The organism is Stutzerimonas chloritidismutans, from assembly GCF_038562055.1.
GTDB classification, from domain to species: domain Bacteria; phylum Pseudomonadota; class Gammaproteobacteria; order Pseudomonadales; family Pseudomonadaceae; genus Stutzerimonas; species Stutzerimonas chloritidismutans_A.
The window spans coordinates 1-107,345 of the sequence record NZ_JBCFXD010000014.1 but is presented as its reverse complement, the minus strand read 5'-3'; the positions used below and the strand labels follow the sequence as shown (position 1 = coordinate 107,345).

Genomic DNA, 107,345 nt, shown 5'->3' with positions numbered 1-107,345 from the left:
TCGCGGCATGCTGCCGCGACTCCGACGCAGGCCGTCTGGCATGCGCGACGCGCCTGCGTAGAAAAAACTGATTGGGTCTGTCGATTCTGGAAGTTGCCGGACGACTAGCCGGTGAACCCCCGTTCAACCGATCAGAGGAGACGGACATGAACAGCCACGACCAGAGCGCTATTCGCCAGCTGCACGATGAATTCGAACAGGCCACCAAGGCCAAGGCTCTCGACCGGATCATGGCGCAATACGCCGACGACGTAGTCGCCTTCGATGCGGTCGGCGCACTGCAATTCAAGGGCATCGACGCGTACCGCGCGCACTGGCAGCGCTGCTTCGAGTTCTGCCAGGGCGAAGGTTTCTTCGAGACTCACGAGCTGCATGTGTATGTCGGCGGCGAGCTGGCCTGTAGCCGCATGCTTATCCACTGTGGCGGCCCCAATGCCGAAGGCGAAATGCAAACGGCCTGGATGCGTGGCACTCGGGTCTGGGCGCGGCGCGATGGTGAGTGGAAAGTGATCCACGAGCATTTCTCGATGCCCTTCGACATGCAGACCGGCCAGGTGTGCATGGATCAGGCACCGTCGCAGCAACAGACCGGTTGACGCTGGTCTGCGGTCTTTGTCGCGCGATCGGGCGAGGTCGCTCAATGGCTGCTAGCTTTGCTGCGTTGCCGGCAGACGGAGCCCCGCCATGAACTACCTGTGCCTGATCTATTACGACGAACAGCGTGTGGATGCGATGACCGACGAGCAGTGGCATGCGCTGGTCGCGCGTTGCCTGAGCTGTGCCGAGGAGCTGCGCGCCAGCGGCCACATGCTCGCCGGCGAGCCGCTGCAGTCGGTGCGAACCGCGCGCACGGTACGCGTGCGTGACGGCGTCACCTCGGTGGTCGACGGCCCGTTCGCCGAAACCCGCGAGCAGCTGGCGGGCTTCTACCTGATCGAGGCGGCGGACCAGCAGGAGGCCGAGGCCATCGCGGCGAAGATCCCGCCGGCCAGTATTGGCTGCGTCGAGGTCCGGCCGTTGCGCCAGCTGCCGCAGCGCTGAGCATGCCGCTGACCGGACATTTCACGGCGGCGCGGGTCGAGGCGGTCTATCGCAGCGAATCGCGGCGCGTGTTGGCCACGCTGATCCGCCTGCTGGGCGATTTCGATCGCGCCGAAGAGGCCCTGCACGATGCCTTCGCCGCGGCCTTGCAGCAGTGGCCACACGATGGCGTTCCGGACAATCCGCGCGCCTGGCTGGTTTCCGCCGGCCGCTTCAAGGCCATAGATGCCCTGCGCCGCCGGGCGCGCTTCGATGCCTCCTTGCGGCTGCTGGCCGAACAGCTGGAGGACGCGGCGCAGGCAGTGGAGGTCGATGAGATGGAGGACGACCGTCTGCGGCTGATCTTCACCTGCTGCCACCCGGCCCTGCCGCCCGATGGACGCGTGGCGCTGACCCTGCGTGAAGTCTGCGACCTGACCACCGAGGAGATCGCGCGCGCGTTTCTTGTAGCGCCCGCGACCGTCGCCCAGCGCATCGTCAGGGCCAAGGCCCGCATTCGCGAGGCGCAGCTGCCTTATCACGTACCCGAACGGGACGAGCTGCCTGAGCGGCTGGACAGCGTGCTGCGAGTGATCTATTTGGTTTTCAGTGAGGGCTATTGCGCCACCAGTGGCGACGCGCTGACCCGCGCCGATCTCTGTGTTGAAGCGATCCGTTTGGGGCGGCTGTTACTCGAGCTGCTGCCAGACCCGGAGGTGGCGGGGCTGCTCGCCTTGATGCTGTTGCACGACGCGCGCCGCATGGCGCGCGTCGATGCGGTCGGTGATCTCGTGCGACTGGAAGACCAGGACCGGGGCCTGTGGGACCGCATCACCATCGCCGAAGGCCTGGCGCTGGTACGCCGAGCGCTGGTTGCGCGCCAGCTGGGCCCCTATGCGCTGCAGGCGGCGATCATCGCCGTGCACGCCGAAGCGCCTACGGCCGAGCAGACCGACTGGTCGCAGATCGTCGGGCTCTACGATGCCTTGCTCGGTATCCGCCCGTCCCCAACCATCGAGCTCAACCGGGCCGTCGCGCTGGCCATGCGCGACGGCCCAGCGGCGGGCCTGGCGGAGCTGGATGACCTCCAGGCCCGAGGCGCTCTGCACGACTATCACCTGTTGCACGCGGCACGCGCCGACTTCTGCCGACAGTTGGGCCGCCTGGACGAGGCGCGCGATGCCTATCGAGCGGCGTTGGCCCTGGCGCAGCTCGAGCCGGAAAGGCGCTTCCTGCAACGGCGGTTGGATGAACTGGGCTGACGCCGGGCTCTGCCGTGCGGCCGTGACCGCGTATCCCCGCTCGGCGTGCTCGGTGCCAAGCGGGGCGCGCATTTGGCTTAGCTGTCGCTGCTACCGGCGGGCAGGTAGTCGCTGCGGCTGAGGCCGTGACGCTGCATTTTTTCATTGAGGGTGCGGCGCGGCAGCTGCAGCTGATTCATCACCTCGGCGATGTTGCCCTTGTGCTGCTGCAGGGCGCTGTGTAGGCATTGCGCTTCGAAGGCTTCCATCTGTTCGGCGAGCGACGCGCCGCCGGTCCCTGCGACGGAAACGCTGGCCGCTGGCGGCGGGGTCAGGCCCAGGGCGTGGCGTTCGGCAGCGTTGATCAGCTCGCGGACGTTTCCCGGCCAGTCGTGGCTGAGCAGCTGCCCCAGTTCGGCCGGGCTGGCCGGCAGCGGATCGCGGCCATGGCGTTGCGCGGCCTGGGTGGCGAAGTGGTCGAACAACAGCGGGATGTCCTCGCGACGATCACGCAGCGGCGGTATGTGCAGTTCGGCGACGTTCAGACGGTACAGCAGGTCCTCACGGAAGCGCCCGCCGCGAACTTCTTCGAGCAGGTCCGGTTTGGCGGCGCTGATCACCCGCAGGTCGACCTCGATACTGCGGTTGGAGCCCAGCCGCTCCAGTGTTTTTTCCTGCAACACGCGCAGCAGCTTGACCTGCTGGGCCAGCGGCATGCTTTCGATCTCGTCGAGAAACAGGGTGCCACCGTGAGCATGTTCGATACGGCCGATGCGTTTGCCCTGGGCGCCTGTGAACGCACCACTTTCGTGGCCGAACAGTTCGCTTTCGAAGATGGTTTCCGGAATCGCCGCGCAATTGAGCGCGACGAAGGGGTGGCGCGCACGCGGGCTGAAGTCATGCAGGCAGCGCGCGACCTGTTCCTTGCCGCTGCCGGTGTCGCCGCGTATCAAGACGTTGACGTCCGTGCCGGCCAGTTCCAGCACCTGGCGGCGAAGGTTCTCCATTGTCCGTGAAACGCCAAGCAGCATCGACTCGATGCGACCCTTGCGGGTGAACTGTTCGCGCAGCTGACGGTTCTCGCAGACCAGTCGGCGTTTGTCCTGGGCGCGGCGCACGCTGTCGAGCAGGCGTTCGGGGGTGAAGGGCTTTTCGATGAAATCGTAGGCGCCCTGACGCAGCGCTTGCACTGCCATCGGGACATCGCCGTGGCCGGTTACCATGATCACCGGAAGCTCCGGGTCCAGCGCCACCAGCTGTTCCAGCAGGCCGAGGCCGTCCAGATCAGGCATGCGCACGTCGCTGATCAGTACGCCGGGAAAGCCCCGGTCGACGATGGCCAGCGCGTCGTGGGCGCGGGCGCAGGTCCGCACGCTGAAGCCGGACAGCTCCAGCCACTGCTGCACTGCCTGGCGGATCGCCGCTTCGTCATCGATGAAAATCACCTGACCGCTCATCTGTCACTCCTCTTGCGAGTGGCCAGTCTACTCGGCGCCGTGCGATTCGGCCGCTGGCATCTGTAGCTCGAACACGGCGCCCTGCGCATCGTTGTGCACGCTAAGGTTGCCACCAAGGTCGCGCACGATGCCGTAGGAGACCGCAAGGCCGAGACCGAGGCCCTGGCCTACCGCCTTGGTGGTGAAAAAAGGCTCGAACACCTGATCCAGATGTTCCTCGGCGATGCCGCCACCGCTGTCGGCAACGCTCAGCGTCCAGCTGTCGCCCAAGGGCTGGGCCATGATGCGCAGCGCTTTGGTCTTGGCGCTCCACATGGCGTCCAGCGCATTGGTCAGCAGGTTGATCAGTACTTGCTCCAGGCGGATTGCGTCGCCACTGACCCAGGCCTGCGGCGGCACCTGACAGCTCACCTCGACACCTTCGCTGCGAATCCGAGGGCCGAGCAGCTGCAGCGCCTGTTCCAGCACCTCGGCCAGGCTCAAACGCTGGCGCAGACCCGCCGGGCTTTTGCGGGCGAAGGTTTTCAGGTGGCTGGTCAGCGCTGCCATGCGCTCAAGCAGGCCTTCGACCTGGCCGATGCCGTCGCGCACGGCGTCGGTGCGGCCACTGTCGAGCAGCAGCCGCTGGCTGGCCAGCTGCATGCGCAGGGCAGTCAGGGGCTGGTTGATCTCGTGGGCGAGGGCGGCAGACATCTGCCCCAGCGCGGCCATCCGCGCGGCATGCACCAGTTCATCCTGCGCGGTGTTCAGCTCGCGGGTGCGCTCTTCTACCAGACGCTCCAGTTCATTGCGGCTGCGGCGCTCCACGCGCAGGGTCTTGCGCCGTTGGGCCAGGTACAGCAGCAGGAACGCGAGCGTCATCCAGACGCCCGCCGCGGCCAGGCGGTAGCTGCGGACGTTGGCGGCTACCAGTTGCGGCTCCTGCAACAGGTGCAAGGTCCAGTCTTCCTCTGGCAGCGCCAGGCGTTGCCAGAGGTAGTCGCGGCGGCCATCGGGGCCGTCGACCAGGCGCCGCTCGCTGTTGTCGGTGATCCGCTGCAGGCTCTGGCTGGCCAGCGGCTGCAGGTTCTGCTCGGCGTAGCGGCGGACCGCGACGAGGCGGTCGCGCACCGCCGCGCTCAGCGGGCGCAGGTAGCGGAAGCGCCAGGCCGGGCGGTTGGTCAGGATGACGATATCCAGTGAGTCGGAGATCAGCAGGATGCCGGACTGCCCGGCCCATTCGCGTTGCATGTCTTCGAGTTCGAGCTTGACCACCAGCACGCCGATCACCTCGCCCTCGGCATTCTTGACCGAACTGGAGAGGAAATAGCCGGGGATGCCTGTGGTGACGCCGACCGCGAAGTATCGGCCCGAGTCGTTCGCCACCGCATCGCTGAAATAGGGTCGGAAGGCGTAGTTGTTGCCGACGAAACTGCTCCAGTCGCGCCAGTTGCTGGCGGCCAGGGTTTCGCCATGACGGTCGAGCAGGTAAAGCACCGAGGAGCCGGCAGCCTGGTTCTGCTCTTCCAACCGATGGTTGAGCTGCTCGCGCAGGGCCTGATCGCCGGGGTTGTTCAGCAATGTCTGGATATCGCTGTCGAGCGCCAGCAGCGCCGGAACCGAACGGAAGCGCTGCACCTGGATATGAATCGCCTGGGCGTAGAGTTCGAGCTGGCCGGCGGCCTCCTGGCTGCGCTCGCTCCAGGCGCGCTGCTCGGCGATACGACCGGCCCAGTACATGCTCAGGAGTAAACCAGCCAAAATCAGCGAGACGATGAGGGCGACGCGGTAGCGGCTGGGCAGGGCAATCATGGTCGGCTCGCGATAGCGGAATCGCATGGTAAAACAGGCCGCATGTCGGATTCCAAGGTCTGTACATCCATCGGCTAATGTACAGGCGTGACGGAGTGGCATTTTAATGCCATTGCCTGCCGAAATAGCGGGCCGGCCAGCAGGGACGCCAGGATAAAACAAGATCAGCTCGACCAACCTTTGTCGACTCGAGGTGCCCATGCTGAAGAAAATCCCTGCCGATGCAGTCCGTTTAGGCATGTATCTTCATGCTTTCGAAGGCAGCTGGCTGTCGCATCCCTTCTGGAAAAACAAGTTCATCCTCGATGACCCGGAAGACGTGGAACGGCTTCGCCAGAGCGGGCTGACAGGGGTCTGGATCAACATTAGCAAGGGCGTCGACGTGGCTGACCAAGCGGTTGTGCTGTCGTCGAGACCTGCTTCGGCTCCTCTGGCTGAACCCCCGGTCGTTCCAGCCGTTGCGCGATGCAGTGCGCGTGATGAACTGCAGCGCGCGGCTCGCATACTGAGTCGCTCGAAGAAAGCGATCACGGAGTTGTTCAACGAGGCGCGATTGGGTAATGCCATCAATGTCGAGGGCTGTCTGCCACTGGTCGCGGACATCAGCGATTCCTTGGCGCGCAACAGCTCGGCACTGATCGGCCTGGCAAGGCTCAAGGACAAGGATGAATACACCTACCTGCATTCGGTCGCCGTCTGCGCCTTGATGGTATCCCTGGCCCGGCAGCTGGGTCTCGACGAGGACGCTGTGAGCGAGGCCGGGCTGGCCGGGCTGCTCCACGATGTCGGCAAGATGGTCATGCCCACCGACGTGCTGAACAAGCCTGGCGCGCTCACCGATGCCGAGTTCGCCATCATGCGCAGCCATCCCGAGCGAGGGCATGCATTGCTGCTTGCGGCTGGGTCACTGCCTGCCTCGGCGCTGGACGTCTGCCTGCATCACCACGAGAAGTTCGATGGCAGCGGCTACCCGTTCCGGCTGGCTGGCGAGAACATCAGCCTCTTCGCGCGAATGGGCGCGGTGTGCGATGTGTATGACGCCATCACCTCCAACCGACCCTACAAGAAGGCCTGGAACCCAGCCGAATCGCTGGCCCGCATGGCGCAATGGACCGGGCACTTCGATACACAGGTGTTTCACGCTTTCGTGCGCTCGGTGGGCATCTATCCACTCGGTTCCTTGGTGCGTCTGGAGTCGGGCCGGCTTGGCGTGGTGATTGATCAGAACCCCGATAAGCTCACCGAACCGCTGGTGCGGGTGTTCTTCTCGGCCAAAGCCAAAACGCCAATTCAGCAGCTTGACCTGGACCTTTCGCGTCGCAACGCCAACGACCGCATCGTCGGTCGCGAAGATCCGGCGCAGTGGGGCTTCAACAACCTGGACGACTTCTGGCGGTAGGCTTGACGGCGGTCTGCGCCGCCACAATCGGCGGCTTTGACCCCCTCTGGGATGACAGCCGGCGGCGCCTGGACGGCCCCGTCGGGTCGCGCCAGCAGGCTTGCTGCGCTATGATTCGCGGCCTGTTTCAGGCGGCTTCGAGCGATCTTGGCCCTTCACCGAGTCCGTCCCGTCGCATGATACGGCTGCCTACTGCGCCTTAGCGCCTGTCGTCACCCCAGCGCGACCTCCTTGCCATGCGGCGGTCGAGACAGCCTGCACATCGCCTTTCACGCTTGCAGTTGCACCCTGTTCAAATTCAGAAACTAGCCTTGTATCAACCGCGTGCCGCCTCCGGTCTGCCGGTGATGCCTTTGCTCCGGAAATCACCATGCTTCATTCGCTCAAACAAAACTGGTTCTGCAACATTCGCGGCGACGTGCTCGCCGGTCTTGTCGTCGCCCTGGCGCTGATTCCAGAGGCCATTGCCTTCTCGATCATCGCCGGCGTCGACCCGCGCGTCGGCCTCTACGCGTCTTTTTGTATCGCCGTGGTGATCGCCTTCGTCGGGGGGCGGCCAGGCATGATTTCCGCCGCCACGGGCGCCATGGCGCTGCTGATGGTGACGCTGGTGCGCGAACACGGTCTGCAATATCTGCTGGCGGCGACCCTGCTCTGTGGCGCATTGCAGATTGGCGCCGGCTACCTGCGCCTCGGCTCGCTGATGCGCTTCGTCTCGCGCTCGGTGGTCACCGGGTTCGTCAACGCCCTGGCGATCCTGATCTTCATGGCCCAGCTACCCGAACTGACGGGCGTCACCTGGCATGTCTATGCGATGACGGCCGCCGGTCTTGGCATCATCTATCTGTTCCCCTATGTGCCGAAGATCGGCCGGGTGATCCCGTCGCCGCTGGTGTGCATCCTCTCGCTCACTGCTGTAGCAATCTATCTGGGGCTGGATATTCGCACCGTGGCTGACATGGGCGAGCTGCCCGACACGCTGCCCGTCTTTCTCTGGCCGGAAGTGCCGCTGAATTTCGAGACCCTGGCGATTATCTTCCCTTACTCCGCGGCGCTGGCTGTGGTGGGGCTGCTGGAATCGTTGATGACGGCGACCATCGTCGATGACCTGACCGATACCGGCAGTGACAAGAACCGCGAGTGCAAGGGCCAGGGTGTCGCCAACATCGTGTCCGGCCTGTTCGGCGGAATGGCGGGTTGCGCGATGATCGGCCAATCGGTCATCAACGTGAAATCCGGTGGCCGCACGCGCTTGTCGACGCTGATTGCTGGCGCCGTGTTGCTACTGATGGTGGTGTTCCTCAGTGACTGGGTCGGCCAGATCCCCATGGCGGCGCTGGTCGCGGTGATGATCATGGTGTCCATCGGCACTTTCAGCTGGGATTCGCTGCGTAATCTCAAGCGCTACCCGCTGTCGACCAACATCGTGATGGTGGTGACCGTGGTGGTGGTGGTCTTCACCCACAACCTGGCGTTCGGCGTGCTGGCCGGTGTTCTGCTGGCGGCGCTGTTCTTCGCCAACAAGGTTGGGCATTACCTGCACATCAATTCGGAGCTGGACGCCGAAGGCAACCGGCGCACCTACCGCGTGGTCGGCCAGGTGTTCTTTAGTTCCTCTGATAAATTCACCACCGCTTTCGACTTCAAGGAAGCACTCCCTCACGTCATCATCGATCTCACCCATGCGCATTTCTGGGACATCACCGCCGTTGCGGCGCTCGACAAGGTTGTCGTCAAGCTGCGCCGTGAAGGTACCGCGGTCGAGGTGCTGGGGTTGAACGAAGCCAGCGCAACCATCGTCGACCGCTTCGGTGTGCACGACAAACCCGAAGCCATCGACGATCTGATGAGCCACTGACCAGGAGCACAACAATGAACAACGTATTGGCCTGCATCGACGGTTCCCCACAGGCGGCGGCGGTCTGCGATTGCGCCGCCTGGGCCAGCCTGCAACTGGATGCACCTCTGACCCTGCTGCATGTCCTCGATCAGCAGCAGTACCCGGCAGCGGGCAACCTCAGTGGCATCATCGGCCTGGGTAGCCGCGAGTACCTGCTCGAAGAACTTGCCGCGCTGGACGAGAAGCGCAGCAAGCTAGCCCTTGAAGAAGGCCGGATGATGCTCGACTCAGCCAAGCAGCGCGTCGTGACTGCCGGGGTCATGCAACCGGAGGTCCGCCAGCGTCACGGCGACCTGGTGGAAAGCCTGCGCGAACTGGAGCCCGACACGCGCCTGCTGGTAATCGGCAAACAAGGTGAGGACAGCGGCACCGACCTGCAGCTCATTGGTAGCCAGTTGGAAAGCGTGATCCGCACCCTGCACCGGCCGATCCTGGTCACCCCGGCCCGCTTCACCGTGCCGAACAGCGTCATGCTGGCATTCGATGGCAGCGCCACTTCCCGCAAAGGTGTGGAAATGCTGGCCTCAAGCCCGCTCTTCGAGGGCATACCGATCCATCTGGTGATGGTCAGCGAGGACACCAGTGACAACCGCGCGCTGCTCGATGCGGCCCGCGATGCGCTGACGGCCGCAGGCTTCGAGGTGCACATCGCGATTCGTGGCGGCGAAGTCGAACCCACCCTGCATGCCTACCAGGCCGAGCACGACATCGGCCTGCTGGTGATGGGCGCTTACGGGCATTCGCGGATTCGCCAGTTCCTTGTCGGCAGCACCACCACCAGCATGATCCGCTCGACCACCACGCCGCTCCTGCTGTTGCGCTGAGCCCGTGCCAGCCTGGCGCATCAGCGCCAGGCTGCCGTGCTACTGATAGAGGTCCGCGCGTGTCCAGGGCAGCTCGTGGGAACCGTCGGGCAGAGGCTTGCTGGCGAGGATCTGGTGCAGGTTGATCCAGTTGCGGCGGAAGCCATAGGCGCAGCCGGCCAGATAAACCCGCCAGATGCGCAACGCCCGCTCCGGGATCATCTGCTGCGCTTCCTCCAGCCGCGACTCCAAACGTTCGCTCCACAGCTGCAGCGTGCGCGCATAGTGCAAACGCAGGCTTTCCACATCGACGATCTCCAGCCCCGACTCGCTGATGCATGAACCAATGGCGGTGAGGTGCGGCAGCTCGCCGTGCGGAAACACATAGTGGTCGATGAACTTACCCGCGCCGTGGCTGACCGGCCTGCCATCGATATACCGTGACGTGATGCCGTGATTCATCACCAGCCCGCCTGGGCGCACCAGCGCCGCCAGCTGGCGGCAGTACAACGGCAGGTTGGCGTGGCCGACATGCTCGAACATCCCGACGCTGACTACCTTGTCAAACTGGCCGTCCGTGGGCAGATCACGGTAATCCATCAACTCCAGCCGCACCTGGTGCTCAAGCCCTTCGGCGGCGACCCGCTCGCGCCCCAGCTTCAACTGCTCACGACTGAGCGTGATGCCGACCACCTCGGTGCCATATTCCCGCGCCGCAAAACGCGCCAGCCCACCCCAACCGCAGCCGACATCCAATAGCCGGTCGCCGGGCTTGAGCCGCAGTTTGCGGCACAGATGGCGCAGCTTGGCCTGTTGCGCCCCGTCGAGCTCTTCATTGCCGGTCTCGAAATAGGCGCAGGAATAGACCATGTCACGGTCCAGCCAGAGCTGATAAAACGCGTTGGACAGGTCGTAATGGTAAGAAATGGCCTCCGCGTCGGTGGCCTTGTCATGCGCTTCCCGTATCGGTAGCGCCGACTGGCCATCACCCAATGCGCGGGTGATTTCATCGCCGATCCGGATGATTTCTTCCAGCGGCCCATGCAGATCGAGCAGGCCTTCCACATAGGCACCACCCAGCAGATCTAGGCTGGGATGGGCGAGCTGGGGGATCAAGTTGGGGTCCTTGATCTCGAGCGTCACGCATGGAGCGGGCCCCAAATCCATTTCCTTCCCGTCCCACAAGCGGAGGCGCAGCGGAAGGTCCAGTTCCTGCAAAATCGGAAGCAATGTCGCCAGCATGCTTGATCTCCTTTGTTTGCGTGACGAAATCCTAGCCCAGGATTTACCCATTCGCGCTCCATCGGTAGATTGCTTTGGCCTATAGGAACTATTGGAAATATCCAGCTGTTTCGATGCGCTAGAAAAAACGATTCGGCTGCCCGGACCTGGAGCAGTACTGGTGAGGCGGTGAATTGGGAAGTTGAGAATGGCGGAAGGCAGTGGGAGTCGAACCCACCCAGGGACGGCTGCCGCCCCCAACCGGGTTTGAAGCCCGGCCGCACCACCGGGTGCGATTGCCTTCCAAGGTGACGTTGACCTGCTGGTCATAAAACGTGCGACAGCCTACCTGACCTCACCTTCTGAGGCCAAGGCGCTGTCTCGTCGCACCTTGCGCTCGTTACCGAAGCGGCGAGTGAAGCCGATGCGGTCGAAGTGTTCGAGCAACTGGATGCTGCGTTTGCGGCCGAGCTGGATCTGGTCGCGGAAGGCTGCGGCGCGGATGACGCCGGTCTGACGTTCCATCTCCAGCACCTGGCTGGCCAGCAGGCGAATGGTTTGCTCGGGATAGAAGAGGTCTTTCACTACCTGTTGCAGGGCGCCCAGGCGTGCAAGCTTGCGTAGCAGCAAGCGGACCTGTTCTTCCTCGACGTCCAGTTCCTGGGCGATGTCGCGCACCCAGGGCGGATTGAAGCGGCTGGCGGCAAGCAGGGGCCAGAGCCGGGCTTTGAGCGCTTCTTCCTCGTGGGTGAGCTGTACCTGGTGGCCAGGCAGGTGCAGCCAGGGGCCACTGGCTTCGACCTGTCCATCGGCCAGCGCTTGTTCAAGCAGGGCGATGAAGATGGGGCGCTCCAGCAATGGCAGAGCGTACCGGCGCAGGCGATCGCGATCCGGGCCGAGTTCGTCCGGCTGGGTGTCATGAAAGCGCTGCAGGGCGGCCACAAGGCTGTTGCCGAGGTAGTCCCAGGTGTCGCGTTCGAACATTCTGGGGCCAATCCGCGTGTTGATTTCCAGCGCTTCGTCTGGGAGCCGCCAGGTTTTACGGGGTCGGTTGAACTGGCGTTCCAGCAAGGCGGGATCGAGGCCGTTGAGAGCGCTGGGCAGCAGGCCTGGCAATACATCTTCCAGCGTTTCCCCGGCGAGCGCACGCAGCACCGCCAGGCGTGCCTGACGATGACGGTTACGGGGCGGCGCGAACGGGTCAAGTACGCGGCCGCCGCCGAGGGTGCGCTGGGCGGATTGGTCTCGCAGGATTACGCGGTCGCCATGCACGGCGTGCGCAGGCGCATTGAGCAGCAGTTGAGCGTGCACTTGGCCACCGGGCGCCAGGCATTCGCCTTCAAGCAAGGCGATGCGGCCGGTGACATCCTGAGCGCCCAGGTGAATGTGCACCGGGGTCCAGTGGCGCAATTCGCGGGCTTCGCTGGTTAACAGGGTGAATTCGATATCGATACGCTGGGTGCCGCCTTGGAGTTGGGAGGGCACCAGCCAATCGCCGCGACTGATGTCAGCCACTGAAAGCCGTTCGCCGCTGAGGTTGAGGGCGACGCGTTGGCCTGCCTGCGCTTGCTGGGCCGTCTGGTTTTGCGCGTGCAGTCCGCGGACGCGGACCTTGCGACCTGATGGTCCCAGGCTGAGCTCGTCACCCACTTGGGTTCGGCCCGCGATGGCGGTACCGGTGACGACCACGCCGGCGCCGGTTACGCTGAATGCGCGGTCTATGGACAGGCGGAAATGCCCGTCTTCGCCGCGCGCCTTCACCTCGGACGCCTGTTCGAGCAAGTGCGCGCGAAGTGCGTCAATGCCTTCGCCGGATACGCTGGACACTGGAACAATCGGCGCTCCGGACAGCGGCCCAGGTTCCATTAGCACTGCGACCTGCCGCTCGACTTCAGCGATACGGGAGGGGGCAACCCGATCGATCTTGGTCAGCGCCACCAGCGCCCGGCGAATCCCCAGCAGCTCGAGGATGGCCAGGTGCTCGCGGGTCTGTGGCATGACGCCGTCATCCGCGGCGACCACCAGCAGCACGCAGTCGATGCCGCAGGCGCCGGCGAGCATGTTGTGCACGAAGCGCTCATGACCAGGTACGTCGATGAAGCCGGTCAGCTCTTGTTCGCCCAGCGAGGCGTAAAGGTAGCCGAGGTCAATGGTGATGCCGCGCAAGCGTTCTTCCTGACGGCGGTCGCCCGCCTGCCCGGTCAACGCCTGGAGCAGGGCGGTCTTGCCGTGGTCGATGTGCCCCGCGGTGCCGATGATCATGATGCCAGCGCCTGCTGGAGGTGCGGCAGCTGAGCGAGAAAGGCCGGCTCATCGTCCAGCTGACGCAGGTCGAGCCAGAGCGCATCGTCAGCGACCCGGCCCAGGATCGGGATCGGTAACTCGCGCAGCGCCTCTTCCAGCAAGCGCAGGCTGCGGCCGCGCAGGCGCCGGGGCTGCTGTGGGCGAATGCACAAGGCTGCGCTGGGCAGACGTGCCACCGGTTGTGCACCGCTGCCGATCATGCCGAGTGCGTCTTCGACTGCGACCTGCCAGGGCTCGCCCAGGGCGCCGGCCAGCGCAGGTCCCAGGCGTTCGGCCTGGATGCGGATATCCGGTTGCGGCCGGCTGAGCAGGCGCAGGCTGGTGAGTCGTTCGGCCAAGCGGTCGGGGTTGCGATAGAGGCTGAGCACCGCTTCCAGCGCAGTCAGGGTCAGCTTGTCGACACGCAGGGCGCGCTTGAGCGGGTTTTTCTTGATCTTCTGAATCAGCTCGCGGTTGCCGACGATCAGTCCTGATTGCGGACCGCCAAGCAGCTTGTCGCCGCTGAAGGTGACGATGTCAGCACCGTCGCGCAGGGCCTCCTGCACGGTGGGTTCCCTGGGCAGGCCCCAGCGCGAGAGGTCGACCAGGCTGCCGCTGCCGAGGTCTTCGAGCAATGGCAGCTCGTGTGCACGGGCAATCTGTGCCAGTTCGGCAGTGCCGACGCTGGCGGTAAACCCCTGCACGCTGTAATTGCTGGTGTGTACGCGCATCAACAGGCCGCTGCGCGGGTTGATCGCGGCTTCATAATCCTTGGCGTGGGTGCGGTTGGTGGTGCCCACCTCATGCAGTTTCACACCAGCGCGGGCCATGATGTCGGGGATGCGGAAAGCGCCGCCGATCTCGATCAGCTCACCGCGGGAAATGATGCCTTCCTTACGCGCGCCAAGGCTGTTAAGCGCCAGCAGTACGGCAGCGGCATTGTTGTTGACCACGGTGACGGCCTCGGCGCCGGTCAGCTCGCGAATCAGCCCTTCGATGAGGTCATCGCGGTCGCCGCGCTTGCCGGTGGCCAGGTCGAATTCGAGGTTCAGTGGATAGCGCGCCGCCAAGGTGACCGCCTCGATGGCCTCATCCGGCAACAGGGCGCGGCCCAGATTGGTGTGCAGCACAGTGCCGGTCAGATTGAACACGCGGCGCACGCGGCTGCGGTGTTGGTTGGCGAGCCGTTCACCGGCGCGACCAGCGAGTACCGCTTCGGACAGTTCCAGCTCGGCCAGCTGACCGTGGCGGGCCGGCTCACGCAGCTCGTCGAGCAGGTCGCGCAGCGTGTCGAGCAGAACGTTGCGGCCATAACGCTGCTGCAGCGGGGCGCAGACGGGTGCGCGCAATAGCTTGTCGATAGAAGGCAGGCGAACGCTGGTCATCGTGGGTTGGCGCGCGGCTGGCAGGTCGCCCTGAACGAGCGCAGCGGGTGCGCCATTCCTTGTTTCGATGCTGCCTGACACGCAGGACCTCTCGACTAATGCTGTTGTGCGAACAGCATAGACGCCGATTTGCGAGCAGGGTTCAGCTGGGGTTCGCCACGATGGGGGCAGGTTATAGCCATTAGCGGTGTTGCGGTCGGGCGTGCTAGTCGCTGCCGTGTGGCGGATGTATTCGGCCATTGATGGTGCGGTCGAGGGGCTGGTCGGGCCCGTTCAACGCTACGGCGCGGCTCAGTCGTGCGCTCGGGAACCAAGGGCGATGCGCAGACAAAAAAAAGCCCCGCCAGGTGGCGGGGCTTATTCGAACGAGTCCGAACAGAGTGGAGTCGTCTCAGGCAGAGGTTCAGGCGTTCTGGCGGATGCCTGCCACCAGCCACGGCTGGTTTTCGCCCTGCGCGCGCTCCATACGCCAGCTTTCGCTAAACGGCTCGCCTTGATCGAAGCGTGAGTTCTTCGACATCCCAACGAAGGTCAGGGTCGCGACGGTCTTGTCGGCCTGGTCATCGACGCCGTCGAGCTGAATCTGCAGGTCATCGATATAGGTGGACTGGTAGGCATCGCCGATCTCGGCACGTTCACGCTTGAGGAATTCGAACAGCTGCGGCGTGACGAACTCGCTGATCTTGTCCATCTCGTTGGCGTCCCAATGCTGCTGCAGCGAGAGAAAGTGTTCGCGCGCGGCCGCCACGAAGTTCTGCTCGTTGAACCAGGCTGGGGCGTTGATCACTGGGGCAGCAGTCGGGCGAGCGGCGCTGCTGCCGCCGAAAATCGATTGCTGTGCAGGCATTTCACGCTGCATCGGTGCGTTCGCGTGTCCGGCCATGGCCGGTTGCTGCTGGCGACGACGCGCGGCGAGGAAGCGGAACAGCAGGAAGGCGATGCCGCCGAAGATCAGGATGTCCATGAACTGGATGCCTTCAAAGCCGTCACCCATGAACATGGAGGCGAGCAGGCCACCGGCGGCGAGACCGGCCAGCGGGCCTAGCCAGCGCGACGCGCCACTGGCGGCGGCGGGCGTCTGGCGACCTGCCTGGTTCGGCGCGGCTTGAGTCTGTTGCGGCGCCTGGCGGGTTTGATGGCTAGGCGCCGAGCCGAAGCTCTTGCCACCGCCGAAGCGTTTGGCATGAACGTCGAGGCTGAGGGTCAGGCCGATACACAGCGCCATGAAAATGCTGAGCACACGTTGCATTTGGTATTCCTGGATTGGACGAAGATACGAAGCGGATGGTGCACGCCCCAATGCGGGCGCGCCAGTTGCAGAGTGTTTCGGGCTTTTGCTCCGCTGCGCTTAGATGGTCAGGCAAGCGCAGCGGCTCATCTGACTTAGCGCCAGTTATACAGCTCTTTCTCGGAGATCTCTTGCATCGGCTTGACCTGCGCCTGGAACGCTTTCATCGACGCCCAGATACGGCCGTTCAGCTCGCTTTGTGCGGCCAGTTCACCGAGGACAACGTCGGACTGCTCGCGCATGGCGTTCAACACCTCGTCAGGGAAGCGCTTGAGTTGCGCACCTTGTTGCTTGAGCTGGTCGAGCGCCATGGCGTTGTTGTAGACGTAGTCGTCGATCATGTCGCGGCTGGCGGCGCCGGCGGCCTCGGTGAGGATGGCGCGCAGGTCGTCCGGCAGGCTGTCGAGGGCCTTCTGGTTGACCAACAGTTCGAGCACGGCCTGGGGCTCCTGCCAGCCAGGGTAGTAGTAGTACTTGGCTGCCTTGTGCAGACCAAAGGCCAGGTCGTTGTACGGGCTGACCCAGTCGGTGGCGTCGATGGCGCCGGTCTGCAGGGCGGTGAACACTTCGCCGCCGGGCATGTTGACTGTGGTCGCGCCTAGACGGGTCAGCACTTCGCCGCCCAGGCCGGGAGTACGAATCTTCAGGCCCTGCAGGTCCTGCAGTGAATTGATTTCCTTGTTGAACCAGCCGCCCATCTGCATGCCGGTATTGCCGACTACCATCGGCTTCACACCGTAGGGGGCGTAGGCTTCGTCCCAGAACTCCTGACCGCCGCCGCGGGTCAGCCAGGCGTTCATTTCGCTGGTCGACAGGCCGAACGGGACCGAGGTGAAGAACTGCGCCGTCGGCACCTTGCCCTTCCAGTAATACGCTGCGCCATGACCGAGTTCGGCGGTGCCACGGGAGACGGCGTCGAACACTTCCAGGGCGGGGACCAGCTCACCGGCGGCGTAGACCTTGATGGTCAGGCGGCCATCGCTCATGGCCTCGACCCGATCGGCCAGACGCTGGGCGGCAGTGCCCAGGCCGGGGTAGTTCTTCGGCCAGGCGGTGACCATCTTCCAGTTATAAGTTTCGGGCGCTTCGCTGGCGGCAGGCTTGGGCTCGGCGGTGGGTTCGACTTTCTTTTCGTCGTTGCAGCCTGCAAGGCTGAGGGAGGCAAGCAGGGCAGCGGCGGCACCAAACAAGTGACGGCGTTTCATGAATGGCTATTTCCTTTGGCGAATTTTGTTAGTATCGATACAGGTTGACGTAAACGTCATAGCGCTTCCAGTTTGGCATAACTGAGCATCAACCACTTGCTTCCTTCATCTTCGAAATTCACCTGCACGCGCGCCTGAGCACCGGAGCCTTCGAAGTTGAGGATGGTGCCCTCGCCGAATAGCGAGTGGCGTACACGCTGACCAAGGTTGAATGGGGTATCCGGTACATTGGCGCCGTCAAACAGTGAGCCGCCACTCATGCCGCGGGTGTTGAAGCTGCGGCTGACGGTATTGCTCAGGCGCACCTCGCTGATCAGCGCCGGAGGCAGTTCGCGAATGAAGCGCGAGATCTTGTTGTAGGTCTCGCTGCCATACAGCCGGCGAGTCTCAGCGTAGGTGACGATCAGCTGCTGCATGGCGCGGGTGATACCGACATAGGCCAGGCGGCGTTCCTCTTCCAAGCGGCCGGGCTCTTCCAGGCTCATCTTGTGCGGGAACAGGCCTTCTTCCATGCCGACCAGGAACACCAACGGAAACTCCAGGCCCTTGGCGCTGTGCAGGGTCATCAGCTGCACGCTGTCTTCGTGGTCGCCGGCCTGCTGTTCGCCGGCCTCCAGCGAGGCGTGATCGAGGAAGGCGGCGAGCGGAGTCTGCTCGTCTTCCTGGTCTTCGCTGTAGTTGTCGAAGGCGCGAGCGGCGGAGACCAGTTCCTCAAGGTTTTCCACGCGTGCCTGGGCTTTCTCGCCTTTCTCGTCACGGTGGTAGGCGAGCAGGCCGGACTGTTCGATGACCAGCTGCGCCATGTTGTGCAGCTGCATGCCTTCGACCTTCAGGGCCAGCATGTCGATCAACTCGACGAAGCCGTTCAGTGCGCTGGCGGCACGGCCTGATACCACCTTGGTGCCGACCGCCTGGTGCAGCGCGGCCCACATCGAGGTTTCCTGCTGGCGGGCCAGCTGGCGCAGGGCTTCGACGGTTTTTTCGCCGATGCCACGTGCCGGCACATTGATCACCCGCTCCAGCGCCGCGTCGTTGTCCCGCGCCTGAATCAGGCGCAGGTAGGCCATGGCGTTCTTGATCTCGGCGCGCTCGAAGAAGCGCTGGCCGCCGTAGATCCGGTAGGGGATGCGTTCGCGCAGCAGGGCTTCTTCAAGTACTCGGGACTGGGCATTGGAACGGTAGAGAATGGCGATCTCGCTGCGGCTCATACCGTCGCGGATGGCTTTCTCGATGCTCTCTACGACATAGCGCGCTTCGTCGTGTTCGTTGAAGGCGGCGTAGAGGCTGATCGGCTCGCCTTCGCAGCCTTCGGTCCACAGTTCCTTGCCGAGACGGCCCTGATTGTTGGCGATCAGCGCGTTGGCGGCCTTGAGGATGCAGGCGGTGGAGCGGTAGTTCTGTTCCAACCGGATGGTTACCGCGTCTTGGAAGTCTTCGCTGAACTGGTGCAGGTTTTCCACCCGTGCGCCGCGCCAGCCGTAGATCGACTGGTCGTCGTCACCCACCACCATCAGGCTTTCGCCGCCCTTGGCCAGCAGGCGCAGCCAGGCATACTGCACGGCGTTGGTGTCCTGGAACTCGTCCACCAGGATGTGCCGGAAGCGGCGCTGGTAGTGATCCAGCAGGCCGGGGTTGTCGCGCCAGAGGTCCAGCGCGCGCAGCAATAGCTCGGAAAAGTCGATGACCCCGGCGCGGGCACAGGCTTCTTCGTAGGCCTGGTAGATGCTCAACATGGTCGCCAGGAACAGGTCGCCGCTGGGCTGGATGTTTTTGGGCCGCAAGCCTTCGTCTTTCTGCCCGTTGATCCACCATTGCGCCTGACGCGCCGGCCAGCGTTGCTCGTCGAGGCCGAGTTCGCGGATCACCCGCTTGACCAGCCGTTGCTGATCGTCGGAGTCGAGGATCTGGAAGTTCTGCGCCAGCTTGGCTTCCTGCCAGTGCGCGCGCAGCAGGCGGTGGGCCAAGCCGTGGAACGTGCCGACCCACATGCCTTGCGGGTTGACCTTCATCAGCTGCTCGATGCGCTGGCGCATCTCGGCGGCGGCTTTGTTGGTAAAGGTTACTGAAAGAATCGAGTGCAAAGATGCGCGCTCGACCTGGTGCAGCCAGGCGATACGGTGCACCAGCACGCGGGTCTTGCCCGAGCCGGCACCGGCGAGGACCAATTGACGACCCAGCGGCGCGGCCACGGCCTGGCGCTGGGCATCGTTGAGGGAGTTCAGGAGAAGAGAGAGATCGTCATGCATGGGCGCCATTCTAGCCGGAAATTCGACTGACTCGCTCGTGCAACGGATGGGGTGCTAGAGGGCCAACGGCAGAGGGTGGACTGGTCTGTTGAAGGCGAGGCAGGCACCAGGCGACGGGCGGGCCTTGGGTTACGGAGCCTGTAAGTATCCAGCTGATCCATACCTGCGTATCGTCAATATGGTCTTTGGTCGGACAGACGATGACCGAGCGCTAGCATCGTGCCATTATCGGGGCGTACCTCAAGGCACGCTTAATGCTCCAGACATCCATTACAAGAACAACCCGATGATCGATTCCGCACAAGCTAATCCGTCGGCGTCAATGGCCATGGAGGACCACGCCGCTTTCAATCTTGCAGAGAGCGACCAGCGGGCCGAGCGCACGCGGCTGCTCTATGAGGGCTCACGACTCGCGCTGCTGCTGATGATCATCACCAGCCTGGTGTTTCCCGCCGTGCTCTGGACTGAAGGCCCTAAGCTGCAATTGGCGATCTGGTCGGGAGTGACCTTTGCGCTGGCGGTGCTGCGGCTGCAGCAGACGCGCCGTTTTGCCAAAGCCAGCGCGGCGGAACAGCAGCAACCTCGCTGGTATAGGACCTTTCTGCTAGCCAGTGTCGCCAGTGCGGTGACGCTGGACTACGCCATCATCGAGCTGGCGCTCGACGGGCCGTTTTTGCAGCAGACGATACTGCTCGGCTCGCTTGCCTCGGTGTTCTTTGCCGGGTGCGTGGCCTGCGGCGTGTCGCTCCGGGCGTTCGGTGCGTTTGCCATCCCAGGGCTGCTTCCCGCAGCGGTTGTGCTGCTGGGCAGCGGTGAGCCCCAACTGCAGGGATGGGGTGTGCTGGCGGCGATCGTGTTGCTCACGCTGAGCATGATTGCCTGGCAAATGAACCGAGTGGTCACGGCCAGCCTGGCCCAAAGTCTGCACAACCAGCTACTGATCTGGCGGCTGGAAAGCATGCGCGGCCAAGCCATCGAACTGAACGGCGAGCTGGGTCGGGAAATCGAGCAACGCCGTCATGCCGAGGGCCAGCTAAGGGAGGCTTTCGATGGGCTCGAGCGGCGCGTGATCGAGCGCACTGCCGCGCTGCATGAAAGCGAGGCACGCCTGAGCTTGGCGCTGGAAGCCAGCTCGCTGGGCATGTGGGATTGGGACATGGTCAATGGCGAGGTCCTTCATTCGAGAATGGACGTAGTTTTTGGTGTAGGCCTGAGTGACCGACTGTTGCTGGTCGACCAGCAGCGTCCTGAGGTGCATCCGGAAGATGGCCCGCGTGTCCGGCAGGACATGATCGATCACTTGAAGGGCAAGACCGACAGCTATGCCGTGCAATACCGGGCGATGCTGAGCGACGGTAGTTCCGTATGGATCGAAGACCGTGGGCGCGTCACCGAGCGCGACGCCAACGGGCGGGCCTTGCGCATGATCGGAACCCGGCGAGACATCAGCGAGAGCCATCGTCAGGCCGAGCAATTGCGGCTGGCTGCGACGGTGTTCGAGGCGGCGGGCGAGGGCATGGCGATCATGGACCCCGAGTTCAATCTGCTGGCGGTTAATCAGGCCTGCTGCGAGCTGTCCGGTTTCAGCCGAGCCGAACTGATCGGCAGAAGCGTCGCCCTGTTGGCCAGCTCCGAGGACAGCCGCCAGCAATATGCGGCGATTCGCGAAAGCCTGGCGCAACACGGCAGCTGGCAAGGCGAGCTGATCGAGACCCGCAAGAACGGCGAGGTCTATCCGCAATGGGCGCAGATGCGCGTGGTTCGCGACCGGCACGGCAATATTACCAACGTGGTCGCGTTCGTTTCCGATCTCAGCGTCAGGCGCCAGGTCGAGGAGCGTCTGCGGTACCTGACCCACTTCGACGAGCTGACCGGGCTGGCCAATCGCAGCTTGCTCAAGGAGCGTCTACACAGCGCCTGTGAGCGTAGTCGCGGCAGTAACCGTGGGCTGGCGGTGCTCTATATCGATCTTGATCGTTTCAAGACGCTGAACGAAAGCCTGGGGCACGAAGCGGCTGATCAGCTGTTGCGTGAGGTCTCGCGCCGTCTGTCCCACACCCTGTCGGACGCCGACACCATTGCCCGTTTGTCCGGTGATGAGTTTGTGGTGGTGCTCGAAGGGTACGGCAGCCTGGCCACCCTGGCGCACAGCGGTAGCCGTCTGCTGTCGCGCATCAGCAAACCCATTCAGATCGACGATCAGGAGCTGGTCATCAGTGCGTCCATTGGTGTCAGCCTCATGCCTGACAACTCACGGGAGGCGACCTCGCTGCTGTTGCAGGCAAACATGGCCATGCAGCATGCCAAACATCTGGGCGGCAACACCTTGCAGTTCTTCACCGAGCGCTTGCAGGTGTCGAGCCTGGAAAATCTCAAGCTGGAAAACCAGCTGCGTCGCGCCGTCGAGGAAGGCCAGCTGGAAGTCTTCTATCAACCGCGGTTGAGCGTGAAGGAAGACAGCCTGGATGCGGCCGAAGCGCTGGTGCGCTGGCGGCATCCGCAGAAAGGCCTGATTGCACCGGGCTTTTTCATTCCACTGGCCGAGGAAACCGGGCTGATCATCCCGCTCGGCGAGTTCGTGCTGCGCGAGGCCTGCCGACAGGCGCGTCAATGGCAACTCGACGGGCTGGCCGCGATTAGGGTTTCGGTGAACCTGTCGGTCAAGCAGTTGCGCCAGGGCAATTTCGTCAGCCTGGTGCGCCAGGTGCTGGAGGAGACCGGGCTTCCTGCCGACCGGCTCGAGCTGGAACTGACTGAAAGCCAGCTGCTCGATGACATCGACAATGCCATCAACATCAGCCGCCAGTTGCGCGCGCTGGGCGTGAAACTGGCCATCGACGACTTCGGTACCGGCTATTCCTCGCTGAGCTACCTCAAGCGCTTCCCGGTGGACTACGTGAAGATCGACCGTTCATTCATTTGCGAACTGGATCAGGTCGGCGAGGATTCGGCCATCGTCCGGGCCATCATCGCCATGGTCCACAGCCTGGAGCTGAAGGTTGTCGCCGAGGGTGTCGAAACCCAGGCACAGGCGGATTTCCTCAAGGCTCACGGCTGTGACGAGATGCAGGGTTACCTGATCAGCCGGCCAGTGCCGCCTGAGGAGTTCGTCAAACTCTTGGTTTAATGGTGCGGGCTGGGCTTTTGCTGCCTGTAGGGTGGGCTTCAGCCCACCGCTTGCTCTGCGCCAGACCAACTGCTGGAGGGCTGAAGCCCGCCCTACGGCTGTCGCGGCAGAACCCGCCACGCGGCGGAGCGGGTCCTGAGCCAGCGCCGTGCTGGCGGCTAGCCGCGGGTGGTGCCGCCGTCCAGCTGCCGCATCACCAGTGCATACCGCAGATCCACCGTATCCGGGACCGGCAGGTAGAGCACATGCCCGTCACCGGGCGCTATTTCGGTGCGTTCGCCGCGCTTGTTCTCCAGCGCGTCCAGGCGGAAGTTCAGGTTGCCCTGAGGTGTCATCAGCTCCAGGCGGTCGCCAACGGCGAAACGGTTCTTGACGATCACCTCGGCCAGCCCGTTGCGGCGCTCCCCGGTCAGTTCCCCGACAAACTGCTGACGGTCCGACAGCGAGAAGCCACGCTCGTAGTTCTGGTATTCGTCATGCACGTGACGACGCAGAAAGCCCTCGGTATAGCCGCGGTGAGCCAGGGATTCCAGGGTGTCCATCAGCGACTTGTCGAAAGGCCTGCCAGCGACCGCGTCGTCAATGGCCTTGCGGTAGACCTGTGCGGTGCGCGCCACGTAGTAGTGCGATTTGGTCCGGCCTTCGATCTTCAGCGAGTGCACGCCCATCTGCACAAGCCGCTCGACATGCTGCACGGCGCGCAGGTCCTTGGAGTTCATGATGTAGGTGCCGTGCTCGTCCTCGAAGGCTTCCATCATTTCGCCGGGACGGCTGCTGTCCTCCAGCAGAAATACCTGATCGGTCGGCGCGCCGGCACCCAGGGTTGGCTGGGTGTCGCCTGACCCAAGCTGCTGCACCGGTATCGGCTGGTACTGCTGGACGATGTTGCCCAGCTCGTCTTCCTTGCCCTCGTGAGCCCTGTATTCCCAGCGGCAGGCGTTGGTACAGGAACCCTGATTGGGGTCGCGCTTGTTGATGTAGCCCGAGAGCAGACAGCGCCCTGAGTAGGCCATGCACAGCGCACCGTGGACGAAGACCTCCAGTTCCATGCCCGGCACCTTTTCACGGATCTCGCCGATTTCCTCCAGCGACAACTCGCGGGAAAGGATCGCGCGGGTCAGCCCCTGCTGGCGCCAGAACTCGACGCTGGCCCAGTTCACCGCGTTGGCCTGGACCGAAAGGTGGATCGTCATCTCGGGGAAATGCTGGCGAACCAGCATGATCAGGCCGGGATCGGACATGATCAGCGCATCCGGGCCCATCGCCACCACCGGCTCCAGGTCCTTGATGAAGGTGCGCAGCTTGGCGTTGTGTGGCGCGATGTTGACCACCACGTAGAACTGCTTGCCTTGGGCGTGCGCTTCATCGATACCCTGGCGCAGATTGGCGTGATCGAACTCGTTGTTGCGCACGCGCAGGCTGTAGCGCGGCTGCCCGGCATAGACCGCGTCGGCGCCGTAGGCAAAGGCGTAGCGCATGGATTTCAGGGTGCCGGCGGGCGACAGCAGTTCGGTGCGAGGGTGGGTCATGGTGCGGTGGCTCTGTATACCGACAAAAAGTGTGCGGATTCTACTGAGTTGGCCCGCGCTTTTCGCCCCGTAAGGTCAAGTCGATGGCGAACTCCTGCGGCGGGCCCCAGTCACTTTTAAACAGGGCTTGAGTCGAGCGCACCGAGTTCCGATGCAGGCCAACCCGTTACCACCGGAGGCCATCTTGAGCGCTAACACTGTCGATGCCAGAGGCAGCCTGACCGCGACGAGCTTTCTCGGGATTGGTCTGATGGCGGCGATCGATGAGATCGTGTTCCACCAGATCCTCGCCTGGCACCATTTTTCGACCGGTCAGCGCCTGCGATCTCGCTCCTGTCCGATGGGCTGTTGCACTCGGCTGACCCGCTGATGTTGGCGGCCCGGTTTGACCAGTTCGTTCGGCTGAGTCGTGATCAAGTGTTGTCGCGCTGGCACGCCTGGCCGGGAATGTTGTTCGGAGCCGGAGGCTTTCAGCTGTTCGACGGCGTTGTCGATCACAAGGTGCTGCGTTTGGGCCAGGTGCGCTACGTCGAAAATCTCTGGCTCTACGACCTGGCCTGGAATGGCTTCGGTGCCAGAACGCGGCAGCGCGGGATGAGCGACCCGTGAGTCATGATACGCATCTGCTGACCCTCGCCGGGACCTTCATGCTGGTGCTGGTGACGCAAGGGTTGTGGTTTGCCTATGTGCTGGGCGTCCGTGCACAGCGCAGGCGTCGCAAGGTCTGGCATTGCTGGCGGTTGGTCAGTTTCAGCCTGGGGTGCGGGTTGTTAGTGGTGGCCTTCTCGCCGCCCATGGTCGAGTGGGGGCACTCGGATCTGCGTGGCCACATGGCCCAGCACCTGTTGCTCGGCATGTTTGCCCCCATCGCCCTGATGCTCGGAGCGCCGGGCACCCTATTGCTGCGCAACATGCCGGTAACCACCGCACGGCGCATCACCGATTTCGCGGCGACCGTGCCGGTGCGTTGCCTGAGCCATCCCGTCACCGCGTTGTTTCTGAATATCGGTGCGCTGTTCCTGCTCTACCTTACGCCGCTGTATCAGTTGAGCTTCAGTGAGCCCCTGCTGCACATCTGGTTGCACCTGCACTTCGTGCTTGCCGGCTACCTGTTCAGTTGGTCCATTGCCGGCCCGGATCCGGCGCCCCATCGCCCGGGGATGCGTTTGCGGTTGCTCGTACTGTTCGCCGCTATCGCCGCTCACGCGGTGCTCGGCAAGTTGATGTATGCCTATGGATTTCCCCGAGACGCGGGTCTTGAGCTGGCGGAAATCGAAGCGGCTGCACAGCTGATGTACTACGGTGGCGACCTGGCCGAGCTGATCCTGGCGCTGGTGTTCTTTGCCGGCTGGTATCGGCGGCGCAAGGCGTCCGAATCGACCAGCGAATGGCAAACGGCAGACCGCCAGAGCTAGCGCGAGCCAGATCCGGCGGTCGGTGTTACGGAGTGGTTACGCCGCGGCGATCACGTCACCGTGGTTTTCCGGCTCGATCAGCGCGCGGTGCAGGGCTGCGACGGCGTCGTCGTAGTCTTCCTCATTGACCACACACTGCATCTCGACCTGGCGGATCGACTGATGCACCGCCTGGATGCTGATGCCGGCACCGGCCAGTGCGGCCACGGTCTTGGCGAGGATGCCTTTGACTTTGAGGTCAGAGCCGATCGCCGAGACGATGGCGACGTTGTGCACGGTTACTTCCGCCGCCGGGTACTTTTCCTCGATCAACCGCGCGGCGCGGTTGATCAGCTTGCGCGAGCCGGAGGCGTAGTAAGTGATGCTGTTGGCGTCGGAGTCCTTGTTCACCACATAGAGACGCAGTTGCTTGAGCAGCTTGCTGATCTCGATGTCGTAGCCGATGTCACCGAGCATGTCTTGGTCGAACACCTCGATGCCGAAGACGTCCTTGCGCCCAGCGATGATCTCGACGCAGGGCCGCTCGCTCTTGTAGTCCTGACTGATGAGCGTGCCGGCGTGCTCGGGTTCGAAGGCATTCTTGATGCGCAGTTCGATTCCTGCGCGGCGCAGGGTCTTCGCTGCACGTGGGTGAATCGCTTCCATGCCCAGGTTCGACAGCTGGTCGGCTACGTCGTAGTTGGTACGGCCGATGGTGACTACCTTGTCCGCGCCGACCAGATTCGGGTCGGCGCTGGAGAGGTGGAATTCCTTGTGGATGATCGCTTCGCGGGCGCCGGTGGCGGCAGCAATCTGGGCGAAGGTGATCTCGCTGTAGCCGCGGTCGAAGGTGTTCATCAGGCCTTCGCTGCAATGTGTGTAGCCGGTGGCCACCACCAGTTCGCGGGACAGGTCCACCTCTTCGAAGCTGTGGCGCACCATCTCATCGAAGGGCAGCGGTGCGTCGCGGTGCCAGCCGGTGAGGTCGACCATCTTCGCGTTGATGCTGCGATGCTTGAGCGCCAGCACGGAGTTGAAGGCTGAGTGCGCTTCGCCGAGCGAGGCGAGCATCTCGCGCACCTTCATCAAGTGCTCGTCGAGCTGGAAGTGACCATAGGCGCAGAGGCGTTGCAGGCTGCTCATGCACTCGCGCGCATCGTCGATGCGCGAGTTGATGAACTGGTTGGCCGCGCGCAGCTCGAACGCGCCGAACAGCTCGGCATTCTTGTCGAGCATGCGTGTGCGCACGGTTTCGAGTGCCTCAAGCCAGGCGCCCTCACTGCGGGCATCGGCGAAGCGCTGGTAGACGCCCGGTTCTCCGGTCTTCTTGTGTTCCAGCAGCAGATTGGTCATGCCGCTGTAGGCCGATACGACGAAGACGCGCTGATAGAGCTCGTCGCCTTTGCGATGGCCAATAAAGATGTTGTTGAGCAGTTCTTCGAAGCGGCTCATGGATGTGCCGCCGATCTTTTCTACGGTATGCATCGATTCATCGTCCCGTCTTGGGGTTGAATTTTCATCCCTGGGCCGCCTCTCGGCCGCCAACAAAGATCAGGCCCGATATGCGGGCCTGATGGATACGTCAGAGATACTGTTGTGGCTTGATCTGCAGAGGCTCGAAATTCTCGCGCTCACCGACAAAGGCCGGGCGTGGCGAGAGGCCGCAGAACGGGGCCTGCGCGGCATTATCTACATGGTTGTAGACATAGAACAGATTGCTGCGCGCGCTGGGGGTGATGTTGCTGTTGGAGCCGTGCATGGTGTTGCAGTCAAAAAACACCACACTGCCCGCCGGACCGGTGGCGGTATCGATGCCATAGCGATCCGCGAGGCGGGTCAGGCTATCGTGATCCGGTACGCCGAACTCCTGCTTGCGCAGCGACTTCTCGTAATGATTCTCCGGCGTCGCGCCGACGCAGCGGATGTAATGCTTGTGCGATCCGGGCACCAGCATCAGCGGACCGTTGTGCGGCTCGTTGTCGGTGAGGAGGATCGAGCAGCTCAGGGTGCGCATGCGCGGCAGGCCGTCTTCGACATGCCAAGTCTCGAAATCGGAGTGCCAGTAGAACTCCTTGCCGGTGAAGCCGGGTTTGAAGTTCATCCGCGACTGATGCACATAGATGTCACCACCGAGGATGAAGCTGGCGATGGCGGCGATGCGCTCGTCGCTGGCGACACGGGCGAACAGCGGGTTATCGGCGTGGATGGCAAACACCGAGCGAATCGCGCCGCTGTCGGGTTCCTTGATGGTCTTGCCGGACTCGGCAACGGCCGGGTCCTGACGCATGCGGTCGAGCTCTTCGCGGAATACCGCGACTTCCTCGGCGCTGAACAGATTGGGGATGACCAGGTAACCGTCACGCTCGAAGCGTTCGATCTGGTCCGGGGGAATTGGGGCGTTAGCCAGGTCATTGCGGTAAACGACCGGATCCAGACGCTCTTGCCAGCTGGGTTCGTCGTGCTGGCGCGAAGGGTACAGGTCGGCTTGCACGGGGTTCACTTTAAACTCTCCTTGAATCGGGTGTCGCAGGGCGGGGTGCAGCCGCCCTGCGGAGTCGCATCAGACTACGGTTTCGGCTTCAAGCGGATACACACCGCTTTCGTCATGCACTTCTTTGCCGTTGAGCGGCGGGTTGAACACGCAGGCCATCTTCATGTCCTCGCTGCCGCCACGGAGCAGGTGCTCGTCGTGCTTATCGAGGATGTACAGCGTGCCGGCCTCGATCTTGTAGATCTTGCCGTCTGCGATGGTTTCGATCTCACCGTTGCCGCTCATGCAGTACACCGACTCCAGATGGTTCTGGTAGTGGATGTGCGTTTCGGTGTTGGCGTAAATGGTGGTGATGTGGAACGAGAAGCCCATCTTGTCATCCTTGAGCAGCATCCGGGTGCTGTCCCAAGTGTCGGTCTTGATCTTGCGGTTGGACTGCTCGCATTCGGCCAGGGTACGTACGATCATCTGATTCTCCTTAAGAGGCCTGGGTGGCGGCTTGATCGGACATCACGGCGGCGAACGCCTTGTCCAGAATGCTCATGGCCTTGTCGATCTGCTCTTCGCTGATAATCAGCGGGCAGAGACACTTGACCACTTCGCTGTGGGCGCCGCTGGTTTCAACGACCAGGCCGTTTTGAAAGGCGTGACGGCAGATGGCGGCGGCGGTGTCGCCGTCCGGGCAGCTAATACCGATCATCATGCCGCGGCCTTTGACGAACAAGGAGTCAGGGCCGTAGCGGCGGACGATCTTGTTCATGCCGTCAGCGATGCGCTTGCCCTTCGCCTTGACGCTGTTGGCGAACTCGTCGTCTTTCCAGAAGTGCTCGATGGCGGCTGCAGCGGTGACGAATGCGTGGTTGTTACCGCGGAAGGTGCCGTTATGCTCGCCCGGCTTCCACTGGTCCAGCTCTTTGCGCAGCAGCACCATGGCGAACGGCAGGCCGTAGCCTGATAGCGACTTGGACAGAGTGATCATGTCCGGCTTGATGCCCATCTCTTCAAAACTGAAGAAGGTGCCTGTCCGGCCACAGCCGGCCTGGATGTCGTCAATGATCAGCAGCATCTCATGCTTGCGGCACAGCTTCTCGAGCTTGCGCACCCACTCGGCGGAAGCGGCATTCAGACCGCCTTCGCCCTGGACCACTTCAACGATCACCGCAGCCGGCTTGTCGACACCGCTGGATGGGTCGGTCAGCAGCTTGTCCATCATCGCGATGGTGTTGACCTTGTCGCCGAAATAGTTGGCGTAGGGCATGCGGCTGACATCGGTCAGCGGAACGCCGGCGGCGCCACGGTGATGCTTGTTGCCGGTCGCAGCGAGCGCGCCGATGCTGCAGCCATGGAAGCCGTTGGTGAAGCTGATGATGTTGTTACGGCCGGTCACCTTGCGCGCCAGCTTCAGCGCGGCTTCCACCGCGTTGGTGCCGGTCGGGCCGGTGAACTGCATGACGTAGTCCATGTTGCGCGGCTTGAGGATCAGGCGATCAAAGGTGGAGAGAAAAGTCTCCTTCGCTTCGGAGTACATGTCCAAGCCGTGCGTGATGCCGTCGGCCTCGATGTAATCGAGCAGCGCCTGCTTGAGTACTGGATGGTTGTGGCCGTAGTTCAGCGTGCCGGCACCGGCGAGAAAGTCGATGTACGTCTTACCTTCGCGGGTGGTGAGTTCAGCGCCACGGGCCTGCTTGAAGACCACTGGAAAGGAGCGGCAGTAGCTGCGAACGCCAGATTCGTGCAGTTCGAAAGTTTTCATGCGTTTTCCTCTAGTTCTTCTTCTGAATGGGTTGCGATGAACGGGCCGGCGCGGTAAAGCACTTCATCTTCGTGCTTGCCGGCAAAATGTTCGGCGCGGGAGAACAGGGTGCGGGTGCTGTAGTCGACGCCAAGCTTGGCGAAGGCCTTTTTGAACAGCGCCTGGGATGCCCCGTTGTCCGGCGAGATGGTGGTTTCCAGGTTAGCGACGCCCTGCTCTCTGGCGACCCGTGCAATCAATGCCATCAGCATGCGCAGTGCCAGACCCTGGCCGCGCATCGAAGCGTCGACGGCGACTTGCCAGACGAACAAGGTGTCTGGGCGAGCAGGAGGGCAGTAACCGGAAATGAAACCTACCAATTGGCCATCCGCGTTTGTGGCGGCAATGGAGGTATCGGCGAAATCGGAGCATTGCAGGAGGTTGCAGTACGCCGAATTTGTGTCCAGAGGTTGGCAGCGTGCTACCAGCTCATGAAGGGGATAACCGTCGCCGTCGGTTGGGCGACGGAGCGTTACGGTAGGAATACTCAAAACAAGACCTTTGGGGTTGCTGATTGAAATCCTTTTCTAGAATAAACACATCGAAAAATTATTCTCAACCCAAGTCGCCGATCATGGGCATGGATTCGCCGCTGATATCTCCGAAGTTCACCGTTTATCGCGAAAGTTGAACTTGCTCGCCGGTCGCCATGTTCCCCGCCGGCTGGGCGCGGATATATCGGCGAATATCAGCGTCAAATCAAACGTCTCCGCTGGGGTAGTTGCGCTACTTGAATCAGTTGCGTCGCAAGAGCGCCTCAAGGCCTGCAGTAAACAGGGCTTAGCTCCCATGAAACGGGGCTTTGCGCGGGTTTATGCGAGGCCGGGTGCGATGTGGGTAACGGGCGGGGTAACGAGGTTGGAACTCGCCGAAGTTCCGCCTGGATCAAGGGCTGAATTATCGAGGCTGTCGTGGCAAGTTCAATCGCCGATATCGGGGCTGGATATCGGCGATCCGCTTCGCGGAGATGGCGACTTCATCGCATTTGGTTAATTTTTTCTTTCAGCTCAACAATATGCCGGGACTGCGAAGTTCATTCGGTAGTTGTGAGACGCCTGTGCGTTAGTTGCAGCTACTCGCGCAGAGTGGCTCTAGCTCGGGTGCTGCAACGCGTGCCAGGACCGTGACCGCTGAGTCGTTCGGTTGGCTCAGCGCCACCACTGGCGACCCTGATGCTCGATCAGTTGGTGCGCTTGCTCTGGGCCGTCGGTTCCGGCTGGATAAGGTCTGGGTTTGCGGTAGTGGCTCTGCCAGCCGCAAAGGATCGGGTCGACCCAGTTCCAGGCCGCTTCCACCTCGTCACGGCGCATGAAGAGGGTCGAGTCGCCTTCGATCACGTCCAGCAACAGCCGCTCGTAGGCCTCCCAGCGACGCGTGCTGCTGAATGCGTGCGCCAGGTTCAGGTCGAGCTCCACGGGCTCCAGCTGCATCCCTTTGCCCGGTGCCTTGGCCATCAGCTGCAGGCTGATGCTCTCCTCGGGCTGCAGGCGAATCACCAGGCGGTTGACCTCGCCCTTGGTGAAGAGCATGTGGGGCACCTGTTTGAAGGTGATGATGATCTCCGAACGCTTCTTCGCCATGCGCTTGCCAGTGCGAAGGTAGAAGGGCACGCCGGCCCAGCGCCAATTGTCGATTTCGGCCTTTACGGCGACGAAGGTTTCGGTGTCGCTGTCGTTATCAACATCCGTTTCGAAGTAGTAAGCCTGCACGTCATTGCCGCCGATCTGCCCCGCGACGTACTGCCCGCGCACGGTCTTGTCCTGCACGTCATTGCCTGTGATGGGCTTGAGCGCTTCGAGAATTTTCACCTTCTCGCCGCGTATCGACTTGGCGTCGAAGCGCACCGGGGCTTCCATCGCCACCAGGCAGAGCAGCTGCAGCAGGTGATTCTGCAGCATGTCGCGCATGGCGCCGGCATGGTCGTAGTAGCTACCGCGCTCCTCCACGCCGAGCGTCTCGGCGACGGTGATCTGCACATGATCGATATGGCCGCTGCGCCAGATCGGCTCGAACAGCGCATTGGCAAAGCGCAGCGCCATGAGGTTCTGCACGGTTTCCTTGCCCAGGTAGTGATCGATCCGATAGATCCTCGACTCCGGGAAGACGTTACCGATGGCCTCGTTGATCTCAAGGGCTGATTCGAGGGAATGGCCGATGGGCTTCTCCAGGACGATGCGCGCGTCTTCTCCGGCAAGCCCCGCGCTTTCGAGGTTCGAGGCAATCGGCTCGAACAGGTTGGGCGCGGTCGCCAGGTAATGCACCCGTACGCGACCTTCGGCCTCTCCAAGGTGGTGCGCGAGGCGGATGTATTCGCCCCGTTGAGTGGCGTCCATGGGGAAGTAGTCGAGGCGTTGGCTGAACGCTTTCCATATCTCAGCCTCGAAGTCCGTGCGCGCAATTTGCGCTCGGAGGTGACGCTCGGCCAGCGCCAGGTAGGCATTGCGGTCGATGTCCTGACGGGCGATCGCCAGGATGCGGACATCAGCATGCAGCCGATGCTCGCGATGCAGGTAATACAGCGCAGGGATGAGTTTGTGAAGCGCCAGGTCGCCGGTACCGCCAAATACCAGCATGTCGCAGGAAATGGACACAGCGTCACTCCTAGAAGGTGGACAGACTCGATAGGTGGGCGATACTGCGAAGCTTGTAGTATAACTACAAGCCCACTACAACCCAGCCGGCTGGACGGATGCGAGCACACCCGCAGCGTTCGACCATTCTTGCCGAGTTTTGATCATAGCGAGTCCCCCACGTGAACCTGCTGCAACACATTGCCCAATCGAGAAGTTCGTTACGCAAGTCGGAGCTCAAGGTGGCCGACCATGTGCTCCTCGATCCGGCTGCCGTGATGCACAGCTCAATGGCCGATCTGGCCCATACGGTCGGGGTCAGCGAGCCCACCATCGTGAGGTTCTGCCGCGCCATAGGTTGCCTGGGCTTTCAGGATCTCAAGTTGAAGCTGGCGCAGAGCCTTGCTGCAGGCGCCAGCTTTGGCCAGTTCGCCATCAGCGAGAACGATTCGGTTACCGACTTTGCGCTGAAGATCTTCGACACCACGCTGCATACCTTGATGGAAGTGCGCGAGAAACTCGACTCCGATGCGCTGGAGCGCGCCGTTGCGGCGATGGCGAAGGCTGAACGGGTAGAGTTCTACGGCTTTGGCGCGTCTGGCGCGGTGGCCACCGATGCCCAGCACAAGTTCTTCCGCCTGCTGCTCAGCGCGGCGGCCTATTCCGATCCGCACATGCAGGCGATGTCGGCGGTGACGCTGAAACCCACCGACGTGGCGATCTGCATCTCTCAGTCGGGGCGCTCCAAGGATCTGCTGATTACTGCCAACGTGGTACGCGAGTCCGGTGCCACGCTGATCACCCTGTGCCCGAGTCAGACCCCGCTGGCCGAGCTGGCCACGATCAACCTGGCCATCGACGTTCAGGAGGACACCGAGATCTACACCCCGCTGACCTCGCGGATCGCCCATCTGGTGGTGATCGATGTGCTGGCCATGGGCGTCGCCATGGCGCGAGGACCGAGCCTGGTCAACCACCTCAAGAGCGTCAAGCGCAGCTTGCGCAGCCTTCGCCTTTCGCCCAAGTCGACAAAGCACCACGAGGACTGACGGTGCCGTCGACCGCTCGAGCGGTGTTCATCGCTCCGTCATCTATTTGACCTCATAGCGTCACCCAGGCCTCAGATGCTGGGTTCTCCCGACACCCGTTCCGGAGAACGCGCATGTCCCAGCACCGTGAAGCCTACGTCAACCTCGATGCCCGTGCCCGCCGCAAACTGCAGGACGAGCGCCGCATGCATTTCCGCCGCGCCATCGAAAGCTACGACGAGCAGCGCCAGTTGCACGCGCAGCTGATGGAGTTCCCCGATCTATTGATGGTCAGCCCGCTGCTTGAGGGTTTGCCTGTGCGCCATCAAAGCGCGCAGCCAGGGCAATGATCTGGGCGCGTTCTTCGCGAATAAATGAGAAGAACGCCTGAGCCACCGGGCTCAGCCGCTTGCCCCGCGGATGCACCACGCACCAGCTGCGGTACAGCGGGAGCTCCTGAACCGGCAGCTCTCGCAGCAGGCCATGAGCCAGTTCCAGATGAACCGCATGGCGCGGCATCAGCGCTACGCCAAGCCCTGCCACCACGGCCTCGCGCAGGGCATCCAGCGACGCCACCTGAATGGCCTGAGCAAAATGCGCACGCTTTTGACGCAGGTAATCTTCGCCCGCCTTGCGGGTGCCTGAGCCGGGCTCTCGGATCAGCAGCGGATAGGCGGTCAGGTCCTGCAAACTCAGCGTGTCTGCCTGGCTCAACGGATGGTCGGTCGGTGCGACCGCCACGATCGGGTTGTTCAGGAACGGCAAGAATTCAAGGTCCATGTCGGTCGGCACCTGCGACATGATCAGCAGGTCGTCACGGCTGATCGACAGGCGTTTGACCGCCTGCGCGTGGTTGACCACGACCAGCTCCAGGCTGACCTCCGGATGCTTTCGTTTGAAGGCGGCAAACAGGTGCGGCGTGACGTATTTCGCGCTCGACTCGACCGCGAGATTCAGCTGGCCCTGTAGCGAGCCCTGCATGTCGGACAGCTGCATGTCCAGGCTGTCCAGGCGTCCAAAGATGTCGGTGCTGGCGCGCTGGAGCGCTTCGGCAGCTGCCGTCAGATAGAGCTTTTTGCCCAGATACTCAAACAGCGGCTGCCCGATCAGCTCCTCGAGTTGGCGAATCTGCAAGCTCACCGCTGGCTGGGTCAGCGCCATTTCTTCTGCCGCTCGGCTGTAAGAGCGACTTTCACATACCGCCCGGAACACCTGCAGCTGGCGCAAGGTTATCCGCATCATGCTCTTTCGCATCGTTGCCGCCGCTCTTGTCTGTGATCTGCTGCATCTGTCTTGAATGAAAGAGCCGTTCAAGCTTTCCTGTCCCAGCCCTGGCTGGACGTATAAGTAATTACTTATCCAAGGTCAAACTATTATTCATTTTCAGTAATCATACCGGCAGGCGTAGGGTTTACAGGCCTGCACGACGTGCAGGCGAGACGTGGCCCCACCCGGCGGCCTTCTGCTCATCGACCGAGGGAATGACAGCGTGATCAAGAAGCTGCTGATCGCTAACCGCGGTGAAATCGCCGTCCGCATCGTGCGAGCCTGTGCCGAAATGGGCGTGCGCTCGGTAGCGGTGTTCGCCGAGCCCGACCGGCATGCTCTGCATGTCAAGCGCGCTGACGAGGCTCATTTCATTGGCGACGACCCACTTGCCGGTTACCTCAACCCGCGCAAGCTGGTGAACCTGGCGGTAGAAACGGGCTGTGATGCGCTGCATCCCGGCTATGGGTTTCTGTCCGAGAACGCTGAACTGGCGGAAATCTGCGCCGAGCGTGGTATCCGCTTTGTCGGCCCGAGCGCCGAAGTGATTCGCCGCATGGGCGACAAGACCGAGGCGCGGCGCAGCATGATCAAGGCCGGTGTGCCGGTCACACCGGGCACCGAAGGCAACGTTGCGGATGTCGACGAAGCCTTGGCCGAGGCCGAGCGCATCGGCTATCCGGTCATGCTCAAGGCGACCTCCGGTGGTGGCGGCCGCGGCATTCGTCGCTGCAACTCGCGGGACGAGTTGGCCCAGGCCTATCCACGGGTGATCTCCGAGGCGACGAAGGCCTTCGGTTCCGCCGATGTGTTCCTCGAAAAATGCATCGTCGAGCCCAAGCACATCGAGGCGCAAATTCTTGCCGACTCGTTCGGCAACACCGTGCACCTGTTCGAGCGCGACTGCTCGATCCAGCGCCGCAACCAGAAGCTCATCGAGATCGCCCCAAGCCCGCAGCTCACCCCGGAACAGCGCGCCTACATCGGCGACCTGGCGGTGCGCGCGGCCAAAGCGGTGGGCTACGAGAACGCCGGTACCGTGGAGTTCCTGCTCGCCGATGGCGAGGTGTACTTCATGGAAATGAATACCCGGGTGCAGGTGGAACACACCATCACCGAGGAAATCACCGGCATCGACATCGTCCGTGAGCAGATCCGCATCGCCTCCGGCCTGCCGCTCTCGGTGAAACAGGAAGACATCCAGTACCGCGGCTTCGCCCTGCAATTCCGCATCAACGCCGAGGAGCCGCGTAACAACTTCCTGCCGTGCTTCGGCAAGATCACCCGCTATTACGCCCCCGGCGGGCCGGGCGTGCGCACCGACACGGCGATCTATACCGGTTACACCATCCCGCCGTATTACGACTCCATGTGCCTGAAGCTGATCGTCTGGGCACTGACCTGGGAAGAGGCGCTGGCCCGTGGCTCGCGCGCATTGGACGACATGCGCGTGCAGGGTGTGAAAACCACCGCCAGCTACTACCAGAAAATTCTCGAAAACCCGGATTTCCGCAGCGGCCAGTTCAATACCAGCTTCGTCGATAACCATCCGGAACTGCTGAATTACTCGATCAAACGCAAGCCGGGCGAACTGGCCCTGGCCATCGCCGCCGCCATCGCCGCCCACGCAGGCCTGTGAGGAACGAACCCATGACTGCTCAGAAGAAAATCACCGTTACCGACACGATCCTGCGTGACGCCCACCAGTCGCTGATCGCCACCCGTATGCGCACCGAAGACATGTTGCCGATCTGCGACAAGCTCGACCGCGTCGGCTACTGGTCGCTGGAAGTCTGGGGTGGCGCGACGTTCGACGCCTGCGTGCGCTTCCTCAAGGAAGACCCTTGGGAGCGTTTGCGCCAGCTCAAGGCGGCGCTGCCCAACACGCGCCTGCAGATGCTGCTGCGCGGGCAGAATCTCCTTGGCTACCGGCACTACGCCGACGATGTGGTCGAGGCCTTCTGTGCCAAGGCCGCTGACAACGGCATCGATGTGTTCCGCATCTTCGATGCTATGAATGATGTGCGTAACCTCGAAACCGCCATCCGGGCGGTGAAAAAGACCGGCAAGCATGCCCAGGGCACCATTGCCTACACTACAAGCCCGGTGCACACCGTCGAGCTGTTCGTCGAGCAAGGCCGGGCGATGCGCGACATGGGCGTCGACTCCATCGCGATCAAGGACATGGCCGGCCTGCTCACGCCGTTCGCCACCGGCGATCTGGTCCGCGCGCTGAAGGCCGAAATCGACCTGCCGGTGTTCATCCATTCGCACGACACCGCCGGTGTCGCCAGCATGTGCCAGCTCAAGGCCATCGAAAACGGCGCCGATCACATCGACACCGCCATCTCGTCCATGGCCTGGGGCACCAGCCACCCGGGCACCGAGTCGATGGTCGCCGCGCTGCGCGGTACGCCCTATGACACCGGCCTCGATCTGGAGCTGATCCAGCAAATCGGCCTGTATTTCTATGCGGTGCGCAAGAAGTACCACCAGTTCGAAAGCGCCTTTACTGGTGTCGACACTCGGGTGCAGGTCAATCAGGTGCCCGGCGGGATGATTTCCAACCTGGCCAATCAGCTGAAAGAGCAGGGCGCGCTCGATCGCATGGATGAAGTGCTGGCGGAGATCCCGCGGGTGCGCAAGGACTTGGGTTATCCGCCGCTGGTGACCCCGACTTCGCAGATCGTTGGCACCCAGGCGTTCTTCAACGTGCTCGCCGGTGAGCGCTACAAGACCATCACCAATGAGGTGAAACTCTACCTGCAGGGCCGCTACGGCAAGGCGCCGGGCGCCATCGACACCAAGCTGCAGCGCCAGGCCATCGGCGGCGAAGAAATCATCGAGGTGCGCCCGGCCGACCTGATCAAGCCGGAACTGGACAAGCTGCGCCAGGAAATCGGCGCGCTGGCTCATAGCGAAGAAGACGTGCTGACCTACGCCATGTTCCCCGACATCGGCCGCAAGTTCCTTGAGGAGCGCGAGGCCGGCACCCTGCAACCGGAGGTACTGCTACCGATTCCCGACGGCAGCACGGCGACTGCGGCCAGCGGCGAAGGCGTGCCCACCGAATTCGTCATCGACGTCCACGGCGAGACCTACCGCGTCGACATCACCGGTGTAGGCGTCAAAGGCGAGGGCAAACGACATTTCTTCCTTTCCATCGACGGCATGCCGGAAGAGGTGGTCTTCGAGCCGTTGAACAACTTCGTCGGTGGCAGCAGCGGTGGTCAGCGCAAGCAAGCCAATGGCCCGGGCGACGTCAGCACCAGCATGCCGGGCAATGTCGTGGATGTGCTGGTCAAGGAAGGCGACACGGTCAAGGCCGGCCAGGCGGTGCTGATCAGCGAAGCGATGAAGATGGAAACCGAGATTCAGGCTCCCATTGCAGGTAAGGTGAAAGCGGTGCACGTGGCCAAGGGTGATCGGGTGACACCCGGCGATCTGCTGATCGAGATCGAAGCCTAAGCAATGTTTCCTGGGAGCCGAAAGGCTCCCTTTTTTTTGCCTGTTCAACGCATCCGGAAGGTATCGATGGGGCTCGACCCAGTAGTGCTGTTCTTCCTGTTCGGTCTGTTTGCCGGGTTGGTGAAGAGTGAGTTGAAACTGCCACCGGCGTTGTACGAAACGCTGTCCATCCTGCTGCTGCTGGCCATCGGTCTGCACGGCGGCGTCGAGCTGGCCGAGCAGGCCAGTGCCGCACTGCTGGGCCAGTCGGCGTTGGTCCTGCTGCTTGGCTGTATGCTGCCGCTGCTGGCGTTCCCCTTGTTGCGGCTGCTGGGCTTTTCCCGGGTCGACTCGGCGAGTGTCGCGGCGCACTACGGGTCGGTCAGCGCCGGTACCTTCGCCGTGGTGGTGGCCTTTCTGCTGGCCAACAAGATTGCCTTTGAGAGCTACATGCCGCTGTTCGTGGCGATCCTAGAAATCCCGGCGATCCTCATCGGCATCATCCTCGCCAATGGCATCAGTCGCGATACCCATTGGAAGGAACTGGGGCGAGAGATCTTCCTTGGCAAGAGCATCATGCTGCTACTGGGCGGTTTGATCATTGGCGCCATCGCGGGCAAGGAAGGCATCAAGCCCCTTGAACCGTTCTATACCAGCATGTTCAAGCCGGTGTTGGCGCTTTTTCTGCTGGAGATGGGGTTGATCGCCTCCGGCCAGATGGGCTCACTGAAGCGCTATGGGCTGCGTCTGGCGGTTTTCGGTCTTGGCATGCCGCTGATTGGCGCGGTGATTGGTGCGTTGCTGGCGCGGCTGATGGGCCTGTCGCTCGGTGGCACTGCGATGCTCGCTACGCTGGCTGCCAGTGCTTCCTATATCGCCGTGCCGGCTGCCATGCGCCTGGCATTGCCCGAAGCCAATCCCTCGCTGTCGTTGACGGCGTCGTTGGGGATTACCTTTCCGTTCAACATCCTGATCGGTATTCCGCTGTATCTCGCGTTGGCCGAAACCTTGATCGCCTGGGGACTTTGATATGACGACCGCGACCCGAACGCTGCTTACCGTGATCTGCGAAGCCGCACTGGAAAAGAAACTGGTGGCCGATCTCGACCACCTCGGCGCACCGGGCTGGACGTTGTCCGAAGCACGAGGGCGAGGCAGCCGTGGCGTGCGCAGTGCCGAGTGGGACACCGAGAGCAATATCCGGTTGGAGATCATCTGCAACCGCGAACTCGCCGAGCGCATCGCCGAGCACCTGCAGGTTCGCTACTACGATAACTTCGCCATGGTCTGCTACCTGGCTGAGGTTGAAGTGCTGCGGCCGGAAAAGTTTTAGACGGTTTGATGCGCGTGTTCGCGTATTCGCGTGTCGGTGCCGACGGCTGGATCGAGCACCGCCCCGGTGTGTGCCGGGGCGATGCGTCGCCGAAGCCTAGCGGTCGAGACGGCGCTGACTTCGAAGATCCTTCAGGTCGCCCTGAGTGCAACTGAGCGGCGCGGCGCCGGTCAGGTCGTAGCAGCGCTGACCGAAGCCCATCGGCCAATAGATGATGCCGCCCGGTGGCCAGAAAATGGAGGCGACACGGAAGCGCGCACGCAGTTTGCCTTGCTGCAGCAGCTCTCCGTTTTCGCTGCTGAGTTTGTAGGGAATGCCGCCAGCGGCGGTCCAGAAGAACGGACGCGTCTTGACCAGTCCTTGAGGGTATTGCTGAGGCCGCTCATAGACAGAGACTTTGCTGTTCTCGGGCAGTTTGAAGTAGGTCGCGGTAGAGCAGCCGCTGACTGCGATCGCGAGCGCCAGCAGGCCCGCCGCACGTTTCAGTTTCATCTGTTTTCTTTCCTTGTTGAAACGCCCGAGGCACAGGCCGTGCCCCGTGAAGCGGGCGGCACTATACCGGAGCCCATCACGATCGCGAAAACAGGGTGCTATATGTCGTACAAACCCGCCGGTGTGCGGTGACTTCTCAACAGCGCTGGGTCTTCCGCGCTTGCTCAAGGTGCGAGGCGATAGGTCGCGAGCCGGAGCCGGAGAATGACTAGGGAGCAGGCGCATCTGTTCGCACTGTGATGACCGGGGCTGTTCCGGCGTCTAGTAGCCTAGTGCGTGTCGCGCGACTTACATGGGTTTTCATGCAGGACCTGCTGAGTGAGATCCGCTTTCTCAGCGCATCGGCTGGTCTATCTTTTGAGACCAGCGATACCGATTCATCACGTCGGGGCAAGCGCCCGGCGTTCGTTACGGTCTGTCACATCTGTGCAGTGTCCGGCCTGAAGCGTGCAACGTCGTACCTAACCTAACCAAACCATAAGAGAGATCGTGTTATGAGTCTCGATGAGAAGACGACCGAAACAGCGCAGGAGGCGCTCGACAACCTGATCGCAGGGGTTATTCAGTTCCGCGAAGATATCTATCCGGAGCAGCGCGAGCTGTTCAACAAGCTTGCCCACGAGCAGACTCCGCGGGCGATGTTCATTACCTGTGCAGACTCGCGCATCCTGCCCGAGTTGATCACCCAGAGCTCGCCGGGCGACCTGTTCGTGACCCGCAATGTCGGCAATATCGTGCCGCCCTACGGAATCATGAACGGCGGCGTGTCGACCGCCATCGAGTTCGCGGTGATGGCGCTCGGTGTGCATCACATCATTGTCTGCGGGCATTCCGATTGCGGCGCGATGAAAGCGGTGCTGAACCCTTCGAGCCTCGACGGCATGCCGACCGTACGCAGCTGGCTGCGTCACGCTGAAGTGGCCCGCACCGTGGTCGAAGAAAATTGCGGCTGCGCCGACCACAACACACTGGGCGTGCTGACCGAGGAAAACGTCCTTGCGCAGCTTGATCACCTGCGCACACACCCTTCGGTCGCGGCGCGGTTGGCCAGTGGGCAGCTGTTCATTCACGGTTGGGTCTACAACATCGGCACCAGCGAAATCCGCGCCTACGATGCGTCCAAGGGCGAGTTCCGTCTGATCGGCGACGGCCCGTTGCCCATGGCTACGCCCAAGTCGCGCTATGTGTGAGCTTGTCGCGACCCGTTGCGGTCACGGCACCTTGCGGTCACGGATCAGGTAGCAGAGGTCAGGGGTCTTGCTGCAGCCGGCATACCCCTCACCGATCACCTCATTGAGCGCGCCCTGCAAACGCTCGACGGCTTCGTCGGGCGTGTCCTTATGCAGCGCCAGGTACAGGTCTTCAGCGCGAAAACTCAGCACCGGCGTGAGGCCTTCTGCTCCCTGCTCCTTGGCGTGATAACGCCAGACTGGATCGGCCGTGGCCCATAGATCGAGGCGGCCACTGAGCAATTTGCGCAGGTTTTCCTCTTCGCTGAGACTGTCGGTCGGCCGTAAGCCCTGGCTCTCCAGATACTGGCTGACACCGCTGCTTTTCTGTGCGCCGATCTGCAACTCCTTGGCCTGCGTCAGGGTGCTCAGGTCGATGCGCTTGTCTGCGGCCGCAAGCAGTACGCTTTCATAGCGGGCCAAGGGGCCTACCCACTTGAACTGCCCTTCGTTCTGCGTCGTACGGGCGACGGAAAACAGCCCATGACCGCTGTCTGTGAGGGTCTGGGTGTAGATGCGGTCCCAGGGAGAGCGCAGCGTCAGGCTATAGCCGATGCCGGCACGTTTGAAGATTTCCCTAACGGTGTCGGTGGCGATGCCTTGAACCTCATCGCCACGGGCGAAGTTCTTGTGGCTGGGCCCCATGTTGAAGGGTGGGAAGTTGTCGGTCTGCAGGATGATCTGATAGTTCTTCGGTAACTCGGCATGCGCCTCACCGCTGATGGCGAGCAGAATACTGAGCAATAGGATGGCAATACGGGGCAGGCCCATGGCATCGGCTCCTTGACGCTGTTTTTTTATTGTTGGCGGTTGCAGCGTAGTCTGCTGGGAGCTTGCATGCCAGTCGGAGGAGGGTGCTGGCGCGGTGGCCAGGCGGAGGCGAGACGCGTGTACCGGCGGCGATCACGCGTCGACTCAAGCGTTTGCGGTGGCGCCCGAGGATTCAGCGACGCCGGGGCGTCCGCGCGCTCAACAAGCTGCGCGCACCCCGGCAGTGCAGATGGAGCGGCTGTGCGGTTATTTATGCAGCACGAACTGACCGGTGAAGCGCACCGCATCCCGGCCATCTGAAGCGAGAATGCGGCTGTGCAGGGTCAGGCGTGAGCGGCCACGGCGACGGTAAATCGTCTCGAATCGCTCCCAGGCACCCTCGTCCGGCGCCGAGCAGATAGCAGTGGCGTCATCCACCACTGGCAGCGGATAGTCGATCTGACCTTCCTGGATGACGATATGACCGTCGTCTATCCCAGCCTCGCGCAGGCGCAGGTGCAGCCAGCCCCAGCCAGCCAGCACCGATACGCAGTAAAGACTGCCGCCGAACATGCTGCTTTTGTGGTTGATGTTCGCTTGCAGCGGCACCTTCACACGCAGCTCATGGTTTTCCCAATGCTCGACGCGCAGGCCCATCGCCCGGGTCAGTGGGATGTCGTGGTGCAGAATGGCTTCCAGGTAGCGGCTATCGCGGCTCATGCCGGGTGGATTCCTAACGTGTGCGGATACAGGCAGACGTCAAGCATGACTGCTGAGTCACGATATTGCCAGTTTCCGCAACGCTTTTTGGCGACCACGAGTCGCCGTTCCGGATGACCCGCAAGCTGCGATCAACGCGCTGCGGTTTTCTGCTGATAGGCACAGTAGCCGGGCCGTGGACCGACATGCGGGTGGTTGCGGCAAGTGTCCGGGCGCTTGGCATAGACCGTGCACAAGCGAGTCTTGCGATCGAGGTAGAGACAGTCGCCGTTGGCCAGTCGCGTGAGGGTGAAAATGCCGTGCTTCTGATTGAAGTGTTCGATGAGGCCTTCCTTGCTCAGGCGTTTGGCAACACTCTTCAGCGGCTCATCACGCTCGAAGGCATCGACCACCTCGAGACGGATCAGGTCGTCAATTCGTACTTCGACCGGCAAGGTGCAACACGTGGCGTGGCAATCTCGGCACAGGCCGTTGCTGTAGCGCGCCCAGGTTTCCAGGCGTTCGGGGTCGGCAGAGGCGATCAAACGTGTCTTCACGGCGGGGGCAACGGTAATGGCGGCGCGCGATCATAGCGACACGGGGTGGAATTTCCAGTGAAACCGACGAGTCGAACGCCGGACAGACGGTTGCCCGGATGCTGCAGAAACCTGCAAACCTGTCTGTAGTGCGGTTTTTCCGAGGTGGCCTGGCGCTGCCATGAATCCTTCATATCTTTTCACCCGCTGCATGAGGTCTGTCCATGACGCAAGAAACGACTGCTCCCAACGCTGACGAGGTCGCCGCTTTTCGGGAAAACGTGATCAGCAAGCTGACCTACTCGATCGGCAAGGACCCCGAGCATGCCTCCGACCATGACTGGTTCGAGGCGGTGGCGCTGGCCACGCGTGACCGCATGATCGACCAGTGGATGGACCGTACCCGGCAGGGTTACCGTGAGGGCAAGAAGCGGGTCTATTACCTCTCGCTGGAATTTCTCATCGGCCGCCTGCTTACCGACAGTCTCAGCAATCTGGGCCTGCTCGATGTGGCGCGCGAGGCGCTGGCCGGCGTAGACATCGACTTCGAGCGCATCCGTACATTGGAACCTGATGCTGCACTGGGCAATGGTGGGTTGGGTCGGCTTGCGGCTTGCTTCATGGAAAGCATGGCGACCCTTGGTGTGGCCGCGCATGGCTACGGCATCCGCTATGACCATGGCCTGTTCCGCCAGGCCATCGTCGACGGCTGGCAACACGAGCAGACCGAAACCTGGCTGAACTTCGGCAATCCATGGGAATTCGAGCGCCCGGAAGTCAGCTACCTGATCGGCTTTGGCGGCAGCGTGGCGGCGATGCCCTCCGATGGCAGCAGCAGCGATCAACCCAAGCATTTCTGGCATTGGGCCGAAGGGGTTCGCGCGATTGCCTATGACACGCCCGTGGTGGGCTGGCGCGGTGCTAGCGTCAACACGCTACGCCTCTGGCGTGCGCGGGCGGAGGCGGACTTCCATCTGGAGCGCTTCAACGCCGGCGATCACATCGGTGCGGTCGCCGAGGAAGCACGCGCTGAGAGTATTTCCCGCGTGCTGTACCCCGCCGACAGCACCGAAGCAGGGCAGGAATTGCGGCTGCGGCAGGAGTATTTCTTCGTTGCAGCATCCTTGCAGGACCTCTTGCGCCGGCATCTGGACCAGCGCGGCACACTGATGAACCTGCCCGAATTCGCTTCGATCCAGCTCAACGACACGCACCCGGCCATTGCCGTTGCTGAGTTGATGCGCCTGCTGGTGGATGTGCACGACATCCCGTGGCGCAAGGCATGGGAGCTGACGGTCGGCACCCTCTCCTACACCAACCACACGCTGCTGCCCGAGGCACTAGAAACCTGGCCCGTCGGGCTGATGGAGCGCCTGCTGCCGCGGCACATGCAGATCATCTATCTGATCAACGCCCAGCATCTCGATGCCTTGCGTGAGCGCGGCATCCATGACGTCAACCTCCTGCGCTCGGTCTCGCTGATCGAAGAAGGTCACGGCCGTCGCGTGCGCATGGGCAACCTGGCGTTTCTCGGTTCGCATTGCGTCAACGGTGTATCCGCGCTGCACACCAGCCTGATGCGCGAAACGGTGTTCACCGATCTGCATTCGCTGTACCCCAAGCGGATCAGCAACAAGACCAACGGCATCACCTTCCGCCGCTGGCTGTATCAGGCCAACCCGCAGCTGACCCGTCTGCTGGTCGATCATATCGGCGAGGAACTGCTCGACTCGCCGGAGACATTGCTGCGCCAGCTAGAGCCCTACGCCGATCAGCCAGACTTCCGCGCCCGCTTCGCCGCCCAGCGCCTGGGCAACAAGAAGTTGCTGGCGCGCATGATTCAGGAGCGACTGGGGATCACCGTTGACCCAAATGCGCTGTTCGATGTGCACGTCAAACGCATCCACGAGTACAAGCGTCAGCTGCTGAACCTGCTGCATACCGTCGCGTTGTATCAGGCGATTCGCTCGGATCCGGGCGGCCATTGGGTGCCGCGCGTGAAGATCTTCGCCGGCAAGGCGGCGGCCAGTTATCACACGGCCAAGCTGATCATCAAATTGACCAACGATATTGCACGGACCATCAACAATGATCCGACCGTGCGTGGTCTGCTGAAGGTCGTGTTCCTGCCGAACTACAACGTCAGTCTGGCCGAGCGCATCATCCCCGCCGCGGATCTGTCCGAGCAGATCTCCACCGCCGGACTCGAGGCGTCGGGGACCAGTAACATGAAGTTCGCGCTCAACGGCGCGCTGACCATCGGGACGCTGGATGGCGCCAACGTCGAGATGTGCGAGCAGATTGGTGCCGACCACATGTTCATCTTTGGCATGACCGCGCAGGAGGTCGAGGCGCGCAAACAGGCCAACGAGTACAACGCCGAAGCCACCATTATCGGTTCGCCGCGGCTCAACGAAGTCCTGATGGCGATCCGCAACGGCGCCTTCTCGGCCGAAGACCCAGGTCGTTATACCGCCTTGATTGACGGCTTGAAATGGCACGACACCTTCATGGTGTGTGCCGACTTCGAAGCCTACTGGGCGGCGCAGCTGGAGGTTGAAGCGCGCTGGCGCGACGCCGACAGCTGGTGGCGCTCGGCAGTGCTCAATACGGCGCGTACTGGCTGGTTCTCGTCGGACCGTACTATCCGTGAGTACGCTCAGGAGATCTGGAAGGTGCTCTGACGGGCGATGCGGGGCGGCTTGTCGGCATGGCTGCTTGGGCCGCCGCCTCCGCGTAAGGGGACGTGGCTCCAGATTGGCGAAAGGGTGCCTGCAGGCACTTTGCCGCTTCGCTGAACTCTGGGGCCTGTCGGACGGTCTGAGGGAGGGTTAGTTTCCCCCCGGCCTGCTAAACTGCGCGGGCTTATCCATCCTCCGGAGCCATTCCATGTCACGCGTAACCCTGAGTCGCTACTTGATTGAGCAGACCCGCAGCAACAACACCCCTGCAGATCTGCGCTTCCTTATCGAGGTAGTGGCTCGAGCGTGCAAGGAGATCAGCTACGCCGTTTCCAAGGGCGCGCTGGGCGGTGTTCTCGGGGCGACCGAAACCGAGAACATCCAGGGCGAAGTTCAGAAGAAACTCGACGTCCTCTCCAACGAGATCCTGCTCGAAGCCAACGAATGGGGCGGTCACCTGGCCGGCATGGCGTCCGAAGAGATGGACAACGCTTACCAGATTCCTGGCAGATATCCGAAAGGCGCCTACCTGCTGGTCTTCGACCCCCTGGACGGCTCTAGCAATATCGATGTCAACGTATCGGTCGGCACCATCTTCTCGGTGCTGCGTTGCCCGGACCATTGCTTTAGCCAGAATGATGCGCTCGGCGAGGAAGCCTTCCTGCAGCCGGGCACCAAGCAGGTCGCCGCGGGTTACGCGATCTATGGGCCGCAGACCATGCTGATGCTGACGCTGGGCAACGGCGTCATGGGCTTCACTCTCGACCGCGAGTTGGGCAGCTTCGTGTTGACCCATGAAAACCTTCGCGTTCCGGAAAGCACCGCTGAGTTCGCCATCAACATGTCCAACCAGCGCCACTGGGAAGAACCGGTTCAGCGCTACGTGGGTGAATTGTTGGCCGGCAACGAAGGCCCGCTGAACAAGAACTACAACATGCGTTGGATCGCCTCGATGGTGGCCGACGTGCACCGCATCCTGACCCGCGGTGGCATGTTCATGTATCCCAAGGACTCGCGCGAGCCGGGCAAGGCTGGCAAGCTGCGCCTGATGTATGAGGCCAACCCGATGTCCTTCATCATCGAGCAGGCCGGCGGCGCGGCCACCACTGGTACCCAGCGCATCCTCGACGTCCAGCCCGAGTCGCTGCACCAGCGTGTGCCGGTGTTCCTGGGTTCGAAGGAAGAAGTCGAGCGCGTCACTGCCTATCACAAGGCTTGACGGGTGAGCTTGCCCTCGCAGGACCTGCTGGACTGGTGGTTCGGCGAGGGCGCCACCGCTCGTGAAACAGCGGACGCAAAGAATGGTCTCTGGTTCGGTTACAAGCCCGAACAGGATGCCGAAGCCCGCGAGCGTTTCGGTGATCTGACTGAGCGCGCGCTTGCAGGTGAATTGAGTGAGTGGGCCGAGTCGCCGCATGGCTGGCTCGCGCTCGTCCTTCTGCTTGATCAACTCCCACGCATGATCTATCGCGGCACACCGACGGCCTATGCCGGCGATGAACGAGCGCTGCAGCTCGTGCGGGAGGGCATGGCTCATGGCGGCGATGTTCTGCTGGCGCCGCTCCAGCGAGTATTCATCTATCTGGTGCTAGAACACGCTGAAAACCTCAGCGTGCAGGATCAGGCCGTGCAGCAGTTCGAGCAGCTTCTGGGCATTGCAGATGCCGATGAGCAAAACCTTTTTGCCGGCTTTCTCGACTTCGCTGAGCGCCACCGGCAAGTCATTGCGCGTTTCGGCCGTTTCCCCCATCGCAATGCGATTCTTGGGCGCAGCTCTAGCGAGGCTGAACGGGCTTTTCTCGCTGAGCCTGGCTCCCGCTTCTAGCTTTGCCGAGGAACCTTCTCGGGCGGCCTGTTTTCTATCTGTTACCGCAAGGCAAGGCCAAGCAAGGCCCGCCGCTGACTCGGAATAAAGGAATCTGCCATGTCGTTGCGTTATCTATCGCTGATCGTTGCTGTTGTGCTATTGGCTGCGTGCAGCCCGGTCACCCAGGAAAACTTCGCCAAACTGCAGGCGGGAATGTCCCGTGCCGAGGTCGAAAAATTGCTAGGCAAACCGGGCGAGTGCGCTGGCGCGCTAGGCATGTCGAGCTGCACCTGGGGGCAGAAAAACCGCTTTATCAGCATCCAGTTCGCGGGTGACAAAGTCATGATGTTTTCGGGCCAAGGTCTGAAGTAAGGAGCCTCTATGCGTCTGTTCGTTGCGCTTTTTTCTGCACTGCTGATCACCGGATGTGCTGGTGCCGGTAGCAGTGCGGACGGGCCGGAAACCGCTGGCAATGTCAATCTGGAACGCTATCAAGGCGCTTGGTACGAGCAGGCGCGCCTGCCGATGTTTTTCCAACGCAACTGCGTGCGCTCGCAGGCGAACTACCGCCTGCAGGACGACGGCAGCGTGGCGGTGATCAATCGTTGCGAAACCGAAGACGGTGAGCAGCAAGAGGCCCGAGGTGAGGCCGTGCCGCAGCAGCAAGGCCAGACAGACAAGCTCTGGGTTCGCTTCGACAACTGGTTCAGCAATATTTTTCCAGGCCTGACCAAGGGTCACTATTGGATCCTTTATCTGGCCGACGACTACAGCGTTGCGCTGGTCGGCAGCCCGGATCGGGAGAACCTCTGGCTACTGTCGCGGGACAAAGAAATCGACGCGGCTACGCGCGACAAGCTACTCGAAGAAGCGCGTAAGCGTGGATACGACACCCGCGAGCTGATCTGGCGTGGCGAGGCAGGCTGAGACTGTTGTGCATGTGTAGGCTCCACGCATGCACGGGTCGGCAGTGCCGCTATTCCCAGTTCAACCGCGCCAGCTGCCATTCTCCGTCCGTAAGCCACCACTCGAGGCGGACGTCGTAGTGGCCGAGGCGCTGCGGTAGCCAGCCCTCAGCGCCGGTCAGTGCCACCTGCGCCTCGCTGTAGCCTTTGTCCGAATAGGTTGGGTCAATCCAGCTGCGGCTATTGAGCGTGATGACGCCTACGTTGCGATGACGCAAGAACATCAAGGCAGCCGTGCGTTGCACCCAGTCCCGATCCAGCTCTCGGTTGGCGCTGAATTCCTTGTGAACCAGAGCCATGAGCTGGGATGTGTCCTTGTTTTCGATGCTGTCCTGCAGCGATACAACTGCTGCCTGCAGCGCAGCTTCTGGATCATCGCGGCCACATCCGACCAGCAGTATCGTTACCGCCACGAACGCGGCGGCTAATTTCCATACGGGCATGCCTAACCTCTCGAACCTCGTTATGATGCCGGAAACGTCAGGCGGGTTCGCGACCCGCGCACCGACCACGGAGTGTGCCATGCAGACCTTGTATCCGGAGATCAAACCCTACGCCCGGCATGAGCTGGCGGTCGAAGCGCCGCACGTGCTTTATGTCGACGAGAGTGGGTCGCCGGAAGGCTTGCCTGTGGTGTTCGTTCACGGCGGGCCGGGTGGCGGATGTGATGCGTTGAGTCGTCGTTTCTTCGACCCCAACCTCTACCGCATCATTACCTTCGATCAGCGCGGCTGTGGTCGCTCGACCCCCCATGCCAGCCTGGAAAATAACACCACCGCGCACCTGATCGCCGATATGGAGCGCATCCGCGAATTCCTGGGCGTCGACAAGTGGGTGCTGTTCGGCGGCTCCTGGGGATCGACCCTCTCACTTGCCTACGCCCAGACCTTTCCAGAACACGTGCACGCGCTGATCCTGCGGGGCATCTTTCTTTGCCGGCCTAAGGACTTTGAGTGGTTCTATCAGGACGGTGCCAGTCGACTGTTCCCCGATTATTGGCAGGATTTCATCGCGCCGATTCCACCAGAGGAGCGCGGTGACCTGATGCAGGCGTACCACAAGCGCCTGACTGGGACCGACCAGATCGCCCAGATGCATGCGGCCAAAGCCTGGTCATGCTGGGAGGGTCGTACCGCCACCTTGAGGCCCAATACCCAGGTTGTCGACCGCTTCTCCGATACCCATCGCGCACTCGCAATGGCGCGTATCGAATGTCATTACTTCGTCAACCAGGCGTTTCTGGAACCTGATCAGCTCTTGCGCAACATGCACAAGATCGCGCACCTGCCAGGCATCATTGTGCATGGCCGCTACGACGTCATCTGCCCGCTGGACAATGCCTGGGCGCTCCACGAGGCGTGGATCAACAGCGAGCTGCAGATCATCCGCGAAGCGGGGCACTCGGCTTCCGAGTCGGGCATCTGCGATGCATTGGTCCGTGCTGCCGCCGATATAGCGCAACGACTGCTCGACCTTCCCCCCGAGGAAGCCTGATGAAGGGATTGATCCAGCGCGTGCGCCAGGCGCGGGTCGAGGTGGCAGACGAGGTGGTCGGCTCGATTGATCAGGGGCTGCTGGTGTTGGTCGGTGTAGAGCGAGAAGATGATCGGGCGCGTGCCGATAAGCTCTTGCACAAGCTGCTGCGATACCGGGTCTTCAGCGATGAAAACGGCAAGATGAATCGCTCGCTCGTAGACGTCAACGGTGGTTTGTTGCTGGTGTCTCAATTCACCTTGGCGGCAGACACAGGCAGTGGCCTACGCCCGAGCTTCTCCAGTGCCGCCCCTCCGGCACTTGGCGAAGAACTCTATGATTACCTGGTCGTTCAGGCGCGCCTGCAGCATGCGAATGTCGCCTGCGGCCGTTTCGGTGCCGATATGCGGGTGTATCTGCAGAACGACGGGCCGGTGACCTTCCTGTTGGAGACCTGAGGCAAGACGACAGAGGCCGTCAGCGACTTGAGGCTTCGAGGCCGTTGTCATGCAGCCAGGTGATGGCGTATTCACGTAGCTGAGCGGTCTGGTAATCCAGCCAGGCTTGGCGAACGTCCGGAAAGTCTTCAAGTTTGAAATCGAAGGTTCGCAGCGGCTTGCGCCCTTGCAGCGCATGAGCGAGAACGGCATGGGCATTAGGGTCGTGCTGGGTGAACAGGAACGCCTCACGCATCGCGATCGACTGGGGCAGCCCGAGCGGCTCGATGTGCAGGTAGCGATCCTCTTGCACATCATATTTTTCGTCGGCCCCTGGGACTGCTTCTCCCGGGAAAACCGCCTGAATCTGGCCGGACTCCAAGTCAAGGTAATGCTCACTGGCATCACGGTTTTCCAGCGCATACTCCAAGCGGTGAAGATCTATGGTCAAAGGTCGCATGGCTACAACTATGATTGAGGGGTTCACAGGCTCTGACCTGTATGCACCGCTTGCGTGCGCTACGTTCATCGGTACTGCGTCGCCTCTCGGCTAGCGAATCCTCAGAACAGGCGCGCCAGCAACGCGCTGACGGCGGTCTCAACGCGCAGAATGCGCTCACCAAGCTGTACGGGCTGCAGTCCTGCCTCGGTCAGCTTCTCGATTTCATAGGGTATCCAGCCGCCTTCAGGACCAATGGCGAGTGTCACCGGTTCGCTCAGTGCGCGCGGGCAGGGAGGGTATTCGCCTGGGTGACCCACCAGGCCCCGAGTGCCGGCGACCAGCTGTGGCAGACGGTCCTCGACGAAAGGTTTAAAGCGCTTCTCGATGAGGACCTCAGGCAACAGAGTATCGCGGGCTTGCTCCAAACCGAGCAGCAGCTGTTCGCGGATGGCCTGGGGCTCAAGAAACGGGGTTTGCCAAAAGCTCTTTTCCACGCGATAGCTGTTGAGCAGTACCAGCCGGGGCACGCCCATGCTGGCAACTGTCTGCAGCACGCGGCGCAGCATCTTTGGACGAGGCAAGGCCAACAGCAACGTTACGGGCAGTTTGGCGGGTGGGGCTTGCTGCAGCAGCTCGACCTCAAGCTCGGCTTCCTGGGCGTTCAGGCGCAGCAGGTGCCCCCGGCCCATCTGCCCCCCTAGCAGCCCGACCCGCAGGGATTCGCCCGCCTCCGCGCGGTGAACTTCCTGAAGGTGCTTCAAGCGCCGGTCACGCAGGATCGCCCGGTCGGCGGCGACGAAGTCGGCCTCCTCTAACAGCAACAGGTTCACGGACGTGAAGCGGGCGGTTGGTCGCCGGGGTGAGGCTCGCTGTTATCGGCGTCGCCGCGAAACTCCTCTTCACGCTTCTTCACCATGCTGCCGCAGATCAGCCCAGCTTCGAACAGTATCCACATGGGCACAGCGAGCAGTGCCTGTGAGAACACGTCAGGTGGCGTCAACACCATGCCTACGACAAAGCAGCCGACCACAACGTAGGGACGGCTCTTGCGCAAGGTCGCGACATCGACGATGCCTACCCATATCAAAAGAAAGGTCGCCACCGGAATCTCGAAGGCCACGCCAAAGGCGAAGAACAACGTCAGGACGAAATCCAGATACTGACCAATGTCGGTCATCATCGCCACGCCTTCTGGTGTCACGCTGGCAAAGAAGCCAAACATGATCGGGAATACCACGAAGTAGGCGAAGGCCATGCCGCCGTAGAAGAGAAAGATGCTGGAGATCAGCAAGGGCACCGCGACGCGTTTTTCATGCTTGTACAGACCGGGGGCAATGAAGCTCCAGATCTGATGCAGGATGACCGGCATCGACAGAAACAGCGCCACCATCATGGTCAGCTTGAACGGCGTCAGGAACGGCGAGGCCACGCCCGTGGCGATCATCGTTGCACCTTCCGGCAGGTAGGCGCGCAGAGGCGCGGCCACCAACGCATAGATCTGCTGCGAGAAGTAGAACAACCCGCCAAACAGCAACAGGATGGCCACCACACAGCGCAGCAGGCGCTTGCGCAATTCTGTCAGGTGGGCAACCAGCGGCATTTCCTGGTCATCAGTGGAAGTATTGCTCATGGCTCAGGCGATTTGTCCGGGCGAGGTACGGGCGCCGTGTCGGCGGGTTTGGCTTCAGCGGGCGCTGCCTCTTCCAGATGGCTGGCATCCGGTGGCGGTGTGGCTGATTGCGGGGACGGCGTGCTGTTGGCGCTGGGCGAACTGGGCATGATGCTTTGCTTCATTTCCCGCTCGAGGTCGAGGATGCGTTCGTTATGCAGCTGGCGACGAATCTCGTCTGCGCCAATCTCGCGCTCGACTTCCGACTTGATATTGGCAAAGCTGCGCTTGGCCCGGCCGATCCACAGGCCCGCTGTACGCACGGCCCCGGGAAGCCGCTCCGGGCCAAGGACGAACAGCGCAACCAGGCCGATCAGCAGCAGTTCGGTGAAACCGATATCGAACATGGCGCCTCAGTTCTTCTTCGTCGGTTCTTCGACCTTGCGGGCCTCGGCATCGATGGTGTGGTTTTGTTTTTCATCGACACCGGGTTTTTCTTCATCGGTGCCCATGGACTTGCGGAACCCCTTGATCGCATCGCCGAGATCCGAGCCCATGCCCTTGAGGCGCTTAGTGCCAAAAAGCATGACCACGATGAGCAGAACGATCAGGAGTTGCCAGACGCTGATTCCACCAAAACCCATGCTGCAGTACTCCGAAAGTTGTTTTCAGGATTGCGGGCGAGCGGCTTTTTCCGCATGCCCAGAGAGACCGAATCGCCGGTCGAGTTCGTCCAGAACCGCCTGTGGGTGCTGATCCAGCGCAGCCAGCATCACCAGGCTGTGAAACCAGAGGTCGGCGGTTTCGTAGATCAGGTCGCTGGCGTCGCCGCTGGCTGCAGCATCCTTTGCCGCCAGTATGGTTTCCACCGACTCTTCGCCGACCTTTTCGAGAATCTTGTTGAGTCCCTTGTGGTAGAGGCTGGCCACATAGGAGCTGTCTGCTGCGGCGCCTTTGCGGGCTTCCAACACCTCGGCCAGACGGGAAAAGGTATCACTCATGTGTTGGCTCCGCGTATATCGCTTGCGGGTCTTTAAGGACCGGTTCGACGGTTTTCCATTCGCCATTCTCGAAGACGCGGTAGAAGCAACTCTCGCGGCCGGTATGACAGGCGATGCCGCCGATCTGCTCGACCATCAATACGATGACATCGGCGTCGCAGTCCAGGCGCAGCTCGTGCAGTTTCTGCACGTGACCTGACTCCTCGCCCTTGCGCCACAGCTTGCCACGCGAACGTGACCAATAGATGGCGCGCTTCTCCTTTGTCGTCAGCTCCAGCGCTTCGCGATTCATCCAGGCCATCATCAGGATGCGCCCGGTCTGATGGTCCTGGGCGATCGCCGGTACCATGCCGTCTTCGTTCCAGTTGATTTGGTCCAGCCAGTTCATCGGATTCTCCACTCTGTACGCGCAGTGTGCCAGCCTGCCCGACCGCTGGCTATCGGCGCACCACGATGTAGATGCCGGCCGCCAGCATCAACCAGGCAGGCCAAGTTGCCAGTGCGGAAAGGCTTTCAGCCGCCGCCGCCAGCATGGCGCCCCCGGCTAGCAGCGCGGCGCCAACCAGGCGCAATGGCCAGTGGTGATGGTGCTCGCGCCAGGGCGGCGGCAAGTTGTTCGCATGGGGCCCCGACATGCGCTCAAGCAGCTCGCGGGTCATGCCGGCCAAGTGGGGCAGCTGTTCGATCTGTGCCTGGGCATTCTTCAACAGCTGTTTCGGGCTCATGCGTTCACGCATCCAGCGCTCTAGATAAGGTTGGCCAGTGGCCCACAGGTCCAGTTCTGGGTAGAGCTCACGGCCCAGCCCTTCAATGTTCAGCAGCGTTTTCTGGAGCAGGACCAGCTGCGGCTGAACCTCCATGTTGAAACGTCGCGCGACCTGGAACAGCCGGACCAGCAGTTGGCCGAACGAGATATCCTTCAGCGGTTTTTCGAAGATCGGCTCGCAGACCGTACGGATCGCCGCCTCGAATTCATTGACCTTGGTTTCTGCCGGCACCCAGCCGGAGTCGATATGCAGCTGCGCGACCTTGCGGTAGTCGCGCCGGAAGAACGCCATCAGGTTGCGCGCGAGGTAGTCCTGATCTTCCGGCGTGAGACTGCCGACGATGCCGAAGTCCACGGCAATGTACTGCGGGTTCCAAGGCTGGTGCGTGCTGACGAAGATGTTGCCGGGGTGCATGTCGGCGTGGAAGAAACTGTCGCGGAAGACCTGGGTGAAAAAGATCTCCACGCCGCGCTCGGCCAGCTGTTTCATATCGGTGCGCTGCTCGGCCAAGCGCTTCATGTCGGTCACCGGCACGCCGTAGATGCGCTCCATCACCAGCACCTGAGGGCGACAGTAATCCCAATAGACTTGTGGGACGTAGAGCAGCGGCGAGCCCTGGAAGTTGCGCTTGAGCTGGCTGGCGTTGGCCGCTTCGCGCAACAGATCCAGTTCGTCGTAGATGGTCTTGGCGTAGTCGTCGACCACTTCAACCAGGTGCAGACGGCGCGCCTCGTTCGACGCGCGCTCGGCCGTTTTCGCCAGCAGGAACAACCAGGCGATGTCCTGGCTGATGATCGGCCGCAAGTTCGGTCGCACCACTTTCACCACGACTTCTTCACCGCTGCGCAATTTGGCAGCATGCACCTGGGCGACCGAGGCAGATGCCAGTGGCTTGCTGTCGAACCGGCCAAACACCTCGCCCACCGGTGCCCCGAGCTCACGCTCGATGAGTGCAGTGGCAACATCTGAGTCGAACGGCGGCACCCGGTCCTGAAGCATCGCCAGCTCTTCGGCGATGTCGAGCGGCAGGAGATCGCGTCGGGTCGAGAGAATCTGGCCGAACTTGATGAAGATTGGGCCCAGTCCCTCCAGCGCCAGGCGCAGGCGAGCGCCTCGAGAGAGGTCGGTGCTCCGGCGTGGCAGCCAGCGCCATGGCAGCAGGTAGCTGGTCGCGCGCAGCCACCACGGCATCGGCAGGTCGAGAATGATGTCGTCCAGGCGGTAGCGGATCACCACCAGCAGGATGCGAAACAGGCGGCGGGCCGCAGCGAACAGCTTCATTCGGATCGGTCTGGTTTCTGGAAGTGGGTGAGCCGCTCGATGCGGGCGTCGAGTCGGTCGAGGTCGAGCTTGAGGCGGTCGAGTTCAGCGAAGCGCGTTTCAGCTTCGGCTGTGCCGACCAGCGCACGTGATTCTTCGCTGAGGTATTCGGCCAGGTTCTGCTGCAGGCTGTCAGCGCTTTGTCGCAACCATTCGGATTGACGCCGAACGCTGGAGCCGAGCAGATGCGCACCGACCGGACCCAGCCAGCGCGACACCTCGTACTCCCAGTCCAGCTCGAGATCCTGCAGCACTTCGGCGAGGCTCATCAGCACACCGCTGTCGCCATCGATTTCGACATCCGGACCATGCAGGATCGCTGTCTTGTTGCGGCTTGTCGCCAGGCGCAGCAGATCCGTGGCGGAAGCGCGCAGGCGGCAATCCGGTTCGCTGCCCCACTGAGTGGCTAACCGCAGGCCATCAGCATCGGCCAGGATGAAGACTTTCCACGTCGGTGCCGTGCAGTCGATTTCTATGATTCGACCGCTGAGCTTGGCCAGCCGCGGCAGAGCGGTCGGGTCCAGGCGCAACACGCCATTGAGGCCGCGCTCGATGCCGGCCAGCAGGGCAGCGCGCAACATCAGGGCTTGATGCCGCGGTGCAGAGCGACGATGCCACCGGTCATGTTGTGGTAGGTGACGCGCTCGAATCCGGCGTCGGCCATCATGCCTTTGAGGGTTTCCTGATCCGGATGCATGCGGATCGACTCGGCCAGGTAGCGATAGCTCTCGGAGTCGTTGGTAATCAGCTTGCCCATCATCGGCAGCAGGCTGAACGAGTAGGCGTCGTAGGCCTTGGAAAACAGCTGGTTGGTCGGTTTGGAAAACTCCAGAACCAGCAGGCGACCGCCGGGCTTCAGCACGCGTAGCATGGAGGCGATGGCGTCTTCCTTGTGCGTCACGTTGCGCAGGCCGAAGGCAATGGTGACCACATCGAAATGGTTGTCCGGGAATGGCAGCTTTTCGGCATCGGCCTGGACGAACTTGACGTTGTCGGCCACGCCCTTGTCCAGCAGACGATCACGGCCGACCTTGAGCATCGAGGCATTGATATCGGCCAGCACCACTTCGCCAGTCGGGCCGACGATGCGCGAGAACTGGCGCGCCAGGTCGCCAGTGCCGCCGGCGATATCCAGCACTCGGTTGCCGTGGCGCACACCGGACAGCTCGATGGTGAAACGCTTCCAGAGGCGATGCACGCCGCCGGACATCAGGTCGTTCATCAGGTCGTATTTGGCGGCTACAGAATGGAATACCTCGGCCACCTTTTGCGCTTTTTCGCTCTCCGGTACGTTCTTGTAGCCGAAGTGGGTGGTGGCTTCTGCGTCACGCTCTTTGCGGGGATCGGTCATGTCACTGTCACCGGAAGAATGTGCTCGCATTCTAAACCTAAAAGCATCGTCGAGCGCCAAGCCGCGAGCGGCAAGTCAGCGCAGCCTATGGCTGACCGGAGGCAGGCTGGTAGCTGGGCAGCTGCTATAGTGCGCGCCTTTTTTCAGTAGCAGTTAGGAGTCGCCATGGCCCGCATCATCGTCGAGCGCAACCACAGCCTTGGCCGGGACGCCGCTCGTGTGAAGGCCGAGCAGCTGGCGGCGAAGCTGGAGCGCGATTTCGGCGTACGCTGCGAGTGGCAAGGTGACGTACTGGAAGTACGCCGCAGCGGGGCGGACGGCCGCATCGAGGTCGAGGAAGACCGTGTGCGCGTGTTGCTCAACCTCGGCCTGCTGATGTCGGCCATGGGCGCCAGTGTTCAGGCGCAGATCGAGCGTGCGCTGGACAAGGCATTGCAGTCCTGAGCTCCGCTTGAGGTGGAAAGTTGCTTTTTTACCTGCCGCCACTTGAAGGTGGATCGATAAAGCGCGATCCCCCCTACCAGCTGCCTGTAAATCTAGCTTCAGAGCATCAGCTTGACCGGTGAGATATCCGGGTCCCGGGACTTCCCAGCGGCTGCAAGTGCGTCGAGGTAATCTGCCCATATCTGCTCTTGATTGGTCGCCAACCGATAGAGGTAGTCCCAGCTGTACAGGCCGCTGTCATGGCCATCGCTGAAGGTCAGCTTCAGCGCGTATTGTCCGGCCGGCTCGATGCCATCGAGTGCAACGTTGATCTTGCCGGTCTGGAGGATTGGATTACCGTGGCCCTGGACTTCGGCAGACGGCGAGTGCACCCGCAAAAACTCCGCCGGCAGCACGTAGCGCTGCTCGGGGCCGTACTCCAGCTCCAGCGTTTTCGAAGTCTTGTGTAGTTTGATCGCGGTGGGGATGCGCATCGAGTGCTCCAGACAAAGGCGCCGGGTCGCGTCCAGCGAGACCCGGCGCAATCGCTTGCGTTAGAGGATGTAGCGCGACAGGTCTTCGTCTTCGGCCAGCTCACCGAGGTGGCTGTTGACGTAGGCTGTGTCGATGCGGATCGGCTCGCCGTTCTGCTGTCCGGCCAGGTCGCCGGCGCTGAACGAGACCTCTTCCAGCAGTCGCTCGAGCAGGGTGTGCAAGCGGCGAGCGCCGATGTTCTCGGTCTTCTCGTTGACCTGCCAGGCGATTTCGGCCAGGCGCTTGATACCGTCTGCGGCGAATTCGATCCCTAGTCCTTCGGTCTTCAGCAGCTCGCGGTACTGTTCGGTCAGCGAGGCGTGCGGTTCGGTGAGGATGCGCTCGAAGTCTTCCGGCGACAGCGCCTTGAGTTCGACGCGGATCGGCAGGCGGCCTTGCAGTTCCGGCACCAGGTCGCTGGGCTTGGACAGATGGAACGCGCCCGAGGCGATGAACAGGATGTGGTCGGTCTTGACCATGCCCAGCTTGGTGTTGACCGTGCTGCCTTCGATCAGTGGCAGCAGGTCGCGCTGAACGCCTTCCCGGGAAACGTCGGCGCCGCTGGTGTTGCCGCGCTTGGCGACCTTGTCGATCTCGTCGATGAAGACGATGCCGTGTTGTTCCACGGCTTCCAGGGCACGGGCTTTGAGCTCTTCTTCATTGACCAGACGTGCGGCTTCTTCATCACGGACCAGCTTGAGCGCGTCCTTGATCTTCAGCTTGCGACTCTTCGTCTTGCCTTTGCCCATATTGGAGAAGAGGCTCTGTAGCTGATTGGTCATTTCCTCCATGCCCGGAGGGGCCATGATCTCGACGCCGGCCGGGCTCTCGGCTACATCAATGTCGATTTCCTTGTCGTCCAGCTGGCCTTCTCGCAGGCGCTTGCGAAATAGCTGGCGCGTATTGGAATCGGTGCTCTGCGCGGGCTGCTCTTCGTTGAAGCCGGCCGGCCGGGCCTGAGGCAGCAGCGCGTCGAGGATGCGATCTTCGGCAGCATCCTCGGCCCGATGGCGCATTTTGACCACTTCCTGTTCGCGCAGCATCTTCAGTGCGGCATCGGCGAGGTCACGGATGATTGACTCGACATCACGCCCGACATAACCCACCTCGGTGAACTTGGTCGCCTCAACTTTGATGAATGGCGCATTGGCCAGCTTCGCCAGGCGACGTGCGATCTCGGTCTTGCCCACGCCGGTGGGGCCGATCATCAGGATATTCTTCGGCGTCACTTCCGGGCGCAGCTCGGCGGAGAGCTGCATCCGCCGCCAGCGGTTGCGCAGGGCAATGGCGACGGCACGCTTGGCGTCGTCCTGGCCGATGATATGGCGGTTGAGTTCGTGGACGATCTCGCGGGGCGTCATGGACATGGTGCGGTACTCCGGGGCTCGAGGGCGATCAGATCGCGCTGTCGAGCTCCTCGATGGTGAGATTCTGGTTGGTGAAGACACAGATGGTGCCGGCAATGTTCAACGCGGTTTCGGTGATGTCTTGCGCGGACATGCTCTGATCACCTTTCTGCATCAGCGCCATTGCGGCGGCTTGGGCGAACCCGCCACCGGAGCCCATGGCGATCAGGTCGTTTTCCGGCTGCACCACATCGCCGTTGCCGGTGATGATCAGCGAGGCGTCTTTGTTGGCCACTGCCAGCATGGCTTCCAGGCGGCTCAGCGAACGGTCGGTCCGCCAGTCCTTGGCCAGCTCAACGGCCGCGCGCACAAGATGGCCCTGGTGTTTTTCCAGCTGACCTTCGAATCGCTCGAACAGGGTGAAGGCGTCAGCGGTGGCACCCGCGAAGCCCGCCAGGACCTGGCCGTGGTAGAGGCGCCGGACCTTCTTGGCGTTGCCTTTCATGACGGTATTGCCGAGGGAAACCTGGCCGTCGCCGCCCATGACGACTTTGCCGTTGCGGCGTACTGAAACGATGGTGGTCAAAGGAAAAATCTCCACGCAGCGGGGCGATGAATGCCCGAATGCGCTTGATATGGGGGACGCTGCCGCGCATTTCAACCGATGCGAGGGAATCACGTCCCGACCCCTTATGAGCCCGTCGAGTGAGGCGAGGCAGCTTGCCGCGCAGGCAGCGCTGAGCGCGACTGAGCGCCGAGCAACACACGCCTGGCGGGGCGGCGCTATTGCAATGCGAAATCCAGCTGTCGCCAGGCCTCGTAGACGGCGACGGCTACGGTGTTTGACAGATTCAGGCTGCGGCTGTCGGGCCGCATTGGCAGGCGCAGGCGCTGCTCGGTGGGCAGTGCGTCGCGGATTTCAGGCGGCAAGCCGCGACTTTCCGGGCCGAACAGAAAGGCATCGCCGCGCTGGAAGTTGACCTCATGAAACGGCTGCGATCCTTTGGTGGTAAAGGCAAACAGGCGAGGGTGACCAAGGCTTGCGAGGCAGCTGTCGAGGTCTGTGTGTCGCTTGAGCGGCGCATACTCGTGATAATCCAGCCCGGCGCGGCGTAGCCGCTTGTCATCCAGTTCGAAGCCCAAGGGTTCGATCAGGTGCAGGCTGCAACCGGCGTTGGCGCAGAGCCTGATAATGTTGCCGGTATTCGGCGGAATTTCCGGTTGAAAAAGGATTACATGAAACATGCGCGGCACCGACTCTGAAAATGACCGGCATTCTACTGCGGCAGGCGGTCCTGCGGCTGATGACCCGCTACCGCGTATTCGCCGACGCTTTTTCGGTTCGCTGGTGCTGCTCGGGCTGTTGTTTGGCTCGTTTCTCGGGCACGTTTTTCGGCCGGGGCCGGTGGAGTTGTTGCGCGTTGAGCCTGTCGCGAGGGGGTTGCAGCTGTGGTTCAATCGCGAGCCGGAGCTCTACAGCCAGGACGTTGATGGCGCGGTCGGAATGCTCTTTCAGTCCAAGGGCGATGCAGATGCCGGCCGCGTGGAAATCGAGGGCGGCAGTGCGGGGTGGCGCGTGCAATCAACCGACAAGGGGTTGTTGCTGCATTTCGTGGCGACCCGACCGCTGATAGCCAGCTGGTCGGGAGAAGCAATGGATGGCGAGTGGCGCTTGCGGATCGAGGTCAAGCCGCGCTGAAGCGCACCTGTTCGATGCGCTCGCTGCCGCGTCAGGCTTCGTCGCCCTCGTCTTCGTCCGCGTTGTCTCCGCCCATGCCCAGCTCCTTGATCTTGCGCGTCAGCGTATTTCGCCCCCAGCCCAGCAGCAGGGCCGCATCGCGGCGCCGTCCGGCGGTGTGCTTGAGCGCGGTCTCGATCATGATGCGCTCGAATGCCGGTACCGCCTCGTCGAGCAGATTCGACTGACCGCGAGCCAACGCCAGGTCGGCCCAATGGCGCAGCGCCTGCTCCCAGTTGTTCGACGGCATGGCATCGGCTGGCTGATTCAGCAGTTCCGGGGGCAGGTCGTCGACATGTACTTCGCGCCCGGATGCCATCACCGTGATCCAGCGGCAGGTGTTTTCCAGCTGGCGCACGTTGCCTGGCCACGGCAGGTTCTGCAGATACTCCTCGGTTTCGGGCTTGAGCAGCTTGGTCTCGACTGCCAGCTCGGTAGCGGCACTGGCGAGGAAGTGTGAGGCCAGCGTCGGGATGTCTTCGCGGCGGTCGGACAGCCGGGGGATATGGATGCGAATGACGTTCAGCCGATGGAACAGGTCTTCGCGAAATTTACCGGCCTGGACCAGGGTTTCCAGGTCCTGGTGGGTCGCGGCAATGATGCGCACGTCGACTTTGACCGGTGTATGGCCGCCGACCCGATAGAACTCGCCGTCAGCCAATACACGCAAGAGGCGGGTCTGGGTGTCGGCGGGCATGTCGCCGATTTCGTCGAGAAACAGGGTGCCGCCATCGGCCTGCTCGAAGCGGCCGCGACGCTGGTTGGCGGCGCCGGTGAATGCGCCTTTTTCGTGACCGAACAGCTCCGACTCCATCAGGTCCTTGGGAATCGCGGCCATGTTCAATGCGATGAAGGGGGAGGCCGAACGCGGACTATGCCGGTGCAGGGCATGGGCAACCAGCTCTTTGCCGGTGCCGGATTCGCCGTTGATCAGAACCGTGATGTTGGAGTGCGAGAGGCGCCCAATCGCGCGGAACACCTCCTGCATTGCCGGCGCTTCGCCAATGATTTCTGTCGTTTGGCGCTGGTCGGCAGGTGCTTTGAGCCCTTGTTGTTCTTTCGCGTGCTGATTGGCGCGCTTGACCAGTGACACCGCTTCATCGACGTCAAAGGGCTTGGGCAGGTATTCAAACGCACCACCCTGGTAGGAAGCCACCGCGCTGTCGAGGTCCGAGTGCGCGGTCATGATGATCACCGGCAGGCGCGGATAGAGATCACGGATCTGCGCCAGCATGTCGAGACCGCTGACACCGGGCATGCGGATGTCTGAAATGATCACGTCCGGCTGCTGCCGCGCGAGCTTCGCCAGTACGCCATCGGCGCTGTCGAAGCTTTGAGTCGTCATGCCCTCCTGCTGCAGTGCTTTTTCCAACACCCAGCGGATGGAGCGGTCATCGTCGACAATCCAGACAGTTTCGCTGCGGCTCATGCGGTTGGTGCTCCTTGTTCCAGCGGCAGGAAGATCGAGAACGCGGTATGCCCGGGATGGCTTTCGCATTCGATCAGACCCTGGTGCTGACTGATGATGTTCTGGGTAATGGCCAAGCCGAGCCCGGTGCCATCTGGGCGGCCGCTGACCATTGGGTAGAAAAGGGTGTTTTGCAGCTCAGCAGGGATGCCAGGCCCGTTGTCGATGATTTCGATCCGTGCCACGAGACGATGGCGGATGTGGCCGATGGTGAATTGGCGCAGCGAACGAGTGCGTAGGGTCAACCGGCCCAGGCCCAGTTCGGATTGCCCGGCAAGCGCCTGCATGGCGTTGCGCATGATATTGAGCACGGCCTGAATCATCTGCGCGCGGTCCATCAGGACCTCGGGAATACTCGGATCGTAGTCGCGCACCAAAATGAGGCTGCCTTGGCACTCGGCTTCTATCAGGCTGGCCACATGCTCGAGAACTTCGTGAATGTTAGTCATCGCCAGTGAGGGAAGCTTGTTCGACCCGAGCATGCGGTCGACCAGGTTTCGCAGGCGGTCGGCCTCTTCGATGATGACCTCGGTGTAGTCCTTGAGGTGCTCTTCGGGCAGTTCGCGAGCCAGCAGCTGAGCGGCTCCGCGTATGCCGCCGAGGGGATTCTTGATCTCATGGGCGAGGCCGCGAACCAGCATCTTGGTGGTTTCCTGCTTGGACAGCTGTGCCTCTTCCTTGGTGATGCGCAGCAGTCGGTCACGCGGTAGGACCTCCAGTAGCAACATGGTCTCCTGCTTCGTGAGTACCGGCGTCACGGCGTAGTCCACGGTTAGCGTCTGTCCGCTGGCGGAGGTCAGCGTCGCTTCGCGTTTGGTGAAGGGGTGCGCTTCTTCCACAGCCAGCCGCAACGCAGCAAGGGCCTCGGAGGATTCAGTAAAGAGCTCGCTGATGAATTGTCCGTGACTGCGCTGGCCGCTTACTGCCAGCAGCATCTCGGCAGCAGGGTTCATATATTCCAGGCGCAACCGCGAATTCAGCAAAAGGGTGGCGGTGGTGAGATTCTCGATCAGCAGGCGCTGTAGGGCTTCGTTGATCATGGCAGTCTGCATCCGGGGTGTGAGTCAGGAAATGCAAGAAGCAAACCAATGCGCTCCTTTTCGGCGCGGCACCGCTGGCACTGGCGCTCCAGCGCGGGGCATCGATCGAGAAGGGCGGCGCTAAACCAGATGGCTGAATCAGTGCACCAGTAAGGTGCATAGAGTGGTCACAGAAAGGGCACGAAGGGAATATCTTTCTTTTCCTTAGGCTTATCCTTCAGCGGACACTCCGGGCGGACACCGTAGTCCGCCTTCTTGCATGGGTTGACCATTCGGCGTTGCGCAAGAGAGGTGCGCATCATGTGGAACACGCGTGGCTCGCTGGACAGTACGCGCTCGCCCTGACCGTCGATCACTTCGACCACCAGCTGGTGGCTGCCTCGGTCGACATTCTGCAAAGTCAGAACTGGACTCCTACCGGGTGCGCTTGCGGGCGCGCCATCGAGTAGCAATCGATACTGATGGCCCGGATGAAGAGGCGGCTGACTGGTTACGCTGACTGCCAGCTCGCCGGCGTTGTTGCGGATGGTGGCGTCGGGATCTGGTTGCACGATATCGAGCAAGATATAGCTGGGCGCGGTGGCTTTGAGGACCTTAACCGCTGGCTTCGGGGGTGGTAGGGGCTGGGCGGCCATCGTATTGGCGGGTTTGGTCTCTACCTGTTCGACCGCGAGACCGTCTGGGCGGTCGGTAAAGACCCGATTGCCCTCGGCGTCGATATAGCTGTAGATCGCAGCGCTAGCAGGTAGCGCACACACCAGTAACAGTCCGGCCAATCCAAGCCGCGAAAGGCGCATCATCGGCGCGCCGGGCTGGAGACGTGCACCCGCTGCACGGTGAATTGCTCTTGGGCTTGTTGAACGATCTGCCCACCGCTGAGCACCTGGATTTCCAACAGGTGAGTGCCGCGATCCACGTTTACCAGCTGCAACGCGGTCGTGCTGCTGGGCTCTGCCTGGGGAACGCCGTCGAGCAGGAAGCGGATCTGGTGTCCCTGCTTTAGCGGCGGATCGAGCTGGGCGTTGACGACAAAGGTGCCGCTGTTGGCGCGCAATGCCTGCTCATCGGGGATGCCGCCAATTGCGAGGCTTCGATAGGGCTGCTGTTGTTCCTCGCTGCGTTGCTCGTTGGCTAGCGGTGGCGGGGCGTCGGGCGTCTTGATGTTCACAGTGTTGGCGGGAGGGAGATCGACAGCGTTTGTCTCGACGCCCTCCGGAGGTTGATTGGTGAAGACGGTGTTGCCCTTTTCGTCAGTGTATTTATAGATCTGAGCCATGGCTGGAGCCATGAGGATGAATAGCAGGCTGAACAATGCAATGCGCATGGGAAGCTCCGCGGTAGGGATGACTGGAAGCCTTGCACCGCGCAGGCGGCTAGGCAAGTGCGACCGTTGGGATTTGAGATCGACGCCACTTCGGGCGCTTGTCGCGACGTCGGTAGCACTGGTTAGTGACATCGCAGAAACGAAAAAGCCTCCCGAAGGAGGCCTTTTCTGTCACGCGGACTGGCTTAGACGCTGTAGTACAGGTCGTATTCCAACGGGTGAACGAAGGTACGGACCTTGATTTCTTCCTCGCTCTTCAGCTCGAGGTAGGCGTCGATGAAGTCATCGGAGAACACGCCGCCCTTGGTCAGGAACGCACGGCCCTTGTCGAGTTCTTCCAGAGCTTCCTTCAGGCTGCCGCAAACCTGCGGGATCAGCTTGCCTTCTTCCGGCGGCAGATCGTAGAGGTTCTTGTCAGCGGCATCGCCAGGGTGAATCTTGTTCTGGATGCCGTCCAGGCCAGCCATCAGCAGTGCGGCGAAGCACAGGTAAGGGTTGGCAGCCGGATCCGGAAAGCGCGCTTCGATACGGCGGGCTTTCGGGCTGGAAACGTAAGGAATACGGATCGAGGCGGAGCGGTTACGAGCCGAATAGGCCAGCATGACCGGTGCTTCGAAGCCCGGAACCAGACGCTTGTACGAGTTGGTCGACGGGTTGGTAAAACCGTTCAGAGCCTTGCCATGCTTGATGATGCCGCCAATGAAGTACAGAGCGGTCTCGGACAGGCCGGCATAGCCTTCACCCGCGAAGGTGTTCTTGCCGTCTTTGGAGATCGACATGTGCACGTGCATGCCCGATCCATTGTCGCCATACAGCGGCTTCGGCATGAAGGTGGCGGTCTTGCCGTAGACATCAGCCACGTTGTGCACGCAGTACTTCAGGGTCTGAACTTCGTCAGCCTTGTTGACCAGCGTGTTGAACTTGACGCCGATTTCGTTCTGACCGGCAGTCGCCACTTCGTGGTGATGCACTTCGACGACCAGGCCCATTTCTTCCATGGCGTTGCACATGGCAGTACGGATTTCGTGGTCGTGGTCGCACGGCGGAACGGGGAAGTAACCGCCCTTGACGGCTGGGCGATGGCCCTTGTTGCCGCCTTCGACGTCCTGGTCAGTCATCCAGGAACCCTGTTCAGAGTAGATCTTGAACATGGAGCCGGAGATGTCGGACTTGAATTTGACTTGGTCGAAGATGAAGAACTCAGGCTCCGGGCCGACGAATACGGTGTCGCCAATGCCGGTGGACTTGAGGAATTCCTCGGCGCGCTTGGCGATGGAGCGCGGATCGCGGTCGTAGCCCTGCATAGTGCTTGGCTCGACGATGTCGCAGACCAGAATCAGGGTCGGCTCTTCGGTGAACGGATCCAGTACAGCAGTTTCATCGACCGGCATCAGGATCATGTCGGAGGCTTCAATGCCCTTCCAGCCATGGATGGACGAGCCGTCGAACATCTTGCCGTGCTCGAAGAAATCTTCGTCGTGGGCGTCGCGCGCCGGAACGGTCACGTGATGCTGCTTGCCCTTGGTGTCGGTGAAGCGCAGATCAATCCACTTCACATCGTAATCTTTGATCAGTTGAAGCGACTTCGACATGGTGCTCTCCAAGTGGTGGAAGCGTTGACAGATATGCTTCCGGAATCTAGGGGTGAAGCCGAGCGGGCGATACTCCGTCAAGGCGACCTGCCTCACAAGGGAGCAATTTGCATGCCAGTGCTCCGAGATGGTTCCGGGTGGGCTTGCAGGGGCCGTTTGGCGTTCTTGTTGCCATTTGTCGGCGCTGCGCCTGGATGTTCTCGCACTTAAGTGGTGCGTGTAAGTGCGCTTGTGGGTCATTTTGGTGCAAGGCTAGGTCGCCCGATAAAACTGACTAAAGCTTGATCAAATTCCGATATACTCCGCCCCCCTCTTTTCACGCCATGCTGGCGCTGCGCTGTTTTCCATGAAGCTGATCGTCAAGGTTTTCCCCGAAATCACCATCAAGAGCCCGCCGGTACGCAAGGGCTTCATTCGTCAACTGGCGAAGAACATCCGTACCGTGCTGCGCGACCTCGATCCCGAATTGCGGGTGGAAGGGGTGTGGGACAACGTTGAGGTGGAAACTGCGCTCAGCGACGCGAAAACCCTGCAGCAGATGATCGAGCGCCTGCGTTGCACACCAGGCATCGCGCATTGCCTGGAGGTTCATGAGTACCCGCTGGGCGATCTGGACGACATCCTTGCCAAGTGCAAGGCGCACTATGCTGACCGTCTGCCGGGCAAGATCTTCGCCGTGCGCTGCAAGCGAGCTGGAAAGCACCCATTCAGCTCGATGGATGTCGAACGCCATGTTGGCAGCGAGCTGCGCATTCAGTGCGGTGCTGCCGGTATCTCCTTGAAGGCGCCTGAAATAGAAGTGCGCATGGAAATCCGCGACCAGCGCCTGTTTGTCGTGCATGCGCAGCATGACGGCATTGGCGGCTACCCGCTGGGCGCGTTGGAGCAGACGCTTGTGCTGATGTCCGGCGGTTTCGATTCCACCGTAGCGGCCTATCAGATGATGCGCCGAGGGCTGATGACGCATTTCTGCTTCTTCAACCTGGGCGGCCGCGCCCATGAGCTGGGCGTGATGGAAGTCGCCCACTATTTATGGAAGAAGTACGGCAGTTCGCACCGGGTGCTGTTTATCAGTGTGCCCTTCGAGGAAGTCGTCGGTGAGATCCTTGAGAAAGTCGACGATAGCCAAATGGGTGTCGTGCTCAAGCGCATGATGCTGCGGGTGTCGACCCAGATTGCTGAGCGGCTGCACATCGACGCCTTGGTCACCGGTGAGGCCATTTCCCAGGTTTCCAGTCAGACTCTGCCGAACTTGTCGGTGATCGATTCAGCGACCGACATGCTGGTGCTGCGACCTCTGATCGCCAGTCACAAGCAGGACATCATCGACACCGCCTTCGAGATAGGCACCGCCGAGTTCGCCAAGAACATGCCCGAGTACTGTGGCGTGATTTCGAAGAACCCGACGACCAAGGCCAAGCGCTACCGCATCGAACATGAAGAAAAGCAGTTCGACATGGCAGTGCTCGAGCGCGCCATGGCAAACACGCGCCAGGTGGCCATTGATCGAGTGATCGACGAGCTGGGCCAGGATTTGCAAGTCGAAGAAGTCATCGAGGCGAGCGCCGGGCAGGTAGTGCTCGACATCCGCCACCCTGACCTCGCCGAGGACGAACCTCTAGAACTGCAGGGCATCGAAGTGCGTACACTGCCGTTCTATGCGCTGAACAACCGATTCAAGGAACTGGATGAGAACCGCCAGTACCTGCTGTATTGCGATAAAGGTGTCATGAGCCGCCTGCATGCTCATCATTTGTTGAATGAGGGGCATGTCAATGTGCGCGTTTATCGTCCGAGCTAAACAGCCCGGTCTGCTGGGCGGCAGTATCCGCCATCGCCCTCCCGACCCGCTTCGCGGCTGAATTGCTGCGACACGTCGTTAACAAACCTTCTGCTTCATCCAATTTTTCGCGTTGGGCCGCTCGATGCATTTGCCGAGCAGCCCCAACCCAACTACGAGACCACTACTGTGATCGATAATCTACGCAACATCGCCATCATTGCTCACGTTGACCATGGCAAAACTACCCTGGTCGACAAGCTCCTGCGTCAGTCCGGCACGCTGGAGCGCGGCGAGCTCAACGACGAGCGCGTGATGGACTCCAACGACCAGGAAAAAGAACGTGGCATCACCATCCTGGCCAAGAACACCGCTATTCGCTGGAACGATTACCGCATCAACATCGTCGACACCCCCGGCCACGCCGACTTCGGCGGTGAAGTCGAACGTGTGATGTCGATGGTCGACTCCGTGCTGCTGCTGGTCGACGCCCAAGACGGCCCGATGCCGCAAACCCGCTTCGTGACCAAGAAGGCCTTCGAAGCCGGTCTGCGCCCGATCGTGGTGATCAACAAGGTTGACCGTCCTGGTGCGCGTCCTGACTGGGTGCTGGATCAGATCTTCGACCTGTTCGACAACCTGGGCGCCACCGAAGAGCAGCTGGACTTCCAGGTCGTCTACGCCTCGGCCCTGAACGGCATTGCCGGTCTGGACCATACCGACATGGCTGAAGACATGACTCCGCTTTACCAAGCGATCGTTGACCACGTACCTGCTCCGAAGGTCGACATCGACGGCCCGTTCCAGATGCAGATTTCCGCTCTGGACTACAACAGCTTCCTCGGCATCATCGGCGTAGGCCGTATCGCCCGTGGTCGCGTCAAGCCCAACACCCCCGTCACCGCCATCGACATGCATGGCAAGAAGCGTAACGGCCGTATCCTCAAGCTCATGGGGCACCACGGTCTGCACCGTGTTGACGTCGAAGAAGCTACTGCCGGCGACATCGTCTGCATCAGCGGTATGGATGAACTGTTCATCTCCGACACCCTGTGCGACCAGAACAACGTCGAAGCGATGAAGCCGCTGACCGTTGACGAGCCGACCGTTTCCATGACCTTTCAGGTCAATGACTCGCCGTTCTGCGGCAAGGAAGGCAAGTTCGTCACCAGCCGTAACATCAAGGACCGTCTGGACAAGGAGCTGCTGTACAACGTGGCTCTGCGCGTTGAAGAAGGCGATTCGGCTGACAAGTTCAAGGTTTCCGGCCGTGGTGAACTGCACCTGTCGGTACTGATCGAGAACATGCGCCGCGAAGGCTTCGAGATGGGCGTAGGCCGTCCGGAAGTGATCATTCGTGAAGTCGATGGCGCCAAGCACGAGCCGTTCGAGAACGTCACCATCGACATCCCTGAAGAAGCGCAGGGCAAGGTCATGGAAGAAATGGGCCTGCGTAAGGGTGACCTGAGCAACATGGTGCCGGATGGCAAAGGCCGTGTTCGCCTTGAGTACAACATCCCCGCCCGTGGTCTGATCGGTTTCCGTAACCAGTTCCTGACCATCACCAACGGTGCAGGCATCCTGACCTCGATCTTCGACCGTTACGACGTGATGAAGTCTGGCCACATGTCCGGCCGCCAGAACGGCGTACTGGTATCGATCGATACCGGCAAGGCACTGACTTATTCTCTGGAAACTCTGCAGGCGCGCGGCAAGCTGTTCGTCGAGCACGGCCAGGAAATCTACAACGGTCAAATCGTCGGCCTGAACAGCCGTGACAACGACATGGGCGTTAACCCCACCAAAGGCAAGAAGCTCGACAACATGCGCGCTTCGGGCAAGGACGAAACCATCGCCCTGGTTCCGCCGGTCCGCTTCACGCTGGAGCAGGCTCTGGAATTCATTCAGGACGACGAGCTGTGCGAAGTGACCCCGAAGTCGATCCGTCTTCGCAAGAAGATCCTCGACGAAGGCGAGCGTAACCGCGCTGCGAAGAAAGCCAAGGCTTGATTCTGTTGTAGCTTGTGAAAAAGGCGCCTTAGGGCGCCTTTTTTGTTTAACGCAGAGCGCGCGTAGTAGGCCGCCGCTAGGCCAGATTTGCTAACAACCAGCCACAGTCAACAACACGGCAGTTCAGCCTCAAGAAATTCTTTATCAGCGTCGGTGAGGCATCGCCTGCAGGCGTATCCATTATGGGGCGGCAGCTTTCAGCTGAAACGTCGCGCTCCCTGAGCGCTGCACCGGTCAGCAGCCCTTCAGTCTGTCTCGAACACCTTTATTGAACACCGCTGCAGGGTAGGTCAGGGCACTTCTGTGCTTGGTGTGCGTGTTTCGGCTACGCCGTTGCGCTCTAGCCGATAGGCGCTGATGGATTCGTAGACGGCTTTGCGTAAACGGTTGATGCCGCCGATTGGACGGTGCGCCGGCAACGCGTGCCAGGGATTGAAGCTAAGGTTGTCGCAGTTGAGGTTCTGCTCGGGGCTGTCGAAATCCTGTGCAGGCAAGCGGATGTCCGCGACCGTTTCGAACGGCGAGAGCGCCTCATCCCATTCGATGCTGGTGTCTTCGATGGGCATATAGTGCTCGGCGTTCTGGCGCTGCACCTGCAGCTCAAAGCATGCGGGTACACGGTCCAGCGACAGCTGCTGATACAGCGCCTGGCGCAAGAAGTTGGGCAGGTCGTGGTTCTGTTCCGGCAGTTCATACGCGGGACAGCGCTCGGGCGCAGGGATGACCCGGTACTTGATGTTGTGCTGGCCGAACTTGTACGGCGCCACGGAGTTGTAAGTCGTGGCCACCGGCGTTTGTGGCGCCGGTGCCAATGTTTGCAGGGCAATGAGCAGGTGGCGCAGTTCCCAGCTGCGCGGGTCCATGCTCGGGAAGAACGCCAACACCTTCTGGCCCCGCGCCTGGGCGGCGAAGTTACTGCGGTACTCGGCGACGTCTTGGACGAAGAACACCGGGTGGTTGAACATCACGAAGTCCTGCTCGCCGGCATGTCGCGGGTCACGCGTAAGCTTGTCGCCCGGAACGTCGAGCAGCTTGATCGCCATGCCGCGGGCATCCCTGATGCGGTCGAACTGCGGGTAGGCGTTGCCGTTGGACAGCCGCACCCAGGCGTTCCAGGTTTTGCCCGGTTCGGCGAATACGCCATAGCGCAGCGCGGGTTCGAGGTCATTACGCACATTGACTTCGGCCCGCATGCAGCCGTGTGCCTTGGCATGGGCATCACGCAGCACACGAGTATTCTCGCTGTGCTGTTCCACCACGGCGATGGCGTCGGCGATGATCGCCTGGGTGTCGGCCGCTTCGGTCGGGGCGATCACCTCTTCGGTCGGAACGGGTCCGCGATGGGTGATATGGAAGTAGGCGGTGTAGATGGCCCAGCTCGCTAAGCCGAGGGCGGAAAGGGCCAACAGAAGGCGGCCGAGCACACGACCGATCCAAAGCCAGAGTTTTGTAAGCATGCAGCAAGTCCTTATGCGGAGTTCGAGTCAGAGGCAGCTCGGGCCGGGCGTGTGAGGGCGAGTTGGTAGCGCTTCGAGGCGTGGTTCGAAGCCTGGGTCGCCCAACACCTTGAGGTACTCGACCAAGGCCCAGCGCTCATGTGGCGCCAGCGCCCGGCCAATCACGCCGTTGCCACGACAGCCTGCTCGGAACTCATGCCCACGGTTGCCGTTACCGGTAATCGCGGTATCCAGCAGAAAGCCGCCACCGAAGCGTTCAGTGCGGATGCCGACGTGGCTGGGGTCGTACTCGCGGCTGCCGGTCCAGAACCGTTGCGGCCGCTCGGCTACCGGAGACAGCAGGTGGAACAGGCTTGGCACCGAACCGTTGTGCAGGAAGGGTGGGGTGGCCCAGATGCCATCCAGCGGGCGGGCCTTGTAGCCGCGAATCTCCTGCACGCCGATGGGCAGCCCAAAACCATTGAACTCGGCGCGTTCTGCCGCGCCGATACCCGCATCGCGATAGGCGCGATCTTCGACATAGGCGGTGATGTAGGCCAGCCCCTTGGCACTGGACACCTTGCTCAGGTCCAGCGGGCCCGTAGATTGTCCGTACAGTTTCACATCGAGACGCTTTAGCTCATCCTGCGTCCAGCCCAACCGGGTCAGGTCGAAACGGTGATCAGCGATATTGTCAGCCGTGGTCGGGTCGGTGCCGACCACGGAGGTCGGGATTACTGCCATGCGCCATTCCGGGTCTCGTTCCGGGGCATAGCGGTTGTTCTCCGGCTTCGGTTTGGCGTCGTGGCAATGGGCGCAGTTCTCGCGATAAAGCGCCCGCCCACGGCTGGCTTGCTCGAGGTCGATCTCGCCCAGAATCTCTTCTGGCCAACGGGGAGGGGCAAGCCGCATCAGCGTATTTTCCAGCCTGTGCAGGTCACGCACACGAACGCCCGAGGCGTAGCGTTCGCCTTCGGGCAGCGGCTGGCCATTTTCATGGAGCAGTTGCAGCTTTGCCCCGACGCCTAGGGCCTCGCCGATATTGCGCGCCATCGGCTGCATGGCCGAGCCGTTCCACTGCACCCAGTCGAATTTCCAGATGTCCCAGAGATGCGGGTAGCTCACCGGGGCGTTGGCGACGCGATAGTTGGCGGTGTCTAGGGCATCACCAAAAGCGGTATTGGCGATGCGCCCGAAGGCGTCGGTCCGGCCGAAGCCCTCTTCGGTCGGATAAAGGTCCCGGTGCCAGTCGTTGTAGGCCGTGCCCAGTAGCCGATCAAGCGCTTGCTTGAAGTCGCGGCGCAGCTGTGCGCGGGCCGGTTCGTCGTGCTCGCCAAGGACCGCATGGGCGAAACGGTCGAATTTGAAGGGGTTGTAGTAAGTGAAGGCCATGCTCATGCCTAGCGTTTGGCCGAATGAACCGCCGCGCAGCGTCGGTACAGTCGAAGCCAGCGAATGCATCGCCGCGCCGCCATCGATCCGGATGGCTTGGCCGTTATGGCGCAGCTCACCGGTGTGGCAGGCCGCGCAGGTGACATCCAGGTAGGTTCGCCCGCTCTCGTCGTCCTCGTGGCGGGCAAAGCCCACCGGCAGGTTGCCGGGGTTCAGCGCGGTAGCTTGTTGGGAGGGATCGACCAGAAATCCGAAGCGGGCGAGGTAGTCGGGCGTGGCGAATTTGTCCTGACTGAAAGGCAGCTCCAGCGAGACAAACCAGTCGTACTCCAGTCCCTTTACCTGTGTGCCTTGCGGCGTGTAGTAGTAAGTCTCCCGGTCGCCGTTCTCCCACTGCTCCAGATAACGCAGCGCTTCGGGTGCTTCGTACTCCGGAAGGTTTGGGTAGGCCACGAAATACAGCCCAACGGCCGCGGCCAGCATAGCCAACAACAAGACAGCCCCCAGGGCTCGGCGCAGCAATTGCATCGGTACATCCTTGTAGCGTTATGGCGAGTGCGCGTTTATGGCAGGATTGAGCGGTGATGGCAATTAGATGTCGCCGCTTTTGCGGTGACAGATAAGGGTGAATGCGTGCTCGGACAGTTATTTAAGGTCAAGCAAACTTCCCTCCACGGAGGCTGAAATGCATGAGATATAAGTTAAGTAGTTAGAATTTTTCTTAACTAATATGCCGTGCGTGGGCTCTTGGACGTCCGCAATCTTATTGACGCTGGATATTAATGTGTACGAATATTCGCCATTAACGAAGCTGATGGAGTTGGTTAGCTCGCTGCCAGACGCGTTGCCTATTACAATCTGCACCTCATCTGATGGTTTTTTTAATTCTAGCTCTGGTGGAGAATTGATTTTCCCAAACTTATAAAGAATCGCATTATCTTGCTTATGTAATTCGAAGGCTTTATTGGATTTTGTTTTGCAGCTGAAGAGGGGGTTTTCCTCTTCCATAGTATTTGCCGATAGGAGAGACGAGAAAGCTACAGTCAGGGCTAGCGCAAGATGCGAAATTTTCATTCTAACGATCGCTTCAAGGTTATCAATGGAAACATTTTTTATCTCTGGCTACTTTAATATTTGGGTGCTCCAGAGTCTCTCAAAATTCGCCCGTCTTGCTTGATAGCTATCCGTGTTTAGATTCACTATCCTTGTTATTGCGTCCACCGTCCCAGTACATGGCCCTGTGGGCTGTGCTCGAAGTTGTAATGGATGCCTTCCTCAGCGCATCGGCGCTGGACGAAGTACAGGTCGCTCTCGTCGTAACGCACGCAGTATTCGCGCCCAAGGTAGACGGTTGGCCCGAGCTGGTACTGGTAGCCGCCAAGGAGTATTGGTTTTATGTTAAAGAAAGCGAGAGCTTTACAGCAGCAAAAATACAAATATATATCAAGCCTCTATTATTCGCGGATCATATCGAGGTTATAATTAAAATTCTCCTCCTGGAGTACTTCGAAGGCAGGTGCTTTTATACTTGCGTCGTTTTTGCATGATTTCGATAGAATTGTTGCGTTATTTTTCAAAGCTAATATCCCTGATTTAAATACAGGGTATTGGCCTTGATCGTCGCTTTCAGATTTCGCAATGTCATATAAGTAGTAGTTGTATTCCGCTATGGCAAAGCGGATCCGATTTTCTCCTCCGCCCGGGTATGGGGTTGTGCTTAATTTAAACCCTTCACTGGAGTCCGCTTGAGAAATTGGATAGATCAATTCTATTTTCTCTGGTGAGCCGTATCTGTACTTTATATAAACGTTGCCCTCCTGCTGTCGCAAGCATAGAGACGCTATCTTCTTCTCGGTAAAGCATGTGAATATGCTTTCCTCATCAGCATCGCAGAGATTTGCCACCGCTCCTCTTTTGGTGTCATTAGATGCCCTGATATTTTCTTGGCTGCAAGCAATCGTCGATGCCAGGGTTAATATAGAAACCGCAATTGTTTTTAGTAATTCCTTCATAGGGATACTCATATACCCATGTGGTGCTTTAATTTTTCTAAACACTCAATGCGCTCGTCATATCCGTTCATGCCGCCATTAATTGCAACCGTTAGACGCTCTGAATTATCTGCGTCCGCCATTATGTTGGCGTTAACCATTGCCCAGTAGACGAAGCCTGACTCAACACCATATTTAACGTTGGTTATGATCAGGTCTGGGGCTTCGATAAAGTCTTTGACGTCATTTGGGTTTGCATGATTATGTATCTCCGTATATCTCCGGTAATTATTCTTTCCGGTTAGCTGAATGATGCCTTTACCTCGAAATTTATATCCTTCCTCGCTTCTCTCGTCACCATTACCCATTCGTGATGAATATACAAAGCTAAGAAGCTTCCTCGGGTTGTTTTCATATGCCGACTCATGCGTCCATAGTCTATCTCGCAGGCGCCCAAGCGAGCATTCGTCCGTTGCTTTATCGTAATTGTTTTTTCCACCCACGCATCCAAAAATTTCACGCATGCGTGTCGCGCTATAATTGCCATCTTCCGAGCGGACTCTGAATCCACTTTCGTGGCCAACCTGAGCCAGAAAGTGAGCAATTCGAAGAGGTGTATTGACTTCGTAGGCGTTCGCATATTCGTTGAGGTAAGGCAGTATTTCCTCATAATATGAAGAGTCGCTACTTGTTTGTTATTTGCAGCATCTCCATAGTTATCAGGCGTGCGCTGGGTTTATAGAAGAGCCTGATTAGCTCCGCGGGGTGAAAATGCCACGCTACCCCATTCGCCCGTATTCCCGGTTGGCCGGCCAACTCCGCCCACCAAGATATCGTCTCGATTCTTTTCTTCTCTGCAACCCAATTCAGGTTTGGCTCTGCTGGTGTGTGGCCCATCAGTTTGTCCAACTGGTTCCACTTCTCTTCGTTCCAGAACCACTCGCTTTCATGCTGGCTGATCAGCAGGGAAAGCTGCTGTGCCAGCCAAGATTTGCCGAGGGCGGCCTGGAGTTCCGCTGGGGTGAGTTTGTTGTCACGGACGCCCTTTCCGTCTGGCTGGTCGATGATCTCGTACAGCTTGCTGAGGATGGGGCCGAGCTCAGCTTCTTCGATCAGTGCGGCGTAGCGTGCAATTTCGTCTTCCGTTGCGCACCCGGTGGCGTCGAGGGTTCTTGCCAGGTGGGCGTCCAGAGGGAGTTTGTCTTGCAGGGTGCTGAAACCTGGCCATTCCCAGGGCGAGTGACGTGTGACGATAAGGTCTTTTTCTGGTGCCCAACCGGAAATGTCGTTGCCTTCCATGTCACCGACGGTGACGTACCACCAGCGCACCTTCTCAGCGTCGATAGCTTTACGCTCATCAGGCAAAGCGTCCCAGGAGCTGGCGGGCAGTATGCGTACGTAACCGCTGGCTTTACCTTCCAGGCCACTGTGCAGGGGGAACTCTGTCCAGGCATCGAGCGTGCCGGCCGTGCTGCTGCGCTGGCCCTGAGCGTTCAATGCGGAGCGTTTGATCCAGAAGGGCTTGCCTATTACAGCGCCGACTTTGCGCCATGGATGGGTCGTGGGGATGCTGCCACCCTCATAGTCATGGGGGCGCCCCCCTCAAGTGAGTTGGAGTACACCTTGAGAAAGTCGACCTGATCCGGCATATCCGCAGCGTTGACGCCCATTCGGGAGGCCAGGGTTATCTTCTGCAGAGCGCTTAGCGAATAGGTACGCTTTGTCGAGTTATAACTGCCCAGTTCGCTGTTCTTGTCAGCGTTACAGATGGTGTACTTCTGCACCTTGGCCCAGCAACCGGCCCTGGGTGAATCGCCGCAGAGACGCAAATCCAGTCTCGCTTCGACTTGTGCATCTGCAGCAGGGGGCTGGACGATCTTCGAGCCCTTGTCCACCTTTATCAGGGTCTTCTGTTCATCGGGCAGCTTTTCCCCGACAGCACGGCTTTTCTCGATGAAAGCTGGGACGTCCTCGCTCGTGAAAACTTCCAGGTGCAGGCGTTTTTTGGCAGTGCCTTCGTCTTGGTTCTGATACTTACCCATATGCCCAACCAGTTCCCCAGCGTTGATCGCGTAAGGCTTGGGCAAAATATGAACACTGCCTGTAACGCTCGGGGCACCGTACTGAGTTTCGAGTTCATCGAAGTACACGTAGCCCAGCGGTTTGCCATCCGGCCCGTTGGGCAGTACGGGTACGCCGCGATAGTCCATGACCTCCAGCACCTTGCAATAGCCGCTTCTCTGTTTCTCGCCCACCTTGAGTGTTGCACCACGCGGCAATACGCCAATGATGGTGCCGGTACGGTTACTTTCGCGGCGCACATTCAAGCCCTGGTGGCTGAGGGTGAGCGCGGGTTCGGTGTCCTGGGCTTTGCCCGCCACGGTGTTGCCGGTCAGTTCAGGCTCATACACCCAGTCGACAGTACCTGCCGGTAAGGCGGGTATAGCCGCGCCCTCATCGATGTTAAGTAGCTTTTTGTATTGGGACTTTTTGTTGTGCGTTTCACCCAGCGTGACTTTGCAGCCCTTGGGGAGCAAGGCGAGCACCTCGCTCGTTCCATCCTCGGCCAAAGCACGTATCCGCAAGCCCACGAGTGGATCATTAGTGGTGGACTTGACCGCATAGCAGGTCGGCGCGAGGAACTCGGCGGGTTTAGGGGCACTGGTGGCCTGATAGCCGACCCAGTCGAGCAGGTGCATGTACAGACTGTAAAAAGTCAGTCCTTCGCTGGCCGGCGCGGTTTCTGCGCCCGCAGCGGCTGGCGAGGCGGTGTCTGAAGCCGTTGCTGCCGTTGCTGCCGTTGTACTGTCGCTTGTCCCCCCGCTAGGAGCGCTAGGTGTAAGTACGGACGGCAGCACCAGGCGATGCCTGACCAACACGAAACCCGTTGAATACTTGGCGCCCACCGACTCTGGCCCCATGCCAGGCTGGCTCGTGGAGGCGTAGGACGTCTCGGGATACTTGTCATCGATGCGATAGGCGATCACCTCGCCATCGGCAATGCAGCGAACTGCGCTCTGATCGAGTAGTTCGGCGCTGCCTGCGTCGAAATGCACGCCGCCATGCCAAAGACCGTTGGCCCCCATGGGATAGAAGCCATCTTTGGCTTTGGCCAAGGCATCGAGATATATCTGCGGATCGCTGATTTCTTTACTGTCTTCGCCGGCGGTCTTGAACGGATAGTCCCAGTTGATCGGTTTGTTGTCTGCCATGATGATAGTCCTTTTTCACGGGCGTGAAGATGGCTCGTGCTTGATCCCTGTTAACCGGAGAAATTCAGCGTGCGTTTGGGTTTTGTCTTGGGCGTAAGAGCATTACCCAGCGCCTGCTCCAACAAACTCCCCGCCTTGTCTCGATCTGCCACTCCAGGCAAAACCGGCGGCTTGATCTTTATCCCGGCGCCTTTACCAGGCGCGCCACCGGCATTTATCTTAATCATTGGGCCGCTGAGGGTGATGCCGCCCGGGTCGAGCTTGATGAAGCTGCCGCCAGCCTTGAGGGTCAGCTCGATGCCGGCTTCGATGACCATTTTCTGGCCGGCTTTGAGGTGGATCTCGCGGCCGACCTTGGTCAATTGGGCGGTGCCGAGCTTGATGTGCTGGGTTTGGGCAATAGTGAGGTGGTCGTCGGGTTTGACTTCCACCTTGCGATCGCCGGTGACGCTCAGGTGCTCCTCTGCCTTATATTCGCTGTAGCTGTTGGCTTCCACCCGGTCGTGGCGTTCGTTACCAACGCGAATCTTCTGGTCGTGCTCGATGTTTTCGTCCCAGTCCCGCTGGGCGTGGATGTATATCTGCTCGGCGCCTTTGCGATCCTCGATGCGCAGTTCGTTGTAGCCGCCCCCGCCGGGGCTCGACAGTGTCTTGAAGACGCTGCGGGTCTTGTCTGCCGGCAGGTCGTAGGGGACTTGATGTTCGGCATGGTAGAGGCAGCCAGTCACCAAGGGCTGGTCGGGGTCAGCTTCGAGGAAGGTAACCAGTACTTCCATGCCGACGCGCGGGATGGCGATACCGCCGTAGCGGTCGCCGGCCCAGCTTGAGCTGACGCGCAACCAGCAGCTTGTCTTTTCATCGGCTTGGCCGTGGCGATCCCAGAAGAACTGGACCTTTACCCGGCCGTATTCGTCGCAGTGGATTTCTTCGCCCGCAGGGCCTGTGACCACGGCGCTCTGGCTGCCGAGCACGCGCGGCTTTGCGTGCGTCAGAGCCGGGCGGTAAGGGACCGCCCACGGGGTGGCGGTAAAGTGGTTGCGGTAGCCCTGGGTGAAACCGTCTCGTGCATCAGTGTCGCTTGTTACCGACTCCTCCAGCACCTGAGGCTGTTTGCCTTCATGGAGCACCTCGGTCAGCAGCCAGAGGTCATTCCATTCCTGGCGCGGGTGATCAGATATTTCCAGCAGGTGCCCGCTGACCAGTCGTGGCTGGTCGCTTCGGCCTTCAGCCAGGCGGTAGTCGGCGCGGTGGCGCTCCAGTGAGCGCTGGGACAGGTGCTTGCCTCGGGCTCGATCGGTGAAGCGACCCGGGTAGTCATAGTCTTCGAGGTCTGGCTCAGACGATATCTGTCTGTCCCCCGCTTGGCCCTTCTGCGCGGCCTCCATCACCAGGCGTGGCTGTTCAAAGTCGTAATCGCGCCGACTCACGCGGTTGGTACGAGTCTCCAGGCGCACGGAGAAGCGCTTGATCACCGGCTCGTCGGCTACCAGCCCGCTGTCCTGCAGGTACGCGGTGGGCTGGCCAAGTTTGGGAAAACTCGTCTGGTCATCACCGAACACCAGTACATGACCCTGCTGGCTGTGCTCGAAGTGATAGTGGATGCCTTCTTCTTCGCATAGGCGCTGGACGAAGTGCAGGTCGGTTTCGTCGTACTGGGTGCAGTAGTCGCGCTGGGGATAGGCCGTCGGGCCGAGCTGAAAGCGATAGGCGTTCGCCTGAATCCCGTGACTCTCCAGTACCTGGGCAATGATTTGCGGCACCGTCAGGTGTTGAAAAATGCGTTGATCGGTACAGTGCGCGAGGTAGGTCAGTTGCGGAACGATGGACACACGATAGCGGGTGAGGCGCTTGCCAGACTCGCCCTGTGCAACGCGGTGGATCACTCCGTGGATACCATGGCCGGCCGGTGACAGTGCGAGAAATGCCGGCTTGTGCAGCAGGCTTTGCAGGTTGAGTTCGGGATGTTCGCTGATCAGCTCAAGCTCGAAACGAAAGGGTTGGCTGATGGCTTCGCGCCCGGTGAACGCGAGCACTTGCAGGTCGTGCTCGACGCCTTCGATGGCGAGGCTGAAGTGGGTGTCGTTGGCCGCGTTGAACATGGCGCTTCCTTGTGTCCTTGTCATCCATGGGCGCGCCCGAACCAGCGCTGCAGGCGGCTTGGTGCGGGGCGGCGGAATATATTCAACAGGTGGGTCGTGCTGGCTGTGCGCTGATGAATGTCAAACGCCAAGGCTGCGCGCAGAGTGGGCCAGCCCTGAGTGAGGTTCGCAGGGCATGCCAGTTCCTTGTCGAGCTCCATTGCTTTTGCCTGCTTGGCACTTAACCGCCGGAACGGGTGGGTGCCGCTGGCCAATTCATAAAGCAGGCAACCGAGTGCGTATACATCGCTGGCTTCCGATGGCTCCCCGCCGTCTAGTAGTTCAGGGGCTGCGTAGCGCGTGGTCCAGGCTTTGAATCGGTTACGAGACAGGCGTGGCAGGTTTTTCAGCACGCCTTCGAGTGCCTGTCCGAGGCCGTAATCGAACAAGCGAAGCCCGTCTTCGGCCAATATGACGTTGCTGGGTTTGATGTCCCCGTGGATGACGCCGCGGCTGTGGGAATAGGCCAACGCCTCGATTAGCGGCACGGCGATTTCGCATAACTCGTCCCAGGCGAGGCCTGCCGGGCGTTCGCTGAGCAACTGGTCGAGCGTCGGACCTTTGAGCAGCTCGAGCGTAATGAATGCACGTTGGCTGATGGCGTCCACGTCAAACCCGAACAGCCGCACGACGTGGCGATGGCTTAAACGCGTGGTCAGAGCAAACTCGGTATAGAGCAGCGCGTGGGCATCTGGGTACTCGTTGAACTCGTCACTCAAGGTTTTAAGGGCGACGTAGGGCTCCGGGTCGCCGAACTGCTCGCGCAATAGGTCTCGAGCGCGATAAACGGCCCCCATACCGCCGACGCCAAGCAGTCGTTCAATCAAATAACGGCCTGCCAATACCTCTGGCAAATCGCGCGCGGCAAAAGCAGCGGCCGATGTGGCCAGGCTTGCGGGGGAGGGTGCCGAGGCCGCGAAGGCGAAATAGGTGAGGTCTGATGCCGGCTCAGCGCGCAGGGGCTCGTTCATAGGCGTATCACCACTGCGCTCAGGTTGTCTCGGCACGGACCCACCATGGCCTCCTCAAACAACCGTTGCAGGGCCAGGCCCGTCGACGGTGCATTGAGCGCCGCGCCCAGAGTGTCGGGTGACAGGCTCTGGTAGAGCCCGTCGCTGCACAGCAGCAAGGTGTCACCTGGATACACCTCGAACTCGAGGATATCCAGTGTCAGTTGTTCGCTGGCGCCGATGGCGCGGGTCAGGGCGTTTGCCGCCGGATGACGTGCAGCTTGCTGCGGGCTCAGGCTCTGTTCGTCGATCAGCTGTTGTAGCAATGAATGGTCACGCGAGAGCTGATAAAGCCGTCCACGACGCCAGAGGTAGCAACGGCTGTCACCCGCCCATACGCAGGCGGCACGGTCGGCCTGCATCAGCAGCGCAACCACGGTACTGCCAATCACGGGATCGGGCCGATCAGCGGTGACGGTCAGCGCTTGCCCCAGCCTGCGGTTGAGTTCATGTAAACAGCGGCGCAGACCGACCAGGCGCTCCGCCATGCTGCCACTGGGCAACATGGCGAGTTGCTCGACGATCAGGCGGCTGGCCAACGCGCCATTGTGGTGGCCGCCCATTCCATCGGCCACCGCCCAAAGGCCTTGCTCGGGGAGGTCGAGAAAGGCGTCTTCATTGCGCGCGCGGACTTTGCCCGTATCGGTCCGCGCGGCGCTGCGCCAGCTGTAGGGCAGGCTTGCAGTGGCTGACATCACAGGGTCGCCGGCAGTTTGAAGTCGCGCAGCAGGGCGATGTCGAACGGGTTCGGCGAACGCTGACTATGTAACAGGTAGTTGGCGTTGCGGCCGCCCAGATTGGCCTTGAGCATCAGCACGTCACGACCGCTGTGGTAATCGACCTGCATCAGGTCCAGCAGGCGGAACAGCGACCAGGGGCCGGTGTTCTTCTCGATGCCGACGCGACGTCCGCCAAGTTCCTCAACCACCAGGCTGGTGCGGCCATCCTCCGCGTCGGTTGGCCAACTGAAGGCGGTCTGCACGATTGGCCCGTGGCGGTATTCCATTTGCTGATTGCCAAAGCGAAAGTCTGCGCGGCCGAGGCTCGAATCCAGCGAATAGGGCTCGAGCTTGAAGCGAATCTGCGGCTCGTTCGGGTTTTCTGAGAAGAAACTGCGGCGGATGGTTTGCGCGTTGCTTATCTGAGACAGGAACTCGCGTGACAACGGCAAGCCTCGGCCGTCGACTCGACGAAGCTGATAGTGGCCAGCACTGCCACTGACGAACGCCTTCAGGTAGCGATCAAAGAACCCATCAGCAACACCTTGCGCCTTGAAGAACTCCCGAAAGTCAGCGATGGCGACGTCGCTCTCACTGTGTGCGCTAAATGGATAGCGCTGACGTAGCGAACCTTTGTAGAAGGCGTACAGCTCGCTCTGATAGCGCTGGTTGAGGTAGTGGTAAGCGTCATTCAGAACCAGCGTCCAGCTGTCTTCGGCGAGCAGGCCAAGCCAGTTGCCGATCGGTTGTGGAAGCCGGGCTGCGCTGGCCCGCAGCTGGTTGATGGCATCACGCTGGCCTGCCATGCGTGCCTTGGCCAGTTCGAAGGCCGCCTGATCTGGCGCACTGGCATGCGCCAGACTGGCCAGCTGCATTTGAAGCGCGTCTAGGGCTTGCAGTGTGGGAACCAGTTCGGCGCTGGCGCCTGCATTGTCGTCAAGCAGGCGATGCAGCGGCTCGAAACGGCGCTCGAGTGTTTTGCGCGCCGTGTCGGGCACATTCTTGGCCAGTGCGGCCTGGGTCTGTTCGGCAGCGGCTGAAGCGAGCTTAGCGGCTTTGCCCAGCTTGCCGTTGGCATGTTTGAGCGCATCGACTGCGTCTACGGCGTCGCCAGCCGTATCGACCGCGCCAGCAAAGCGTGTGTTGTCACGGACTTCGACGAGCAGTTGCAGCAGTGGGGAATTCGCTGCAGACAACCCGCTAAGCAGAGCCGAACCTTGACCAGCGCCTGCAATGGGCTCCAGCGTGAGCTGGGCGACCGCTTCGCTCCAATAGTTGGCGTAGTCCCGGAAATAAAGCTGCTCCATCTCGACCATCAACCGTCCGAGATCTTTCAGGCTCAAGCTGTCGCCTTCGCCGAGCACCCAGTTGTCACGCAGGATTTCGCGCACCAGTTCGCTACCCTGGGCGACATAGAACGTCTGATACCCATTCTGCGTATATAAACCTGGGATGGTGTAGTCGCTGCCATTGAAGAATGCACCTTGCGGTCCGAGGTGCTGACTGAGTCGGTAGTCAGGCAAGTTGCGCGCCTGATCGCGCAACATGCGATAGACGACGCTGGCCAGCGATTCGCTGCGCAGCACTTGACGTGCCTCGGCGACCAGTTGGTCGTTCAGCGCATAAGGTTGGAAGCCCTCGCCGAGCAGTCGCTCGAAATGGGTGTTGAGGCCGTTCTGGGCGACGGCGTTGCCGGCGTAACGCAGCGACCAATCGGCAGCGACCCAGTCCTTAAGGAAAGCGTCGTCGCGACGCGCCTTCAGATTGAGCATCAGGTAAGCGCGCAGGCTGCCCAGCAGGCGCTCTCGATCCGTCAGATTGGCGCGAATCTGGGCCTCCAGCTGGCGCGCGACGCGAGGCAGCAGCACGCTTTCCAGCTCGCGGCGGTAGGCCTGGTGGAGGGTGGGGTCTACCACCTCTCCCTGATAAAACCCACCGCGTTGCAGGAAGGACACATCTGCCTTATCAGGAAACACCTGGGTAGCCGCATAGCTGATATCCAGCGCCTTGAGCGTCCGCAGTGCATCATCTTGAGACGAGATCCCCTGTTGCTCGCGGCCCAGCTGTTCCGCAAGGCCGCGCAATTGCTCGAGCCGTTCATGGTTGCTGGAGAAGCCGTTGGCCCAGAACGCCCCGAACAGCGCCAGGCAGGCGAAACCTGCGGCATACAGGGCGCGCTGGCCCCAGTCGATGCGGCGAACTTCCTGTTGGTCAAGCCCGGCGAGGTCAGCTTCGGGAAAGATCACGCGGCTCAGCAGGTGATTGATGAAGCGCGCACGACCGCTGCGGAACGATGGCAGCGCGCCGCTCGACAACCCAAGGTTGCGGCCGATGCCGCTGGTGAGCGGGTCGAACTCACCTTGAAGTTGCGGTGCGCTGGTGAGGTAGAAACCGCGCAGCTGGCTGGCACGTTGGTAGCGGTTGCCGGAGAACGCCAGTTCGACGAACAGGCATAAACGCTCGCCGATCTGGCCAAGCTGGTGCGGGAAATCAAGGATGCGGCCGCGGCGCTGGGTGTCGCGCTCTTGGTGCATGCGCAGGATGACTTGGCTGTTGAGACGACGCAGCAGCTCCTCGAACTCGCTCCGCACCACGTTGACGTCAGTGCCGTCCTGCTCCTTGCGAAAGCTCGTGCCCAGCACCTGATCGCTTTCCTCGCGCGAGAGCTGATCAAAAAATTCGTCGAAGCCAAGCACCTTGTCGGCCTTGCTTAAGACCAGATAAACCGGTACGTCGGCGCCCAGGCGCTGGTGGACTTCATGCAGACGCTGGCGGCTCTGGCGGGCCAGCGTTTCGAGTTCCAGTTCACTGGAGTGCAGCAGCTGCTCGACCGGGATGTTGATCAGCACGCCATTAAGCGGGCGTGCACGGCGGCGGCGCAGCAGGCCAAGTAGCGTCTCCCAGGCTTTGCCGTCAATACCCGCGTCGGGCTGTGTCAGGTAGCGGCCAGCGGTATCGATCAGCACGGCATGGTCGGCGAAGTACCAGTCGGCGTAGCGGGTGCCGGAGACATCCTTGGTCAGGCGCTTGTTTTCACCACGGTTGAGCGGAAAGTCCAACCCGGAAAAGTCCAGCAATGAGGTTTTGCCGCTGCCATGAGGGCCAAGCAGCAAGTACCACGGCAGGTCGTTGCGCCATTTTTCGCTGCGTCCACGGTACAGGCTCGAACTCTTGAGGGTACGCAGGGCGTCGCGGTAGCGCTGGCTGAGGATGCCTTGCTCCTCGCTGACCAAGCCCTCACGGCGAAGCCGCTCCTGAACCTCTTCGTCGCTGGCTTCGGCCTGCTTGCGACGTGTGCTGCGCCAGCTGGCGAACACGATGAACAGCCCCCAGACCAGGCAGAGGCCGGCGATGGTCAGCAGGCGGCTGGCCGAGGATTCCCAAAACTTATAGTCGTCTACTGCGAGCAGCGGGCCGACGAACCAGACCAGCAGGGCCAGCGTGAGCAGGAGGCAGAGGCTCCATACCCAGGTCTTGCGGAAAAACGCGGCAAGCTTGCCGAAAAAAACCTTCATGGCAGTACGTCCTTGTTACGGCTTGGGCTCGACCTGAACGGTCGGATCGACAGGTTGATAGGGCTGCAGCACCGCCTCGCGTTGTTCTCCCAGCACCCAGGCGAAGCCCGCATAGAGTGTTACCAGGCAGATCAATGTGAACAGCGCGACCAGCCACCAGGGCACGATGCGCACCAGGCGCCGGCGTGTGTCGCGCAGCCCCTGCCAGTTCGGCGATACCTCACGTGGTACATCGCCGCGCAACTGGCGGATCTGCCGGTAAAGGCTGTCGCGGACCGCTTCGAGCTCGAGCATGCCGCGTGGCATCACCCGGTACTTGCCTTCGAAACCCAGTGACAAGCACAGGTACATCAACTCCAGCATCGGCAGGTGCTTGACTGGGTTGCGCGAGAGCCGCTCGAGCAGCTGAAAGAACTTCTCACCGCCAAAGGTCTCGTTGTGGAAACTCGACAGCAGACTCATCTGTGACCATTCGCTTTCGTTACCCCAAGGCGTGGTCACCACCGCTTCGTCGATCGCGGTGCACAGCACGTAGCGGGCGGCCATGACCTGGCTGCTTTCGGCGCCGTCGTGCAGGGCGCGGTGCTCGAACAGCTTGAGTTCACCGGACAAGCGCTGGTTGAGCGCATGCAGGTCTTCACCTTCATAGCTGTGCTTGAGCCGCACGACTTCGGAGAGGAGGGAGGAGGCTGCCGCGACGAGCGGGTTGAGGCTGATATTGAAGGTTTCAGCCGGACGCAGCCGCGCGGCATAGATCATCCGCTCTTCAAGTTGCTCGAATTTGGGCGGTGCGTTGAAGTCCGTCAGCGGGCTCTGTGCCGGGGCGTCGCCGTGACGATTGAGGATGACCGTCTTGTCATCCTGTGCGTAGTCCATTTCTCTGATCATGTTGGTCAGTCCCTGATCGCCCAGAATTTCAGCTCAAGCCCGGTGAACTCGCCGGACACATGGAAGGCGAAGCCGCCGGAGCGCTCCAGTTGCGCCAGCTCTTCTGAGCTGAGCTCCAAAGCAAAGTAGGTCTTGCCGGAATGGAACGGGATCTGCCGCGGCGCGACGGGCAGCGGTTTGACCTTGATACCCGGCAGGTGAAGATTGACCAGCTGGCGAATACGCTCCACCGGACCGACCTTGAGGTGAGCCGGTAGGCGAGTGCGCAACTCTTCGGAGTCGCATTGGGCGCTGGCTGCGAGAACGAAAGAGGCGCTGCCGAGCAGCTTGTGGTCGTGCAGCGGCGAGACTTGAATGCCGTAATGACGCTGTTGCAGTAGCAGTTCGATGGCGTGCTGCTCGAGCACCATCGACAGCACTTGGCGAATCGCATCCATCAGCTTGCGGAACGACAGCCCCTGGTCGTTGTGCAGGTAGCGGCCATCCAGGCGCGGGCGTTTTGTCTCGCTGGAGAACGTCGCCAGTTCGCCCAACAACCCCAGCAGTTCACGGTAGATGTGTTCGGGATGAATCCGCTCGATGCCCATGTAGTGACGCAGCACGGGTTCGTAGCGGTTGATCAGCTGCAGCATCATGAAGTCGCCGACTTCCGCGCCGCCGACTTTGCCGGTAGCGCGGATACGCTCTGCCAGGATGTCGCCACGATGGCCGAGCATGCTGATCACTTCCTTCAGGCACGACAGGAGGTAGCCAGAGGCCTGGAAGTCGATAAAGGTAGGAATGTATTCAGGGTCTAGGCTGATCACGCCGTCCGGTGTGGTGTCGAGGATGTCGCAAAGCTTGAGCTTCACGTAAGCCTGATCGCTCTGCTGCTCGCCCAGTAGCAACCGGAAGTCCGGCCGCCCGGTGCTGACTTGGCTGCTGCTGCTATCGCCGGCGTTGGAGTCGGTGACTTCTTCGTCGAATGCGGTGTAGCGCGCCAGCACGTCCTTCTGCTCTGGCCGACGGCTTTCGATGTGGTTGCCGGTCACCAGCGGTAACGCCAGATACACCGGTGTGTTGCCAGTGTTCGGCGGCACGTCCAGCGCCAGTGGCTCACGCTCGGCGCCGATCTCGAAAAGGCTGCCATCGGGGAGCAACCCGCTCGCCTGGCTGAGCACTAGCTTGCCCATGTTGAGGAATTGGCGGTCAATCTCCAGTCCAAAGAAGCCCCAGGCGTAATGTCCCAGCTTCTGGGTCCGCTGCTTGAGTTGCGCGTCGTAGTAGCGGTCGCTTTGCTGGAAGTGCTGCGGACGCAGCAGCATGCCTTCCTGCCAGATCACTTTGTGCATGCTCATCGACCATCTCCGCCCACGAACGGATCGATGGCCTTGATGCCGTGCTCATCGAGCCTCAGTTCGATTCGGTTCTGCGCTTTGTGTTGCATAGGAATGACGAAGCGCCAGTTCGATTCCGGCAGATCGCGGTAGGCGGCCAGCACGCCGACGTAGCGACTGCCCTCCTGCACGAATAACCTGAGGTCGCGCTGCTCGCCTGGGCGCAGCTCAAGCTCTTCCTGTATCACGAGGTCCGGGGACAGCGCTTCCTTGGGGCGCTGATAGAGGGAAAAGAAATCAGCGTTTTCGAAAGCCACCGGATGTTTGAGCTCCAGGAGGCGAATCACGACCGGCGAAGGGCGCCCGTTCAGGTCGGGGTTGAGCCGGTCGCTGCCCTGGAGTGACAGGTCCAGCTTGGTCAGATCAGAGCTTGGAGAGAGGGCAGAGCAGCCACTCAGAGTGGCAAGCGCTGCAAACGCCGCGGCGGGAAGAAAGCGAGACATGAATATCATCCTTGAAGGTCGGTATTGAGCGTGGCGATCAGGCGCGCCTGCTCCTCGTAAGCCTGGGCGAAGTCACGAGCGAACAACCGCTCGCTCCAATCCTCGTCGCGCTGCATCGCAGCATGCAGCCGCTTGAACGCACGCCAGCGACTACCGGAAGTGGCAACAAGCGGCTTGTGATCGCGCTCGAAGCGCAGCGCCAGCTGATCCGGTGAAAGCTGCTCAAGGATGCCTTTGATCGCGGCGCGACTGGCGGCCAGCATGGCCACCTGGTGCGCCTGAAGATCGCGGTAAGCGCGCCCCATCGCCTGTTCGGCCGGCAGCTGCCCCGACTTTTCTCCTCGCAGCAGCAGGTTCAGTGCTTCCCCGCTGTCGATGCTGTGCTTGAGCGGGTTGTTGCCAGCACTCTGAACCGTGGTCAGCGACAGACGCATCTCATTCTTCAGCTCGCCCCGGGTGCGTAGCGCCTGCTGCAAACCGCCAACGCTTTGCTTGAGCAGGCCCGCGGCTTTCAGTGCCAAGGCTTGCCGTGCCGCTTCATCCATATCCGATAGATCGATCCCTAGCGCCGTGCTGAAGCGTGTCCAGAAGTCAGGCGGCAGGCGTTCAGGTTCGAGCGAGGCCCTTGGCTGTGTGGCTGGTGCTGGCATCACCAGTTCGGGAACCTGCAAGTTCTCTTCATCGATCTGCGCATAATCGCGCTGCTGGGCTTGTACCCTTGGTGGCGCAAGCACCGCAGTCAGATCGTCGGTTTTGGCGTAGGCATGTTCTTGTTGATCCAGTGCGGTCAACGGGTCGAGGTCGAGAAATGCGTCGTTTGGAATGATGCTGCCGGCGGGCTGCGGTCGGCCGATATCGCCTTCGAAGGAGGCCGGGTCCTGGATCAGACGAGCCCGGATTTCAAAGTCGCCCAGGCAATACACGCTTCCGTGTTCGATTCGCTGCGCCCGGCCTTTGTCCAGGCTGGCGCCTGTGTCCTTGAGCTGAATACCGTTGCTGCTGGTGTCGGTGAGGAAGAACGCCCCGTCGCGGTAGCTGACTTCGGCGTGTCGGCTGGACAATACCCGCTTACGGTCCGGGATTACCCAGTCACAATCCTCGGCGCGGCCGATGATGCCGCCGGCCTGCTTGAAGGTCTTACTGCTGATCAGCCCTGGCACAAATTGCTGTGCACTGACGATATCGAAAACCAGTTCCATGGTTCCTTTCTCCTGGTGGATCAGTTGCTGCGGGCAGGCGCCTGCGGATCACCCAAAGGGCGATATTCGTCATCGTTGAACTTGTAGTTGCCAGAGCAACCGGCGAGGGCGAGGGATGCGGCGAATAGAGCGAGGGCGCAATAGCGGGCTAGCACGCGATTTCCTCCTTGAAAGCGTGTGGGCAGACGATCCGGCTGACCGAGAAGCGGTGCAGCGAGACTCAGGCTGAGTATTGAAGTTCACCCGGTTGGCTAGGTGGGTGAACGGGGTCACGAAACGAGGCGGGGTTGGGGCTGAAACGAGAGCTGTCGCTATAAATGCTTCAGCCCTCGTCAGACCTAACGAAACTGCTAGGCGAAGGTTCGATCGCTTTCTTGGGTCACTGCAGCAAGCCGCTCTGCGACCTGGTTATCGTTGATGGCGCGCCATTGCGCGACCAACTCCGCAAGATCGACTCGTTCTGCGTATTCGCCAAACACGCTGCGTGGCGTCACCAAGCGCTCCGCCTGCGCTAGCAAACGTTGTTGAGTTCGAGTGAGCGCCGGACTCTGTTCAGCTCGAACGCGTTCCCCTTGTTCGATTGCATCGGCATAGATGGCTCGTAGTTCCAGATCGCTTTTGCCGTAGAAACGCATCTCACCCCTGCGCCTGATTTCCCAGCGGAACTCATTGAATGAGCGCGCTTGCCAGCTTCCCAGTAGCTGGGCGGTGCTTAGCAGCTGGGCATAGATGTCACGGGTTTCAGCTTCGGTGAACAACTTTCCGTTGCGCTCTTCGACGCTGGTATTCCAGCGCAGCAGGTTAGTAAGCGCTGCGCGTGCATAGCCGCGGTCACTCAGATGGTGCGTAGCCGCGAGCGCGAGGCGGTTCGGCATATCACCATCCAGCCCGATTTCCCCGACGTAGCGTGCACAGCTTTGCTCGTCTACCAGCGCACAACCTGGTTGCCATAGCACTGAGGCTTCGCTCCCACCTCCAGGCTTGCGCGGCATAAAATGCCATTGCTCCCCGTGATGCTCGTAGGAATCGCCTTGAAGGTTGACGATCCCTGCCAGTAACAACGCAATGCCGATAGCCGGTGAGCTATACACCAGAGCTGCTCCGGGAAGCGCCAGCTTCCATTCGGCATCCATCCAAGGCAGTGGAAGCGCGGGCACCGGATCGTTGTGGTTGACGATGCGGTGATGTGTAAGGGGCTGGGCCGCTTTGACGAAGGCCGCATCGGCTGCGCGTGGGGCCCCGAAGGTATAGAGCTGGATATCGCTCGACCATTCTCTGCGCAACCATTCCGCCAATAGCAGGGCGATCGCGCCGCCGAGGCTATGGCCACAGACCACGAGTGTTTGCTCGCCAGTATAAAAGGCATTGAGGTAGCGCTCGACGAATGGTTTAGTTGCTTGAAAGGCTTCGTAAAAGCCGCGGTGCGCCTGGCCTTCACCTTCTGCGTACAGCACCTGACGCGCATCTGCGTCTCGACTGGCGTCGGCCACAAATTCCTGCGTGCCGCGGACGGATATCAATACGATCTTGTCGTTATGAGTTATAAAAGCTTGGGTATTAGTATCTGTTTCGTTATCCGTGTCGTGCAGAAAGTGCACGTCCTCAGGATTTCGCCAGCCCTCTTGTGCTTCCCTTTCGTAGCGCGCCGGATCGTAGGGCATGATTTCGAGACGCTTTGAATAAGGCACTTCTTCACAGAGCAGATGATAGGGGGAAGCGGTGTTGAACTGCGTTGGTCGAATCCGGCGCCCTAGCTGGTTCTGAAGGACGTATCCGATGTTGCCAAGCGCTGAATAGGGCGGCGGTGCTGAAGAGTAAGGCTTGGTAGCTGTACTGAAAGGCGCATAGACAAAAGCGCTCATGACCGCCAGGTGATAGGCGTTCAGCGCGCAAAAATCAGCGCCTCGGGAAAGCAGTGGACTATAGGCGCGTAATGCCTTTATCTCGATGACATGGTGCCTATTACAGCCAAGCGCAACACCCGTTTTGGCTGCTGCTGAGCCTGCGTTCAGTATTAGAGTGGACGGCGTCGTCCACCCTTTGTCTGGCGACGGTAGGTGGCCCTTGCTCCTTACGAAATCTCCTACTTCGGCCCTTAAGAAATAAGCATCCTCCTTCGAAGCGCGTTCTGCGCGAGATAGGTCTTCCCGTCAGCGCGCCGAGGGCCAGCGGGTGATTGTTCGGCTGCAACTTGAAGAGCTGAAATACAAATTGGGAATTTTTCCCTAGTGAGTAATCCCCTATACAACGGGTCGCTGCCGTCATAATCGTTCGGAAAAGATACAACCAAGGGTCCCCCGTGGACATTATCCACCTGTGCCCAGCCGTCTTCATCTAGTGTCGCGGAGTAATCAAGCCCATGGCTATCTGTAATTTGGTAAGCCAGCCCAGCGTAGGGCTTGCCGCTTCCATGCTAGTCTACTAAACGAAAGCTTACCCTTGCCAAGCGACTCGGACATTGGAGCAGGGTCTGCGAGATTGAGTTACTCATCCGTTAGCCACTCCGTGCAGTTTGGATAGACCGTGCATGTGCCGCCATCCATTGTGAAAGTGCGAAACTGCGGCGGACTTGTACAGAACTCCTCAAATCTTGTCCCCCAGCGGCCTGTACATGGCTTCCATCCAGATTCTGTTTTTAGCCAGTAATCACGATGGTAAGGACGATCGTCACCGCTTTGCTCGAACTGGATCTGCACAGTTTTGCTTGCCAATGCTGTGCGTGGAAGAAATGCGCCAGCGCCCGTGCAGTTAAGGATCTTGCTGATTTCTCCGCGGCGTGATTGGGCTTTACTTATTTGAAATAGCCAAGAGCATTTAGCTGTTATAGCTAATTCTCCGTCTGCTTGATGAGGTATGGCATTCGGCGGAAGTTCTTCAACAACCACTAACCCGCCGTTATCGTAGCTATGTTGCCAATCCTGCTCGCCGTACTGCGCATGAATAAAAAGCCCTACCCTGGTCAGTTGCAGTTCACAAAGTCCGTCGCGATAACTAACTGGAATCTCGAACTCGTACCCATGCGGCACCTTTTCGTAATCCTTCTTGAAACCCTTCACGTGGCCGCGTTCACTGCATTCCTTGGACCCGCCGTAATGCGCTTGGGCTTTCAGTGCGAAGTCAGCCGGTAGCTCGCCCTTCAAAGTAAAGGTATCCGCGCCGACCGAACCTAGTGTGCTGCAGCCGCTGAGCAGAAGGCCGAACAGTGCAGACCATGCGTGAATGGGCAGGAAGCGGCTTCGAGAAAAGGTGTGAGACGTCATCTGATCAATCCCGTGCAGAAAGGCTTGAAGTCAGCACTGAACTGACTCGTGAATAGTGGGCTTCTGGTGTTTCCTGGTCAGCCGGCAACCAGGCTGGATGCTCTGCCAGTGCGGGCTCGAGCTGGTAGCGCAGCAGGAATTGCAGTTGCGGCTCGCTGTGCCAGTGCCATTCCTTCGCTTTGTCGAGTTGACGGTCCAGCCATTCGCTCAGCACTCGAGTCTCTGCGAGCTTGGTGGTCGCATGCGTGTGGCTCTCCCATAGCCACAACTCAAGATTGTGGTGTGTGACAGCGCGCCTTACGTGCTCGGGTTCTGGGATAGACAACCACGGTTTTTCGAAGGGTTCGGGATACTCGCCTGGTTGCTCGTTATCGAACCATTGCCAGTTGTGATCATCCCAGCAGAGCGCGCTGGTCAGCGGACCAAGCAGCAGAGGGCGTTGAGAGGCGTCAAGTTCAGCGAGGTGACGCGCGACTATTCGGTTGTCCTGGAACCGATAGAGCGACCGTTGCCCCTGCTCGTCGGAGAAGATGCGGGCTTGCCAGTGTTGCGTGAGCGCCGCGAGGTCTGCATGTTCGACGCTGGCGAGCCAGCCCCAACTTTGCTCCGGTGCGTCGGTGAGCGACGCTAGCTGCGTGAGGTTCAGCTCGTTCAGCACTATCAGCCAGGGGCCCACGCTGGCCATCTCGGCGACCTCGGTGCCTTGATAGAGATTAGCGTAGCTGTGCACCAAGTCCGCTGAGAAAAGACGAGGCAGCGGAGCGGGCTCTGCCAGGCTATCGATGACGAGCAGCAATTGTCGGTTCTGGGCTTGTTGCTCGCTGAGCCAGTGGTCGACGCTATCGTTCATCGACCCGCTCCAATCTCACACATTCCTTCCCTGCATGCTTCGCATATTGGGCAGCGGCTGGCGCCGATCTGCCTGGCCTTGCGCGCCAGTTGCAGTTGCGTATTGGCCAGCGCGAGCTTGGGCTTGGCACCGGCTTTGTCCTGGTTGGCGGCCCACGGAATCAGGGGCGCGAGGATGCTTATGCCGCTGCCCTTACCGGGCGATCCGCCTGAGTTCATCTTGATGGTCGCGCCGTTCAGCGTCACGCCGCTCGGGTCGAGTTTGAGGAAGCTGCCGCCGCCTGTGGCGGTGAGTTCCATGCCGGCGCCGATGACGACTTTGCTTCCGGCGTAATAGTGGATCTCGTTACCTGCCTCGACGAACTGCCCGGTACCGATCTTCACGTGTTGGGTGTTGCCCACGGTAAGGTGGTCGTTGGCGCGGATTTCGGTCTTACGATCGGCGTGGGTGGTGCGATGTTCCTCGGCTTTGAATTCGCTGTAGCTGTTGGCCTCGACGATGTCGTGGCGTTCGTGCCCGACGCGGATCTTCTGGTCGTGTTCGATGTTCTCGTCCCAGTCGCGCTGGGCGTGGACGTAGATCTGCTCGGCGCCTTTGCGGTCTTCGATGCGGAGTTCGTTGTAGCCTCCACCGCCAGGTGAGCTCAGCGTTTTAAATACGCTGCGGGTCTTGTTGGCGGGCAGGTCGTAGGGGACGACATGTTCCTTGTGGTACAGGCAGCCAGTGACTAGGGGCTGGTCAGGATCGCCTTCGAGGAAGGTCACCAGCACTTCCATGCCAACGCGGGGAATGGCGATGCTGCCGTAGCGGTCGCCCGCCCAGCTAGAGGAAACGCGCAGCCAGCAACTGGTCTTGTCGTCGGCTTGGCCTTCGCGATCCCAGTGGAACTGGACTTTCACACGACCGTATTCGTCGCAGTGGATTTCTTCACCGGCAGGGCCTGTGACGACTGCGGTCTGGCTACCTAGGACCTTGGGCTTGGGATGCTTCAGCGCCGGGCGGTGGGGGATATCCCAGGGGGTGGCGGTGAAATGGTTGCGGTAGCCCTGAGTGAAATCGTCATGCGACCGGCTGTCGCTCGTTACCGACTCCTCCAATACTTGCGGCTGTTTGCCTTCGTGGAGGATTTCATTGAGTAGCCAAAGCTGGTTACAGTCGCTGCGCGGGTGCTCGCTCATGGCGAGGAAGTGGCCAGTGATCAGCTGCGGTTGGTCGCTCTCGCCGTCGGCGAGCTCGTAGTCGCTGCGGTGACGCTCCAGCGCGCGTTGCGACAGGTGCTTGCCGCGAGTGCGTTCGGAGAAGCGGCCGGGGTAGTCGTAATCTTCCAGGTCCGGTTGGAATTCGCTCTGGAAGGCACCTTCCATAATCAGGCGCGGTTTCTCAAAGTCGTAGTCGCGGCGGGTAACGCGGCTGGTGCGGGTTTCCATGCGCAGCGCGAAACGCTTTATAACTGGCGTGTCAGCGACCAGACCTGAATCCTGCTGATAAACAACCGGCCCAAGCTTCGGGAATACCGTCTGGTCGTCACCAAACACAAGCACATGGCCGTCGGCGCTGTGCTGGAAGTGGTAGTGAATGCCTTCTTCTTCACACAGGCGCTGGATGAAGTGCAGGTCGGTCTCGTCATACTGCACGCAATAGTCGCGCTCGGGGTACACCGAACCGAGCCCGAAGCGAAAGGCGTTGGCCTGGATGCCGTGCCCCTCGAGCACCTGGGCGATGATCTTCTCGACCGTGAGGTGCTGGAAGATGCGCTGGTTGGTGCGATGAGCCAAGTAGGCCAGCTGCGGCCGCAGGGTTATCTGATAGCGCGTCAGACGTTTACCGGAATCGCCCTGGGCGACCCGGTAGATCAAACCATGGATGCCGTGGCCGGCCGGTGAGAGTGCTAAAAAAGCTGGTTGATGCAGCAGACGCTCCAAGTCGAGATCAGGACGCTCGCTAACCAGTTCTAGCTCGAAGGTGAAGGGCTGCGAAAGCGCCTCGCGACCTTTGAATTCTAGAACCTGCAGGTCGTGTTCAATGCCTTCGATGGCGAGGCTGAAATGGGTGTCGTTGGCCGGGTTGAACATGTGAAATCCTTGTTCGGAGCGCTTCCATGAAGCCTTTCAGGTCCAGGGGCGAGGCTATCGGTTATCAGTCGGAGCGTTTGCGATGCTCACCAAGTCAATTGTTAACAGCACCGTATCGATTGCCGCTCATGCTCATCTCCTTGAACTCAAAGGTTGCTGGCATTTACACCCAGGCGATCCATGCGATAGAGCAGAGTGCGGCGCGGCAGCCCTAGTTCTCGCGCGGCTTGACTCTGGTTGCCGCCGTTCTTGCGCAAGCAATCAATCAGCAGGTTGCGCTCGACCCGCTCGAGCCGCGCGCGCAAATCCAATGTGCTGTCCAGGTCGTTGTCCACGGTGCGCAGGCTGAAATGTTCCGGTAATAATTCGCCACCATCGCACAGGAGTACGGCGCGTTCGACCAGCCCCTTGAGCTCACGCACGTTGCCAGGAAACGCATAATCGGCCAGTTGCTCAAGCGCCGCGTCCGACCAGCGCACGGTATCGCGCTGCAGAAAACCGCAGGCGTTGTCGGCGAAGTGACGGGCTAGACGAAGGACGTCCTGATGGCGGTCCCGAAGCGGCGGCAATTCGATCGGGAAGATGGACAGGCGGTAGTAAAGATCTTCACGAAAGCGACCCTCCTCGACACGCTTGTGCAGGTCCTGATGAGTTGCGGCGACGATGCGGACGTCCACTTTATGGGTGCGCGTGCTGCCAAGCGGTCGGACCTCGCCTTCCTGCAGGACGCGCAGCAGCTTGGCTTGTAGGGTCAGCGGCATGTCGCCGATTTCATCAAGGAACAAAGTGCCGCCGTCGGCAGCGTCGAACAGGCCTTCATGGTCGCGTTCGGCACCGGTAAAGGCACCTTTTCGATAACCGAACAGCTCGCTCTCGAGCAGATGTTCGGGCAAGGCCGCGCAGTTCTGCACGATGAAGTTTTGGCTGCGCCGCGAGCCGCAATCATGGATAGCGCGGGCCACCAGTTCTTTACCGGTACCTGTTTCACCCGTCAGCAGAACACTGACCGGATTGTGCAGGACTTTGCCGATCAGCCCGTAAACCGCACGCATGCGCGGGCTCTCACCAATCAGCCCGTACCCGCTGGTGCATGGGCGCGTCGGGATGATCTCGCGAGGTGCAGGTTGGGCCGCGCCGAGTAGTCTATTGAGCAGATGGGCCTGGCCGAGGGCAAAACGGCCGAGGTTGGTCAAGGTTGCGGCTGCAGCGGTGAGGTCTTGAGTGGCGGTACTGGCAGCCACCATCAGCCCGACGACATGACCTTCTGCATTCTCCAGCGGCAAGCAGAGCAGGCTGCGCCAAGGGCGCGAAGATTCAGGAAGAAAACCGGTTTCGTGCAGGTTGACGTCCAGCGGGACGATGCTCAGCTGACGATTCTGGCTGAGACAGTACTGCAGCAATTGTTCGTCTCTGTAGTCGCTGGGCAGGCTTGCGGTTTCTTGCCGCCGCGAGCCTTCGAACCACTCGGCCGACAGGGTCAAACGTGTGTGGGTCGCATCCAGCAGGTAGAGCTGAGCGAGCGGACAGCTAGCCAGCCGCGCCGCCGTTTGTACCAGTCCGTTCAACCAGCCGCTTGTATCCGTCGTCCAGGCCAGCTCGGCTAAGCGATCCAGTAGCGCAATCGCAGGCGCGGAATGCTCAGTCAGCATAGGCGGGACCTTAAGCGAACTCACAAACCACCGTCCCTTTGTCGTCGAGGGTTGCATGCACACGTTGCAATGCTTGACCACTCGCCATGGCGTCGAGCAGCCGATCGACGACCAGTGGCTGCAGGTGCTGATCGATCAGGTGATCGATCAGGCGCGCACCGCTGTCACTGTGAGTGCAACGCTCAGCCAGGTGCCCGACCAGCCCTTCGCAGTGACTGAACTGCAGCTGGCGCCGCGTTAGGCGATCACCGAAGCGCGACAGTTTGAGCGCCACCAGTTCGTTGAGCACGTCACCCTGAATTGGGTAATAGGGCACCACCCGCATGCGGGCTAGTAGGGCCGGTTTGAAGTGCTGGGTCAGTGCAGGTCGAATCGCCAGCTCCAGGTCTTCCGTCTCTGGTCGCTGGCCGCCTTGGCAAAGATCGGCGATACGATCGCTGGCGAGGTTGCTGGTCATCAGAATCAGGGTGTTGCGGAAGTTGATCTCCCGTCCTTCACCGTCGTTGGCCACGCCCTTGTCGAAGATCTGGTAGAAGACGTTCATTACGTCCGGGTCGGCTTTTTCGACTTCATCAAGCAGCACGACTGAGTAGGGCTTCTGGCGAACGGCCTCGGTGAGCATGCCGCCTTCACCGTAACCGACATAACCCGGCGGCGCGCCGATCAGGCGGGAAACGCTGTGTTTTTCCTGAAATTCGGACATGTTGATTGTGGTGAGGAAACGCTCGCCGCCGTAGAGCAGGTCGGCCAATGCCAGTGCGGTTTCGGTCTTGCCTACGCCACTTGGGCCGACCAGCAGAAAGATGCCGACCGGCGCATCGGGCTTGTTCAGGCCAGCAGCCGTGGCGCGCATCGAGCGGTCCAGCGCTTCGATGGCTTGTTTCTGGCCGCGCACTCGCTGGCGCAGATCGCTCGCAAAACTGAGCACCTTGCTGTTGTGTTCGCGCGCCAACTGAGAGAGCGGTACGCCAGTCCAGTGGCTGATGACCTCAGCCACCAGGCGCGGGCAGACCTCGAAACTCACCAGCCGCTCGGCGGCTTGGGCGCTGGCGAGTTCGACCTGAAGGTCCCTTAGCTCGGCTTCAAGTTGTTTGAGATCAGGATGGGTTTCGTCATCGGATACCCACTCGGGCGATGTCCGAGCAGTCGCGCATTGCTTGCGCAGATCCAATAGCCGCTCGGCTAGCGAGCGCTGTACGCCCCAGCGGGTTTCCAACTGTTCGAGTTCAGCGCGGGCTGCCGCCAGGCGTGTTTCCAGGCTGTCCAGAATGCCGGTGTCGATCTGCAGGCCTGCATCGAGGTCCCTACGCAGCGCGAGCCCCTGGCGTTCACCTTCCGCGATCTCGCCGCGCAAGCGCTCCAGCGCTTCCGGTGCGGCGGCCAGGCTGATGCGTACTCGGGCGCAAGCGGTGTCGAGTACGTCCACCGCCTTGTCTGGCAACTGACGTCCAGCGAGGTAGCGAGCCGATAGCTCTGCCGCAGCCACGACGGCGTCGTCGCGCAGGTAGATGCCATGACTTTTCTCATACACCGGGGCGAGGCCGCGCAGGATGGTCACGGCTTCATCCACAGTCGGCTCGTGCAGCTGCACGGGCTGGAAACGGCGTGCGAGGGCCGGGTCCTTCTCGAAATACTTTTTGTATTCGCTCCAGGTGGTGGCGGCGATGGTACGCAACTCGCCTCGGGCCAGAGCGGGTTTGAGTAGATTGGCGGCGTCGCCACTGCCGGCCTGACCGCCCGCGCCGATCAGGGTGTGGGCTTCGTCGATGAACAGGATGATGGGCTTGGGCGACGCCTTCACTTCGTCGATCACGCCTTGCAGGCGCCGTTCGAACTCGCCTTTCACGCTCGCGCCGGCCTGCAGCAAGCCAAGATCCAGGCAGAGCAGTTCGACGCCCTTGAGCGCTTCCGGCACTTCACCATTGGCCATGCGCAGCGCCAGCCCTTCTACGATGGCTGTCTTGCCGACCCCGGCTTCGCCCACCACGATCGGATTACTCTTACGACGGCGTGCGAGGATGTCGATCATCTGGCGGATCGCTGCCTCGCGGCACAGCACCGGGTCGAGTTTGCCGTCGCGGGCTTGCTGGGTGAAATTGTGGGTGAAACGCGACAGGTTAGACTCGCTCACTGGCGCCGCTCTGCCTGCGGTCGCCTGTGGTTGCTGAGCCAAGGCGAACTCGCGCAGCCGTTCGACGTTCAGGCGCGACAGTAGCGGTTGGTAGTGGCTGCCGGCATAACGTATCGGGTTGCGCAGCAGTGCCAGGATTAGCGCGGCTTGGTCGATCTGGCTCTGGCCGAGTTCAAGGTTCCCGATCAAAAGAGCGTCCTGCAGCCACTGCACCAGTTCCGCCGAAAACACCGGGTTGCGCGATTCACTGTGTTCGCCACGCGGTTGCAACGCTTGGGAGAGCGCGCCTGCGTCGACATCGGCGTCCTGCAGCGCGCGTAACAGCAAACCTTCGGCGCGTTCCAGCAGTTGGAACAGCAGGTCTTCGACGAGAATTTTGCTGCCGCCACGCACGACGCAGCGCTCGGCGGCTGCTTCCAGATCACGCTTGCTCTCGGCATCGAGTGCCTGGACCAGTTGTTGGAGATCTACATTCATCATTTCATCGTCCTTAATGAGTCTGGCTGCCCAGGGTGACCAGGCCGTCGGCGCGTTCGCTGCCAAGCCAGCTTGTCCAGCCGAGGCGGCAGGGGTTTTCGGCGCCGATGCGCATTTCGCGGATTTCGTCGCGGCGCAGTTCCAGGCGTATGTCGTAGTCGAGGGGGGCGCGCAGGGTGAAGCGCACCAACGCGCAGAGGGGCTGGTAGCCGCCGCCCACAGGCAAGAATTCGTGGAAGCGGTCCCAGCTCAGCTGGCGGATGTGGATACGAAACTTGCCGCCGCGATCGCGAACCCGCTCGCCCAGCACGAGGCTTTCGCCCAGTCGGCTGTTGGCACGCCCGAGACGGTTCTGTTGCTCGGCGAGAATCTCGACCTGGCGCTCCAGACATTGCTCGATGCGAAGGTCGGCATGCTTGAAGTAATAGCGCAGAACCGACTCGATCAATGCTGCCGAGTGCGCGCGCAGGCTGAGCAGGCCCAAATAAGGCAGCAGGCGCTTCCAGTTGAGTTCGGAGGCGGCGCGAATCTGTTCACCGCCCAGTCCGATCAGTGCGAACAGCTGCTCGGACAATGGATCACGCGCACCGCTGGTGAAGCGCGCGCGGTAGCGGTACTTCTGCCAGATCGGCAGCATCAGGCGCTGCAGGCGGTTGTTAAACAGGTCAAGAAACTCGCGGGTCGGGTTTCCGTCGGTGTTGTCGCCCAATGCCTGTTCGCCGTAGAACGCCGGTAGGGGTGAGCCGGCGCCGAACAGGCTGACCAGGTTGATGCGCAGCCGTGCACGCAGCTCGCCGTGCTCCTGAAAAAACTCGACGCGATCGACGTCGCTGCCGGGAAAACCCAGGCTCGGGTTGGCTTGGAATTCGAGGTGCTCATAGAGTGCCTCGTCGTCCAGCTCCGGATGTGCGGCTTTCAGGCGGTCCATCACCAGAAGCACACCCTGAAACAGGCTGTACTCGCGGATGCCCCGGCTGATCCGGTTTAAAGCAGGGGCTGCTGCCCCATGCGCGGCGTCCATTGGTACACCTCTCCCTGTGTGCTCCTGACGCGCAGCTCGTGATACGAGTTGAGGCTGGCATACAGTGCAAAGAATTCATTGAGTATCGAGGCGAAGAGGAATAGATCTCCCTCGCCCAGATAGCCCTCGGGGTCCATCACCAGCTCGGTACGCACACCGCGCACCGGCAGGCCGCGGTGCAGCCGATCAACGTGCTGGTGCCCGATCTGCTTGAGCCCACCAAGCAGGCGCTTGCTGACCTTCTCGGCGTGCTGGTCGTAGTAGCGCGGCAGGTCATACGTTTCGAGGATGACCTTGAGCGCCTCGACGTTAGCCAGCGACAGGTAGTTCAGCGACATGTTGCTGATCAACTTCCAGAGGTAGTCGCGATGCAACGGCGGCGCATAGCTCGGCGTCACCGCACTGATGTTGCGAAACGTCAGGAATTCCGGCGTGTCTTCGCTGGGCATGCAGATGTCGCCTAGACGCAGCTGGCGCGGCAGGTTCTGATTGGTACAGGTCAGCTCGATAGAGAGTGTCTCGTGCTGGTCCAGGTTGCGCAGGCCGAAGCTGAGGTAGGTCTCCAGGCCGTCGGTCAGCATCGAGGGCTGCTGGCGCACACTGTAGTGTGGGCGCGCCACGGGGACGTCGAAACTCGGATCGTGCTCGAAGGACTCGAACGGCACGTATTCTTCATAGCCCATCCCGCCGGGCTTCCAGCCGGTGACACGGTCAACCGAGAATACACCGCAGTGGCTGCTGTCGAGCTCGGATGGCAGGAGCAGATACTGGTCCCGCTTGCCGTCGAGGCGAATCGGGATGGCGTCGTGTTCGAACAGGTTGACCACCGGTGTGCAGTACAAGCGCACGTTATCCAACGTCGGGCGGATGCGTTGCACGCCTGCCTTGTGGATGTCGAAGCGCAGCTCGAAGCCTCGGGCCTGCTCCAGCACTTCTTGCGGCAGGCGCTTGAGAACATCGAGACCCTGCAGGTCGACGAACAGGAATTTTTCCTGAAAGGCGAAATATTCCTGCAGGTAGCGATAACCCCTGAAAGTATTGAGCGGGTAGGGGATAAGCGCCTGGTCTTCGGCAAAACCCACCGGTTGTAGCTTTGTCGGATCGATATGGAGTGCGGGCAGCGCAACGCCGAAACTGTCACTGAGCGGTTTACCACTCGCATTCAGCGCGACAAGCTGTACGCCAGCCACATTGCGAAGCAGGCTCAGATAGAGCATCTGGCTGATGTAGCGCTCGCCAGCAAGATGAAGGCGCAGCTGCTTGAGGTTCAATTCGCCGAGATGACCGTCGGCCGTCATCTGCAGGCGAAGACTGAGCAGCGCGCCGCCGCCCTTGACCGAATAATCCAGCCCGTCGAGCGCCAACGGCAACACTTCGGTGGCGTAAGCAGTGCGAAAACGGCAGGTCACGCCCTGGATCGGCTTGGACTCGACCGGTGTGTTGCGCGGCACCATGAGTGCTGGCCCTGGGCGTTTGACCGGGTCGAACTGCAACATGCTGAAAGCCGGCAGCGGACGCATGTAGTTTGGCCACAGCAGATGCATCAACGAGTGGGTCAGCTCAGGCAGTTCGTCATCGAGCTTCTGCCGCAGCCGGCCCGTCAGAAAGGCAAAGCCTTCTAGCAGCCGCTCGACATCCGGGTCACGCCCTGCTTGTCCCAGAAACGGCGCCAACGCCGGGCTGCGTTCGGAGAAGCGCTTGCCGAGCTGGCGCAGGGCGGTGAGTTCGCTCTGGTAGTAGTGGTTGAAGGACATCAGCCGGCCATCTCTGTAAGACGCATGGTCAACCGCCAATCACAATGGTGCCGGATCCGGCGATCACCGGATTGCCGTGATAACCCGTCGTACCTATCGTTGTAGCCGGCTTGCCGTTAATCAGCACTGTAGGGATGACTGCACTGGCCAACGCGCTGCCGCAGGACGTCGGGTCGCCCATACGGGCGGCAGGCATGCCGTCGAATAGCACGTCAGGAGAGCCGGCTGCGATCGGGTTGGTTCCGTGGCCCTTTTTCGGGCAATCGGTGGGGTCGCCCAGGCGGGCTGCGGGTTTACCAGACATCAGGCTCTCCTTAGTGGACTTTCACTTGTCCGCTGCCATCCAGGCTCGCGGAGAAACTCACGTGACGCTTGAATCCGTCGATTTCCAGCAGGCCTTCGATGGCGAAAGACAGGCTCAGAGGGTCGTGGTCGCGGGGCAGGGATATCACCCGGACCTGGCTCAAGCGCGGTTCGTACGCCTCGATGAAGCGTTCGATGGCGATGCGCGCCTGTTGCAACGAGTCGTGCAACGACAGGCGCATATTGTTCAAATCGGGCAACCCGTAGTCGGGCAACGTTTGCACGCTGCCCGCTCGGGTGCTGAGCATTTTGGCCAGGTGGGCAGCCACCGAAGCCATTGCCGCGACTTCGCGACTCCAGCCGGCGCGCTTGTCGGCGTCACCGCCGAGGCGTTCGAAAAGGCTGCCGTAGGACATGGATGCTTATTCCTTGTCCAGCTTGCCAACCAGCGACAGGGTGAAATCGGCACCCATGTACTTGAAGTGCGGGCGCACGTTCAGGCTGACGCGGTACCAGCCCGGCTCACCGTCGACATCACTGACGACGACTTGCGCGGCGCGCAGCGGACGACGGCTACGGACTTCGGAACTGGGGTTCTCCTGGTCGGCCACGTACTGGCGGATCCACTTGTTCAGCTCCAGCTCCAGGTCGGTGCGCTCTTTCCAGGCGCCGATCTGCTCGCGCTGCAGCACTTTGAGGTAGTGCGCCAGGCGGTTAACGATGAACAGGTAAGGCAGCTGTGTGCCGAGCTTGTAGTTGAGCTCAGCGTTCTTGCCTTCTTCGCTGTTGCCGAAGAACTTCGGCTTCTGCGTGGAGTTAGCCGAGAAGAACGCAGCGTTATCACTGCCCTTGCGCATGGTCAGGGCGATGAAGCCTTCATCGGCCAATTCGTATTCACGACGGTCGGAGACGAGGACTTCAGTTGGGATCTTGGTTTCGATCTCGCCCATGCTTTCAAAATGGTGCAGGGGAAGGTCCTCGACCGCGCCGCCGCTCTGTGGGCCGATGATGTTCGGGCACCAGCGGAACTTGGCGAAGCTGTCGGTCAAACGGCTGGCGAAGGTGTAGGCGGTGTTACCCCACAGGTAATGCTCGTGGCTGTTAGCTACGTTTTCTTTGTAGACAAAGGACTTGACTGGGTTGTCCTCCGGGTCGTAAGGATTCCGCAGCAGGAAGCGTGGAACGGTCAGGCCGACGTACCGGGCGTCTTCCTGCTCGCGGAAGCTTTGCCATTTGGCGAACTGCGGGCCTTCGAAGTGATCCTTCAGGTCCTTGAGGTCCGGCAGACCCGTGAAGCTTTCCAGGCCGAAGAACTTCGGGCCGGCCGCGGCGATGAAAGGCGCATGAGACATGCTGGCAACCGACGCGACGTACTGCATGGTCTTGATGTCAGGTGCGCTCGGATCAAAGAAGTAGTTGGCGATAAGCGCGCCGACCGGCTGGCCGCCAAACTGGCCGTACTCAGCAGTGTAGATGTGCTTGTACAGGCCGGACTGGACTACTTCCGGGCTGTCCTCGAAGTCGTCGAGCAGGTCTTGCTTGGACGCATTGAGCACTTCTAGCTTGATGTTCTCGCGAAAGTTGGTGCGATCGACCAGCAGCTTGAGGCCGCGCCAGGAGGATTCCAACGCCTGGAATTGCTGGTGGTGCAGTATCTCGTCCATCTGACGGCTGAGCTTGGCGTCGATTTCCGCGATCATGCGGTCGACCATGGCCTTTTTGACTGGCTCGTGTTCGTTCTGTGGCTTAAGCAGCTCTTCGATGAAGGCCGACACTCCGCGCTTGGCGATGTCATAAGCCTCGTCATCGGGGGTCAGTTTGGTTTCGGCGATGATGCGGTCGAGGATGCCTAGCTCGGCTAGGTTTTTGCCGCTTTCGACGGCTGCTGCATTGGTGCTCATTGTGTTGGCTTTCCTTGTCGGGAGATTCAGGCGTCCAGTTGTTCTTTCGCGGCGAGGCCCAGCTCACCGAGTACGCGGTCGCGCGAGACGTCATCGGCCAGCACGCATTCGATCGCTTTGCGGAAGGCCGGGGCGTTACCCAGCGGGCCTTTGAGTGCGACCAGCGCGTCGCGCAGCTCCATCAGCTTCTTCAGTTCCGGAACCTGCTCGACCAGGTTGGCCGGGTTGAAGTCCTTCATCGAATTGATGTTCAGCTGCACGGCGAGCTCTTCGTCGGTGGGCTCATCTTGCAGGCGGTTTGGCACCGAGAAGGTGAGGTTCAACTCCTGCTTGGCCAGGACTTCGTCGAAGCTGTTCTTGTCGATTGCGATCGGCTTGCGGTCTTCGATCTTGCGATCGTCAGGGCGCTGGGTGAAGTCGCCGAGCACCATCAATTTCAGTGGCAGCTCCAGCTCTTCCTGAGCGCCGCCGGTAGAGGGCTTAAAGGTGACATTGATGCGTTCTTTTGGGGCTACCGAGCCTTCTTTGGCCATGGGTCTTCTCCTTTGCGTTTACGGCCCGGGGGCCTAATCGAGTACCACTTCGAGATCGAGGTGGCACAGCCTGCGGTAAATCTCATCTCTGCTTTCACGCACGGCGTGGTTCTGCGGCAGCAGCTCACAGCAGCTATGCAACAGACGCAGCACCTCGAGGGCGAGATCGGGTTCCCAGTCGCCGAGGCCTGTGGCTTGCAGCGTCTGATCGAGGGATTCAAGTTGGGTCTTGGCCAGGTCGTATTTTTTGCCCTGGAAGCACAAGCGGGCCAACGTTAGTTGCCAGAAAAAGCGCTCGCGTCCGCCGCGGGCCTGGTTGAGGCCCTGCTTGAGTTTTTGCACGGCGCTCTTGAGGCCGTCTTTGCGCAGGTGTGGCAGCACGTCTTGTAGCGCTTCTTCCCAGGCGGGCGTTGCACCGCCCTGGTTATTGACTGCTTCGCTTGGGGCCTGTGCAGGCTGTACGTGCGGCATCACCCGAGCGCTGATCCAGGCGCGGGTTTCGGCGTCGGCGAAAGGGGTGCCATCATGAAAGCGCAGTTCGTCTAGGCCCGGCATCCGTTGCAGGAATAGCGCGAGCTGGATCTCAACCTCCCGCATCGCCTGTTCTGCGTCGAGCTCGCTCAAGCATTCCCAGGCTAGGCGCTGGCCGTCGAGCCAGAACGGAGCCCGCGCTATGCTCGTCTCCAGATCTGCTAGCAGGTCAGCATAGAGCCCTTGCGAGAAGCGTTCGCGATAGCTGGCGAGCTTGTCTGCCGGAACGCCGCGTAGGGCAGTAATCTGCTCTGCGTTACGCTCCGGCAGGATGTCGATCGGCAGCCATAGCAGCGTTCGCGCCAGACGAAGCGGCTTGAGGTCGGTGGCTTTCTGCTTAAGCCACCAGCTGCACAATGGGCGGGCCTGATCTTGCAGGCCACGCAGGCTTTTGTGCGCGTCCTTTTCATGCTCGACTGGTGCAGTTGAGTTAAAGACCTGAGCAGCGGCTTGTTTGACCTGTGCTATGGCTGCGCCGACGGGCCCCGGGTGCGGATGGGCATTGCCGGCACGCTTAACCATTTCGTCGAGGCGTCGGCAGAGAGGCAGAAGCAAAGGGGCGTGCGTGCCTAGATGGCTAGCAAGGCAGCTCTCAAGGTTTCGTAGTTCAACTGCAACCTGTTCGAACAACGAAAGCTGCTCGCTCATCGGAACATGATCTGCCAGCACCTGCTCCAGGCGTGGTACCAGCCAGCTAATGGCTGCTGCTCGAGTGCGTGGTTTAAGAGGATGGATTTCGTTCCAGTGATCTCGGCACAGGCTGCCGATCATGGCGATACCGGCATGGAGCCCAACGAACGAATCCTGCTGATACAAGCTCCAGGTGAGCCAAGAAGCTAGTTTTAGGTCTTTAGTCCTTGTCGCTAAGAGATGCTCGCTGCCATTACGAATGACTTCCCAATCTACAACCCCTGCGACGTGAACAGAGGAAGCTTTGCCAAGTTCTTGCTCAAGCACCTCGTACTCGGATGTATAGCGAGTGTCTTCGCCTGCGAAGGAGACTGCTGTTATGGGAGCGTTGGCTAGCTCTACATAACGAGCTGCCAGCTGGGTAGAGAACGTCATTCCATGACTCAACTGGTTCCGGCAGGCAGTAAGCTGCGTTGCTGGGCGCTTCATGCGCGGTAATTGCTGCGTATAGACCTATACGCCTTGGTGGAGCACATGCTATGCGTGGCATCTCGCAGTGACTGTGAAGTGGTTTCCAACTAGCTGTGCGATAACACCTCAAGGCGCCAGCGAGCTTCAAATATGAGTAGTAGTTAACTTCTTTTGGCTGCTGTTGCTCGGAACCTTGGCTGCACGTAGTAGTCACCGTGCAGCCGTGCAGCCGTGCAGCCGTGCAGCCGTGCAGCCTCGTGCGACACGACTAAAAGACCTCCTCGCACACTTCTATATGTAGACGCTGGCTCAGCGAGCAAGCTGACAGCTAAAAAATAAAACAATCGTTGACGTGGTTTTCTGAGTGCCTATAATGCGCACCTTCTCCGGCGCAGGCCTTTGGCGAAACCTCT

General features: G+C 61.0%; 94 protein-coding genes, 1 tRNA gene and 3 pseudogenes. 27 read left to right on the top strand and 71 right to left on the bottom strand.

Annotated elements, in window-relative coordinates:
• Window positions 1–146: 146 nt before the first annotated feature.
• The 3 genes from AAGW23_RS18570 (at window position 147) to AAGW23_RS18560 (ending at window position 2,282) form a co-directional block, all read left to right on the top strand.
• A complete protein-coding gene (locus AAGW23_RS18570; RefSeq protein WP_342407788.1) occupies window positions 147–596 on the top strand; it encodes a YybH family protein in 450 nt (149 codons plus the stop codon).
• An 88-nt stretch (window positions 597–684) separates the two neighbouring features.
• On the top strand, window positions 685–1,041 hold the full coding sequence (locus AAGW23_RS18565; protein ID WP_342407787.1) for a YciI family protein: 357 nt from the start codon (window positions 685–687) through the stop codon (window positions 1,039–1,041).
• 2 nt (window positions 1,042–1,043) lie between these two features.
• The gene (locus AAGW23_RS18560) at window positions 1,044–2,282 is read left to right on the top strand and encodes an RNA polymerase sigma factor (RefSeq protein ID WP_342407786.1); all 1,239 of its coding nucleotides are present in this window, start codon (window positions 1,044–1,046) and stop codon (window positions 2,280–2,282) included.
• Between the two features lie 77 nt (window positions 2,283–2,359).
• Here AAGW23_RS18560 and AAGW23_RS18555 read toward each other — a convergent pair whose 3' ends face one another.
• Together AAGW23_RS18555 and AAGW23_RS18550 are read right to left on the bottom strand one after the other, a co-directional pair.
• Entirely contained in the window at window positions 2,360–3,718 is a 1,359-nt protein-coding gene (locus AAGW23_RS18555; RefSeq protein WP_342407785.1) for a sigma-54 dependent transcriptional regulator, read from the bottom strand.
• 27 nt (window positions 3,719–3,745) lie between these two features.
• Window positions 3,746–5,509, bottom strand: a complete 1,764-nt coding sequence (locus AAGW23_RS18550) for a sensor histidine kinase (protein WP_342407784.1) — start codon at window positions 5,507–5,509, stop codon at window positions 3,746–3,748.
• Between the two features lie 199 nt (window positions 5,510–5,708).
• Here AAGW23_RS18550 and AAGW23_RS18545 point away from each other — a divergent pair, with 199 nt between their 5' ends.
• The 3 genes from AAGW23_RS18545 to AAGW23_RS18535 all read left to right on the top strand — a co-directional run bounded on the left by AAGW23_RS18545 (window position 5,709) and on the right by AAGW23_RS18535 (window position 9,632).
• A complete protein-coding gene (locus AAGW23_RS18545) occupies window positions 5,709–6,908 on the top strand; it encodes an HD-GYP domain-containing protein (protein ID WP_342407783.1) in 1,200 nt (399 codons plus the stop codon).
• Between the two features lie 370 nt (window positions 6,909–7,278).
• The gene (locus AAGW23_RS18540; protein ID WP_342407782.1) at window positions 7,279–8,766 is read left to right on the top strand and encodes a SulP family inorganic anion transporter; all 1,488 of its coding nucleotides are present in this window, start codon (window positions 7,279–7,281) and stop codon (window positions 8,764–8,766) included.
• Between the two features lie 14 nt (window positions 8,767–8,780).
• Complete coding sequence (locus AAGW23_RS18535) at window positions 8,781–9,632, top strand: universal stress protein (protein ID WP_342407781.1); 852 nt, start codon at window positions 8,781–8,783, stop codon at window positions 9,630–9,632.
• 39 nt (window positions 9,633–9,671) lie between these two features.
• On the opposite strand, the gene cfaB is transcribed toward AAGW23_RS18535, so the two are convergent.
• From cfaB to uvrD, 7 genes are all read right to left on the bottom strand, one after another.
• Entirely contained in the window at window positions 9,672–10,853 is a 1,182-nt protein-coding gene (gene cfaB, locus AAGW23_RS18530; protein WP_342407780.1) for a C17 cyclopropane fatty acid synthase CfaB, read from the bottom strand.
• A 188-nt stretch (window positions 10,854–11,041) separates the two neighbouring features.
• A tRNA-Sec gene (locus tag AAGW23_RS18525) sits at window positions 11,042–11,137 on the bottom strand.
• Between the two features lie 40 nt (window positions 11,138–11,177).
• Window positions 11,178–13,094 (bottom strand): selenocysteine-specific translation elongation factor, encoded by a 1,917-nt coding sequence (gene selB, locus AAGW23_RS18520; protein ID WP_342407779.1) that lies wholly within the window; start codon window positions 13,092–13,094, stop codon window positions 11,178–11,180.
• Window positions 13,091–14,500 (bottom strand): L-seryl-tRNA(Sec) selenium transferase, encoded by a 1,410-nt coding sequence (selA, locus tag AAGW23_RS18515; RefSeq protein ID WP_342407791.1) that lies wholly within the window; start codon window positions 14,498–14,500, stop codon window positions 13,091–13,093. The genes selB and selA overlap by 4 nt, the downstream gene beginning before the upstream one ends.
• Window positions 14,501–14,903: 403 nt before the next feature.
• Window positions 14,904–15,749, bottom strand: a complete 846-nt coding sequence (locus AAGW23_RS18510; RefSeq protein WP_342407778.1) for a Tim44 domain-containing protein — start codon at window positions 15,747–15,749, stop codon at window positions 14,904–14,906.
• A 134-nt stretch (window positions 15,750–15,883) separates the two neighbouring features.
• Window positions 15,884–16,993: a TRAP transporter substrate-binding protein gene (locus tag AAGW23_RS18505; RefSeq protein ID WP_342407777.1), complete on the bottom strand. Its 1,110-nt coding sequence runs from the start codon at window positions 16,991–16,993 to the stop codon at window positions 15,884–15,886.
• Between the two features lie 56 nt (window positions 16,994–17,049).
• Window positions 17,050–19,239, bottom strand: coding sequence for a DNA helicase II (gene uvrD / locus AAGW23_RS18500; protein ID WP_342407776.1), 2,190 nt, complete (start codon window positions 19,237–19,239; stop codon window positions 17,050–17,052).
• Window positions 19,240–19,525: 286 nt separating this feature from the next.
• Here uvrD and AAGW23_RS18495 point away from each other — a divergent pair, with 286 nt between their 5' ends.
• Entirely contained in the window at window positions 19,526–22,366 is a 2,841-nt protein-coding gene (locus AAGW23_RS18495; RefSeq protein WP_425540838.1) for an EAL domain-containing protein, read from the top strand.
• Between the two features lie 158 nt (window positions 22,367–22,524).
• On the opposite strand, the gene yegQ is transcribed toward AAGW23_RS18495, so the two are convergent.
• On the bottom strand, window positions 22,525–23,895 hold the full coding sequence (gene yegQ / locus AAGW23_RS18490) for a tRNA 5-hydroxyuridine modification protein YegQ (protein ID WP_342407775.1): 1,371 nt from the start codon (window positions 23,893–23,895) through the stop codon (window positions 22,525–22,527).
• A 151-nt stretch (window positions 23,896–24,046) separates the two neighbouring features.
• Between yegQ and AAGW23_RS18485 the strand changes: the two are divergent.
• Window positions 24,047–24,504 (top strand): annotated as a pseudogene (locus tag AAGW23_RS18485) (DUF2243 domain-containing protein).
• A complete protein-coding gene (locus AAGW23_RS18480) occupies window positions 24,501–25,310 on the top strand; it encodes a cytochrome c oxidase assembly protein (protein WP_342407774.1) in 810 nt (269 codons plus the stop codon). Before AAGW23_RS18485 ends, AAGW23_RS18480 begins: the two are co-directional and overlap by 4 nt.
• 36 nt (window positions 25,311–25,346) lie before the next feature.
• On the opposite strand, the gene AAGW23_RS18475 is transcribed toward AAGW23_RS18480, so the two are convergent.
• The 6 genes from AAGW23_RS18475 to zwf all read right to left on the bottom strand — a co-directional run bounded on the left by AAGW23_RS18475 (window position 25,347) and on the right by zwf (window position 32,163).
• On the bottom strand, window positions 25,347–26,774 hold the full coding sequence (locus AAGW23_RS18475; protein ID WP_342407773.1) for an aspartate kinase: 1,428 nt from the start codon (window positions 26,772–26,774) through the stop codon (window positions 25,347–25,349).
• A 97-nt stretch (window positions 26,775–26,871) separates the two neighbouring features.
• Window positions 26,872–27,780, bottom strand: a complete 909-nt coding sequence (gene thpD / locus AAGW23_RS18470; protein ID WP_342407789.1) for an ectoine hydroxylase — start codon at window positions 27,778–27,780, stop codon at window positions 26,872–26,874.
• Between the two features lie 69 nt (window positions 27,781–27,849).
• Window positions 27,850–28,248, bottom strand: coding sequence for an ectoine synthase (locus AAGW23_RS18465; RefSeq protein WP_102837104.1), 399 nt, complete (start codon window positions 28,246–28,248; stop codon window positions 27,850–27,852).
• Between the two features lie 10 nt (window positions 28,249–28,258).
• Window positions 28,259–29,533 carry a diaminobutyrate--2-oxoglutarate transaminase gene (gene ectB / locus AAGW23_RS18460; protein ID WP_342407772.1) on the bottom strand — a complete coding sequence of 425 codons (1,275 nt, stop codon included), beginning with the start codon at window positions 29,531–29,533 and terminating at the stop codon, window positions 28,259–28,261.
• On the bottom strand, window positions 29,530–30,063 hold the full coding sequence (gene ectA, locus AAGW23_RS18455; protein ID WP_342407771.1) for a diaminobutyrate acetyltransferase: 534 nt from the start codon (window positions 30,061–30,063) through the stop codon (window positions 29,530–29,532). Before ectA ends, ectB begins: the two co-directional genes overlap by 4 nt.
• A 657-nt stretch (window positions 30,064–30,720) precedes the next feature.
• Window positions 30,721–32,163 (bottom strand): glucose-6-phosphate dehydrogenase, encoded by a 1,443-nt coding sequence (zwf, locus tag AAGW23_RS18450; protein WP_342407770.1) that lies wholly within the window; start codon window positions 32,161–32,163, stop codon window positions 30,721–30,723.
• Between the two features lie 161 nt (window positions 32,164–32,324).
• Here zwf and hexR point away from each other — a divergent pair, with 161 nt between their 5' ends.
• Together hexR and AAGW23_RS18440 are read left to right on the top strand one after the other, a co-directional pair.
• The gene (hexR, locus tag AAGW23_RS18445; RefSeq protein WP_102837100.1) at window positions 32,325–33,191 is read left to right on the top strand and encodes a transcriptional regulator HexR; all 867 of its coding nucleotides are present in this window, start codon (window positions 32,325–32,327) and stop codon (window positions 33,189–33,191) included.
• 113 nt (window positions 33,192–33,304) lie between these two features.
• Entirely contained in the window at window positions 33,305–33,520 is a 216-nt protein-coding gene (locus AAGW23_RS18440; protein WP_342407769.1) for a PA3496 family putative envelope integrity protein, read from the top strand.
• On the opposite strand, the gene AAGW23_RS18435 is transcribed toward AAGW23_RS18440, so the two are convergent.
• Complete coding sequence (locus AAGW23_RS18435; protein WP_342407768.1) at window positions 33,462–34,424, bottom strand: LysR family transcriptional regulator; 963 nt, start codon at window positions 34,422–34,424, stop codon at window positions 33,462–33,464. The genes AAGW23_RS18440 and AAGW23_RS18435 overlap by 59 nt on opposite strands.
• Before the next feature lie 235 nt (window positions 34,425–34,659).
• Here AAGW23_RS18435 and AAGW23_RS18430 point away from each other — a divergent pair, with 235 nt between their 5' ends.
• The 4 genes from AAGW23_RS18430 to AAGW23_RS18415 all read left to right on the top strand — a co-directional run bounded on the left by AAGW23_RS18430 (window position 34,660) and on the right by AAGW23_RS18415 (window position 39,216).
• Window positions 34,660–36,075: an acetyl-CoA carboxylase biotin carboxylase subunit gene (locus tag AAGW23_RS18430; protein WP_319298493.1), complete on the top strand. Its 1,416-nt coding sequence runs from the start codon at window positions 34,660–34,662 to the stop codon at window positions 36,073–36,075.
• Between the two features lie 11 nt (window positions 36,076–36,086).
• Window positions 36,087–37,904, top strand: a complete 1,818-nt coding sequence (oadA, locus tag AAGW23_RS18425; RefSeq protein ID WP_319298490.1) for a sodium-extruding oxaloacetate decarboxylase subunit alpha — start codon at window positions 36,087–36,089, stop codon at window positions 37,902–37,904.
• Between the two features lie 66 nt (window positions 37,905–37,970).
• The gene (locus AAGW23_RS18420) at window positions 37,971–38,912 is read left to right on the top strand and encodes a sodium-dependent bicarbonate transport family permease (RefSeq protein WP_342407767.1); all 942 of its coding nucleotides are present in this window, start codon (window positions 37,971–37,973) and stop codon (window positions 38,910–38,912) included.
• A gap of 1 nt (window position 38,913) precedes the next feature.
• On the top strand, window positions 38,914–39,216 hold the full coding sequence (locus tag AAGW23_RS18415) for a P-II family nitrogen regulator (RefSeq protein ID WP_102837095.1): 303 nt from the start codon (window positions 38,914–38,916) through the stop codon (window positions 39,214–39,216).
• Window positions 39,217–39,312: 96 nt separating this feature from the next.
• On the opposite strand, the gene AAGW23_RS18410 is transcribed toward AAGW23_RS18415, so the two are convergent.
• Complete coding sequence (locus tag AAGW23_RS18410) at window positions 39,313–39,708, bottom strand: hypothetical protein (RefSeq protein ID WP_319298484.1); 396 nt, start codon at window positions 39,706–39,708, stop codon at window positions 39,313–39,315.
• A 494-nt stretch (window positions 39,709–40,202) separates the two neighbouring features.
• Between AAGW23_RS18410 and AAGW23_RS18405 the strand changes: the two genes are divergently transcribed.
• On the top strand, window positions 40,203–40,898 hold the full coding sequence (locus AAGW23_RS18405; protein ID WP_102837089.1) for a carbonic anhydrase: 696 nt from the start codon (window positions 40,203–40,205) through the stop codon (window positions 40,896–40,898).
• A 21-nt stretch (window positions 40,899–40,919) separates the two neighbouring features.
• On the opposite strand, the gene AAGW23_RS18400 is transcribed toward AAGW23_RS18405, so the two are convergent.
• From AAGW23_RS18400 to AAGW23_RS18390, 3 genes are all read right to left on the bottom strand, one after another.
• Window positions 40,920–41,708 carry a transporter substrate-binding domain-containing protein gene (locus AAGW23_RS18400; protein ID WP_342407766.1) on the bottom strand — a complete coding sequence of 263 codons (789 nt, stop codon included), beginning with the start codon at window positions 41,706–41,708 and terminating at the stop codon, window positions 40,920–40,922.
• 246 nt (window positions 41,709–41,954) lie between these two features.
• Window positions 41,955–42,407, bottom strand: a complete 453-nt coding sequence (locus AAGW23_RS18395; RefSeq protein WP_319298479.1) for a thioesterase domain-containing protein — start codon at window positions 42,405–42,407, stop codon at window positions 41,955–41,957.
• A 131-nt stretch (window positions 42,408–42,538) separates the two neighbouring features.
• A complete protein-coding gene (locus tag AAGW23_RS18390; protein ID WP_102837086.1) occupies window positions 42,539–42,943 on the bottom strand; it encodes a YkgJ family cysteine cluster protein in 405 nt (134 codons plus the stop codon).
• Between the two features lie 203 nt (window positions 42,944–43,146).
• Between AAGW23_RS18390 and AAGW23_RS18385 the strand changes: the two genes are divergently transcribed.
• The 5 genes from AAGW23_RS18385 (at window position 43,147) to AAGW23_RS18365 (ending at window position 48,337) form a co-directional block, all read left to right on the top strand.
• Window positions 43,147–45,606 (top strand): glycogen/starch/alpha-glucan phosphorylase, encoded by a 2,460-nt coding sequence (locus AAGW23_RS18385; RefSeq protein ID WP_342407765.1) that lies wholly within the window; start codon window positions 43,147–43,149, stop codon window positions 45,604–45,606.
• A 205-nt stretch (window positions 45,607–45,811) separates the two neighbouring features.
• Window positions 45,812–46,822: a class 1 fructose-bisphosphatase gene (locus tag AAGW23_RS18380; protein ID WP_342407764.1), complete on the top strand. Its 1,011-nt coding sequence runs from the start codon at window positions 45,812–45,814 to the stop codon at window positions 46,820–46,822.
• Between the two features lie 3 nt (window positions 46,823–46,825).
• Complete coding sequence (locus AAGW23_RS18375) at window positions 46,826–47,428, top strand: DUF924 family protein (protein ID WP_319298471.1); 603 nt, start codon at window positions 46,826–46,828, stop codon at window positions 47,426–47,428.
• A gap of 99 nt (window positions 47,429–47,527) precedes the next feature.
• The gene (bamE, locus tag AAGW23_RS18370) at window positions 47,528–47,782 is read left to right on the top strand and encodes an outer membrane protein assembly factor BamE domain-containing protein (RefSeq protein ID WP_102837083.1); all 255 of its coding nucleotides are present in this window, start codon (window positions 47,528–47,530) and stop codon (window positions 47,780–47,782) included.
• A 9-nt stretch (window positions 47,783–47,791) separates the two neighbouring features.
• Window positions 47,792–48,337, top strand: coding sequence for a lipocalin family protein (locus AAGW23_RS18365; protein ID WP_342407763.1), 546 nt, complete (start codon window positions 47,792–47,794; stop codon window positions 48,335–48,337).
• A 49-nt stretch (window positions 48,338–48,386) separates the two neighbouring features.
• On the opposite strand, the gene AAGW23_RS18360 is transcribed toward AAGW23_RS18365, so the two are convergent.
• Entirely contained in the window at window positions 48,387–48,818 is a 432-nt protein-coding gene (locus AAGW23_RS18360) for a hypothetical protein (protein ID WP_342407762.1), read from the bottom strand.
• A 79-nt stretch (window positions 48,819–48,897) separates the two neighbouring features.
• Between AAGW23_RS18360 and pip the strand changes: the two genes are divergently transcribed.
• Window positions 48,898–49,869 (top strand): prolyl aminopeptidase, encoded by a 972-nt coding sequence (gene pip / locus AAGW23_RS18355; protein WP_342407761.1) that lies wholly within the window; start codon window positions 48,898–48,900, stop codon window positions 49,867–49,869.
• Complete coding sequence (dtd, locus tag AAGW23_RS18350; RefSeq protein WP_342407760.1) at window positions 49,869–50,306, top strand: D-aminoacyl-tRNA deacylase; 438 nt, start codon at window positions 49,869–49,871, stop codon at window positions 50,304–50,306. The genes pip and dtd overlap by 1 nt, the downstream gene beginning before the upstream one ends.
• Before the next feature lie 19 nt (window positions 50,307–50,325).
• Here dtd and AAGW23_RS18345 read toward each other — a convergent pair whose 3' ends face one another.
• The 10 genes from AAGW23_RS18345 to ubiE form a co-directional block, all read right to left on the bottom strand.
• Window positions 50,326–50,745: a UPF0158 family protein gene (locus AAGW23_RS18345; RefSeq protein ID WP_342407759.1), complete on the bottom strand. Its 420-nt coding sequence runs from the start codon at window positions 50,743–50,745 to the stop codon at window positions 50,326–50,328.
• Window positions 50,746–50,846: 101 nt separating this feature from the next.
• Entirely contained in the window at window positions 50,847–51,557 is a 711-nt protein-coding gene (locus tag AAGW23_RS18340) for a 16S rRNA (uracil(1498)-N(3))-methyltransferase (RefSeq protein ID WP_342407758.1), read from the bottom strand.
• Window positions 51,554–52,357 (bottom strand): twin-arginine translocase subunit TatC, encoded by an 804-nt coding sequence (gene tatC / locus AAGW23_RS18335; RefSeq protein ID WP_342407757.1) that lies wholly within the window; start codon window positions 52,355–52,357, stop codon window positions 51,554–51,556. Before tatC ends, AAGW23_RS18340 begins: the two co-directional genes overlap by 4 nt.
• Complete coding sequence (gene tatB, locus AAGW23_RS18330) at window positions 52,354–52,743, bottom strand: Sec-independent protein translocase protein TatB (protein ID WP_342407756.1); 390 nt, start codon at window positions 52,741–52,743, stop codon at window positions 52,354–52,356. Before tatB ends, tatC begins: the two co-directional genes overlap by 4 nt.
• Window positions 52,744–52,749: 6 nt before the next feature.
• Entirely contained in the window at window positions 52,750–52,980 is a 231-nt protein-coding gene (tatA, locus tag AAGW23_RS18325; RefSeq protein ID WP_102837074.1) for a twin-arginine translocase TatA/TatE family subunit, read from the bottom strand.
• Between the two features lie 24 nt (window positions 52,981–53,004).
• The gene (locus AAGW23_RS18320; RefSeq protein ID WP_019340500.1) at window positions 53,005–53,337 is read right to left on the bottom strand and encodes a phosphoribosyl-ATP diphosphatase; all 333 of its coding nucleotides are present in this window, start codon (window positions 53,335–53,337) and stop codon (window positions 53,005–53,007) included.
• Window positions 53,330–53,725, bottom strand: a complete 396-nt coding sequence (hisI, locus tag AAGW23_RS18315; RefSeq protein ID WP_342407755.1) for a phosphoribosyl-AMP cyclohydrolase — start codon at window positions 53,723–53,725, stop codon at window positions 53,330–53,332. Before hisI ends, AAGW23_RS18320 begins: the two co-directional genes overlap by 8 nt.
• A 49-nt stretch (window positions 53,726–53,774) precedes the next feature.
• Window positions 53,775–55,385, bottom strand: coding sequence for a ubiquinone biosynthesis regulatory protein kinase UbiB (ubiB, locus tag AAGW23_RS18310; RefSeq protein WP_342407754.1), 1,611 nt, complete (start codon window positions 55,383–55,385; stop codon window positions 53,775–53,777).
• Window positions 55,382–56,005 carry a ubiquinone biosynthesis accessory factor UbiJ gene (locus AAGW23_RS18305; RefSeq protein ID WP_342407753.1) on the bottom strand — a complete coding sequence of 208 codons (624 nt, stop codon included), beginning with the start codon at window positions 56,003–56,005 and terminating at the stop codon, window positions 55,382–55,384. The genes ubiB and AAGW23_RS18305 overlap by 4 nt, the downstream gene beginning before the upstream one ends.
• Entirely contained in the window at window positions 56,005–56,775 is a 771-nt protein-coding gene (gene ubiE, locus AAGW23_RS18300; protein ID WP_045422518.1) for a bifunctional demethylmenaquinone methyltransferase/2-methoxy-6-polyprenyl-1,4-benzoquinol methylase UbiE, read from the bottom strand. Before ubiE ends, AAGW23_RS18305 begins: the two co-directional genes overlap by 1 nt.
• Window positions 56,776–56,940: 165 nt before the next feature.
• On the opposite strand from ubiE, the gene AAGW23_RS18295 reads away from it, so the two are divergent.
• Window positions 56,941–57,219: a polyhydroxyalkanoic acid system family protein gene (locus AAGW23_RS18295; RefSeq protein WP_342407752.1), complete on the top strand. Its 279-nt coding sequence runs from the start codon at window positions 56,941–56,943 to the stop codon at window positions 57,217–57,219.
• Window positions 57,220–57,317: 98 nt separating this feature from the next.
• Here AAGW23_RS18295 and AAGW23_RS18290 read toward each other — a convergent pair whose 3' ends face one another.
• From AAGW23_RS18290 to trmL, 4 genes are all read right to left on the bottom strand, one after another.
• Window positions 57,318–57,692, bottom strand: a complete 375-nt coding sequence (locus AAGW23_RS18290; RefSeq protein ID WP_342407751.1) for a DUF971 domain-containing protein — start codon at window positions 57,690–57,692, stop codon at window positions 57,318–57,320.
• 60 nt (window positions 57,693–57,752) lie between these two features.
• Entirely contained in the window at window positions 57,753–59,099 is a 1,347-nt protein-coding gene (gene hslU / locus AAGW23_RS18285; protein WP_148925912.1) for an ATP-dependent protease ATPase subunit HslU, read from the bottom strand.
• 28 nt (window positions 59,100–59,127) lie between these two features.
• On the bottom strand, window positions 59,128–59,664 hold the full coding sequence (gene hslV, locus AAGW23_RS18280; RefSeq protein WP_045431382.1) for an ATP-dependent protease subunit HslV: 537 nt from the start codon (window positions 59,662–59,664) through the stop codon (window positions 59,128–59,130).
• Window positions 59,665–59,861: 197 nt separating this feature from the next.
• Window positions 59,862–60,323, bottom strand: a complete 462-nt coding sequence (gene trmL / locus AAGW23_RS18275) for a tRNA (uridine(34)/cytosine(34)/5-carboxymethylaminomethyluridine(34)-2'-O)-methyltransferase TrmL (protein ID WP_342407750.1) — start codon at window positions 60,321–60,323, stop codon at window positions 59,862–59,864.
• Between trmL and AAGW23_RS18270 the strand changes: the two genes are divergently transcribed.
• Complete coding sequence (locus AAGW23_RS18270) at window positions 60,322–60,777, top strand: hypothetical protein (protein ID WP_342407749.1); 456 nt, start codon at window positions 60,322–60,324, stop codon at window positions 60,775–60,777. The genes trmL and AAGW23_RS18270 overlap by 2 nt on opposite strands.
• A 31-nt stretch (window positions 60,778–60,808) precedes the next feature.
• Here the strand turns inward: AAGW23_RS18270 and ntrC are convergent, their stop codons facing one another.
• The 5 genes from ntrC to glnA all read right to left on the bottom strand — a co-directional run bounded on the left by ntrC (window position 60,809) and on the right by glnA (window position 66,240).
• On the bottom strand, window positions 60,809–62,245 hold the full coding sequence (gene ntrC / locus AAGW23_RS18265) for a nitrogen regulation protein NR(I) (protein ID WP_342407748.1): 1,437 nt from the start codon (window positions 62,243–62,245) through the stop codon (window positions 60,809–60,811).
• A complete protein-coding gene (glnL, locus tag AAGW23_RS18260; protein ID WP_102838242.1) occupies window positions 62,242–63,324 on the bottom strand; it encodes a nitrogen regulation protein NR(II) in 1,083 nt (360 codons plus the stop codon). The genes ntrC and glnL overlap by 4 nt, the downstream gene beginning before the upstream one ends.
• A gap of 167 nt (window positions 63,325–63,491) precedes the next feature.
• Complete coding sequence (locus tag AAGW23_RS18255) at window positions 63,492–64,124, bottom strand: DUF4124 domain-containing protein (protein ID WP_342407747.1); 633 nt, start codon at window positions 64,122–64,124, stop codon at window positions 63,492–63,494.
• Window positions 64,121–64,648: a DUF4124 domain-containing protein gene (locus AAGW23_RS18250; protein ID WP_342407746.1), complete on the bottom strand. Its 528-nt coding sequence runs from the start codon at window positions 64,646–64,648 to the stop codon at window positions 64,121–64,123. Before AAGW23_RS18250 ends, AAGW23_RS18255 begins: the two co-directional genes overlap by 4 nt.
• A gap of 185 nt (window positions 64,649–64,833) precedes the next feature.
• Complete coding sequence (glnA, locus tag AAGW23_RS18245) at window positions 64,834–66,240, bottom strand: glutamate--ammonia ligase (protein WP_102838245.1); 1,407 nt, start codon at window positions 66,238–66,240, stop codon at window positions 64,834–64,836.
• A 346-nt stretch (window positions 66,241–66,586) separates the two neighbouring features.
• Between glnA and thiI the strand changes: the two genes are divergently transcribed.
• Both thiI and typA read left to right on the top strand, forming a co-directional pair.
• Window positions 66,587–68,041, top strand: a complete 1,455-nt coding sequence (gene thiI / locus AAGW23_RS18240) for a tRNA uracil 4-sulfurtransferase ThiI (RefSeq protein WP_342407745.1) — start codon at window positions 66,587–66,589, stop codon at window positions 68,039–68,041.
• A gap of 168 nt (window positions 68,042–68,209) precedes the next feature.
• Window positions 68,210–70,030, top strand: coding sequence for a translational GTPase TypA (gene typA / locus AAGW23_RS18235; protein WP_148925918.1), 1,821 nt, complete (start codon window positions 68,210–68,212; stop codon window positions 70,028–70,030).
• 290 nt (window positions 70,031–70,320) lie between these two features.
• Here typA and AAGW23_RS18230 read toward each other — a convergent pair whose 3' ends face one another.
• The 30 genes and pseudogenes from AAGW23_RS18230 to tssA all read right to left on the bottom strand — a co-directional run bounded on the left by AAGW23_RS18230 (window position 70,321) and on the right by tssA (window position 106,896).
• A complete protein-coding gene (locus AAGW23_RS18230) occupies window positions 70,321–71,487 on the bottom strand; it encodes a catalase family protein (protein ID WP_342407744.1) in 1,167 nt (388 codons plus the stop codon).
• Between the two features lie 27 nt (window positions 71,488–71,514).
• Window positions 71,515–73,386 (bottom strand): di-heme-cytochrome C peroxidase, encoded by a 1,872-nt coding sequence (locus tag AAGW23_RS18225; protein WP_342407743.1) that lies wholly within the window; start codon window positions 73,384–73,386, stop codon window positions 71,515–71,517.
• Window positions 73,387–73,503: 117 nt separating this feature from the next.
• On the bottom strand, window positions 73,504–73,932 hold the full coding sequence (locus AAGW23_RS18220; RefSeq protein WP_342407742.1) for a hypothetical protein: 429 nt from the start codon (window positions 73,930–73,932) through the stop codon (window positions 73,504–73,506).
• A gap of 152 nt (window positions 73,933–74,084) precedes the next feature.
• Window positions 74,085–74,231: pseudogene (locus tag AAGW23_RS22055) on the bottom strand (contractile injection system protein, VgrG/Pvc8 family); the annotation flags it as partial.
• Window positions 74,232–74,312: 81 nt separating this feature from the next.
• Window positions 74,313–74,870: a hypothetical protein gene (locus AAGW23_RS18210; RefSeq protein ID WP_342407740.1), complete on the bottom strand. Its 558-nt coding sequence runs from the start codon at window positions 74,868–74,870 to the stop codon at window positions 74,313–74,315.
• Window positions 74,871–74,878: 8 nt separating this feature from the next.
• On the bottom strand, window positions 74,879–75,373 hold the full coding sequence (locus AAGW23_RS18205) for a hypothetical protein (RefSeq protein WP_342407739.1): 495 nt from the start codon (window positions 75,371–75,373) through the stop codon (window positions 74,879–74,881).
• A gap of 160 nt (window positions 75,374–75,533) precedes the next feature.
• Window positions 75,534–76,346, bottom strand: coding sequence for a hypothetical protein (locus AAGW23_RS18200; protein ID WP_342407738.1), 813 nt, complete (start codon window positions 76,344–76,346; stop codon window positions 75,534–75,536).
• A 32-nt stretch (window positions 76,347–76,378) separates the two neighbouring features.
• Window positions 76,379–78,061: an SH3 domain-containing protein gene (locus tag AAGW23_RS18195; RefSeq protein WP_342407737.1), complete on the bottom strand. Its 1,683-nt coding sequence runs from the start codon at window positions 78,059–78,061 to the stop codon at window positions 76,379–76,381.
• A gap of 50 nt (window positions 78,062–78,111) precedes the next feature.
• A complete protein-coding gene (gene tssI / locus AAGW23_RS18190; protein WP_342407736.1) occupies window positions 78,112–80,160 on the bottom strand; it encodes a type VI secretion system tip protein TssI/VgrG in 2,049 nt (682 codons plus the stop codon).
• A gap of 20 nt (window positions 80,161–80,180) precedes the next feature.
• On the bottom strand, window positions 80,181–81,170 hold the full coding sequence (locus AAGW23_RS18185) for a serine/threonine-protein kinase (protein WP_342407735.1): 990 nt from the start codon (window positions 81,168–81,170) through the stop codon (window positions 80,181–80,183).
• Complete coding sequence (locus AAGW23_RS18180; protein ID WP_342407734.1) at window positions 81,167–81,904, bottom strand: PP2C family serine/threonine-protein phosphatase; 738 nt, start codon at window positions 81,902–81,904, stop codon at window positions 81,167–81,169. The genes AAGW23_RS18185 and AAGW23_RS18180 overlap by 4 nt, the downstream gene beginning before the upstream one ends.
• On the bottom strand, window positions 81,904–85,443 hold the full coding sequence (gene tssM, locus AAGW23_RS18175; RefSeq protein ID WP_342407733.1) for a type VI secretion system membrane subunit TssM: 3,540 nt from the start codon (window positions 85,441–85,443) through the stop codon (window positions 81,904–81,906). Before tssM ends, AAGW23_RS18180 begins: the two co-directional genes overlap by 1 nt.
• Before the next feature lie 15 nt (window positions 85,444–85,458).
• Entirely contained in the window at window positions 85,459–86,331 is an 873-nt protein-coding gene (icmH, locus tag AAGW23_RS18170) for a type IVB secretion system protein IcmH/DotU (protein WP_342407732.1), read from the bottom strand.
• Between the two features lie 5 nt (window positions 86,332–86,336).
• Entirely contained in the window at window positions 86,337–87,668 is a 1,332-nt protein-coding gene (gene tssK, locus AAGW23_RS18165) for a type VI secretion system baseplate subunit TssK (protein WP_342407731.1), read from the bottom strand.
• Window positions 87,665–88,150: a type VI secretion system lipoprotein TssJ gene (gene tssJ / locus AAGW23_RS18160; RefSeq protein WP_342407730.1), complete on the bottom strand. Its 486-nt coding sequence runs from the start codon at window positions 88,148–88,150 to the stop codon at window positions 87,665–87,667. The genes tssK and tssJ overlap by 4 nt, the downstream gene beginning before the upstream one ends.
• A 5-nt stretch (window positions 88,151–88,155) precedes the next feature.
• Complete coding sequence (gene tagH, locus AAGW23_RS18155) at window positions 88,156–89,349, bottom strand: type VI secretion system-associated FHA domain protein TagH (RefSeq protein ID WP_342407729.1); 1,194 nt, start codon at window positions 89,347–89,349, stop codon at window positions 88,156–88,158.
• 20 nt (window positions 89,350–89,369) lie between these two features.
• The gene (locus tag AAGW23_RS18150) at window positions 89,370–89,504 is read right to left on the bottom strand and encodes a type VI secretion protein (RefSeq protein ID WP_342407728.1); all 135 of its coding nucleotides are present in this window, start codon (window positions 89,502–89,504) and stop codon (window positions 89,370–89,372) included.
• Window positions 89,505–89,699: 195 nt separating this feature from the next.
• Window positions 89,700–91,211, bottom strand: coding sequence for a lipase family protein (locus tag AAGW23_RS18145; RefSeq protein WP_342407727.1), 1,512 nt, complete (start codon window positions 91,209–91,211; stop codon window positions 89,700–89,702).
• Window positions 91,212–91,832: 621 nt separating this feature from the next.
• A complete protein-coding gene (locus AAGW23_RS18140; protein ID WP_342407726.1) occupies window positions 91,833–92,609 on the bottom strand; it encodes a hypothetical protein in 777 nt (258 codons plus the stop codon).
• 4 nt (window positions 92,610–92,613) lie between these two features.
• Window positions 92,614–93,459, bottom strand: coding sequence for a DUF4123 domain-containing protein (locus tag AAGW23_RS18135; protein ID WP_342407725.1), 846 nt, complete (start codon window positions 93,457–93,459; stop codon window positions 92,614–92,616).
• On the bottom strand, window positions 93,456–95,531 hold the full coding sequence (locus AAGW23_RS18130) for a type VI secretion system tip protein VgrG (protein WP_342407724.1): 2,076 nt from the start codon (window positions 95,529–95,531) through the stop codon (window positions 93,456–93,458). Before AAGW23_RS18130 ends, AAGW23_RS18135 begins: the two co-directional genes overlap by 4 nt.
• Window positions 95,532–95,677: 146 nt before the next feature.
• Window positions 95,678–97,180, bottom strand: a complete 1,503-nt coding sequence (locus AAGW23_RS18125; RefSeq protein WP_342407723.1) for a sigma-54 interaction domain-containing protein — start codon at window positions 97,178–97,180, stop codon at window positions 95,678–95,680.
• A gap of 10 nt (window positions 97,181–97,190) precedes the next feature.
• Window positions 97,191–99,791 carry a type VI secretion system ATPase TssH gene (gene tssH, locus AAGW23_RS18120; RefSeq protein ID WP_342407722.1) on the bottom strand — a complete coding sequence of 867 codons (2,601 nt, stop codon included), beginning with the start codon at window positions 99,789–99,791 and terminating at the stop codon, window positions 97,191–97,193.
• A gap of 10 nt (window positions 99,792–99,801) precedes the next feature.
• Window positions 99,802–100,809, bottom strand: a complete 1,008-nt coding sequence (gene tssG, locus AAGW23_RS18115) for a type VI secretion system baseplate subunit TssG (protein WP_342407721.1) — start codon at window positions 100,807–100,809, stop codon at window positions 99,802–99,804.
• Window positions 100,773–102,563 (bottom strand): type VI secretion system baseplate subunit TssF, encoded by a 1,791-nt coding sequence (gene tssF / locus AAGW23_RS18110; protein ID WP_342407720.1) that lies wholly within the window; start codon window positions 102,561–102,563, stop codon window positions 100,773–100,775. Before tssF ends, tssG begins: the two co-directional genes overlap by 37 nt.
• A gap of 34 nt (window positions 102,564–102,597) precedes the next feature.
• Window positions 102,598–102,867 (bottom strand): annotated as a pseudogene (locus tag AAGW23_RS18105) (PAAR domain-containing protein); the annotation flags it as partial.
• Window positions 102,868–102,877: 10 nt separating this feature from the next.
• Entirely contained in the window at window positions 102,878–103,282 is a 405-nt protein-coding gene (gene tssE, locus AAGW23_RS18100) for a type VI secretion system baseplate subunit TssE (RefSeq protein WP_342407719.1), read from the bottom strand.
• A 6-nt stretch (window positions 103,283–103,288) separates the two neighbouring features.
• Window positions 103,289–104,767, bottom strand: a complete 1,479-nt coding sequence (gene tssC / locus AAGW23_RS18095; RefSeq protein ID WP_200640668.1) for a type VI secretion system contractile sheath large subunit — start codon at window positions 104,765–104,767, stop codon at window positions 103,289–103,291.
• 26 nt (window positions 104,768–104,793) lie between these two features.
• Complete coding sequence (tssB, locus tag AAGW23_RS18090) at window positions 104,794–105,300, bottom strand: type VI secretion system contractile sheath small subunit (protein WP_342407718.1); 507 nt, start codon at window positions 105,298–105,300, stop codon at window positions 104,794–104,796.
• Window positions 105,301–105,333: 33 nt separating this feature from the next.
• Window positions 105,334–106,896, bottom strand: a complete 1,563-nt coding sequence (gene tssA / locus AAGW23_RS18085) for a type VI secretion system protein TssA (RefSeq protein WP_342407717.1) — start codon at window positions 106,894–106,896, stop codon at window positions 105,334–105,336.
• Window positions 106,897–107,345: the final 449 nt, after the last annotated feature.

What these genes read in the sequence shown, in the direction of transcription:
- AAGW23_RS18570 (WP_342407788.1), top strand. Translation starts at nt 147, where the DNA reads ATGAACAGCCACGACCAGAGCGCTATTCGCCAGCTGCACGATGAATTC.
- AAGW23_RS18565 (WP_342407787.1), top strand. Translation starts at nt 685, where the DNA reads ATGAACTACCTGTGCCTGATCTATTACGACGAACAGCGTGTGGATGCG.
- AAGW23_RS18560 (WP_342407786.1), top strand. Translation starts at nt 1,044, where the DNA reads ATGCCGCTGACCGGACATTTCACGGCGGCGCGGGTCGAGGCGGTCTAT.
- AAGW23_RS18555 (WP_342407785.1), bottom strand. Translation starts at nt 3,718, where the DNA reads ATGAGCGGTCAGGTGATTTTCATCGATGACGAAGCGGCGATCCGCCAG.
- AAGW23_RS18550 (WP_342407784.1), bottom strand. Translation starts at nt 5,509, where the DNA reads ATGATTGCCCTGCCCAGCCGCTACCGCGTCGCCCTCATCGTCTCGCTG.
- AAGW23_RS18545 (WP_342407783.1), top strand. Translation starts at nt 5,709, where the DNA reads ATGCTGAAGAAAATCCCTGCCGATGCAGTCCGTTTAGGCATGTATCTT.
- AAGW23_RS18540 (WP_342407782.1), top strand. Translation starts at nt 7,279, where the DNA reads ATGCTTCATTCGCTCAAACAAAACTGGTTCTGCAACATTCGCGGCGAC.
- AAGW23_RS18535 (WP_342407781.1), top strand. Translation starts at nt 8,781, where the DNA reads ATGAACAACGTATTGGCCTGCATCGACGGTTCCCCACAGGCGGCGGCG.
- cfaB (WP_342407780.1), bottom strand. Translation starts at nt 10,853, where the DNA reads ATGCTGGCGACATTGCTTCCGATTTTGCAGGAACTGGACCTTCCGCTG.
- selB (WP_342407779.1), bottom strand. Translation starts at nt 13,094, where the DNA reads ATGATCATCGGCACCGCGGGGCACATCGACCACGGCAAGACCGCCCTG.
- selA (WP_342407791.1), bottom strand. Translation starts at nt 14,500, where the DNA reads ATGACCAGCGTTCGCCTGCCTTCTATCGACAAGCTATTGCGCGCACCC.
- AAGW23_RS18510 (WP_342407778.1), bottom strand. Translation starts at nt 15,749, where the DNA reads ATGCAACGTGTGCTCAGCATTTTCATGGCGCTGTGTATCGGCCTGACC.
- AAGW23_RS18505 (WP_342407777.1), bottom strand. Translation starts at nt 16,993, where the DNA reads ATGAAACGCCGTCACTTGTTTGGTGCCGCCGCTGCCCTGCTTGCCTCC.
- uvrD (WP_342407776.1), bottom strand. Translation starts at nt 19,239, where the DNA reads ATGCATGACGATCTCTCTCTTCTCCTGAACTCCCTCAACGATGCCCAG.
- AAGW23_RS18495 (WP_425540838.1), top strand. Translation starts at nt 19,526, where the DNA reads ATGATCGATTCCGCACAAGCTAATCCGTCGGCGTCAATGGCCATGGAG.
- yegQ (WP_342407775.1), bottom strand. Translation starts at nt 23,895, where the DNA reads ATGACCCACCCTCGCACCGAACTGCTGTCGCCCGCCGGCACCCTGAAA.
- AAGW23_RS18475 (WP_342407773.1), bottom strand. Translation starts at nt 26,774, where the DNA reads ATGCATACCGTAGAAAAGATCGGCGGCACATCCATGAGCCGCTTCGAA.
- AAGW23_RS18465 (WP_102837104.1), bottom strand. Translation starts at nt 28,248, where the DNA reads ATGATCGTACGTACCCTGGCCGAATGCGAGCAGTCCAACCGCAAGATC.
- ectB (WP_342407772.1), bottom strand. Translation starts at nt 29,533, where the DNA reads ATGAAAACTTTCGAACTGCACGAATCTGGCGTTCGCAGCTACTGCCGC.
- AAGW23_RS18440 (WP_342407769.1), top strand. Translation starts at nt 33,305, where the DNA reads ATGTCCCAGCACCGTGAAGCCTACGTCAACCTCGATGCCCGTGCCCGC.
- AAGW23_RS18435 (WP_342407768.1), bottom strand. Translation starts at nt 34,424, where the DNA reads ATGCGAAAGAGCATGATGCGGATAACCTTGCGCCAGCTGCAGGTGTTC.
- oadA (WP_319298490.1), top strand. Translation starts at nt 36,087, where the DNA reads ATGACTGCTCAGAAGAAAATCACCGTTACCGACACGATCCTGCGTGAC.
- AAGW23_RS18420 (WP_342407767.1), top strand. Translation starts at nt 37,971, where the DNA reads ATGGGGCTCGACCCAGTAGTGCTGTTCTTCCTGTTCGGTCTGTTTGCC.
- AAGW23_RS18415 (WP_102837095.1), top strand. Translation starts at nt 38,914, where the DNA reads ATGACGACCGCGACCCGAACGCTGCTTACCGTGATCTGCGAAGCCGCA.
- AAGW23_RS18410 (WP_319298484.1), bottom strand. Translation starts at nt 39,708, where the DNA reads ATGAAACTGAAACGTGCGGCGGGCCTGCTGGCGCTCGCGATCGCAGTC.
- AAGW23_RS18405 (WP_102837089.1), top strand. Translation starts at nt 40,203, where the DNA reads ATGAGTCTCGATGAGAAGACGACCGAAACAGCGCAGGAGGCGCTCGAC.
- AAGW23_RS18400 (WP_342407766.1), bottom strand. Translation starts at nt 41,708, where the DNA reads ATGGGCCTGCCCCGTATTGCCATCCTATTGCTCAGTATTCTGCTCGCC.
- AAGW23_RS18395 (WP_319298479.1), bottom strand. Translation starts at nt 42,407, where the DNA reads ATGAGCCGCGATAGCCGCTACCTGGAAGCCATTCTGCACCACGACATC.
- AAGW23_RS18385 (WP_342407765.1), top strand. Translation starts at nt 43,147, where the DNA reads ATGACGCAAGAAACGACTGCTCCCAACGCTGACGAGGTCGCCGCTTTT.
- AAGW23_RS18380 (WP_342407764.1), top strand. Translation starts at nt 45,812, where the DNA reads ATGTCACGCGTAACCCTGAGTCGCTACTTGATTGAGCAGACCCGCAGC.
- bamE (WP_102837083.1), top strand. Translation starts at nt 47,528, where the DNA reads ATGTCGTTGCGTTATCTATCGCTGATCGTTGCTGTTGTGCTATTGGCT.
- AAGW23_RS18365 (WP_342407763.1), top strand. Translation starts at nt 47,792, where the DNA reads ATGCGTCTGTTCGTTGCGCTTTTTTCTGCACTGCTGATCACCGGATGT.
- AAGW23_RS18360 (WP_342407762.1), bottom strand. Translation starts at nt 48,818, where the DNA reads ATGCCCGTATGGAAATTAGCCGCCGCGTTCGTGGCGGTAACGATACTG.
- pip (WP_342407761.1), top strand. Translation starts at nt 48,898, where the DNA reads ATGCAGACCTTGTATCCGGAGATCAAACCCTACGCCCGGCATGAGCTG.
- dtd (WP_342407760.1), top strand. Translation starts at nt 49,869, where the DNA reads ATGAAGGGATTGATCCAGCGCGTGCGCCAGGCGCGGGTCGAGGTGGCA.
- AAGW23_RS18345 (WP_342407759.1), bottom strand. Translation starts at nt 50,745, where the DNA reads ATGCGACCTTTGACCATAGATCTTCACCGCTTGGAGTATGCGCTGGAA.
- tatC (WP_342407757.1), bottom strand. Translation starts at nt 52,357, where the DNA reads ATGAGCAATACTTCCACTGATGACCAGGAAATGCCGCTGGTTGCCCAC.
- tatB (WP_342407756.1), bottom strand. Translation starts at nt 52,743, where the DNA reads ATGTTCGATATCGGTTTCACCGAACTGCTGCTGATCGGCCTGGTTGCG.
- tatA (WP_102837074.1), bottom strand. Translation starts at nt 52,980, where the DNA reads ATGGGTTTTGGTGGAATCAGCGTCTGGCAACTCCTGATCGTTCTGCTC.
- AAGW23_RS18320 (WP_019340500.1), bottom strand. Translation starts at nt 53,337, where the DNA reads ATGAGTGATACCTTTTCCCGTCTGGCCGAGGTGTTGGAAGCCCGCAAA.
- hisI (WP_342407755.1), bottom strand. Translation starts at nt 53,725, where the DNA reads ATGAACTGGCTGGACCAAATCAACTGGAACGAAGACGGCATGGTACCG.
- ubiB (WP_342407754.1), bottom strand. Translation starts at nt 55,385, where the DNA reads ATGAAGCTGTTCGCTGCGGCCCGCCGCCTGTTTCGCATCCTGCTGGTG.
- AAGW23_RS18305 (WP_342407753.1), bottom strand. Translation starts at nt 56,005, where the DNA reads ATGTTGCGCGCTGCCCTGCTGGCCGGCATCGAGCGCGGCCTCAATGGC.
- ubiE (WP_045422518.1), bottom strand. Translation starts at nt 56,775, where the DNA reads ATGACCGATCCCCGCAAAGAGCGTGACGCAGAAGCCACCACCCACTTC.
- AAGW23_RS18295 (WP_342407752.1), top strand. Translation starts at nt 56,941, where the DNA reads ATGGCCCGCATCATCGTCGAGCGCAACCACAGCCTTGGCCGGGACGCC.
- AAGW23_RS18290 (WP_342407751.1), bottom strand. Translation starts at nt 57,692, where the DNA reads ATGCGCATCCCCACCGCGATCAAACTACACAAGACTTCGAAAACGCTG.
- hslU (WP_148925912.1), bottom strand. Translation starts at nt 59,099, where the DNA reads ATGTCCATGACGCCCCGCGAGATCGTCCACGAACTCAACCGCCATATC.
- AAGW23_RS18270 (WP_342407749.1), top strand. Translation starts at nt 60,322, where the DNA reads ATGCGCGGCACCGACTCTGAAAATGACCGGCATTCTACTGCGGCAGGC.
- trmL (WP_342407750.1), bottom strand. Translation starts at nt 60,323, where the DNA reads ATGTTTCATGTAATCCTTTTTCAACCGGAAATTCCGCCGAATACCGGC.
- ntrC (WP_342407748.1), bottom strand. Translation starts at nt 62,245, where the DNA reads ATGAGCCGCAGCGAAACTGTCTGGATTGTCGACGATGACCGCTCCATC.
- glnL (WP_102838242.1), bottom strand. Translation starts at nt 63,324, where the DNA reads ATGATCAACGAAGCCCTACAGCGCCTGCTGATCGAGAATCTCACCACC.
- AAGW23_RS18255 (WP_342407747.1), bottom strand. Translation starts at nt 64,124, where the DNA reads ATGATGCGCCTTTCGCGGCTTGGATTGGCCGGACTGTTACTGGTGTGT.
- AAGW23_RS18250 (WP_342407746.1), bottom strand. Translation starts at nt 64,648, where the DNA reads ATGCGCATTGCATTGTTCAGCCTGCTATTCATCCTCATGGCTCCAGCC.
- glnA (WP_102838245.1), bottom strand. Translation starts at nt 66,240, where the DNA reads ATGTCGAAGTCGCTTCAACTGATCAAAGATTACGATGTGAAGTGGATT.
- thiI (WP_342407745.1), top strand. Translation starts at nt 66,587, where the DNA reads ATGAAGCTGATCGTCAAGGTTTTCCCCGAAATCACCATCAAGAGCCCG.
- AAGW23_RS18230 (WP_342407744.1), bottom strand. Translation starts at nt 71,487, where the DNA reads ATGCTTACAAAACTCTGGCTTTGGATCGGTCGTGTGCTCGGCCGCCTT.
- AAGW23_RS18225 (WP_342407743.1), bottom strand. Translation starts at nt 73,386, where the DNA reads ATGCAATTGCTGCGCCGAGCCCTGGGGGCTGTCTTGTTGTTGGCTATG.
- AAGW23_RS18220 (WP_342407742.1), bottom strand. Translation starts at nt 73,932, where the DNA reads ATGAAAATTTCGCATCTTGCGCTAGCCCTGACTGTAGCTTTCTCGTCT.
- AAGW23_RS18210 (WP_342407740.1), bottom strand. Translation starts at nt 74,870, where the DNA reads ATGAAGGAATTACTAAAAACAATTGCGGTTTCTATATTAACCCTGGCA.
- AAGW23_RS18205 (WP_342407739.1), bottom strand. Translation starts at nt 75,373, where the DNA reads ATGCGTGAAATTTTTGGATGCGTGGGTGGAAAAAACAATTACGATAAA.
- AAGW23_RS18195 (WP_342407737.1), bottom strand. Translation starts at nt 78,061, where the DNA reads ATGGCAGACAACAAACCGATCAACTGGGACTATCCGTTCAAGACCGCC.
- tssI (WP_342407736.1), bottom strand. Translation starts at nt 80,160, where the DNA reads ATGTTCAACGCGGCCAACGACACCCACTTCAGCCTCGCCATCGAAGGC.
- AAGW23_RS18185 (WP_342407735.1), bottom strand. Translation starts at nt 81,170, where the DNA reads ATGAACGAGCCCCTGCGCGCTGAGCCGGCATCAGACCTCACCTATTTC.
- AAGW23_RS18180 (WP_342407734.1), bottom strand. Translation starts at nt 81,904, where the DNA reads ATGTCAGCCACTGCAAGCCTGCCCTACAGCTGGCGCAGCGCCGCGCGG.
- tssM (WP_342407733.1), bottom strand. Translation starts at nt 85,443, where the DNA reads ATGAAGGTTTTTTTCGGCAAGCTTGCCGCGTTTTTCCGCAAGACCTGG.
- icmH (WP_342407732.1), bottom strand. Translation starts at nt 86,331, where the DNA reads ATGATCAGAGAAATGGACTACGCACAGGATGACAAGACGGTCATCCTC.
- tssK (WP_342407731.1), bottom strand. Translation starts at nt 87,668, where the DNA reads ATGAGCATGCACAAAGTGATCTGGCAGGAAGGCATGCTGCTGCGTCCG.
- tssJ (WP_342407730.1), bottom strand. Translation starts at nt 88,150, where the DNA reads ATGTCTCGCTTTCTTCCCGCCGCGGCGTTTGCAGCGCTTGCCACTCTG.
- tagH (WP_342407729.1), bottom strand. Translation starts at nt 89,349, where the DNA reads ATGGAACTGGTTTTCGATATCGTCAGTGCACAGCAATTTGTGCCAGGG.
- AAGW23_RS18145 (WP_342407727.1), bottom strand. Translation starts at nt 91,211, where the DNA reads ATGAGCGCTTTTGTCTATGCGCCTTTCAGTACAGCTACCAAGCCTTAC.
- AAGW23_RS18140 (WP_342407726.1), bottom strand. Translation starts at nt 92,609, where the DNA reads ATGACGTCTCACACCTTTTCTCGAAGCCGCTTCCTGCCCATTCACGCA.
- AAGW23_RS18135 (WP_342407725.1), bottom strand. Translation starts at nt 93,459, where the DNA reads ATGAACGATAGCGTCGACCACTGGCTCAGCGAGCAACAAGCCCAGAAC.
- AAGW23_RS18130 (WP_342407724.1), bottom strand. Translation starts at nt 95,531, where the DNA reads ATGTTCAACCCGGCCAACGACACCCATTTCAGCCTCGCCATCGAAGGC.
- AAGW23_RS18125 (WP_342407723.1), bottom strand. Translation starts at nt 97,180, where the DNA reads ATGCTGACTGAGCATTCCGCGCCTGCGATTGCGCTACTGGATCGCTTA.
- tssH (WP_342407722.1), bottom strand. Translation starts at nt 99,791, where the DNA reads ATGATGAATGTAGATCTCCAACAACTGGTCCAGGCACTCGATGCCGAG.
- tssG (WP_342407721.1), bottom strand. Translation starts at nt 100,809, where the DNA reads ATGGACGCCGCGCATGGGGCAGCAGCCCCTGCTTTAAACCGGATCAGC.
- tssF (WP_342407720.1), bottom strand. Translation starts at nt 102,563, where the DNA reads ATGTCCTTCAACCACTACTACCAGAGCGAACTCACCGCCCTGCGCCAG.
- tssE (WP_342407719.1), bottom strand. Translation starts at nt 103,282, where the DNA reads ATGTCCTACGGCAGCCTTTTCGAACGCCTCGGCGGTGACGCCGACAAG.
- tssC (WP_200640668.1), bottom strand. Translation starts at nt 104,767, where the DNA reads ATGAGCACCAATGCAGCAGCCGTCGAAAGCGGCAAAAACCTAGCCGAG.
- tssB (WP_342407718.1), bottom strand. Translation starts at nt 105,300, where the DNA reads ATGGCCAAAGAAGGCTCGGTAGCCCCAAAAGAACGCATCAATGTCACC.
- tssA (WP_342407717.1), bottom strand. Translation starts at nt 106,896, where the DNA reads ATGACGTTCTCTACCCAGCTGGCAGCTCGTTATGTAGAGCTAGCCAAC.